This window comes from Exiguobacterium abrahamii (assembly GCF_015645365.1).
Lineage (GTDB): Bacteria > Bacillota > Bacilli > Exiguobacteriales > Exiguobacteriaceae > Exiguobacterium_A > Exiguobacterium_A abrahamii.
Window position 1 is genome coordinate 746,649 of the sequence record NZ_JADOYC010000001.1, and the last position, 115,343, is coordinate 861,991.

Below are 115,343 nucleotides of genomic sequence, written 5' to 3' on the forward strand. Positions count from 1 at the left end.
CAACGAAACGTTGGTCTGAATTGCAAGAAGCTGAGAAAATCCTTCTCGAATCTGCAGCAATCTCACCTGTTTATCAGCGTGGACGTGCATTCCTCGTTAAACCATACGTCAAAGGTGTCGTCGAGCATAACTTCGGCGCAGACTTCTCGTACAAATGGGCTTCGATCGAAGGAAAATAAGCAAAATAAAAACTACTTCCGATTTCATTCGGAAGTAGTTTTTTGTTTGGAGATATCAAAAAAGACCGGAGCATTCCGATCTCTTTTGGAGGAGGACTTATTTTTTTACTTTAGCACGCTTCCGTTGTAAGCCCATTGCCTTCTCGATTTTCGCAATCTTTTTAGCAGCAACGGCTTCAGCACGGTCACGCCCAGCATCAAGAATCTGATCGAGTTCTTCCGAATCAATCAATTCATAATAGCGTTGTTGAATCGGTTCAAGTTCCGAAATAATAGCTTCCGCGACATCTGCTTTAAATGTTCCATAGTTCGATCCTACATATTTTGCTTCAAGATCTGGAATCGAGATACCAGCGAGCAGGGAATAGATTTCAAGTAAATTCGATACACCTGGTTTGTTTTCGCGATCGAATTTGACGATACCTTCCGAGTCCGTGACGGCTGATTTCACTTTTTTACGAATGACATCTGGTGCGTCAAGCATCGAGATGAAGCCTTTCGGATTCTGATCAGATTTTGACATCTTTTTATCTGGCGTCGTCAGACTCATGATTCGTGCTCCTGACTCAGCGATGATTGGTTCTGGTAATGTGAACGTCTCATAGTAACGGCTATTAAAACGTTGAGCCAAATCACGCGTTAACTCAATATGTTGTTTTTGGTCATCACCGACCGGAACGAGTTCCGCATCATAGAGTAGGATATCAGCTGCCATGAGTGTCGGGTAGACGAACAACCCTGCTCCAATCCGCTCTTTTCCTTGTGATTTATCTTTATACTGTGTCATACGCTCCAGTTCACCCATCCCGGAGAGACACGTCAACATCCAGCCGAGTTGCGCATGCGCTTTGACTTCTGATTGAACGAAGATCGTTGATTTTTCTGGGTTCAGACCACTTGCGATATAAAGTGCAGCAAGGGCGCGTGTATTGTTCATCAGTTCGACACGATCGATATCGACCGTGATCGAGTGCAAGTCGACGACGCAATAATACGCATCATGACCATCCTGTAAATTCACGAAGTGTTTCATCGCACCTAAGTAATTTCCGAGTGTCACTGTTCCTGTTGGTTTGATACCTGAGAAAATCGTTTTCATAATGAAATCCCTCCAAATAATAAAAATCAATAAAAAAACGCCCCTTGAAAAATCAAGGGACGAGTTATCGCGTTGCCACCCAAGTTGCTATTTACATAGCCGCTCAATTTGCTGTAATGGGCAAACCCATCTGACTCTACTTGATTCGAATCAGCCACTCGAAAGTCCATTCACGTAGGTCTCACCTGTCCATTTCCAGCACCATGGACTCTCTGAAAGGGATGTACCTAAGTTACTACTCTTTGTCGTCGTGTTTTCTTGTTTAATTCACTTAAGTTTACCATACGATAGAAGGCACGTCACGGTGATTTCGATTAAAAGTAAGAGATGATCAGCGATACGATGATGAAGATAATACCGCTAGAAATATAGGGTTTCGTTCGGGCAGAAGCCCGGTTTTGCTTTTTACGGAGGACTTCTTCCTCTTCGTCATCATCTTCGTAGTAATCACCATCAATCTCTCGAAGCTTCGCTTCCCGTTGTTTTTTAAATCCGGCTGTCATGCCACGGAAGAAGCCGTTAGCCGACATGTTGGAAAAGAATCCGATTGCCATAAGCAAAAAGCCTCCAATGAATAATCCACCAGATAGATGGTACAAAATACCGTGCGTCGAATCGGTGATAGTCGCCCATATCGTATAAAGTAAGACTAGAATGACCGCAATGATGACCGGTCGGAAATAGGTCGATCGCATGAAAATCCCCCTTAAATGCATTGATAACCTTAGTATACGAAATTTTTAATCCTGTTACGAATCGGTAACAAACGAATGATGCAAAATAGCAAATAGTGTGACTATTTACTTGACGTTAATGCTATTCTCACATAAAATCAATTTATCACTTCGTTTAAGTTTTTGAAACTAGGTCAATGCATTTTGGGGAATACATTGCAGTTTCGACGGGACGTTATTGATGTCATAGGCATTATGGCAACTTGGAAATTGAAAAGGAGATGACTTACCGATGAAGAAAAAAACAGTCGGTCTCGCATTATCGGTCATGCTTGCAGGAAGCGCAGTGCTTGCTGGATGTTCGACAGGTGGCGGAGACAGTGATTCAGGTTCAACAGATGGAAAGAAAAATCTACGTTTAACGGATACTTCTGACATTACGACAGTCGATCCAGCGAAAGCTACGGATTCTGTCGCTTTCAACATGATTGGGAACACGATGGAAGGTCTTTACCGTCTCGATAAAGACGGAAAAGCGATTCCAGCACTTGCAGAAAAAACAGATATCTCAAGCGATAACTTGACGTATACGTTCACACTTCGTGATTCAAAATGGTCTGATGGTTCACCCGTCAAAGCACAAGATTTCGAGTTTGCTTGGAAACGTGCTGCTGATCCGAAAACAGCATCTAGTTACTCGTACATCTTTGACACGTTAAAAAACGGCGCTGATGTTACACAAGGTAAAAAAGCTGTCGACGAACTCGGTGTTAAAGCACTTGACGACAAAACGTTAGAAGTCAAACTCGAGCGTCCAGCACCGTATTTCCTCTCACTGACATCGTTTGGTACGTACTCACCGATCAGTGAAGACTTCTACAAAAAGAATGAAAAAGATTTCTCGCTTAAACCAGATAAATTGCTTTATAACGGTCCTTTCGTTTGGGAATCTTGGAAAACGGATTCAAAACGTGTCCTGAAGAAAAACGATAACTACTGGGATAAAGATGCTGTCAAACTCGACGAAGTTACGATCCGTGTCGTCAAAGATTCTTCGACAGTAGCAAATCTCTATGATTCAAATGATATCGACTATGCAGGTCTGACATCCGAGCAAGTTGAAGCTTACAAATCGAAGCCTGAATTCAAGACAGCACTTCGTTCTTCAATTGCTTATCTGAAGTTCAATAACGAAGATGAAACGATGAAAAATGTTGATGCACGTAAAGCGATTGCTCGTGCCATCGATCCAAAAGGAATCACAGATACGCTTCTTGCGAACGGTTCGATTCCAACAACAAGCTTCATTCCGAAAGAATTCATCAAAGATGCGTCTGGTAAAGACTACACGAGCGACATCAACTGGTTCGATCGTGATGGAAAAGAAGCAGCTGATCTTTGGAAAAAAGCAAACGGCGATAAGAAAACCACGATTGAACTTCTTTCATTCGACAATGAAGATGCGAAGAAGATCAGTGAGTACATGAAAGGTCAAATCGAGAAAAATCTTCCGAACGTCACTGTTTCAATCAAACAACAACCGTTCAAGAACAAACTCGACCTTGAAACAAAAGGAGACTACCAGGTTTCTTACTCACTTTGGGGCCCGGATTACCAGGATCCAATGTCTAACCTTTCTATCTTCGAATCAACGAATAGCCAAAACGACGTCAAGTACAAGTCTGCAGCTTATGATAAATTGTTAAACGCAGCGAATGAAGAGTCTGACTTAAACAAACGTCTTGATCTCTTCAAACAAGCTGAAGCGCAATTGATTGAGAAAGATCAAGCCATCGCACCAATCTATCAAGCAGGTTCTGCATACTTGAGCCGTCCAACGGTCAAAGATTTCAACCGTCAAGTGTTCGGAGCAGATTTCCAATACAAATACGTTGATATTAAGTAATCGAGAATGGGAGCGTCCCCTGATCAGTTCGGGTACGCTCCTGTTTTATACTACTTTTTATGAATGGAAACTCATTTTTATCGAAAATGTGAAAGTTTCGTAAAAAAGTAGTTCTAATTACTTTGTTAGCAAAGTATAATGAAATCAAACGAAAAATTCTGACTATTGGATGAAATTAGAAAAACATCCAAGCGAACATCAAATCAAAGCACAATAAAAAAAGAATTTTTAAATTTTTATGACAAAATTCTTGAATGTTCCGACAATTGTGGGTCATACTGATTTTATTGATGTTTCGAAAAAAACAGAAAATCTTTATAGGGGGTGCCATCTTATGGGCCGTTATTTAGCTCAACGCCTGGTTTACGGCGTACTGACGTTTTTACTCATCGCTTCGTTCACTTTCTTCCTGATGGATCTGCTACCAGGTTCACCGTTCCAAAACCAGGAGAAACTTTCTCCTGAACAGTTGAACATCCTTCGGGATAAGTACAACTTGAATGATCCACTGCCACAACGCTATGCAGCGTATATGGTGAACTTGTTCCAAGGAGATCTCGGTATTTCATTCAAATATGATAGCCGTCCGGTAACGGATTTAATCTCTGAACGAATTGGACCATCGGCTCAATTAGGAGTTCAAGCATTAGTACTTGGAGTACTGTTAGGACTCGTCTTAGGTGTTGTCGCGGCACTTCGTCACAACACAGTGATCGATTACGGTGCGATGTTCGTATCGGTTATCGGAATCTCGGTACCGTCCTTTGTATTCGCCTCACTCCTTCAATACTATGTTGGCGTGAAATGGGGCGTTTTGCCAGTCGCGTTCTGGGAAAGCCCGGCGCATACCATCTTGCCGACCATATCGTTATCACTTGGGGTTACAGCCTCAATTGCTCGATTCGTCCGAACAGAGATGCTAGAAGTTACGAACCAGGATTATGTCACGTTAGCTAAAGCAAAAGGCCTAGATGGTCAGTCGATTACTTGGAAACACATGGTTCGGAACGCCTTGATTCCGGCGATCACGATTCTTGGACCAATGACAGCTGCATTGATTACAGGAACACTCGTCATTGAGCGGATTTTCTCTGTTCCTGGTCTTGGTGAACTCTTCGTATCATCCATCACACAAAATGACTACACAGTCATCATGGGTACGACGTTGTTCTTCTCAGCAGTCTTCATTCTCATGATTTTGATCGTCGATTTGCTGTACGGTGTCGTTGATCCACGGATCCGTTTGGGGGGTAACAAATAATGGCTGAACAAAATTCAAATGCAAAAGCAGAACAGTTTGATTCATCACTGTTCCAACACGTTGAGTTCAATGAACAAGCAGGGGAACGCCTTGCTGGTAAAAGCTTAAACTTCTGGCAAGATGCTTGGATGCGTCTACGCAAGAACAAAGCGGCAATTCTCTCACTTGCTGTCATCATCATCATCGCAATCATGTCATTAGCTGGACCTGCGTTGTCTGGTAATGACCCTTATACCCAAACAATCACAAAAGCTAAACTTCCACCTAAAGTTACTGGTTTAGAGTGGGCTGGTTTTGACGGTATGGCGAAACTTGGTGATACACCAATTGATTTTTATAAACAAAAACAGGTGACAGAGAACTACTGGTTCGGAACAGACCATCTTGGTCGTGATCTTTGGTCACGTGTCTGGGAAGGAACGAAGATTTCGTTATTCATCGGTTTGATGGCAGCACTCATCGACGTTCTCGTTGGTGTCACATACGGCGGAATTTCTGCTTATTACGGTGGGCGTGTCGATAACATCATGCAACGGATTGCTGAAATTTTAACAGGTGTACCAAACTTAATCTTGATCATCTTGTTCATCTTGATTCTTGAACCAGGGATCACGACGATCATCCTTGCAATGACGATTACCGGCTGGATCGGGATGAGCCGACTTGTTCGTGGTCAAATCCTGAAACTAAAGAACCAAGAATTCGTTCTTGCAGCACGGACACTTGGTGCTTCTAGCGCACGATTGATCTTTAAACACTTGATTCCAAATACCTTGGGAACGATCATCATCTCACTTATGTTCACGATTCCAAGTGCGATCTTCTTCGAAGCGTTCTTAAGCTTCATCGGTTTAGGACTTGCACCACCACAACCGTCACTCGGTACATTGATCAACGAAGGGTACAAAGAACTCAAAACGTTCCCATTCTTGCTCGTTGTCCCATCGACGGTCATCGTACTCCTCATGGTCAGCTTCAATATGTTGGCAGATGGACTGCGTGATGCGTTCGACCCACGTTTACGACGCTAACGGAAACTAGAGAGGAGCTCATTCACAATGGAAACTATTTTATCTGTTCGCGACTTGAATGTCGCTTTCCATACGTATGCCGGGACGGTACAAGCCGTCCGCGGTGTATCGTTTGATTTGAAAAAAGGCGAGACACTCGCAATCGTTGGTGAATCTGGTTCTGGTAAATCGGTTACTTCAAAAGCGATCATGCGTTTGATTCCAAACCCACCAGGTGAAATCACACAAGGTGAAATCTTATTTGAAGGTCGTGACCTTGTTAAGCTTTCGGATAAAGAAATGCAAAAAGTCCGTGGTCGTGATATCGCAATGATCTTCCAAGATCCGATGACATCACTTAACCCGACGATGACGATCTATAAACAAATCGCTGAAGGATTAAAACGTCACCAAGGCTTAACAGGCGACGCAGCGAAAAAGCGTACACTCGAACTTTTGACACTCGTAGGAATTCCGAATCCAGAAGCGCGTCTGAAACAATATCCGCACCAATTATCGGGCGGGATGCGTCAACGGATCGTCATCGCAATCGCACTTGCATGTAATCCGAAAGTGTTGATTGCCGATGAGCCGACGACTGCACTCGATGTTACGATTCAAGCTCAGATCCTTGAGTTATTGAAAGACATTCAGCAAAAAACGGGTACAGCAATCATCTTCATTACGCACGACTTAGGTGTCGTAGCGAACATGGCTGACCGTGTAGCCGTCATGTATGCTGGTAAATTGATTGAAAAAGGTACAGTAGATGAGATCTTCTATGAGCCGCGTCATCCATATACTTGGGGACTACTAGGTTCAATGCCACGTCCATCTGATGACCGTTCACAAGATCTTCCTGCGATTCCAGGAACTCCACCGAACTTGATGCATCCACCAGTCGGTGATGCGTTTGCACCGCGTAACAAATACGCGATGAAGATTGATTTCGAGAAAGAACCACCTTTCTTCAAAATCTCAGATACACACGAAGCGGCGACGTGGTTGCTACATCCACAAGCTCCATACGTCGAACCACCTGCTGCAATCCGTGACTTGGCGTTAAAATACCGTCCGGACAGCGTGTTCTCAAAATCGCTTCTGAAAGGCGGTCTGAAATAATGGAAAATCGTAATAAATTACTTGAAGTAAAAAACTTGAAGCAACATTTCAATATTGGACGTGGACGCGTCGTCAAAGCGGTTGATGGACTTTCATTTGATATCTACGAAGGCGAAGTACTTGGTCTCGTTGGAGAGTCAGGCTGTGGTAAGTCAACGACTGGTCGCTCGATCATTGGTTTATACGAAGCGACAGACGGCGAAGTCATCTTCAAAGGTGAAAACGTTCATGGTAAGAAGTCACGTAAAGACAAATTGAAATTCAACCGTGCAATGCAAATGATCTTCCAAGATCCGTATGCATCGTTAAATCCACGGATGACGGTTGGTGATATCATCGCTGAAGGAATCGATATTCATGGTTTAGCAAACTCAAAAGAAGAGCGCAATAACCGTGTATATGATTTGCTTGAGACTGTTGGTTTGACGAAAGAACACGCGAGTCGTTACCCGCACGAGTTCTCGGGTGGTCAGCGCCAGCGGATTGGTATCGCACGTGCACTCGCTGTAGAGCCAGACTTCATCATTGCCGATGAGCCGATTTCAGCACTCGACGTATCGATCCAAGCACAGGTTGTCAACTTGATGAAACAATTACAACGTGATCGCAGCTTGACATATTTGTTCATCGCCCACGATTTATCGATGGTTAAGTATATCTCAGACCGGATTGGTGTTATGTATCAGGGTCACCTCGTTGAATTGTGTGATGCGGATCGTCTGTATGAGAATCCTGTTCATGCTTATACGAAGTCACTTTTATCTGCGATTCCGCTTCCGGATCCAGAGCACGAGCGGACACGTAAACGGATCATCTTTGATCGTCCGACGAGTGGACCGGTTGGTAAATCGGATGAAGATTCGAGCATTCCGCCACTTCGTGAAATCGAGCCGGGTCATTTCGTTTCGATGACGGATGCAGAACTTGAAGCGTACCAAGCGCAACTCGTATAATCGTTAAAGCAAAAAGGCATTTCCACGTTGATCGTGGAAATGCCTTTTAATTTTCTGATGCGATACGCGGTAGATGAGCAAATCGATGGACGACTGCATCGATTGCATCAAGACGACGCATGGCTTCTTCAAAGTCAATTTTTTCGTAATGATGGAGTCCGCCCGGCTGTTCTTCCAGCGTATCCGCATCATGAACAAGTTGTTGAAGAGGTGTTCGATTGATCGCACCTGGTGGAAGATAAGAATCCGTATGCAAAAGAACAGCGAGAGCAATTTCTTTTGCACGTGCTGGTTCTTCACCAAGGCGAATCAATAGTTTGTGAGCACGTTCAGCTCCTTTAATGGCATGAATATCATTTTGACGATATAAATCATAGTTCCAAGTGCCATCGGTATACCATTCGTAATGACCGATATCATGTAATAGTGCTGCCTTCGTAGCAGTGTCTGCATCTAAGCCGCGTTTCGTAGCAAGCGTCAGTGCGCGTTCCGCTACTGAAATCGCATGATTCAAGCCAGAACGAGATAAATATTTTTGAGCAATCGGATGATCAAGAATTGTGACAAGTGTTAATGCCATGAATGAAAAACTCCTTTCTGAGCGTTGATATTTCTATACACTCTACAGAAATTTGAAAGAAATTGCAACTGTTTTTCATTCCTCAATCGACAATCTCACATATTTAATTGCTTAAAGTAGGAATAGATTTTTGAGATACGTGGTATACTTACTAATGTAGAAGATGATTATTTTGCTTTCGTATGGTTGTTAGTTCTGTTTCGGGCCGATTGGGGTGTCGGAATATGAAAGAACGTGACAAGAAGAAAAAGCTGAAGAAGCGCCTTTTGCGGGATATTTTAGAGAAAAAACTGAAAGAAATGAAACTTCCTAAAGCAAAAGAGACGATTTCTCAGCCATTTGATCACACGCCAGCTTGTTAAAGCCACGTGGTGGCTTTAACAAGCTTTTTTACGAAAAGTTCTTTCATCTTTATAAAAAAGCTAGGTTTTCTGCTTTATTAGATGTAAACTGTCAAGTAATAGAACCATCATCAATATCTGCTTATTCACATAGGTATTGAATGATGTTAAATCAGGGGGAGGATGTTTTTCAATGGTAACACTCTATACTTCACCAAGTTGTACTTCTTGTCGGAAAGCACGCGCGTGGCTTGAAGAACATGAAATCCCGTTCGTTGAACGTAATATCTTTTCAGAACCATTATCGCTCGATGAAATCAAACAGATTCTTCGCATGACGGAAGATGGAACGGACGAGATCATTTCAACACGTTCAAAAGTCTTCTCGAAACTCGATGTTTCCGTTGAAAACTTATCGTTGCAGCATCTATACGATTTGATTCAAGAATATCCGGGATTATTGCGTCGCCCAATCTTGATTGATGAAAAACGCCTTCAAGTGGGATACAACGAGGATGAAATCCGTCGATTCTTACCGCGCAAGGTGCGTACATTCCAACTTTTGGAAGCGCAGCGTCTTGTCAACGAGTAATTTTAAAAAGCACGCTGCTTCCTGAGCAGTGTGCTTTTTGTTACCGATAAAAAAGGTTAAAATAAAGATAACAAAGGAATAGAAATATATCCTTCGGATTCAAAACTATGAATCCAAGTTATGTCCTCGTTCGTATTCTAGATAAGGAACGAGAAGAAAGGAGTGGACAGTTTGAAAATCGAACGCGTCAATGACAATACGGTCAAGTTCTTCATCACGTACACCGACATCGAACGCCGTGGTTTTGCCCGAGATGAGATTTGGTACAACCGGGAACGGGGAGAACAGTTATTCTGGCAGATGATGGACGAAGCGAATGAAAAAGAGTCCATCTCCTTCGAAGGTCCACTATGGATACAAGTGCAAGCATTTGAAAAAGGTCTTGAAGTCACTGTAACGATCGCGAAAAATGCAGTTGATGGTGAGCAAGTCGATGAAGACGAACTCGATTCACTTTTACGATCAGCGATGTCTGAGACAGAAGATAAAGATACAGAGTTAAGCCAAGATGTTTTATTTGAAACTCGCGATTTCGAACATATCATCGCGCTCAGCCAATATGCGAATGCTCCTGTATTCGCAGAACTTGAAACAGCGCTTTATCAAAAAGATGGACTCTATTTACTGCATGTTCATTTCGAAGATGATGTGAACGTAGAAGCGCAAGAAAACGTCATGAGTTTAATCGCAGAGTATCTCCAGTTCAGCGAACAAACGATACATCCTGTAGCTGAATACGGGAAACAGATCATTGCTTCAGATGTCTTTCCGTTCATTCGGAAACATTTTCCGAACTAAGGTCAGAAAAAGTGCGAGGAAAAGGAGGATCACATATCGTGATACCTCCTTTTGTTCTGGTATTAAGTGAGGGTATAGCCTCCATCTACGATGAGCGCTTGACCGTTGATATAACTTGCTTTGTTTGATAGTAAGAAACAAACGACCTCAGCGATTTCAGAAGGTTGTGCAGGCTCACCTCGAAGATGATGTTTCATTGCGAGGTCAAATTTATCTTTCCCGCCATATAACGCATGACTGAGCGCTGTATCGACTGGTCCTGGGCAAATCGCATTAAATCGGTACTTACCATGGAAGCGGGCAGCGTATGTCTTTGTTAGCGTCAGTAGAGCACTCTTAGATGAAGCATAAGGCAGTAGCATTGCTGGAAACTTAACATGACCTACGATGGCGCTATTATTGACGATGGAAGCGCCTTTTGAAAAGCGTTTTGTCGCAAGCTGGATGATTCGTTCGGGTGCGTGATAGTTCACTTGGAACACTTCTTTTTGTTGGTCGGAGACACGTTCAGGTGCAACGGGTTTACCGAAAGTACCTGCATTGTTGAAAATACCATCGATTTCTGGGAAATCTTCTTGTGTTTCTTCAAAGAACGCATCGATTGCAGAGGAATCAGTTAAGTCGACAGGGAAGAAATATAAACGTCCTTCTCCATTTGCTTCAAGTGAGGATCCTTTTTCTTCATTACGACCAATCGCAAGGACAGTATGTCCCTCCCGGATGAGTTGAAGGGCAGTTGCCTCACCAATTCCACTTGTTGCACCAGTAATGATATACGTACCCATTTAAACGCTTCCTTTCTGTCATCAGTTTAAATACGATTTGTACTACTTACATAAAAGGAGGGGGATTCATGCTACGACGTGTACAACTTCTCATGACCCTCATCTTGACCATCGGCTTGATTGCCTTTTTATCCTACTATTGGAGTGTCTATATGGTAGGTTGGCTGTCCATCGTCATCATCTTGGTCGTCATGAGCGTGTTTGTCATCATTCTACTCGAAAATCGAAACCCAGAACGAACGCTCGTCTGGGCACTTGTCATGATGGCATTGCCTGTCGTTGGCGTATTCGTGTATTTCACATTTGGTCAGAACTACCGCCGAAAACGAATGTTTCGACTGAAGGCAATGCTTGATGAAGAGTCTTACATTAAGTATCGTACCCAGTTTAAGGCAGGGGTACACCAATCAGTGTTCCAAGAAGGGCGTTATGGAAAAGTTGTGACACTTATCGATTCAATCAGTCGTCTTCCGATTTCGTATAATACACATACAAGAATCTTGACGAATGGTCAGGAAAAATTTCCGATTCTTTTAGAAGAGATTCGTCAAGCACAGCATCATATTCATTTGGAGTACTATATCGTACGCGATGATCAACTTGCGCTTCAGTTACAGGAAGCATTGATTGAAAAGGCTGAGCAAGGAATCGAGGTCCGCTTTCTTTATGATGCCGTTGGATGTTTTTCGACGGATAAACATTATTTCAAGAAGATGCAGGCGGCTGGCGTTGAGGTTCGCGCGTTTTTCCCCGTCGTCTTACCGTTTATTTCGAGTAAATCGAACTATCGAAATCATCGGAAAATCGTCGTCATCGATGGAACAGTTGCTTTTACAGGCGGAATCAACATTGGAGACGAGTATATCGGTCGCGATCAACATTTTGGTTTTTGGCGTGATACGCATCTTCTCGTAAGAGGAGAGGCTGTCTCTGAACTCCAACTGATTTTTCTCCAAGACTGGTATTACATGACAGGAGAACGGCTGTTTACACCGTTTTACATGGAGCCGCTTGAGTACGTTGAAGAAGCAACAGGAGGTGTTCAAATCATTGCGAGCGGTCCTGATGAGCCACATGAGGCAATGAAATCACTTTACTTCGGGCTCATCACGGAAGCGCGTGAATCAGTCTATATTGCTTCCCCGTATTTGATACCGGACGAAGACCTCATGACAGCACTGAAGACAGCTGCTATGGCTGGGATTGATGTCCGTATTTTGCTACCGAGCTTTCCAGACCATAAAATCGTATTTTATGCGAGCCGTTCATATTTTGATGACTTGCTACGAGCTGGTGTGAAAATTTACGAGTACAATAAAGGGTTCATGCACTCGAAAGTCATCGTCGTGGACGACGCCATCGCAACGATTGGAACAGCGAACATGGATTTACGTAGTTTTCATTTGAATTTCGAAGTGAATGCGTTCTTATATGGAACGAACTCTGTCCATGAACTAACACGTGATTTTTATGAAGATTTTAGCCATTCGACACAAGTTGATGCTGATATATTCCATCGGCGTCCATTACGCCGTCGATTGATTGAATCGATTTCACGTTTATTCTCACCTTTACTCTAGCAAAAGGGGACGATTCAGATGTTTGAAGCCATTGATGCTTCTGGTAAACGCATCATGATTCACAGATTTCCCATCCATGAATTAAAAGCGATGTCCTTACGTTGTCCGTATTGCCTGAAGCTATTGCGCGTCAGGCAAGGGCGACGACCACATTTTGCACATATCTCAGCTTGTTCAGGAGAAAGTAGTGTGCATATGTCCTGGAAAAAGCGCATTGCCGATTCTTTAATAAACGCAGGTATCCAAGTCGAATTTGAATGGATGACTGGAGAGAGACGTTTTGACCTGTGGATACCAGAACAGAAACTTGGAATTGAGATTCAACGTTCTCCGATGTCGGCAGAGGAATGGATTAGACGAGCCTTACTTGATGCAAAACAAGAACAAACAGTTCGGTGGATCGGATTTCATCCTTCACATGGTGTCACGTTGCGCTTGCAGGGGTGGATGCGACAAGCATTTTTACAAAATGATTATTTGGATCTAATCGTCGAGAATCAGATCCGGAGATTTCGACATCCAGTTCCTTTTGCAAAACACCATGTCTATTGCACGGTTCAATCGCTCTCGTTATCTGATTTTCTCTCGACAGAGCCTGCATCATTTCCTCGGAAATTTTCAATCGCTCGATGGCAAGGAATCGTTCATCGCTACCGGCGACGCCCTTTTTATCCTTCATTACCTCCACGCATTCTCAAGACCCCACTGTATCAAGCAGGTTTCCATCTGCAAAATCTTCCCTCTTCTGTCTTTCTTCCGATAACGCGTCTATTATTTCTACCCGTCCATCCCTTTGAATTTCAAATCGCAGTCTTTTTAAAGCTAAAAGGGAGATATACTTCAATCGGTCTAGAACATGCCATCAATCAACTGCTTCACCAATTGAATCTATCGATCGAAAGAGATTTGATTGATGCTCTCGTCAGAGAATGGATGGAACGAATCGAGGAGGCGAATAAGCTGTTTTAGCAGGAGCACTTCGATTGTTTGTCGAAAAGAAAACAGGTATAACTGAATTAAAGGAGTGAGGGAAATGGCAGAAGTATTAACACGTCAAGATGTTGACGTTACAGAAACATGGAATCTAGAGTCGATTTACGCAACGAACGAAGCGTGGGAAGAAGAATTCGAATCGGTGAAAGCGATGCTTCCACTACTCGTCGAGTATAAGGGTCGTCTTGGACAGAGTGCAGAAACGCTCTATGAAGGGTTACAGTTACGCGACGAAGTCTCAAGACGCCTTTATAAGCTTTATACATACGCGCACATGCGTTATGACGAAAATACAGCAGACAGCTTCTACCAAGCCATGAACGACCGTGCTCGAACGCTCGCGTCGCAAATCGGAGCAACGCTTGCTTTCATGACACCAGAATTGTTAGCTGTACCTGAGTCAACGATTGAGACGTATCTTAATGAGAATCCAGATCTTGCAATGTATCGTCATGCATTTGATGAATTGAATCAAGAACGTGAACACGTCCTGACGGAAGCGGAAGAAGCGATTCTTGCAAAGGCAGGAGAAGTACTCGGTCAATCCGGTACGACGTTCGGTATGTTGAACAATGCAGATCTGACATTCCCGAAAATTAAAGGGGAAGACGGAGAAGAGACAGAGTTGACACATGGTCGCTTCATCACATTCCTGGAATCATCTGATCGTTCGGTCCGTGAAGCCGCATTTAAAGCGATGTATGGAACATATGCAAAATACACGAATACGCTCGCTTCGACACTTGCTGGGTCAGTTAAGAAAGACAACTTCTATGCGGATGTCCGGAAGTTCCCATCGGCACGTGCAGCAGCTTTACATGGTAATGCGATTCCTGAGTCCGTCTATGACGGATTAGTTGAAGCGGTACATGAGCACTTACCATTGCTTCATCGTTACGTTGCCCTACGTAAGCGAGTGCTCGGACTCGATGAACTACACGTGTATGATATGTACACACCGCTCGTTTCTGAGGTGGAGATGAAAGTCTCTTACGAGGAAGCGAAAGAATTGATGGTGGAAGGACTTGCACCGCTCGGAGCAGAGTACAAGCACATTCTCGAAGAAGGATTGTCTGAACGTTGGGTTGATGTCCGGGAGACGCGTGGTAAACGGAGCGGAGCCTACTCTTCTGGTGCTTATGATACACAGCCGTTCATTTTGATGAACTGGCAAGACAACATCAACAACCTCTTTACACTCGCACATGAATTCGGACATTCCGTCCATAGTTATTACACGCGGAAATCTCAACCGTATCCATATGGTGATTATTCAATCTTCGTCGCAGAAGTCGCCTCAACGACGAATGAAGCATTGTTGAACGACTATCTATTGAAGAAAGTGACGGATCGTAAAGAAAAACTCTATCTATTAAACAATCAACTCGAAACATTCCGCGGAACATTGTTCCGACAAACGATGTTCGCCGAGTTCGAACATGCAATTCATGATGCGGCTCGTCTTGGACAATCGCTGACACCGGAATTCCTAACGTCAACGTATTATGCGTTGAATCAAAAATACTTCGGAGACGAAATTGTATTAGATGAAGAAATCGGTCTAGAATGGGCTCGGATTCCACACTTCTATTACAATTATTATGTCTATCAGTATGCAACGGGCATTTCTGCTGCCGCTGCTTTGACAGATCAGATTCTAGAAGAAGGACAACCTGCTGTAGAGCGATATATTAACAATTTCTTAAAAGCGGGATCAAGTGATTATCCAATCGAAGTATTAAAAGCTGCGGGTGTCGATATGACAACAAAAGCACCAGTTGAAGCAGCATTGCGTCAATTTGAACGTGTCCTAGATGAATTTGAAGCTTTGTTAGCAGAGTGACATCTTTGTGACAAAGTGAACAAAGAGTGGAAAAGAGACGAAGTCCACGATATACTTATATTGTGAAGAGGGTCACATTCCCCAGTAGATTCTCTTTTTCCCCCATCCAGTGGTCAAAAGAAAAAGTCCTTCTCGTCAGGAGGGACTTTTTCTTTTGTCTATGATTGAACATAAAAAGGACAGTTCAGCGTGCTGAACTGTCCTTTTTATGGTTTTTATCATGCGTGTGCCGAATCTTTTAAATGACGCCATACTTTTCCATCACAGTACGATAGAGAAGCACATTTTTGTTGCAAGACCAGTTTTTTTAATTCGTGTTCAATCTGGGATTCAGGAGCGTCATAAATAAAGGCGATTTCAGCCGTTGTTGCTGTTTCATACCGTCTCAAGAATTGTTCGAGTGGTGGCTTCGGTTGTTTTTCGATCGTATGATCTAGCAATTCACTTAAGATCGAGACATACACCAAATACTCATAAGGTCCTTCTGCTTTAATCGCTTCTTCGTCTCCGACGAAAGCAAGTGTCGGAAGAATCCGAACATCCCACTCGGTGACTAGTTCGGTTTCTTTCTCGAGCATTTGCTGAATCGTATCCGACGAGACATCACGATGGAACTCCTCTAAATCCAAACCATACTCCGTTAATGCTTCTGCTAGCCGCATCAATGATGGGCGACTATAAGCACTCTCTCCTTCGACGTTATGAAGCATTCGAAGGCGTCGCATGAATCGCATACCAAACGTCTTTCCTTGAAGCTCAATTGCTTTTAGAATGACAAGTGGTGACATATCACATGCAGATCGTGATGGAGCACATGGAATCGTTGCAATCGTCCGAAGACGGAACAGATGACCATATTCTAGCTCTAGCTTCTTGAGGACGGGTATCAACCGTAAACCATCCGTTTGTGTCACATCTAGAAAATGATAGATTTCCAGAGGTTTCGTCGGTTGTTGAATCGATGGTTCGTCCAATGAACAATAAGATCCGTTACATTGTGCGTGTTCCATCCGTTCACCCCTTCCTGTTGTTATCGTTACCCTATTTTAGCAACGAAAAAAAAGAAAGAGCAAAGGTTTTGCTTGTTCATTCTTACACGAAAAATCAAGAAAGCGCTTTACGTTCCATGAAGCGGACGATTTTATTTTTTGTTTTGCGCTGGGGAATATCGTGTTCTGAAAGAAGTCGCTCGAAATCCTTTTGCCCTTGTTCGAAGTTGCTGACCTCAAACTCTAACTCATAATCGGTATGTCCGAGATAGCGACTTTTATCAAGAACGAGTAAGCCTTCAGGAAGCACCGTCTCGATTCGTTCGGTTTCCAAACGACCTAAATGTTCCAACGAACCTTGCAAGTCAAAAGATGACAACTGTTGATTCATCTCTTCGGAGTGAATCAGACCATATTTGAATAGATCTTCCGCTTCACTTGCAGATAGCGTGACATGTGTTTCAAGCAATCCATTTTCATGAGGTTGTTTTAAAGTAAGGACGAGTCCTTGTTTTTTTTCACGAATCCGTAAGGCGGCACCTTTTTTTCGAAGTTCAAAATCAGGCGTATCAAAATAATCATTGGCTTGCCAAATAGGTTGTTTAGCTGACGCATAATGGGTAAATAACGATAGATATTCTTGTTCAGACAATAAGTTCTTAAATTCGATTTCCAATTCTTGTCTAATCGGAATCACGCCTTTCTAGTTGAATGTCTGAAAATATGATAACATGAATGAGGTAGGAACAGGCAGTGAACCAATACTATTCGATTAAAAGTGGTGACAAATCAGATGACAAAAGAAAATTGGGATTTATTTCTTGCACCGTATCAAATCGCGGTCGATGAGTTGAAAGTTAAGCTAAAAGCGATTCGTAAACAATTTCAGCAACGGGGAGAACATTCACCGATTGAATTTGTCACAGGACGGGTCAAACCTGTAAAGAGCATTCTTCAAAAAGCGGAACGAAAATCAATTGCGCATGAGTCATTAGAACAAGACATGCAGGATATCGCCGGATTACGTATCATGTGTCAATTCGTCGATGATATCATTCATGTCCTTGAGCTGTTGCGCTCGCGCGGAGATTTTAAAATCGTCGAAGAACGAAACTACATTACGCAAAAAAAGGATAGTGGCTATCGATCGTATCACGTCATCATTGCCTATCCGGTACAGACGATCGAAGGTGAAGTTCCGACGTTAGTCGAGATCCAAATTCGAACGCTTGCGATGAATTTCTGGGCAACAATTGAACATTCGTTGAATTATAAGTACCAAGGAAATATTCCGGAAGAGACGCGTGAGCGTCTGCGTCGTGCAGCAGAGGCAGCATTTTTGCTTGATGCGGAGATGAGCCAGCTGAAAGTAGAAATCCAAGACGCACAACTCGTCTTTCAACGCGACGCTAAGGCGTCTGAACGATTAAAAGAGTAGGGGGATGACCATGCGTTTTGCAATCACGGCTCGTGATGATGAGCGATCTCATGCGCTGAAACAGCAACTCGAGCAGGCATTGACGGATCGGGGATGTATTCTTGATGTCAGTCAGCCGGAAATCGTCGTCTCGATCGGTGGAGACGGAACGATGTTACAGGCGTTTCATTCGTATCTCGATCAAGTGGAGACGATCACGCTTGTTGGGATTCATACGGGCCATCTTGGTTTTTATGCGGATTGGCGCCCTGAAGAAATGGATGAATTGATTGACCATATCGCGAAGCAGGATTTAGCGACGGTTCAATACCCGTTGCTCGAACTCTCGATTGATTATGCGGACGGTTCACACAATCAACTGCTTGCCTTGAATGAATGTACGATTAAAAGTTTTAATCAGACGCTCGTTTGCGATTTATCGATTCGAGGCGACTACTTCGAGACATTCCGAGGGGACGGGTTGTGTGTATCAACACCGTCTGGTTCGACAGCGTACAATAAGGCACTCGGCGGAGCGATTGTTCATCCGGCGCTCGAAGCAATTCAAATTACAGAGATGGCTTCCATCAACAATCGTGTCTACCGGACGATCGGCTCACCGATGTTGTTACCGAAACATCATGATGTCGAAATTCGTCCCGTCAATCCGATTGATTTTCAGATGACCTATGACCACTATGCTTCGATCATTCATCAAAACGTGACATCGATTCGATGCCGGGTCTCTGATAAAAAAGTGAAATTTGCTCGTTTTCGTTCTTTCCCGTTCTGGCAACGGGTGCGGGAATCTTTCCTGGCAGACGAAAGACGTTAAAGTAAAGGAAATGGAAACATGAATGGATTTCAGCTACAACAGATGGTGACTGACATCGAGGATGGCTGGCGTGTCAGTCATTTTTGTACGACCCGCTTAGGGATTTCGCGAAAAATGTTAGTATCGATTAAAAATCATGGGGATATCACGCGTAATGGTCAGCATGTTAACGTCCACGACGTCTTACACGCGGGTGATCGTGTCCATGTCTTCTTCCCGGAAGAGACACCAGCACCGGATATGGTGGCGACAGAAGGGGAACTTGATATTTTGTTTGAAGATGATTGGTTGCTCGTCGTCAATAAACCACCAGGCATGGCATCGATTCCGTCACGACTGCATCCGGAACACTCATTATCGAACTATGTCCTTGGTTATTACCGAAAACAAGGAATTCCGTATGCAATCCATATCGTTAATCGGCTCGATCGTGATACGAGTGGTCTTGTCTTGTTCGCGAAACACGGGCTTGCCCATCACCGGATGAGTCTCATGCAACGATCCAATGAATTAGAACGACATTATTTAGCGTATGCACCCGGAAACGTACCGGTACAAACGATTGATCAACCGATTGGTCAAACCGATCATTCCTTTATGGAACGGATGGTACGACCAGATGGTCAACGAGCCATCACGCATATCTTAAATAGCCGTCTAGTTCGAGCCTTTGACCAAGAAATCTCATTACTCGATATCCGACTAGAGACAGGTCGGACACACCAAATTCGTGTCCATCTTGCTTTTCTTGGGCATCCCTTGATTGGCGATACGATGTATCAAGGGAACCCGTTACTTCCGCGTCAGGCGCTCCATAGTGCGTCAGCAACGTTCCTTCATCCTGCGACGGGAGAACAGGTTCGTTTTGAAGCACCACTTCCTGAGGATCTCCGACTGGAAGGATAAAGTGCACAAATAAAAGGCAATGGACTTGGTCCACTGCCTTTTATTTGTGTTTAGTCTTCATCAAACATGGAAATCCGAGATTGAGAGGCGATCGCCATGATCAATCCTAGACCGACGAGGTTTACGATCATCGTTGATCCCCCATAACTGATGAACGGTAGGGGAAGACCTGTGATCGGTAAGACACCAATCGTCATCCCGATGTTTTGGAAAATTTGGAACGTAAACATCGCGACGTATCCTGTCACGATATAGGTACCAAATGGATCAGCTGTCTCGAGAGCAATCTGAATCAAGCGATAGACGAACAGGAACAAGACGATCAAGACGATGGCAGCCCCGATGAAACCGTAGTGTGAGGCAATCGTCGTAAAGATGAAGTCTGTATGCAATTCTGGAACGAACACTTGTAGTTTCCCGTACCCAACGCCGAACATTTGCCCTGAACCTGTAGCGTTGATTGCTTGGACGAGCTGGTACGACAGATCATCCGCATATTCGAACGGTTGCAACCAAGCCATGATCCGGTTCATCGCGTGACCTGGGAAAAAGGTTGCGAGCAAATCGTTTTGGAAAAAGAACAGGTAAAAGAAGATGATAACAGCTCCTGCGAACAGACCGAACATCGTCAAAAGCCATTTCCAGTTTAGTCCTGATAACAACATCGCACATGCGAGGATGACGCATAAAATCAAACCGATCCCTAAATCGGGCTGAATAATGATAAGACCGAGCGGCAAGGCTGTAACTGCGACCAACTTGATAAGTAACAAGAGATCTCTTTCATGTTGAACATAACGCGCATTGTGCTCGGTAATGACGGCAGCGAGCGTCACGATCAAAAAGAATTTCATGAACTCAGCCGGTTGAACGGTACCGATAACCGGGAATTGATACCAACCGTATGCCCCTTTAATTTCAGTGACGATTGGTGTACCACGGAAAATGACAAGACCGATCAACGATACGATACCTGCTCCATATAAAAACCAGTGGAATCGCTTCAACTGTTCATAATCGATGAAAATGACGACCGATAACGCCATAAAGCCGATGACATACCATTGAATTTGTTTGGCAGAGAAGTTGATGGCACTGATTGCACCTTTAAGCGAAGGTTGTGCTGTATAGATGGCGATGATACTGATGACCATCAGACAGGCGAGTAAAAAAAGCAACGTATGATCATAACGTTGTGTAAATGATTTGAATCGATTCATTTCATCCCTACTTTCTATCACTTTCTATATTACCGTAATTTATCAAATCCGCAATATCAAGAGCGATGGTTGACAGAAGCGTTACGTTTTTGTAACCTGAAGATAGGTTTTATTACCAGGTACTAATTCAAGGGGGACTTTATCATGAATATTTATCCTTCACTCGAAGGCAAGACGTACGTCGTCATGGGCGTCATTAACCAACGTTCGATTGCATGGGGCATCGCACGTGCGCTCGACGCTGCTGGAGCAAGCCTGGCATTTACATATGTCGGGGAGCGTTTTAAGGCACCACTTGAAAAATTAGGACAAGAATTATCACGTCCGGCTTCTTATTATACGTGTGATGTTACGAGTGATGAAGAAATCGAACAGGTCTTCCAAACGATTCATGCGGACCACGGTAAGATTTCAGGGATTGCTCACTCGATCGCATTCGCGGATAAAGAAGCGCTTCGTGGTGAATTCTCTGGTGTAACGCGTGAACAGTTCGCGCAAGCACTTGATATCTCAGCCTACAGCTTAACAGCAGTCGTCAAGGCGGCGAAAGATTTCTTTACGGAAGATGCATCCGTCATCACGTTGACATACCTCGGTGGTGAGAAGATGGTTCCGAACTACAACGTCATGGGTGTTGCGAAAGCCGCATTAGATGCAAGCGTTCGTTATCTTGCTGCTGAATATGGTCAGCAAGGTGTTCGTGTCAATGCGATCTCAGCTGGTCCAATTCGGACAGTATCCGCAAAAGGTGTCGGCGACTTCAATTCGATTCTTGATAGCATCGAAGAACGTGCGCCACTTCATCGTAACGTGACGACGGAACAAATTGGTCAAAGTGGACTGTTCTTGCTTTCACAAATGTCGAGTGGGGTGACAGGAGAAATCCTTCACGTCGATAGTGGATTCCACATTCTTTAATAGATAACAGATTGAACCAAGCTTTCCTGAGAAGGGGGCTTGGTTTTTTTTGTGCTGGATCGGGGAAGTGTCAAATAGGAACATGTTGAAGGAGAGAGGAAGTGTAATGGATGAATGCAATCGATTTTACAGTCGTGCAATATGTGAACCGTCAAGTTCGTGTCGATCCACAACTAAAGACTGAGCCAGTCGCTCGGGTTCAACCAATTCGCCCAATCGATGCTTATCGTGAACATGAAGCGGACGACTTTTTAGAAGAACAGGCAAATGCATACGGTGTATTACCAGAACTAAAACTTCCCGGTCGAAGCTTCGACCGGGAAGTTTAATCATTCATTGACCTGTGAAGCGGAATGTCTCATAGACACTCCAAGCACCGTTCTCCAGTTCATACAATAAAGCCATTTTCGTGACGTCCTCTTGGAAACGAATATCTTCCATCTTGAGACGTTCTAACACGTCGAACAGTTCGACATCCGACAGTTCTTGACCAATCGTGATATGTGGCAAGAAATCGTATTTCGGCTTATGTTCGAGCGGACCAGTATGCAAAGCGCGATGTAATTGTTCTAACTCATCCGTCGGCATTACTTTAAGGAACAAGACATTGTTCGTCGGATGGAACGAACGAGCTCCTTGGATGTGCAAATTGACAGGCTTCGTTTCGGACGCGATTCGATTCAACTCCGTTACGATGTGGTCTAATTCTGTCTCATCGACTTCCATCCGCTCCCGTAGCGTGATATGAGGTGTGATCAGTGCATACTTCGAGTCATATCTCTTTCGGTATGAATTGGCAAAATCTTGAACGCGTTTCGATGGAAACAATACAACCCCGATGTTCATCGAAAATCCCCTACTTTCCCCTGAAATGATAACGCTTTACAAAATAATCATGACGGATTCTGGCGTCGATGTCAAAGAAGTTTGAGAGGAGCTTCAGAATCCGTGTATACTAATGAAGTACTTTGTTGGAGAGGTGGATATAGTCATGAAGAAAACACATTCAAAAGAGGTCAAACAGGCAGCTATCGATAAGTTACACGAACGTGGGGTGACGATTCATGCAATCGCTGAGATCGTGTACCAAATGCAGGCCCCATACACAGTGGATCTGACAATTGAAACATGTGTCAGTTCAGTAGAACGTGTTCTTGAAAAACGTGAATTACAACATGCGATTCTCGTCGGAGCAGAACTAGATATCTTGGCGGAAAAAGGGTTATTATCAGAACCTCTGCTGTCCATCATCCAAAGCGATGAAGGGCTATTTGGCGTAGATGAGACGATTGCGATTGGTGCCGTCAACACATATGGTTCGATTGCGGTTACGACGTTCGGCTATTTGGATAAAGCAAAGGTCGGTATCATCAAAGAGCTTGATACGAAACTTGGAGACGGAAAAGTCAATACGTTCATGGATGATATCGTCGCGGCCATTGCAGCAAATGCATCTGGACGACTAGCGCATCGTTTGCGAGATAAGGAAGACTATTCAGCAGAAGAATTAGAAGAACGTAAGGGAACATACTGATGCGTGGTGCAAGAGCGGCGTGGATTGGTGCATCCATTGCTGTCGTCTTATTTGTGATCATTGCTGTCTCCATTCGGACAACAGGCTATTTTTTATTTGATGCTCAATTATCGTCATATATGTCGCAACACGTCCCAGGGAATTACGTTTCTTGGTTCACTCAACTCGGATCAGGTCCAGGAGCGATGACGATGACGGTCTTACTTGGAATACTGAGTTATGTTTTGTGGCGAGATCGCATTGCAAGCATCTGGTACGTGATCATGGCAGTATCAGTAGGTGTATTGAATCAAGTCGTTAAATTCGCCTTTGTCCGAGAGCGCCCCTCATTAAATGAACTGGTTGGTGGTGTAGGATACAGTTTTCCGAGTGGTCACTCAGCGATGGCTTTTGCCGTCTATGCCGGATTTCTCGTCGTTGCGTTTCGTCATTTGAAAACAGGTGGGAAGGTACTTGTATCGATCGTGACGATTGGATTATTCCTCGCCATGGGAGCTTCTCGAATCATTTTAAACGTTCACTATTTCTCAGATGTCATCGGTGGATATTGTTTTGCCGCGATTCTTTTATGTAGCTCCTATGCATTCATCGTCTCCCGTAGAAAAAAAGGAGTGGCTTGATGTTACTGTTAGATGTTGATCATAGTTTATTATTTGATGAAGAGACGATGCGCTCCATCGACAAGCCAACGTTGCTTGTCGAGCGAGTCGCTGGGCGACCTCGTTTCATGACGATGCGAGCGCATCTTAGATTAAAACGGTTAGTGTCAATTAACGGTGTTGTTCCGGTGACGAAACGAACGATGGAAGAGTACCAGCAGTTGGAACTCTTTCAAATCGATGCGCCACCGAAGTGGGCGATCATTGACGGTGGAAAGATTTTGCTTAAAGAAGGAAAAGTGGATCGTCGATATGAAAATTGGCTTCGTCAATTCAATAAGGAGACATCACTTGATTCCATCCTTGAGTATCTCATCGAAATGGAACAAGTTTCGATTGATGTATATCCTTCTGAGACGTTATCCAGTGTAATCACGCTTCCGCATGAGCCGATTCAACGGACGACGGACGAAGCCGTATTATTAGAAGAACTATTTCGTAAGTATGAAACGACATGAAAAAACAGGACGGTCTCAAGCAGATCGTCCTGTTTTCATCGTTTCGTGCAAGATATCAAGTTATTGGCAAAGGAATCTCATCGAACCAGTACACACCGACCGTCTCAGCGCCAGCATGTGCCAAGATGGAAGGACCAAATTGGGTAATGCGTACTTGAAGCTCCGGATGTTCTGTAGAAATCAAGCGCCGTAATTCTTCAGCAGCGGCATGAGCGAGCGTGTGACTGACATAAAGCGTCCGATCATATACACCATGAGCACTGACTTTTGATGAAATTTCACTGACCATTTCTTTAAAAGCTTTTTTGATGGAACGGACCTTTTTAAATGGGACAAGCCGTCCTTCCTCATTAAATTGAGCGATTGGTTTAATATTGAGCATGTTTGCTAATAAAAATTGACTCCCAGAGACACGTCCGCTCCGTCGCATCGTCTCCATATTTCCGATAATCAGATAAAAATGCGATTTGTGCTTGAATGTCTCAAGCGTAGACATGACTTCATCGGGACCTTTACCAGCAGCAACGAGTCGTTGTGCGATTCGGACAAGTTCTTGCTGATTCGTAGCACCTGTATACGAATCAATCGCGTATAAGGGGAAACCGACGGCTTCAGCTGCAGCGACGGAACTCGAATATGTGCCGCTCAGTCCACTCGTGATATGAATCGCATACCCATAATCATAACCATCTTCAAGCAATTGTTCATACAAGGTTACGAAATCACCGAATGATGGTTGAGAAGTCGTCGGTGAAGCGTGGGCATCTTCTCGCATTTTTTGATCAAGCTGTTCAATCGAGATATCGACATACTCCCGGTAAGACTCTCCGTTTAAGATGAGTAAAGTCGGTATCACATGGACTCCGATTTTTTCAGCCTCTCCTGGCTCGAAAAAAGCCATGCTGTCGGTAATCCAAGCAATCTTATCCATGTATATGACGCCTCCATTAATAGAACCATTTTGTTCATCATACCATAGCGATGAAAGCGGAATCACTAGCTAGCGCGTTTTTGTGTGATAGAAGCACTGGAAACGTGTCCAAACCATGAACTGACACCGAAGGCGATGAGTGCTGGGAATAACCATTCTAAACTTTGATCCACTAAAGGTAAGGATTGATAGAACGTTTTAAGATTTCCCGGGAAAAGCGAAAGTTGATTCAACGCACTACAGAATGAGAAGAAAATCGTTACTCCAAGAGTTGATTGATAAACGACCGACTTACGACGGAACAGATGACGCATGAATGTCAATGCGATCAAGACGATGACGATTGGATAAAGGAACATCAATACCGGAACAGCGATGGATAGCAATGTCTGCAATCCGACGATGGATACCGTAAGACCAAGAGCAGTCGTGAAGATACTTGCCGCTTTTAAAGATACACGGTTGGAAATCGTCATCATATATTCTGCAAATGCGGTGACGAGACCAACTGATGTCGTCAAACATGCAAGCAAGATCGCAAGACCAAGTACAGCTAAACCGATTGAGCCGAAGGCAGTATTTGCATAATGCTGAAGAAGTGTTGGACCATCGACTTTTCCGATGGCGGCAAATGTGTTACGTCCGATCATTCCAAGTCCGACATAGACGAGAGTCAAAGCAGCGGCAGCGATGATTCCGGCACGAGTGACGACTTTAAATTGTGCTTTTCGTTCATGAACGCCTCGGCTTTTCAATGTATGCAGTACGACGACACCAAATACCAAGGCACCGAGTGCATCAAGCGTTAAGTATCCTTGAAGGAAACCTTGAATGAATGCCTGTCCAGTCGTCTCATACGCCTCGTTCGGTGAAGCGACACTCGAAAGTGGCGAAATGATGCTACTGATGCTTAATGCTGCAAGAGCAATCAGTAATAATGGTGTGATGAAACGCCCGATGATCTCAAGTAATTTTCCTGGTCGTAGTACAAGATAGAGTGTAGCAAGAAAAAAGAGACTCGATGAGATGATCAACGTCATTTGTGAAGGTGCACCGAGAAACGGAACGACTCCGAGCTCATACGTGACAACCGATGTTCGCGGAATCCCGAAGAAGGGACCGATCGCAACATAGAGTGCGAACGTCAAGGCAGCACCTACAAAACGTGGGAGTGGTGCAGCAAGTGTTTTGATGCCACCTCCGATAGAGGCCACTGCAAGTAAGCCGAGCAAAGGAAGACCGACACCCGTTACGATAAAACCAAGGATGGCAGGAAGGAACTGTGAACCTGCAAGCGCACCGAGTTCCGGTGGGAAGATCAGGTTACCCGCACCGAAAAATAAAGCAAAAATCATAAATCCTAAAGCAAATGTATCTTTTGTCTTAAACATGTGTTGTCCTCCATTCATCCTAATTTCATAAAAAAAGCCTTATCCACTCAGTTTGTGGATAGGCGTCGTTTGCTCAGACGCCTTGTCGAAATGACGAAAAGGGCCTGGATCTTCATTTTCTCAAACGAGAAATGAATCTTCAGTCCCTACTCTTAATCACAATCAGTCGTGCTTGGATGAGCGTTGCGTGTGTCATGTTTAAAACCTCCTGTTTGAATTTTTCTAAGAATAACATGAAGAATTTAATAAAACAATATTTTCTGAAAATTCACCACCGATTTTTTGAAAATAAATAACGTCTTGAGGAGAGATGAGGGTCTCTACTCAAGACGTTTTACGTTACACATCAGCTCGTTGCAATCGAGCGCGTTTTTTTGTGGCGTTTCAATTTATGGAGGAGCCAAGCGTGAACGACCTCACAGGATTGACGTGGTAACGTCAGTTCAACAAGCGATTCCTGCTGTTGCCCTTTAATGATGAAAAGTCCATTTTCTTCATCGACAGGGGCGATGGTCATTGAACTCGCTTCATTCAGCGACAATTTTACTTCACCGAGTGTCGCATCCTTTAATTTCAGGATGTTTCCATTTGTCGCAAATTTCGTGAATGAGCCAATTCCGTTCACTTTTAACTGATCCATATTGAATTCCTCCTTCTGTTGATTCCGGTACTATCCCTATAAAAAACCGGGTCTAACTTCTATCTTGAAAAGGTTATCCTCATTATAGCGAAGTCTTCACAAGATGCTAGTCTTATTTTGTGTGAAAATTCGAAAAATTTTTTAACAATATTGTCATATGCATAGGAATACTTGTTAAGAGGGAATCATCATGTGAAATTCAAATAGAACAAAAGCATCCTTTTCAAAAAGAAAAAGATGCTAAAGGTCAATCTAACTCAAAACTCCATTTCTTTTTGCGACAAACAAGCGTTCCTCGTCGGAGGATTGATTCTTTCTCCGCTTCAAAATCTTCATGTAGTACGCTCATATCTTCATATCGTCCTGCTACATAGACGGGAATCGTGATATTTCTTGAGAAAACAGACCGTTTTGCACTCTCAAAATCAATCAATACGCCTTCTTTGAGGAGGTGACGGATATGAATCATGATTTCAGCCGTTAAGGCGATCGAAGCAACGGATCGTGCGTGCTGACGAAATTTCCGTTGTACGAGATCGGAGATAAGTTGTTCTACTCGTGACCAATCCTTCAAGTAAACAGAAGCATGAAGCCCGTCGTGTTCGCTAAAATAGACCAGTTCATTCTCGATCGAGTCAAGGAAAGGAAGCGGTGTTCCTCGTTTCATATGCATTAAAAATAATAATTCCGCGATTTCGACATCCGTCAATACATCGAGCGAATGAGAAGAGCGAATATCAATAGCAGTCAAAGGATGACGCTGGACATCCGTTGATTGTGAAAACTGTTCGATCTCATGCGATTCGATGTAATGAAGCATCGTTCGAAACGATTGTTTCGTCTGTTTGAAATCACTTCCTGAAATGAGTAAAGGACGTTTCAAATCCACGGCTGCAGCGAAATCAGAGAAATGTACTCCTGACATCGTTAGTCGTTGATTGTCCTCGTCCTCATATAAGTAAAGTAACGCACTCGACATACCACTTCGCTTCCTTTCCATGACTAACTACTTCATAATTTAATAGTAGCAAAACTTCGAATTGCCTGAAAGGATATTTACTTCTGAAAACGGGCATACTACATAGAGAAGCATAAAGAGAGGTGATGGAGCATGTGGGGCTTGCGAAAGCCTTTCCCGGAATTGCGGACCGAGCGCTTTATATTACGTGAGCTCGAAAACCGTGACGCACGCGAATTGTTTAAAATCCTATCGGACGATAAAGTCATGTACTATTACGGATCAGATCCGCTCGTAACGGTCTATGAAGCTAAAAATGTCATCAGTTACTTTAAGGAACAGTTCACGCAAGGTAAAGCGATTCGCTGGGCAATTGCTGATGCGCAAACGAATCAATTGATCGGGACGATTGGTTTTCATAACTGGCTGTCTCAATACCATCGGGCTGAAATTGGTTTTGAAGTTAGTCAAGACTATTGGCAACGTGGTGTCGCCTCGGAAGCGGCAAGAGCTGTTCTGACGTACGGCTTTGAAGAATTTGCTCTCCATCGGATCAGCGCCCTCGTCGCACCTGAAAATCTCGCTTCTAATGCATTAGTACAAAAATTAGGATTCAAAGCAGAAGGCTTACTAGCAGATTATGCGTACAGTCATGGTCGTTTCATGGACTTGACGATGTACCGGATGCTCGCATCTGAATGGAAGGGATGAGGTAGTCAATGGAAAAACAAACACTTGTACTCCTGCATGGATTTACAGGAGGAACAGATTATTTTAATCGGGTAGAGGCAAATTTACGACATTCCTTTGATGTATTACCACTAAGTTTACCGGGACATGAAGGACTCGATGTTGGTCCGGATACGATTGAAGGCTTTGCAGAATGGGTCATGCATGAACTTGATCGACGTGGTATCGAAAAGCCGATCATCATCGGGCATTCCTTTGGTGGATACATCACAGCTGCAATCGTTGAAGGGTATGCGGATCAAATCAGTGGATACGGTCTTGTGTACTCGACAGCTAAAGCAGATGATGAACAAGCAAAACAAAAACGAAATCAAAACATCACGCGCGTCGAAGAAGTCGGTGTCAGAGAATTCGTCAATGGTCTTGTTCCATCCTTATTCGCTGAAGGGGCAGATGAGTTTGCTGTCGCTGAAGCACTTGAGATTGGATATATGATGACGGTCGAAGGAGCTATTCGTTCGCTCTCTGCGATGCGAGATCGGCGAGATATGACGAAGGTCTTGACGAGAGCAAGCGTGAAGGGTCTCATCATTCATGGCACGAAAGATCAACTGATTTCAGAGGAAAGTGCATTTGCACCAAAGAATGATCATCTCATACATCGGTCAACAGACAGTGGACACATGGGGATGCTTGAGACACCGGATGCTTTCGTTACAATCATCGAAGAAGCATTCAAGTAAGTTTTTGCCCTACGGTCACGTCTGTAGGGCATTTACTTTGCATTTCAGATTAGATATCTGAAATGATAGAAGTGGAGGGGATACACATGAAAATCGTAGCGATTGAACCAACACCAAGTCCAAATAACATGAAAGTCATCGTTGATGAGGTCTTTTCGGAAAAGGGGCAGACATTTGAGCATGCCTTTGGCGCACCGGAACACATTCAGCGATTACTTGAAATACCTGGCGTTAAGTTCGTTTATCAGGTCAGTGACTTTTTATCGATCGAGCGTTATCCGAAATATGATTGGCGCTCGCTTGTCATCGATATACGACGTGCGTTCGGTGAAACGTTAAATGACGTTGAACAGCACGAGACGGATGCTGAGTATGAACCTGTCCATCTATTCGTGCAGTTCATTTTAGGCGTACCGATGCAAATCAAAGGTGTGAAAGGATTAGAAGAAAAACGAGAAGGGCTGCCGGAACGTTTCCGAGAAGCAGCGCTATTCGTCCAACCATTCGTTCAGAATGTCATTAGCGATCGACGCTGGGTGGAACAAGCACCTCGATACGGTGACCTTGACGAAAGTTTGCGTGAAGTAGCGAATGAGATTGAGATTGCCTATCCAGTCGAACGTATCGAGCGTCTCAAGTCGCTCGCAGCAGGAGAAGATATTACATTTAGCGGTCAAGCGATTCAATCATCCGATTGGAAAGAACGATTCGCGGCGCTCGATGAACTACCTGTTGAGATGGAATGGGTTCCAGCTTATGCTCGCCTGTTACAGGATGAGAAGATGCAAATTCGACGTCAAGCGATCGTAAAGCTTGGGATGTTCGAAGATCACCGTGAAGAACTGTTAGAGTATTTGACGAGTGCACTGCATGATCCGTCAGGCATCGTTCGCCGGACAGCAGGCGATACGATTTCAGATTGGGCGATGCCAGAAGCCGAACCAATGATGATGGAAGCGTTAGCGGATAAAAATAAATTAGTACGCTGGCGAGCTGCTCGCTTCCTGTTTGATGTCGGAACGGAACAGTCAATTCCAAGACTGCGTGAAGCCATTCGAGACCGGGAATATGAAGTGGCTCTACAAGCCGAACTCGCATTAACGCGGATCGAAAGTGGGGAAGAAGCACTAGGAACGGTTTGGCAGCAAATGAATCGAATGATAGATGAAAGTTCATAAGAACTCAAAAAATAATTGCTTAAGAGAATCATTCGACAAAATGAGTCACCAATTGTCTAGGTATATTTTCCCTGTTGTCTAAAAACGCTGGTAAAATAATCAAAATTATGTTGTCATCTTTTTGAAATCGAAATGAAATGTGTTGGAAATGCTTATTAAAACGCTTGCATATAACAACTAAATCGAGTATTCCAAAATATCCCTGATGAAATTGAAATATTGTTTTGAAATGAAATGTCGAATGACAATTTTCTTCTTTTTCCTGCCCTTTGGTACAGTTAACCTACAATAACGAATTCGAATCATGTAGGTCATCTCTTGGCTGGGCATTATGAATGAGAAAAGGGGAGAATCGGGGATATGTTACTTTTCGCTGAAACAGATTTAGCAGTAGGATACAAGGAACGGACAAAAACAGGGGTATATGTAACGATCGAAACAATCGACAGTCGTACGATTACATTAGTCGCGCCAGCAAACGCGGCAGAGGATATTTGTGACGAACTGTTTGCGACAGGATTAGAGCAATTGTTTTCATTCAAGATGAATCCATCGACTTTACCTGTGGCATAAGTGGATAAACGTGCGAGAGAGGAGAATCCTCTCTCGCTTTTTTTTGTGATAAAATTATTAGAGATAAAAGGAGGGATGAGATGAAACGTCTCGTTTTCATTCTGCTACTGCTTTCTGTTTGTTTAGCAGGTTGCCAAGAAAAGAAACAACAGGCAACAACCACGAACGAACCGATTCAGATCGCAGTCAAAACGACAAAGCAGAACGACATGATGCAATTAGACATTTCTTTAACGAATCCAAATGATCACAGTGTGAACGTGACGTATCCTTCCTCGCAACGTTTTCAGGCTCAATTGATTGATGCGAAACAACACGTAACGTATGATTTTGAGAAAGAGCAAGTATTCACGCAAGCGATTGAAAAAGATACGTTCACGAAACGCGAAACGAAACAGTATACGGTTGAATTACCAATCTCCTCTTTAGGTGATAGTACGGAAGTACGCGTATCGACAATCCGTCAGTTTAAAGGAGCAAGTGCGAAACAAACGACGGATCAGCAAATGATTGATTCAAAATGACGATTAACACAACATGAAGGAGTGAAGCGATTCATGCAGCAAGAAATCATCCAAGTAACAGGCGTAAAACCTGTCATTGACCCAGCACAAGAAGTAAACGAGCGGGTAGCCTTCTTGAAGGCGTATCTCAAGCATACAGGAGCAAAAGGATTCGTATTAGGCATCTCAGGGGGACAAGATTCTTCGCTCGCCGGTCGTCTGTGCCAACTGGCTGTTGAAGAGTTGCGAAAAGAAGAGGGGAAAGATGTCGCGTTTTATGCGGTCCGCTTGCCTTACGGGGAACAACAAGATGAAGCAGACGCACAGACAGCCTTGACGTTCATTCAACCGGATCATTCGCTTCGTGTGAACATTAAACCAGCAGTCGAAGCATCGATGCAGGCGTTCACAGAAGCGACAGGTGCAGAACTTTCCGACTTTAGTAAAGGAAATACGAAAGCGCGGGAGCGAATGAAAAGCCAATATGATTTAGCCGCTCATTATGGCTGTTTAGTCGTTGGAACGGATCATGCAGCTGAATTCGTGACGGGATTCTACACGAAACACGGTGATGGTGCATGTGATTTGACGCCATTGACAGGACTGAATAAACGGCAAGGGAAACAACTCTTACGTTACTTGAACGCACCAGAAATCTTGATTGAAAAAGTTCCGACAGCAGATCTTGAAGAAAATCGTCCGGCACTACCAGACGAAGTGGCACTTGGTATGACGTATGAAGAAATCGATGACTACTTGGAAGGCAAAACGATTTCAGAAGCAAGTCAAGAAAAGTTAGAGACGCAGTATAAACGTGTTGGACATAAGCATCATATGCCCGTTTCACCACTCGATGAATGGTGGAAAGCCTAATCCAAAATAAGGAGGCGTGATTTCATTCGTGAAATCACGTCTTTTTTCATGTTCTTCGATTCTTCTTTAATCGTTATGGGAAAAGAAGAGAAACGATGATTGAGGAGGCGAGAGTATGACGATTGGGATCATAGGTGGAGGGTTATCCGGCTTGACGGCAGCAGCATTATTCGCAAAACAAGGAACACCGGTCACGCTCTGGGATGCGGGATTGCTCGGAGGACGTGCCACCTCTCAAACCGTAAAAGGATTTACGTTTAATTACGGTGCTCATGCGATTTATGGACGCGATCAATCGATTCTTCGCAAACTAACGAAACAGCTCGGTATCGAAGTAACGTGGCTGGATTTCTCAGCGAGTCGTGCGAAATATGAGTTTTCAGGTCATTTGACGGCAGTTCCTGCGAATGCCTGGGGATTATTGAAAACAGAAGTCATCGAAGGAACGAACAAAGTGCGTTTCACATGGGAAATCATTAAAACGATTTTACGAGTCGAACGAGGGGATCCGCAACAATCGATCGGGCAATGGTTAAAGACAGAACGAGTCGATGAACAAGTGGCACAGTTGATGCTTGATTTGGCATCAACGAACTTTTTTACGGCAGAACCCGAAAAAATTCCGTCAGACGTCTATTTCGAGTACTATCAAAAACTTTTTCGGACGCGCAAGCCTGTCTCATACATCGAAGGTGGATGGCAAGGGTTAGTACAGGAGTTGGAACGGATCATCCTAGAGAACCACGGAGAAATCCTGAAAAAAACAAAAATAACAGCAGTCGAATCGACTACGACAGGATTCTTAGTACGTGATCGAAAGAAACAAGAATGGAACGTCGAACGGATCATCTTTGCCGTCCCACCGCGTGAAATCTTAAAAATGGCGACTCCCACTGCCATTCAGCGATTTGTTACACCATATGCAAGTCATGAACCGGTAGAAGTATTCGTGTATGATCTTGGACTTCATCCGTATATCCAAACACCGTATTCATACATCTACGACCGCTCGCATCGAGCGTTCATCACCGATTTATCGCATTATGATGCAAGTCTTGCACCGAAGGATGGTCAAGTCCTTCAAGCAATCGTCTATCTTGAACACGATCGACTTGAGGATCCTGATTATATTGGACACGTCCGAACAGGAATCGAACAGATGCTTGACGTTCATTTTGCAGATTGGCGACAACGTATCGTCGCAGAACGAACGATCAAACGAGCAGTCGTACAAGAAATCAAATGGAAAATGGGGCAAGCGCCGCTTGCGACTCATATTCCGGATCATGCAGGTGTCGCTTTCGTCGGGGACTGGTGTGAAGGTACGGGACAGCTCTCAGAGCTTGCGTTCTCAAGTGCCGTGAGCGTCTTCAATCGCTGGACGTGATGTCAAACGACAAAAAAGAGAAGTCGATTCGACTTCTCTTTTTTGTATCTTATGCTTCATTGTTCGAACGTGCTGGATAGAACGCTAAAATCAAGAGTAAAGTGAAGGCAATGAGACTCATCATCGGAATCGTCAAGAAACCAAAATAGTTGACCCATTTGATGAGACAGCCGCTTGTACATAACGCTTCGCCATCGGGTAAGCGCTCAAGAATGACGTGGTACAAGGCGACACCAAAGCCGGCAAACACATACAGGCGGACGAAGAGCGGATCAATCGTTTTCGACCGGAATAGCGAGATGAGCAAATAAAAGGCAGTCGTATACATGAATAGTCGTTGCCACCAACAGAGAGGGCAGGGGATGAATCCGCGAATTTCACTGAAATAGAGACTGCCAAGCGTTGCAATCGTTGAGATGATGAACATAAAATGATAGCGTGTCATATGTATCGTCCTTTCTAACGTGTTAAACTAATGCCATCTTATATCATGAGGAGTCGAATCTCACATTGCAAGTGTCGGAAATGGAAATGTTGATCACCTTATCGGAAGAATTGAATATGAGGCGCGCTGCTGAACGATTATTCGTCTCGCAACCTGCACTTAGTCAACGTCTCGTTGCGATTGAAAGACGCTGGGGAACAAAGTTATTCATTCGTTCATCGCGTGGGTTAAGCATCACACCACAAGGAGAAAAAGTAATCGGTCTCGCAAAAGAGATGAACCGGAAGGAACTTGAGTTAAAAAGTGAATTGACGGCAGAAGAGGGTGCTGTTTATGGGACGCTTCGGATTGCCGTCGCTTCCATCATGGGGCAATACTGGCTCCCGCGTGTCTTGAAACGATTCGTTGAGCGTTATCCGCATGTCCGTGTTCAGCTTGTCACGGGATGGTCCAGTGAGATGATGCGTCATATGTTAGAGGAACATTTTCATATCGGGATCATTCGTGGAAACCCGGACTGGAAAGGTGTTAAAGAACGTCTTTTCTCGGATCCGCTCTATTTAGTCGATAGTGAGTTGACGTCAATCGAACAGTTACGCGTGACGGATCGACCATTCATCCAGTTCAAGAGTGATTCAACGTACTATCAAGAAATTTTAGAATGGTGGCAAGATCGGTTCGCAAGTCCACCATCTCGGACGCTGGTCGTCGATCAAATCGAGACATGTAAGCAGATGGCTCTACATGGAATTGGATTTGCGATTTTACCCGAGTCGACGATCCAACAATCAAATGAAGTCATGCAGCTTCCGTTAAAAACCTCGTCCGGAAAGATATTAAAGCGAGATACATGGATTTTGTCTACGGAATCGATGCTTGAACTAAAACAAGTTCAAGCATTTTGGGACATCGTAAAAGAAGAAGGAGGAAGTCAGTCAGATGGAATACGCCATTGAAATGCGGCGCGCGCTTCATAAAATACCAGAACCAGGGTTCAAGGAATTTAAGACGCAAGCTTTTATATTGGAACAAATTCGTGCTTATCCACCAGATCGTGTCACGTATGACACGTTTGAAACGGGTGTTTTCGTTCGAGTGAAAGGATTGACTGGAAATCGGACGATTGGATACCGGGCAGACATTGATGGGTTACCAATCGAAGAAGCGACAGGTCTTCCATTTTGTTCGGAACATCCAGGCTTCATGCATGCCTGTGGTCACGATATGCACACGTCGATTGCGTTGGGATTGATGAAACGAATCATTGAATTGCCGGTCATGGATGATGTCGTCTTTTTATTCCAACCAGCGGAAGAAGGTCCGGGCGGGGCAGAACCGATGATTAAAAGTCCGTTGTTTGAAAAATATCGTCCAAGTGAGATGTATGGTCTTCACGTCGCACCGGAGTATCCAGTCGGTACGATTGCAAGCCGTCCCGGCGTCTTGTTCGCGAGTGCTCGAGAAGTCCATATCACGATCTATGGTCAAAGTGGTCATGCGGCATTTCCTCATTTGACGATTGATACGGTCGTTGCGCAAGCAGCCTTGATCATGCAATTGCAAACAATCGTCAGCCGATCCATCAATCCGATGAATTGTAGCGTCATTACGATTGGAAAAGTGGATGCCGGGATTCGAGAAAACGTCATCGCCGGTAGAGCTGTTCTTGACGGTACGATGCGCGCGCTCAACGGGGAAGACATGGAAAAACTGGAACGACGCGTTCGTGACATCATCCGGGGAATCGAAGCTTCGTTTGGCGTCAAGATTGATCTACAATTCGGAAATCGTTATTACGAGGTCGTCAATGACCGACACATCGTTGATAAATTTTCATCATTCGTCAAAATGAATGCGAACTACATTGAATGCGATGCAGCAATGACAGGAGAAGACTTCGGATTCATGTTGAAGGAAATTCCAGGGATGATGTTTTGGCTCGGAGTCGACAATCCGACATCTGGACTGCACCAACCAACCTTGAATCCGGATGAATCCGCGATTCCATTTGTGATTGATTTACTCGATCATTATTTCCGAGAATATGTTTAAAAAGTTTTATGAAATAATGAAGGACATTAAGCTTTCCCTTTCGAAATCAAGAATGGGAAAGCTTTTTATATATGTAAGAATAGGAGTTTTCGAACATTTTGTGAAAAAAATCACGTGCACATGTGAACAATTTGTTACATCAAACATTATAAACAGACATAAAGGGTTATGTTCTCTATGATACGGTTATAGACCATATAGAGAAGTATGTTTTAGGAAGAGGGGGCTATATACATGTTCAATGATCCCGTATTGCTCAGTCGATTGTTGACAGGGCTCACATTAGCGTTTCATATTATATTCGCGACGATTGGCGTCGGGGTACCACTCATGGTACTCGCAGCTGAATTCATCGGTCTGAAACGCAAAGATCCGGATTATATTTTATTAGCTAGACGGTGGACGCGTGGATACGTCGTTACCGTCGCAGTCGGTGTCGTGACAGGGACGGCTATCGGATTGCAATTATCACTACTTTGGCCGTCACTCATGCAAGTGGCTGGTCAAACGATCGCACTACCGCTATTCATGGAAACATTTGCGTTCTTCTTTGAAGCGATCTTCCTCGGTATTTATCTGTACACGTGGGATCGGTTCAAAAACCCATGGTTACACTGGTTGATCGGGATTCCGGTCGTCATCGGTGCGACAGCATCAGCATTCTTCATTACGACAGTCAACTCCTTCATGAACTCACCAGAAGGATTTAAGATCGTCAACGGAACGCTAACGCAAATCGAACCATTAAAAGCAATGTTCAATACAGCAACACCTACAAAAGCAACACACGTCATCGTATCGGCTTATTTGACAGTCGCATTCATCTTGGCGGCAATCGCGGCGTTCCACTTACTCCGCAAAAAAACACTCTCAGCAGCGGAAACAGCGTATCACAAAAAAGCACTTCGCTTAACGGTCATGGCTGGATTGATTTTTGCCTTCTCGACGGCACTTGTCGGGGACTTCTCAGGGAAATACTTGGCGAAATATCAGCCAGAGAAACTCGCGGCTGCTGAATGGCATTTTGAAACGACAAGTGAAGCCGAGTTGATCTTCGGTGGGATACTTGATCAGCAAGAAGACGGCAGTTATGAAATCAAGGGAGCCGTCAAAATCCCATACGCACTCTCGATTCTTGCGGGTGGAGCTCCAGATACAGAAGTCATTGGTCTAAATGAGTTCGCAAAAGAAGATCAAGCACCGCTGATCGTTCACTATTTCTTCGATATCATGGTTTCGATTGGTATGTATTTGGCTGCCATCTCTGCCTTGTTCATCTTGGCATTCCGTTTGAAAAAATTAAATCCTTATAACAAATGGATATTAAGAGGTGTCTTCATCGGTGGACCTCTGGCGATGATTTCAATTGAAGCAGGTTGGATGTATGCTGAAATTGGGCGCCAACCTTGGACACTGTACGGCATCATGCGGACAGCGGATGCGGCGACGACATCAACTGCTGTTGGTCCGATGTTGATTCTATTCAGTGCCTTGTACTTGATGCTCGGTACGATTTGTACAGTCGTATTATTACGGATGTTCAAGAAAAACCCGGTTGGTAAAGAACTTCAAGAACTTGCTGAAAACCACCACGCGCGTGGGGAAGCTATGTTCGTGGATGATAACAAGTAAGGAGGGAACGATTTGGACGTTCAAACACTAGGAATTACGGTCCTCTGGACTTTCCTGTACGGATATCTCATCGTTGCCTCAATTGACTTCGGTGCTGGATTTTACGCCTTTTATTCAAAATATACGAAGCGGGATCATTTAACGAATCGATTGATTCTTCGTTATCTCTCACCAGTGTGGGAGGTAACGAATGTCTTCTTCGTATTCTTCTTCGTCGGACTAGTCGGGTTCTTCCCGGATACCGCTTATTATTTCGGTACGGCACTGCTCGTGCCAGCCTCAATCGTTCTCGTATTGATTGCGATTCGTGGTAGCTTCTATGCATTTGCCAATTATGGATCAAACGACAGCATGTTCTATACGTTCTTATATGGAGCAACTGGTCTATTGATTCCGGCGGCGATGTCAACGACTTTGACAATCAGTCAAGGTGGATTCATTCGTAAAACGAATGAAACAGTCGAGTTTTTAGGAACAAAATTATTTACGAACTTTTACTCTTGGTCGGTCGTAGCACTCGCTATCGTATCCGTCCTCTATATCAGTGCGATGTTCCTCTTGTTCTACGCAGATAAAGCGAAGGATGAAGGGGCTACGCCATTGATTCGTAAATGGGCACTCTTCTGGAGTGGTCCGACGATTCTAGTCTGTGCACTTGTCTTCTTTGGATTGAAAAATCAAGCGGCATGGCACTATGAGAACATCTTAAACGGGAACTGGTGGTGGTTCGCTGCTAGTTTCATCTTCTTCCTTGTTGCGGTGACACTCGTCTACATGAAGAAGAATTACGGAATTGCTTTCGTCGCGGTCATGCTACAGTATGGAGTGGCATGGTTCGGTTATGGTTATACGCACTTACCATATATCTTGTATCCATATATCGATATCAACAAAGCGGTCGTTAACGAAACAATGGCTTCCGCACTCGTCGTTGTCTTCATCTTCGGACTCTTACTCTTGATTCCGGCGTTGTACTTGATTTTACGACTCTTCTTGTTCGATAACGATTATGTACGTGGGAAATCCTCAAAATAATGGATGAATAAACGCCTCTGCGAATCGCAGGGGCGTTTATAGTATTTTTAAATTGAATCGGGTACACTACTAAGGAAGAGCGATTGTGAAGGAGAGTTGTGAAAATGAATGGAGAGTTTGCAGTAATTGGACTAGGGCGCTTTGGTGGCTCGATTGTCCGTGAATTATCGAAAAATGGCTACGATGTCTTAGCGATTGACTCCGACGAGGAGCGCGTCAATGAATTCATGGGAATTGCAACGCATTCCGTCATCGCGGATACGACGGATGAGAACGTCTTAAAAAGTCTAGGAATCCGAAACTTCGATCATGTCATCGTTGCCATCGGGGAAAATATTCAAGCGTCCATCTTGACGACATTGATCTTAAAAGAGCTCGGGGTACAATCGATTACTGTCAAAGCGACGAACGATTACCACGAAAAAGTATTACGAAAAATCGGAGCAGATTTCATCGTTCACCCCGAACGGGATATGGGAGTGCGGATTGCGAACGGTTTAATGAGTTCCAATATTCTTGACTATCTCGATTTATCTCAAGAATTTTCGATCGTTGAAATTAAAGTCAGTGACCGGATGGCAAAACAAACATTGATCGACCTTGATCTACGAAGCAAATACGGAGCGAACGTCGTCGCGATTAAACGTGGAGAAAACGTTCTGATTTCTCTACAAGCTGACGAAATGATTGAAAAAGGGGACTATCTCGTCGTCATTGGTGAAAATGAGGATCTCGACCGTCTAGAGCGTGCGATTCATAAAGTGAAGAACTAAAAAAAGCTGAGGCGCGCCTCAGCTTTACATGTACTTAATTAAATGAGTTGGAATTCTTTTAATCCGTGTGCGATACCGTCCTCAAGGATGGGTTTCGTGACATAATCGGCGGCAGCTTTCGTTTCTGGAAGCCCGTTGCCCATCGCAATACCCGTTCCAACGTAGCGGAGCATCTCTAAATCGTTTAAGGCATCACCGAATGCAAAGGTATCTTCGCGGCGAATATTCGTCAATTTCAGGAATTGTTTGATCCCTTCTGCTTTCGAAGAACCGACATTGATGACATCCATTGCATGTGGGTGCCAACGAATGAAATCGAATGCGTCATAACGTTTAACATAATCGCTCTCTTCTTCAGCTGTGCAGTAGACGAGCGTTTGGAAAACATCATGCGATAAAAACGCTTCTTCATCGTGAATTGGTAACGGCATATCAAGCTCTCCGAGTGAATCGACGACATGAAGGTCATTCGATTTCGTCGTGAAGCCTTTTGTTTCACCGAGGTAGACAAGTGTATGTCCGTTTTCTTTCGCTTGTTGTGTCAACTGTGTCAAATCCGTCTTCGGTTGTGGACGTTTGTAGATGATTTCATTTTGATGAACAACGATTTGTCCGTTGTAACCGATGATCGTATCGATGTTGAGTAATTCACGGATTCCAGACAACATCGCAGGTCCGCGTCCAGTTGCAAGGGCTACATAGACACCATTTTCTTGAAGCTTACGAATTGCCTGTTTTGTTGATTCCGGAACAAAATGACCATCATGCAATAAGGTTCCGTCGATATCGAAAAAGACGACTTTCTGATTTGCCATGGTTTCACCTTCTCTTTTTAATTGGTCGAAATGACCTGTTCATGTGAAAGTATAGCATAACCAAAAGCGTGTTGCCGGAAGGGAACATGCCGAATAAGGATGAAAAATAGTCCATGTATCGTGTATACTGTACTAAGGACAAAAAACAATGTACTGATAAGGAGTTGCTAGGCATGATTTTTAAAGTATTTTACCAACCGCTTCGTTCGGAAGCACCTGTTCGTGAACGGACAGAAACAATGTATGTAGAAGGGGAAAGCATTCGTGACGTGCGATCAACGATTGACCACCTCAAAGATATCAACATCGAGTTCATCCGCGAAGTCAGCGGAGAATTTTTGACATACGAACAACAACATCCTGATTTCAAGGTTGCGACGTTCGAATGAAGTTCGTCAAAAACCATCAGGCCGCCGTTTTCGCACTCGGTGGACTCGGGGAAATCGGGAAGAACACGTATGTCGTTCAATTCCAAGATGAGATCATCGTCATTGACGCGGGTGTCATGTTCCCAGAAGATGAATTACTCGGAATCGACTATGTCATTCCAGATTACACGTACTTGATCAAGAATAAGGATAAGGTCAAAGGCGTCTTCATCACACACGGTCATGAAGATCACATTGGCGGTCTGCCTTTCTTGCTTAAACAAGTGAACTTACCGATTTACGCTGGGAAGATTGCGATGGGTCTCATCAAGGTGAAGTTAGAAGAGCATGGTTTGCTTCGCAACGCGGAACTGCATGAGATCGATGAAGATTCGGTCATAAAGTTCCGGAAGACAAGCATCTCGTTCTTCCGTACGACGCACTCGATTCCGAATTCGTTCGGTGTCGTCGTCAAAACACCACAAGGGAACATCGTGCATACAGGGGACTTCAAGTTCGATTTCACGCCAGTCGGAGAGCCGGCTGATTTAGCGAAAATGGCTGAACTCGGTAAAGAAGGCGTATTGTGTCTTCTATCGGACTCAACGAATGCAGAAGTGGAAGGGTTTACGATGAGTGAACGTGTCGTTGGGGAAACGATCTCAGACATCTTCCGTAAAGCGGAAGGACGGATCATCTTCGCGACGTTTGCGTCGAACATCTATCGTCTGCAACAAGTCGTCAATGCTTCTGTAGAAGCAGGACGGAAAATCGTCGTCTTCGGACGTAGCATGGACAAGGTCATGATGATTGGTCAAGAACTTGATTTCATCAAAGCGCCGAAGGGTACGATCATCGAGCCGAACGAGATGAAACGTTATAAATCAAATGAGTTGACGATCCTTTGTACGGGTTCGCAAGGTGAACCGATGGCAGCACTTAGCCGTATCGCAAACGGAACACACCGTCAAATCTCGATCATTCCGGATGATCTCGTCATCTTCTCTTCTTCACCGATTCCAGGGAACGTCGTTTCTGTCGGAAAGACGATCAATCAGCTATATAAAGCTGGTGCAGATGTCATGTACGGTAAACTGAATGATATCCATACATCAGGTCACGGTAGTCAACAAGAGCAGTTGCTCATGTTACGTCTATTGAATCCGAAATACTTCATGCCGATTCACGGGGAATACCGGATGCTGAAGAAGCATATGTCGCTTGCGATGGATGCTGGTGTACCGGAAGAGAACTGCTTCGTCATGGATAACGGTGAAGTACTCGCATTAGATGCGAATGCAGCCGCTATCACCGGGAAGATTCAAGCGAATGCCGTTTATGTCGATGGAAAAGGAATCGGAGACATCGGAAACATCGTCTTACGCGATCGCCGTATTCTCTCAGAAGAGGGACTCGTCGTCGTCGTCGTGACGCTTGACTCGAAGACGAATCGTCTCGTCTCTGGACCGGACATCATCTCGCGTGGTTTCGTCTACATGCGTGAGTCGGGTAATTTGATTAAAGATGCTGAACGTCTACTCAAGCGTTCGCTTGATCAATCGCTTGCGAACCGTAATACGAAATGGACGGATATCAAACAAGTCATCAATGATACGCTCACACCGTATTTAACAGAAAAAACACAACGTCATCCAATGGTCATGCCGATCATCATGGAAGTCTGATTCAAAAAAATCCTCGTCTCCGAAAACGGAAACGAGGATTTTTGTATTACGTGGCAGGACCGTATTCCTTGAACGGTTCTTTTTTATCAATCCGATCATAGAACATGACGCCATCTAAATGGTCATATTCATGCTGGCAGACGATTGCTTTCATCCCTTTTAAACGTAATTTTACAGGATTTCCGTTATGATCGATGCCAGTTAGGGTAATACGCATATAGCGCGGTACATGTCCTTCGACTTCACGGTCGACGGACAGACATCCTTCGCCGCCCGTCAAATACGTCTGCTCGACGGAATGACTGATGATTTTTGGATTATAGATACCAAATTCCAATAAATCATCACCATCCGGTAAGCGGATCGCGAACATGCGCTTGTTGACACCGATTTGTGGTGCTGCAAGTCCAATGCCGCTTCGTAAATCGTATTTCTTCGCAATTTCATCATCTTGACTGTTGGCGAGGAACTCGCGCATGAGTCGCATCGTTTCCTTATCCTCATCGCTGAGAGGGAAGGTCACTTCTACTGACCGTTCGTGAAGAGCAGGAACGTCTTCGCGTACGATTTCATTCATGGTGATCATGAACAACACTCCTTTCGTCTACAAAAAGTATAGCATAGGAAAGTGGGGAATGATGACAACTAACACAGTAGGAAAATATCGAATGATACAGAAGATGGAATATTCTAGTTTTGTGATTGAATTCACAATGTAAAACGCGAAAAAAATAAAACATTTCCTTTGATTTTAAGGTGTTACAGATTTATACTTGTAACGTAATGAACAAGACACGATAACGTGTCGATTCATGATAATACAGTTTACTCAACTGAATAGGTACACAGACACATGTTCAAAGGATAGTCACACGGGACTTCGTTTTTTGGACACTATTGTCATGTGGGCAAATCAGTCAGAGGAATATTTCGCTGAACGCAGTGAAAGGATGAGGTGAAAAGATGAACGTAAACATGTTTAAAAACGTGGAAGAAAACTTTGAAACGTTCCGCATTCTTGACGAGAAAGGTGAAGTCGTCAATAAAGACGCTATGCCAGACCTCTCGGATGAAGAGCTTACGGAATTAATGCGTCGTCTCGTATACACACGTATCTGGGACCAACGTGCAATCTCACTTAACCGTCAAGGACGTCTTGGTTTCTACGCTCCAGTAGCTGGACAAGAAGCGTCAATGATCGGTACGCAATTTGCTTTGGATAAAGATGACTGGATTCTTCCTGGATACCGTGATATTCCACAAATGGTCTTCCATGGCTTCCCACTTTACAAAGCATTCTTGTTCTCACGCGGTCACATCACAGGTGGTAAGATTCCTGAAGGTGTTAACGTCTTAATGCCACAAATCATCATCGGTGCGCAGATCGTTCAAACGGCTGGTGTTGCTCTCGGTCTTAAGAAAAGCGGTAAAGAACAAGTCGCAATCACTTACACAGGTGATGGTGGTTCTTCACAAGGTGACTTCTATGAAGGTATGAACTTCGCTGGAGCTTTCAAAGCACCTGCAATCTTCGTCGTTCAAAACAACCGTTTCGCAATCTCGACACCTGTCGAAAAACAATCTATGGCGAAAACAATCGCTCAAAAAGCTGTCGCTGCTGGTATCAATGGTATCCAAGTCGACGGTATGGACGTTCTTGCTGTATACGCAGCTACGAAACAAGCGCGTGTTGAAGCACTCAACGGTGTTCCGACATTGATCGAAACATTGACTTACCGTTACGGACCACACACACTCGCTGGTGATGATCCAACACGTTACCGTACAAAAGACATGGATGATGAGTACCAAGCACAAGATCCACTCATCCGCTTCCGTGCTTTCATGGAAGCAAAAGGTCTTTGGAACGAAGATAAAGAGAACGAAGTCATCGAGCAAGCAAAAGCTGACGTTAAGGAAGCACTTGCACAAGCTGACAAAGAACCAAAACAAAAAGTTACAGATTTCATCAACGTGATGGCTGAAAAGCTTCCACAAAACCTGCAAGAGCAGCTTGATGAGTATACAGCAAAGGAGTCGAAATAACCCATGGCACAAATGACGATGATCCAAGCGATCACTGACGCAATGCGCGTCGAGATGAAACGCGACGAACAAGTTCTCTTGTTCGGTGAAGACGTCGGTAAAAACGGTGGGGTATTCCGTGCGACAGAAGGTCTTCAAGATGAGCTCGGCGAAGACCGCGTCTTCGATACACCACTTGCAGAATCAGGTATTGGTGGTCTTGCTGTCGGATTCAGTCTGACAGGATTCCGTCCAATCATGGAAATCCAATTCTTCGGATTCGTATTCGAAGTATTCGATTCAGTCGCAGCACAACTTGCGCGTCTCCGTTACCGTTCAGGCGGCACATACAGTGCACCTGTTACAATCCGTTCACCATTCGGTGGCGGTGTTAAAACACCGGAACTTCACGCAGATAACCTCGAAGGACTCATGGCTCAGTCACCAGGACTTAAAGTTGTCGTTCCTTCAACACCTTACGATGCAAAAGGTCTTTTGATCGCATCAATCCGCGACAACGACCCAGTCGTTTTCCTCGAGCACATGAAACTCTACCGTTCATTCCGCGGTGAAGTGCCAGAGGGCGATTACACGATCGAACTCGGAAAAGCTGATGTAAAACGTGAAGGTACAGATGTAACAATCGTCACTTACGGTGCGATGGTACACGCTTCACTTAAAGCAGCAGAAGAGCTCGAAAAAGAAAACATCAGCGTCGAAATCATCGACTTGATGACAATCAGCCCAATCGACATCGATACGATTCTTGCTTCTGTCAAGAAAACAAACCGTGTTGTCGTCGTTCAAGAAGCACAAAAACAAGCGGGTGTCGCTGCAATGGTTGCAACTGAAATCCAAGAACGTGCAATCCTTGACCTCGAAGCGCCAATTCTTCGTGTTGCTGCTCCAGATACAATCTTCCCATTCGCACAAGGTGAAGACGTCTGGATCCCAGATCACAAAGATATCGTTGAGAAAGTCAAAACTGTCTACAATTTCTAAGAGCATTTCGGAAAATAAGGAGAGGGGTTCATTCTCTCCTTGCTTCCGTTTTTACAGATAACAATCGACTAGAAGAGTGAACTAAAAGGAGGCATATTCAAATGGGTTTATTTGAATTCAAATTGCCGGATATCGGTGAGGGTATTCATGAAGGTGAAATCGTAAAGTGGTTCGTAAAAGCGGGCGACACTGTCAAGGAAGACGACGTTCTTCTTGAAGTACAAAACGATAAAGCAGTCGTTGAAATCCCATCACCAGTTGATGGTACTGTTAAAGAAGTAAAAGTTGACGAAGGTGTCGTAGCTGTTGTTGGCGACGTCCTCATCTCATTCGAAGTCGAAGGTGAAGGTTCTGCTCCTTCTGAAGAAGCAGAGCAACCAAAAGCTGAAGACAACGCGAAAGACGTTCAAGATACGGATCAAAAAGTGGAAGACAAACCAAACGAGGTTCAAATCCATAAATCAGAACGCGTCATCGCGATGCCATCTGTCCGTAAATATGCACGTGAAAAAGGCGTCGACATCCGTGAAGTCCAAGGTTCTGGAGACAACGGTCGTGTCGTCAAAGAAGACATCGATGCATTTGCAAACGGTGGTCAAACTTCTGAAGCACCAGCAACAGAAGAAAAAGCACCAGCTGCAGCTGCTTCTGCACCAAAAACAGAAGTTAAGCCTTACGTTGCTGCTCAACCTGAACTTGAAACACGCGAGAAAATCAAGGGAATCCGTAAAGCGATTTCGAAAGCAATGGTTAACTCGAAACATACAGCTCCACACGTAACACTCATGGACGAAGTCGATGTTACGAACCTCGTAGCACTCCGTAAAAACTTCAAAGAAGTTGCGGCTGCTCAAGGTACGAAATTGACTTACCTTCCGTTCGTCGTAAAAGCATTGACTGCTGCTGCTAAAAAATACCCAGCAATCAACGCATCAATCGACGATGTAAATGAAGAAATCGTCTACAAAAACTACTTCAACATCGGTATCGCTGCAGATACAGACAACGGTCTTGTCGTACCAGTCGTTAAAGATGCAGATCGTAAATCGATCTTCTCACTCGCTGACGACATCAACGACCTTGCTGGTAAAGCACGCGAAGGTAAACTTTCTGGCGAAGAGATGAAAGGCGGATCAATCACGATCACTAACATCGGTTCTGCTGGCGGTCAGTGGTTCACACCAGTCATCAACCACCCAGAAGTTGCAATCCTCGGTATCGGCCGTATCGCTGAAAAAGCAGTCGTTAAAAACGGCGAAATCGTTGCTGCACCAGTTCTTGCACTTTCATTCAGCTTCGACCACCGTCTCATCGATGGTGCAACTGCACAAAACGCGCTTAACTTAGTTAAACGTCTATTGAACGACCCACAACTTCTCATCATGGAGGGATAAGCAATGGTAGTAGGTGAATTCGCACAAGAAACAGATTTACTCGTAATCGGGGCTGGCCCTGGTGGTTACGTTGCTGCAATCCGCGGCGCGCAACTCGGTATGAAAGTAACAATCGTTGAACGTGAAAACGTCGGCGGTGTTTGCTTAAACGTTGGATGTATCCCATCAAAAGCCTTGATCACTGCAGGACATAACTTCCAGCATGCTAAAGGTGCAAGCGATATGGGGATCACTTCTGAGAATGCAACTGTCGATTTCTCGAAAGTTCAATCTTGGAAACAATCTGTCGTCAACAAATTGACTGGCGGCGTTAGTGGTCTTCTTAAAGGGAACAAAGTCGAGACTGTCGTTGGGGAAGCTTACTTCCAATCAGAAGATACAGTCCGTATCATCAACGAAGATTCTTCTACTCCTTACAAATTCAAGAAATGTATCATCGCGACAGGTTCGACTCCAATCGAACTTCCAGCTTTCAAATGGTCAAAACGCGTCCTTTCTTCAACAGGCGCATTGAACCTTCCTGAAATCCCGAAAAAACTCATCGTCATCGGTGGCGGATACATCGGGATGGAGCTTGGTACAGCGTATGCGAACTTCGATACAGAAGTCGTCATTCTTGAAGGAACAAAAGACATCCTTTCTGGTTTCGAGCCTGCTATGACGCAAGTCGTTAAGAAAAAGCTCAAACAAAAAGGTAACATCACAATCCACAACGAAGCACTTGCTCAAAGTGTGGAAGAGTCGGAAGATGGCGTTAAAGTAACATTCGAAGTCAACGGTGAAGCACAAACAGTTGAAGCGGACTACGTCCTCGTCACTGTCGGTCGCCGTCCGAACACAAGTGATCTTGGTCTTGAAATGGCAGAAGTTAAAGTCAGCGACCGTGGTCTTGTCGAAATCGACGATCAGTGCCGTACTTCAAACGAAAACATCTACGCAATCGGTGATATCGTTCCAGGACCACCACTTGCACACAAAGCTTCATTCGAAGCTAAAATCGCTGCTGAAGCAGCTGCAGGACACCCTGCATACCTCGACTACAGCGCGATTCCAGCGGTCGTCTTCACAGACCCAGAACTCGCTACAGTCGGTTACACGGAAGCACAAGCGAAAGAAGAAGGACTCGATTACATCGCGTCTAAATTCCCATACGCTGCGAATGGTCGTGCACTTGCACTCAACGAGCCAGACGGCTTCTTGAAAATGATCACTCGTAAATCAGATGGTCTCTTGATCGGCGCGCAAATCGCTGGTACAGGCGCATCTGATATGATCGCTGAAATGGGACTCGCAATCGAGTCTGGTATGACAGCTGAAGATATCGCACTCACAATCCACGCGCACCCATCACTCGGTGAAATCGCAATGGAAACTGCTGAAGTTGCAATCGGTAGCCCAATCCACATCATTAAATAATATCGAAACACCTCATACACGGGGAGCCGACCGTGTATGAGGTGTTTTTTTGTTTGGTCTTGACTTAAAAAAGGAAAAGGAAAAGTAAAAATCGGAGAGGGTGGACGCATATGGAATCCGTGACTACCTTAGAGGAGCTGTATTACGTATCAGAGATGGATAAGGTTCGTTTTGTTGGCTGGACGACTGCACTCGCCCGCTATGATTTTGCTGTCGTCTGTACGGGACAATTCTTCGGGAAAGTACTCGTCGTTAGCTTAACCGGTGGTCAGTCAGCGTTACTCGATCAACAGGATGTGTTGAATGGAGAGGTCTTAATTCGTACATTTGCGATTGAACGAGAGGATGTCGCAGTAATCGGTGAAGCACTTGCAGCATTCATTCCTTGTTCACCAAACGATGAATACGCCGAATGAAAGGTTCAAAAAAGCAGCCATCCTGAGTAATAAGAATGGCTGCTTTTGCATTTTTAACGAATCGCATTCGATTGTTGAATGACTTTGATCGTCTCGAGCGAATGGTCCTCAAGACCTTGAACCGGAAGACCGGCTTCGATGTTTTCTTTGATATAGGCAAGGTTGTCTGCCGTGATCATCTCGCCTGGGATGAAGATGGGAATACCAGGTGGATATACCATCATGAATTCAGCTGAAATCCGCCCGACCGCATCGACCAACGGAATCGTCTCTGTCTCTTCATAGAATGCATCACGAGGACTGAGAGCAAGCGCTGGGATGTCTGGAAGAACAATCGAATGATCAGTCGTTTCGGCGCCATTATTTTGATAACGTGCGACAAGTAATGACATCGCATGTAAGAAGGCGTCAATCGTCTCTTCCGAGTCACCAGACGTGATGATGACAAGAATGTTGTTCAAATCAGAAAGTTCAACTTCGATCCGATGTTCTTCACGTAAGAACTCTTCGACGAGGTGACCAGAAATACCAAGTCCTTTAACGGAAACAAGCACTTTCGTTGGATCAAAAGCGAATGTCGCACTCGAATGCAGATCGGATTCACCGAAAACGGCGAGATAAGGAAGCTTCGCTAATCCAAAGCGCATCCGTGTCGCAAGTTCAAGTGCCCGGCGATTCATCGCTTCACCGTTGATCGCAAGATGACGCCGAGCGCAGTCAAGAGAAGCGAGCAATAGGTAAGATGTCGATGTCGTCGTCAACATCGAGAGCACTGCTTGAACTTTATCTGGAGAGACAAGTCCGCGACGAACGTTTAAGACAGAACTTCCTGTGAGTGAGCCACCGAGTTTGTGCACGCTCGTTGCGGCAAGATCAGCTCCTGCTTGCATCGCTGACAACGGCATATCTTCGTGGAATGCGATATGGACGCCGTGTGCTTCGTCGACGAGTACCGGAATACCTTTACTATGGGAAAGCTTGACGATGCTCTCTAAGTCACCAGCAACGCCGAAATAGGTCGGGTTGATGACGAGAACGGCTTTTGTATCAGGATGAAGTGCAAGGGCACGTTCTACCGCGCTTGGTGTGATGCCGTGCGCGATTCCGAATGTCTCATCGAATTCAGGGTGAATGAAAATCGGATGCGCACCAGAAAGAACGATAGCTGACATCACCGATTTATGCACGTTCCGAGGAACGAGAATTTTATCATCAGGTCCGACGACACTCATGATCATCGCCATGATTGCCGTTGAAGTTCCTTGTACGGAAAAGAACGTTTCGTCGGCATGGAAGGCTTGAGCTGCCAATTGATGAGCTTCCTTAATGATTGCCTTTGGATGATGGAGATCATCAAGGGGAGCGATGTTGATTAAATCGATATCGAGCGCATTCTGACCGATGAACGATCGAAAGGCTGGATCCATTCCTTGACCATTTTTATGACCGGGAATATGAAATTGAATTGGTTGACGTTTCGCATGCGCAAGTAGCGCATCGAATAAAGGTGTATCGAGCTGTGTTAAGCTTTTTGTTTGCACCAGATTTCCCCCCTTAAAACCGAATAAAAATACAATCAAACAAGCTAACTATAACAAGTTTTCGGACGGTTGCAACTGTTTTATACTTCTTTTCCGTGTAAAATAGAAAAGTGCAGAAAGGAAGTGGGAATGATGGCATTGAATTATCCGCTCAATTCCGATTGGTCGACTGAAGAAATCGTGAAAGTCATCGACTTCTTTAATTTAGTCGAGCAAGCGTATGAGACAGGTGTTGAACGACAACGGTTGCTCGAAGCGTATCGTGAATTCAAGCAAATCGTCACCTCAAAATCCGAGGAAAAACAGTGGGATCAATTTTATATGGAAGAGACCGGTTGCTCGAGTTATCGGACGATGCAGCAGGCGAAACGTCAAGAAGAACCGATCGTTCGTATGAAGAAATAATTGGATCATGAAGATAAGACTCCTATGCGATCGTATAGAAGTCTTATCTTTTAATCCGACTGGAAATGTGCGGGAAATGATCAACATTTGTTTAAAGTGGAAAGGAAGCGGCTATATACTACATACAAGACGTTGGTCTTACAAATATGTGAAACTGTATTTTTTAAAATTAGATGCTTTACATCTAAGTTGAATCGTACTATTATAGATTCAATCCACTAATAAGTCGCAATTGTCTGACAAATTAAACCTCTGTTTATCCCGCGAAGGAGTGTGGTTACTGTGAAACAAGTGATAGAAGCATACAAGAGAAAAGATGCAGAAAAACGCATTCCTGTATTGCGTCTCGAAATCGATTATGAGCTTGCTACATTACACGATGCGATGGTGGCAAGTGACGCAGAAGCTGTTGGCGCAAGTAAAGAGCGTCTCGAAAAATATCGTCAAGAGATGGTACGTCTTGAAGCTTGATTTCAACGTTCTGATCTCTACCTTATAATAAAATATCAACTCTTCAACCAGCGAACTGTTCGCTGGTTTTCTTTTTTTGTTACTATAGAAGAAGCTGGAAACAACGATGAAGGAGTGAACTCAAATGCAGATTGAGTTGGATGCGATAGATTTGATCAAACGAGCGGGAAAGTACATTCGCGAAAAAATTGATGGTTCGTATCACGTCGAACAAAAAACCGGAAAAAGCGATTTAGTGACAGAGATTGATCAAGCCGTCGAGGACTTATTGATTCAAGGTATTTTAGATCGCTATCCGAATCATCATATTTATGGGGAAGAAGGGCGAATCGCTCGACCTGATACACTCGAAGGCACAATCTGGTTCGTTGATCCGATTGATGGAACGATGAACTTCATTCGTCAAAAACGAATGTTTGCCATCTCGATTGCGATCATGATAGATGGCGAGTTACGTTACGGGTTCGTCTACGATGTCATGGCGGACGAGTTGTTCCACGTCATTAAAGGGCATGGTGCTTATCAAAACGGCATACGGTTACCACAAATCGAGGAGCGGAGTGTTAAAGAAGCAATCATCTGTATGAACGCGACCTGGGTGACACCAAATCGTCGAATCAATACGGATCGTCTTGCGCCACTCGTGCGACACGCAGTAGGTGTACGAGCAATCGGTGCAGCATCACTTGAACTCGCATGGACAGCCGCAGGGCGTGTTGACGGGTATATCACGATGCGTAATATGCCTTGGGATTATGCAGCCGGTCAGTTATTGATTGAAGAGGTCGGTGGGCGTGTCGGAACGATCACAGGTGAATCGATGTCATTTCTCGAACAAACGAGTGTGCTAGCAGGGAGCCAGACATTCGTTGAAGATGTGTTGACATTCGTACAAACACAAGAGGATTGAAAAAAGGTTTCTTTCGTCTTGAACGAAAGGAACCTTTTTGTTCATGCTTGTTTTCGTAAACGTGCCTTTAAAACGAACCCGGCACCCATCGTAACAATCATCAAGATGACAGAGGCAATCGTCATCGGTACGTTTTGTTCTGCGATGAAGATGCCGATGGCTGCCATGGATCCTACGGCAAGCATGGCGAGTAATAAAAATAGCAGACGCATGTTTTTTCCCCCTCTACCCGTGAGTACGTTAACAGTGTAGCGTGAATGAAGGATAATGAAAAGGCTTTCGGAGTGATGTCGAATCTTAGTCATTGCCAATTAGGACTCTACCTGTGCTATACTCTTAAAGTTGACCGAAAGTATGATAAGATTTATTTAAATGAATAGAAAGAGGTACACACCTATGACAACATTAGTACGAAATGATTTACGCAACGTTGCGATCATCGCCCACGTTGACCATGGTAAAACAACATTAGTCGATGAGCTTTTAAAACAGTCTGGTACGTTCCGTACGAACGAACAAGTCGAAGAACGCGCAATGGACTCAAATGACATCGAGCGGGAACGTGGAATCACGATTCTTGCAAAAAACACTGCAATTGACTACAAAAACACACGCATCAACATCGTTGATACGCCAGGACACGCCGATTTCGGTGGAGAAGTTGAGCGGATCATGCGTATGGTTGATGGCGTCATCCTCGTCGTCGATGCACGTGAAGGCTGTATGCCACAAACACGTTTCGTTTTGAAAAAAGCACTCGAGCAAGGACTTCAACCAATCGTCGTCGTCAACAAAATCGACAAACCGATGGTCCGTCCTCTTGAAGTCGTCGATGAAGTCGTGGATCTCTTGATCGACCTCGGAGCTGACGAAGATCAACTCGAATTCCCAGTCGTTTATGCATCGGCAGTCAACGGCTCAAGTTCATTTGAACCTGAACTAGAAAAACAAGAAGATACAATCACAAACGTTCTTGATTTAATTCTTGAACACACACCAGCACCTGTCGATAACACATTGGAGCCGCTTCAGTTCCAAGTGACGATGCTTGACTATGATAACTACCTCGGACGGATCGGTGTTGGTCGTGTCTTCCGTGGAGAAATCAAAGTTGGCGATAGCGTTTCGCTTTCAAAACTTGATGGTTCAACGAAGAACTTCCGTGTTACGAAGTTGTTCGGTTACTTCGGTCTAAAACGTGTCGAAATCGAAACAGCAAAAGCTGGAGATTTGATCGCGATCGCTGGTATGGAAGATATCAACGTCGGTGAGACGGTTTGCCCGACTTCACACGTTGATCCACTCCCATTATTACGTATCGATGAGCCAACGCTTCAAATGACATTCATCGTCAACAACTCGCCATTCGCTGGTCGTGAAGGAGATCTCGTTACTTCACGTAAAATCGAAGAACGTCTTGAAAAAGAACTCGAAACAGACGTTTCACTTCGCATCGAAAACACGGATTCACCGGACCGCTGGATCGTTTCTGGTCGTGGGGAACTTCACCTCGGGATCTTGATCGAAAACATGCGCCGTGAAGGATACGAAATCCAAGTATCGAAACCGCAAGTAATCATCAAAGAAGAAGAAGGTGTCAAAGTCGAGCCATTCGAACGCGTCGTCATCGATACACCAGAAGAGTACACAGGTTCTGTCATGGAATCGATCGGTCTCCGTAAAGGTGAATTGACGAACATGCAAACAATGGACAACGGTCAAACGAAGATGGAATTCATCGTTCCTTCGCGTGGTTTGATCGGTTACCGTAACGAATTCCTCTCTGCTACACGCGGATACGGAATCATGAACCACACATTCGAAGAATACCGTCCGTTCATCCAAGCGGATATCGGTGGACGTCGTAGTGGTGTTATGGTCTCAATCGAAACAGGTAAAGCAACTGCTTACGCAATCTCAGCTCTTGAAGACCGCGGAACGATCTTCATCGAGCCTGGTATCGAAGTATACGAAGGTATGATCATCGGCGAATGTAACCGTGATGTCGATCTCGCTGTCAACGTCGTTAAAGCAAAACAATTAACGAACATGCGTGCATCTGCAAAAGACTCAACAAACGTTCTTAAACGTCCACGTGTCTTCTCACTTGAAGAGTCGTTGACATTCTTGAACGAAGATGAGTACTGTGAAATCACACCACAATCGGTTCGTCTCCGTAAACAAGTCTTGAACAAAAACGAACGTGAAAAGCAAGAAAAACGTCGTCGTCTAGGTAAAGATTAAGTCTTGAACGAATAGGGGGACTGGCAATGAATGCACAAGCTGCCGTTGCTTCTGATTTCTCGAAATACGATATTCCGTTCATCGCGAAACTTCTCGGTATTGGAAGTGATCCGAATAACATCGAAGCGGGATTTTATCCTTTAATGATTACCGTCGTCATCTTGACGCTTGTCGTCTTTAAGTTAGGATTTGCTAAGGAACTAGCATGGTGGAAATCACTGATCGTCTATCTCTTGCTCGCCGTGTTCTCGGCAGCATTGACGCTTGTCTTCTGGACATGGCCGATTCCTGAAGTACTCCTTGCAATGGTCTTCGTACTTGGTATTTATCGCTTCCGGATGTGGATGGTCAAGCGTGAACGTGAACGGACAGCTTCTTGACGGAAGCATGTCATGAATCAAAAGAACGAATCTCTTCGGAGGTTCGTTCTTTTTTTTGAGCCAATTCAGATGCATGATTTAAAGCGTAGCGGGAACTAGAATACTAAAAGGGGGAGAAAACATTGAAGATCAAGTATGTCATATCACCCCTCCTGTTAGCGGGTGTTCTGATGGGCTGTACACAAACATCAGAAGAATCGTCAACAGAGGAAACGAATCAGACGACACAAGAAAACAACCAACAGGATTCAAGTGATCAAGAAGCAACGCAATCATCTCAAGCGCAAGAAGGCGTCGTATTTAAAGAGCTAAACGCTCCGTGGAATATTGTCCGGGAAGGAGAGGTATTTTATATCACGGAACGAGAAGGAACGATTGTTAAAGGAAAACAAGATGACTATGAACGGATGCGCCTTCAGCTGAAAGAGGATGTCCTTGCTGAAGGAGAGGGTGGATTGCTTGGGATGGTACTTGATCCTGATTTTAAGAACAATCAGACGGCATACGTCTACCATACGTACGCTAAACAAGGGCAAGCGACGAATCGCGTCATCGCGATAAAGGAAGAGGGTGACCAGTGGACGGAAGAACGTGTCTTACTCGATGATATTCCCGGAGCGACGATTCATAACGGGGGACGGCTAGAATGGGGACCTGAAGGCGCGCTCTACGTCACAGCAGGAGACGCAGCGAATCCTGAACTGGCGCAAGACATTGATTCATTGGCAGGAAAGATTTTGCGCATCACATCTGAAGGGGAACCGTTCGAAGGGAATCAAAAAGGATACGTCTACAGTCTCGGTCACCGGAATCCACAAGGACTTGTTTTCGTCGATGATCAACTGTATGCAAGTGAACATGGGCAAAGTGGGCACGATGAAATCAACCGAATCGAACAAAAGAATTATGGATGGCCGACGATTGAAGGGAAGGAACAAGCAGACGGACTAGTGACGCCGTGGTATGAAGTAGGAGAACAATCTGTTGCGCCAAGTGGGGTTGCAACAGCAGAGAATACACTTTATTTTGCAACACTTGTCGGACAACGATTACAAACCATCAATCTAGAGACGAAGCAAGTCAAGACGATCGTCGAAAATCAAGGGCGGATTCGAGATGTCTGGATTGACGAGACATCAATTTACTATATTACAAATAATACGGACGGAAGAGGGAATCCATCGGCAGATGATGATCGACTCGTTCGAATCAATCGATGAACAATAAAAGGTCTGTCAGGGAATTTCCCCGCAGACCTTTTGTTTACCAGTGTTTTCGTTTCGTTTCCCAAGTAGGGTATAAATGAAATTGTCCAGAAGCGTGGCGTTCAAGTGTCCGTTCTTCTACGCGTGATCGACACTCATCACAAATATGGACACGAACAGGTTTATTGCGTAATCGCTTCGCCGTGAAGGACCAATCATCAATCGTTTCACGCTTATCGCAAATCGTACATTTCACTCGCATGCCAGGTCCTCCCTTTTTTTCTTAGTATATCATATTAGAAGATTATTCAGATGTAAAAAAGGGAAACGAGAAGTATATATCGAAATATCATCACTAAGTCGTAGAGGGGGTGATGTCATGGCAAATAAAGTTGAACAACAGCTTAACTCAGGTCAACTAGAAGCACTATCGCAATTACCACTCGTTTTTTTGATTACGCATGATCAATCCAAACATTGGCCCATCACACATGCGATCAGTTGGGTACATGCGACGGATTCGCAAACGGTTCGTTTTACAATCGAAGCAGATTCTCATCTCGTTAAAACATTACGAGAACATCCGGTCTTCACATTGATCTTTTTTGCAGATCAGTCGACGTACAGCTTAACGTGTACGGACGTCAAGGCGTTTACGCCGCAAGAAGATCTTCCGTTGCCACTCGCTTTTTATGAGGGACGCGTTGAGGAAGTACGTGACATCTTGTTTTACGGAGCAGCTGTCACACAACGACCGATTATCGAAAAAACATACGATGAACAAGCAGCCGAACGGTTGGATCAACTCGTTCATCGCATCCTAAAAGCGTAACATTCATCACAAACTCGACTCTAAAGGGGCGAACGATGGAATGAAAAAAATATACGTACTTGATACTAATGTCATGCTTCACGATCCACTTTCTCTTTTCCAATTCCAGGAGCACGACGTCGTCATACCAGCGATTGTACTAGAAGAACTAGATGGAAAAAAACGCAACATGGATGAGGTTGGACGTAATGCACGAGAAACAGCTCGCATCTTAGACCAATTACGGGAAACGGGCCAGCTTCATGCGGGAGTGCCACTCGGCAACGGCGGTATTCTTCGCGTCGATATTGGGGACTCCATTCATGAAGGTTCGCCGTTTACGCATGAATCAAACGATAATAAGATCATTGAACTGGCGTGGTCGATTCATCGGGAACAACAAATCGAAGCGACCCCACGAGATGTCATTCTCGTCTCAAAAGATATCTTAGTCCGCGTCAAAGCGGATGCGTATGGATTAGTCGCTGAAGATTATATGACAGATCATATCGCTGATTTGACCGGTCTTTATACAGGATTTATCGAAGTAACCGTCGATCAGGAGTATATTGATACCTTTTATCAGGACAAACGGCTTTCGGTTGATGTGTTGCCAGAAAAAGTGCAACCGAATGAGTTCGTCATCTTAAAAAGTAACATGTCGAAAGCTTCAGCCATCGCCGTCGTTGATCAGAACCTGCCCATCATTCGGGCACTTTCGATCGATGTCGATCAAGTCTGGGGCGTCATTCCACGAAATGTTCAGCAACGGATGGCATTTGAGTTATTATTACGTGACGACGTTCCACTTGTGACACTCGTTGGTAAGGCAGGTACCGGAAAAACGTTACTTGCACTCGCTGCGGGGCTCCTGCAAGTGGAAGACGAGCACAAATATAAAAAACTGGTCGTTGCTCGTCCTGTCGTACCGATGGGAAACGATATCGGCTACTTGCCGGGTGAAATGGAAGAGAAGCTTCGTCCGTGGATGCAACCCATCTACGATAACCTCGAACACCTTTTCAATACGGGATCGGGAGACGAACTAGGTAACATTCTCGCCGGAATGAAGACGATTCAACTGGAAGCATTAACGTATATTCGGGGGAGAAGCATGCCGGGGCAATTCATCATCATCGATGAAGCGCAGAACTTGACGAAACATGAAGTCAAGACGATTTTGACACGTGTCGGTGAGAACTCGAAAATCGTGTTAGTCGGGGATCCACAACAGATTGATCATCCGTATCTAGATGAGTATTCCAATGGTCTATCGTACGCCGTAGAACGACTTAAAAATGAGAAGATGACGGGGCACGTCAAACTCGTCAAAGGGGAGCGCTCGAACTTGGCGCGCCTCGCAGCCGATTTACTATGAAAAAAACGTGGTGCGTCTATTCAGGCGCACCACGTTTTCCTTATATGACGGTAACTGTATGAACGGATTTGACGATCCGTTGTCCGTGTAACAGATGAACGGGTCCATCTGCTAACACTTTGCCGTCTTGTGAAAACTGCAGATACACTTCGTCGAGTTGCTCAAGTGGAAGTTCGACCGTTTCTTCACCTTCGAAACGAATGGCGATCGCATCCGGTAAGAGCTCGGCATTCCGGATGAACGGTGCAAGCGCCATGGCGAATGACCCTTGAAGCGCGGCTTCTTTTTCAGCACGTGTCATCGGACGATTGTGATCCGTACGACTGCCTTCCATGATACCTTTATCCCACGCAGCCCCCATTTTCGCGTAGTACGCTTCTTGTTCACTTGTGTCGGCTGGTTGCCCGATTTTCTCGATTGCCACCTTTCGTTCATCAAAGATCCAGACTGTCGGATCAATCGTTAACTGATGCCGTACTTTACCGTTAATCGGAAAAATCATTTGTTCTACCCCCTAAATGTGTAAGTCCAACAAATCCATTATACCGAAACGTTGAATTGTTGGCGAAAGTAAGGTAAAGTTTAGCTATAACAGGAACGCGTCATTTGATGAGGAGGGATTGGATTGTCAACTGAAATCGAGACAGTTCATCGCCAGCGCGCTCTTGAGCTACTAGAAGCGGATGCACAAAAAATCCGCCGGTTGATCGAGGTCCAGCTTGCGAATTTAACGATGCCACAATGTCCTCTTTACGAGGAAGTATTGGATACACAAATGTTCGGATTATCCCGTCAGATTGATTTTGCGGTACGTCTTGAACTGATTGATGCGGGTGAGGGGAAACAATTACTCGAATCACTTGAACAGCAATTATCTGATTTACATGATGCGGAGACGTGCTGATTTTCTACTCAAACGTGAAATGCGGCGTTTGGGTATTTTTTTTTAGAAAATGAAAAAAGGACGTGTACATATGTTAGCGAAGTTTAAAGAAAAACGAGCATTTTTTGACTATGGTCTCTTCTTTACGATGCTCATCCTCATGGCGATCAGTACGGTCATGGTCTATAGTGCGAGCGTGTGGAACGGTGGAGATTATGCGAATACGTCCTTCTTTGAGAAGCAGTTGATGTTTGATGCGATGGCGATCGTGCTGTTCCTTTTCGTTTCACAAATCAATCATGAGGTGTTCCGTGGACCAGTGATTCGTTTACTCTTGTACGCGATTACATGGTTGATGTTGATGGCGACGCTGTTTTCGGCACCACTAAACGGAGCTCGCGCATGGTTGAACTTCGGTATCTTCTTGATTCAACCAATCGAGCTTTGTAAATTCGTGCTCGTCGTCGGACTTGCGAGTTATTTTGATCAAAAGCACAAAGGGAAAATGGACGGCGTGATTGGGATCGTCCATCACTTCATCCATCGTCAAATTCCAGCGACGTCGCCAGGAAGACGAATTTTACTTAGTTTCTCGGACTGGATCTTGATTCCGATGGTTGTATTACTTGCACCTTACGCGATCATTATTCGCATGCAACCGGATGACGGCGGATTGTTCATTCTGTTACTCATCACAGCGATGATACTATTCGCAGTTGGATTACCGAGTGGTTACATCATGTTATGTGTCGTCACTGTACCAATCATCTTCTTGTACGCATGGAATAATTTTTCGGATAATCAGATGCAACGGATTCAAGCAAGTTTAAATCCCTTCCTTGACGCAGAAGGTAAAGGATATCAGCTCATCAACTCCGTCATATCAATTGCCCATGGGGGATTATTCGGAGTAGGTCTCGGGAATAGTTTTCAAAAGTATGGTTATCTGCCAGAGCCTGAAACCGACTACATCATGTCGATCATCTCGGAGGAACTCGGATTCATCGGGGTTCTTGTCGTACTCGGTCTATTGTTCTATCTGATGATTCAAGGGGCGATCATCGCTAATCGGTGTGTCTCGCTTTATTCGAGTATGCTCGCTCTCGGGATATCCGGTATCATCTTCATCCAGACATGTATCAATATCGCGGCCATGTCTGGTCTATTTCCAGGTACAGGTGTCACCTTGCCATTCATCAGTTACGGTGGGTCGTCGTTACTTGTTATGAGTACGATGCTTGGTGTGATGGCAAACATTTCCATGCAAAACAAATATCGGATGGCGTATCATAAAGAAGTGCAGACTGCACGTTCGATGAGTGCCACGAGCTCATTAACTAAAGGGGGAGCATCAGTTGACTAAAATCCAGAAGATTCTCGTAGCAAACCGCGGGGAGATCGCGATTCGCGTTTTCCGTGCAGCGACAGAACTCGGTATTCGTACCGTTGCCATTTATTCGCGAGAGGACATGGGTTCTCTTCATCGCTATAAAGCCGATGAAGCGTACCGGATCGGAGAAGGAAAAAAACCGATCGAAGCCTATCTCGACATTGAAGATATCATCGCAACAGCGAAAAAAGCCGAATGTGATGCGATCCATCCTGGTTATGGATTCCTCTCTGAGAATATTGAGCTAGCCAAACGTTGCCGTGAAGAAGGAATCATCTTCATCGGACCGCAAGAAGATCATCTGTATAAGTTCGGGGATAAAGTACGGGCGCGGACGACAGCGATTGAAGCCGGTCTTCCTGTCATTCCAGGAACGGATGGTCCGATCTCATCCATTGATGAAGCGTATGCGTTCGCAAAAGAAGCAGGCTATCCACTCATGGTCAAAGCATCGCTTGGCGGTGGTGGACGCGGTATGCGTGTCGTTCGGACAGAAGAAGAGCTTCCAGACATGATCGAACGTGCGAAATCTGAAGCCTTGAAAGCGTTTGGTTCGGATGAGATTTACGTCGAAAAATTAATCGAACGACCAAAACATATTGAAGTTCAAATCATCGGTGACGCCCATGGGAACATCATTCATTTGTTTGAACGTGATTGTTCCGTACAGCGTCGTCACCAAAAAGTCGTCGAAGTGGCGCCATGTGTCACGCTATCAGACGAAGGGCGTAAAAAGATTTGTGACGCAGCCGTCACGTTGATGAAACATGTCGGATACGAAAATGCGGGTACGGTCGAATTTCTCGTGACACAAGATGAATCGTTCTACTTCATCGAGGTCAACCCACGTGTCCAAGTCGAGCACACGATTACGGAGATGATCACAGGCGTTGATATCGTTCAGACACAAATCCGTGTTGCTGAAGGCGAATCGTTACATAGCGACCTCGTTGGTATCCCGCAACAAGAAGACATTAAGATGCTTGGTTTTGCGATCCAAAGCCGAATCACGTCAGAAGACCCTGAGAACGGCTTCTTGCCGGATACAGGGAAAATCAAAGCCTATCGTTCACCAGGTGGTTTTGGTGTACGTCTCGATGGTGGGAATGCTTATGTCGGAGCTGAAATCTCACCATATTATGACTCGCTGCTCGTTAAAATCTCGACGCATGGTTTGACATACGACCAAGCCGTCGCGAAAATGCGTCGAAACTTAAGTGAATTCCGAATCCGTGGAATCAAGACGAATATCCCGTTCTTGAGCAACGTCTTGAAGCACCATGCGTTCGTCAGCGGGGATTACAACACATCGTTCATTGATGATACACAAGAATTATTCATCTTCCCGAAACGTCAAGACCGGGGAACGAAACTTTTGACGTACATCGGAGAGGTTTCCGTCAATGGATTCCCGGGAATCGGAAAATTGGACAAGCCACTTGCGCGTGACGTCCGGATTCCGAAAAATCTCCCGACAGACTATACACCAGGTGCAAAAGCGATTCTCGATGCAGAGGGTCCGGAAGCAGTCGCAAAATGGTTGGCAGCTCAGGAAAACGTTTTGCTGACAGATACGACATTCCGTGACGCCCATCAGTCGCTCCTTGCGACGCGGATGCGGACGAAGGATCTCGTTGCGATTGCAGAGGCGGAAGCAAAACTGTTACCTGAACTGTTCTCTGTCGAAGCATGGGGAGGCGCGACATTTGATGTTGCCTATCGATTCTTATCGGAGGATCCATGGGTTCGTCTGATGAAATTGCGTGAAAAGATGCCAAACGTCCTCATTCAAATGTTGCTTCGTGGTGCGAACGGTGTTGGTTACAAAAACTATCCGGACAACGTCATCCATACATTCGTTAAGGAAGCGGCGCAAGCAGGAGTAGACGTCTTCCGAATCTTCGATAGCTTGAACAACCCGGAGTCGATCCAACTTGCGATCGATGCGGTCTTGCCGACAGGTAAAATCGCGGAAGCAGCTGTTTGTTACACAGGGGATTTATTTGACGCAAATCGTCCGAAATATCACCTGCCGTATTACGTCAATCTGGCGAAACAACTGGAAGAAAGCGGCGCTCATATTATTGCCATCAAGGATATGGCGGGTCTCTTGAAACCGGAAGCAGCCTATGCGCTCGTATCAGCACTTAAAGATGCGGTATCGCTACCGATCCATCTCCACACACACGATGCGAGTGGGAACGGGATTTATACGTATGCGCGTGCGATCGATGCAGGTGTCGACGTCGTAGACGTCGCAGCATCAAGCATGTCGGGACTGACGAGTCAGCCAGCGGGTGGTAGCTTGATTCATGCCTTAAGTGGTCATCCACGTCAACCGCTCGTATCAGCACAGAAGTTTGAACAGATTTCGGATTATTGGCAGGACGTGCGTCATCTGTATCAAGCATTCGAACTCGATATGATCGCACCGAATCCAACGGTCTACGACCATGAGATGCCGGGTGGACAGTATTCAAACTTACAGCAACAAGCAAAAGCGGTCGGACTTGCGGATCGTTGGTCTGAAGTCAAAGAGATGTATGCGCGTGTCAATATGCTGTTTGGCGATATCGTCAAAGTCACACCATCGTCAAAAGTCGTCGGAGACATGGCACTCTTCATGGTTCAACATCATCTGACAGAAGAAGATGTCTTGCACCGTGCAAGTGGACTTGATTTCCCGGATTCAGTCGTCGAACTGATGAAAGGGGAGCTCGGAACACCACCGGATGGTTTCCCGCAAGACGTTCAACAGGCTATTCTCAAGGGAGCTGCCCCACTGACAGAACGTCCTGGTAAGATGATGGAACCACTCAATTTTGATGCGATCAAACATGAGTTGTTCGAAAAGCTTGAACGTCCAGTTACAGAATTTGATGCACTCGCTTATGCGCTCTATCCAAAAGTCTTCATGGACTACAGTTCGTATGTCGCGCGATATGGCGATATCTCTGTTCTTGATACGAATACGTTCTTCCATGGAATGCGTCTAGGGGAGACGATCGAGGTTGAAATCGAACGAGGCAAGACACTCTACCTCAAGTTGATTCAAATCGGTCAGCCAGACGATCATGGTATGCGGACGATCTATTATGAGATGAACGGTGTTCCTCGTGAAGTCGAAGTCAAAGACATCAGTATTAAGGAAAGTTCATCAAGTCGTCCAAAAGCAGATCGAAGCAATGCGAAACAAATCGGTGCCTCAATGCCGGGTAGCGTGCTGAAGGTACTCGTCGAAACGGGTACACGTGTCCGTAAAGGAGAGCAACTCCTCGTCACGGAAGCGATGAAGATGGAAACGACGATCCAAGCACCGGAAGACGGTGAAATCAAAGCCGTCCACGTCAAGGAAGGCGAAGCTATCGCGAGTCAAGACTTACTGATTGAATTCGTATAAGGTCACAACGAAAAACAGGCGCACGCTCGGCGGGCTGCCTGTTTTTCATTCAATACGTAGTGGGAGAGGATACGATTGAACATTATTTGTTGGGTACGAAGTGATTTTCGATTACAAGATAACCACATGTTGGCACGTGCTGTTGAATTACTAAATGAAAATCCGAAGGCGACGGTCGAGTTCGTCTTTTGGCTCAATCCGGATTACATCGGTGAATATGAAGCACGGCAACAATATTTCTTCCAAGCGCTCGAGATGTTTTCTGATGCCTGCAAAGAGAAAGAGATGCCAATCCGTTTCATCGAAGGCGATGAACAGGCTTTCTTAGACGCAACTGTTGATGCGGACGTTTTGTTATTTAATGCGGAATATGTCGAACCATTCAAGACGCGAGATGAAAAAATCATGAAAAAGCGTAAAGATCGTCAGACGGAGCGACTACAAGACCGGCATCTTCTTCACCCACATGACATTAAAAAGCAAGATGGAAAGTTCTATAAAGTATTCACGCCATATAAGAATGCATTCATGAAAAAAGACATTCCTTCACCATATGAAGTCAAGTGGCAAACGCTGCGGGATCATTATCAAAAGCGTCAGCACGATAATAGTTTCATCAACGCTTATTTTAAAAAGGCAGAGTCGGAAGCCGTCTTCCATCCTGGTGAAAAGCAGGCGAAACAACGCTTGAAGAAATTCATCGAACAATCGCTTGAAGATTATGAAGAGAACCGTGATCTTCCTGCTGTCGACGGTACGAGTTTACTTTCTCGCTATTTACGGACTGGAGAAATCGGCATTCGGACCGTCTATGCGGCTGTTCAAGAGGCAAAAGAATCAAAAGGGAAACAGACCTTCATCACCGAACTCATCTGGCGTGAATTCTATTACATGATTTTAATGCATTTTCCGGAATCAAAACGACAAGCCGTCAATACGCAATATCGGGAAATCGAATGGGAGAACGATGAAGAGGGCTTCAAGGCGTGGTGTGAAGGCAAGACGGGCTATCCGATCGTTGATGCAGCGATGCGGCAATTGAATCAAACAGGGTGGATGCATAATCGTCTACGGATGATCGTCGCTTCTTTCCTGACAAAAGACTTGTTGGTCGATTGGCAGAAAGGCGAACAATATTTCCAGCAGAAACTCGTTGATTATGAAGCGGCATCAAACATCGGGGGTTGGCAATGGGCAGCATCAGTCGGAACGGATGCCGTTCCGTACTTCCGCGTCTTCAATCCGACGACTCAATCGAAGAAGTTCGATAAGGATGGAGCGTTCATCCGAAAGTACGTCACGGAAATCAAGGATCTATCAAAGCAGTATATTCATGAACCGACTACTGAGCAACGCAAGGATTATGGCTATCCAGAACCAATCGTCGCACATGATGAAGCGCGAAAGCGTGCGATTGCTCGATTCAAATAATGAAAAAAGGATGTCCCTCAAGTGAGGAACATCCTTTTTTACGACCTTATTGAAGACGACTATTTGCCTTCCGCGTTCGGAATGCATGGTACGTCAAGTAAGATAAGACCCCGAAGTAACATGTGATCAAGAAGGCGTGGAGTAACGGCACATACGTTGCATGTCCACCAAGAACGATCCAAGCCCCAGTGGCGACTTGGCACGAGATGAAGAACGTCGCGAACGCCATACCAATCGTTGTCGTCCGGTGTTTTAAACGAATCGCAACGACATGGACGAATAAGGTGAACAGGAATAGTAATCCTGCCATGATTCGGTGAATCATCTGCACCCACGCTTCGAACGTCATGGAAGGTTGAGAACAGACAGGCCAACCGACGCAAGCATATGTAGCCCCGACGTGGCGTACATAAGCACCCGTATAAACGACGATCAGCGTATAGATGAGTAGACCGTACAAGAGCTTCCGTAAGAATGCTGGGACAGATTCCCTGAATTCCTGACCCGGACGCTCCATGATCAACAATGTCAAAATCAATAGCGAAGCAAAGGAAATCAAAGAGATTCCGAAATGTAACGCCATGACGAGGTCTGATTGTTGCCAAACGACTGCTCCAGCACCAACGATCGATTGAATCAACATGAAGATGAAAGCAAGAAACGCAAAGATCTTCGTATCTAATCGATCCTTGAAGGCAACGAGCGTCCAGAGACATAAGGCAATGATTAAGAGTCCAACGACTCCAGTCACAGCACGGTGACTATATTCAATCATCGTTTCAACACTTGGGTTCGTCGGAATGAGTTCCCCGTGACAGAGTGGCCAATCCGTTCCGCAACCATCTCCCGAATCCGTTTTTGTGACTGTCCCACCCATCAGTAAGACGATCATCATCGTAAACGTGACGAAGGCTGAAAACATCGAAAGTTTTCGATTCAAGATTTGGACACCACCTTTCTAAAAAAATACGAAATACATGGATTTCCATAGGACTAGTATCGCATAAAAAGTCCTGAAAGGGTTGCAATCTTTTAGAACAACGCTATTCTAGTATTAGGTAAATATGGTGAACTGTGATGAAAATCACATAGATTTCACATTTTGTTCATTATGTCGAAAGTATTTTCATACGTCACGGTCCTCGATATGTGGTATCTTTTATAGAGAAAAGGACGTTTCGTGGCATGTCTGTGTTATTTCTGTGAAGAAATTACGTGAAGCCTAGGTGCTAAACGGAAGCAGACGGTGAAAAGGAGGGAACAGCATGGCGAAAGTTACTGGAGAGGCACTGGATATGGCGATCGAGCAAGCGGATCAGCCGACATTCAAGGACTATATTACCCTAGCAAAAATGGGGATTGTCCGTGCCAATCTGATTACGGTCTTCGCGGGGTATGTCGTAGCAGCATCATACATAACGGATGATGTCCTGTTGTATCTGTGGCAAACCAAGTGGATGTTACTGTGGACGCTTCTCGGGAGTGGATTGGTCATTGCCGGAAGTTGCTACCTCAATAACTACATTGACCGGGACATCGATTATAAGATGGAACGGACGATGGGAAGACCAAGCGTTACTGGGAAGATGGATGGACAGCGGATACTCGCACTAGGACTCGGTATTCTTGCGACCGGTACGGTATTGTTGTTGATCGTCAACCATGTGGCGGCAGTGTTCGGATTGATCGGATCATTCGTTTACGTCGTGATTTATACGATGTGGTTAAAACGGACGCACACGATCAATACAGTCGTAGGTGGTATATCAGGAGCTGTGCCACCAATCATTGGATTTGCGGCAGTCACTCCGACGCTTCACATTGATGCGTGGATTTTATTCCTCATCATGTTCGTGTGGCAACCACCACATTTCCTTGCACTCGCGATGCGACGGACAGAGGAGTATCGGGCAGCAGGTATCCCGATGTTACCTGTCGTAAACGGATTCGCGATCACGAAACGACAAATTGTATGGTGGATTGCAGTACTCATTCCATCATCACTCCTCTTAGCACACTATGGCATCATCTACATGATCGTCATGGCATTGCTCGGTGGATATTGGCTCTATATGGGACTGAAAGGTCTGAAGATCCAAGATGAACAAGCCGAAATCAAATGGGCGTCGAAGATGTTCTTCTTCTCACTGTTTTATTTCACGGCTTGGATCGTGACGGTCGTACTCGTTTCTCTCTAAAACGATTTGACATAATTCACGTACACCATTACGAAAGACAAAATTGGGGACAAAGAAAGTGGGGATGGTTGTGAAAAAATCAGTAAAAATGCTCTTCCGGCTTCTTCCAATCGGCTTGATGGCACTCATGTTATCAGGTTGTGGAATTCCGGAATTGTCTGCGCTACAGCCTCGCGGAGAAGGCGCTGAGATGCAACTTGAGATCATCAAGCTTAGCTTGTGGGTCATGTTGTTCGTCCTTGCGATCGTAGCCGTCATTTATATTTACGTACTTATGAAATTCCGTCGTAAATCAGGTGATAACACGGTTCCGAAGCAAGTCGAAGGGAACCATACGCTTGAAATCATCTGGACAGTCATTCCGATTCTTCTTTTGATCGTTCTTGCAATTCCGACGATCAAAACAACGGTTGAACTCGCAGATGCAAAAGAAGCGAAGAAAAACGAACAAATCAACGTTACAGCAAACCTCTACTGGTGGGAGTTCGAATACCCAGACAAAGGTGTTTCGACAGGACAAGAACTTGTCATTCCAGTCGGTAAACGTGTTGCTGTTAACTTGACGTCTAAAGACGTCATTCACTCATTCTGGGTACCAGCTCTTTCTGGTAAAACAGATACGAACCCAGGTCTTGAGAACGAAATGTGGTTACAAGCAAAAGAAGCAGGCACTTACTACGGTAAATGTGCCGAGTTGTGTGGTCCTTCTCACGCATTGATGGACTTCAAAGTCGTTGCACTTGAACAAGACGACTACGACAATTGGTTAAAAGATATGAAAGCTGCGAAAGAAGCAGAGACGAAGCAGCTTGATAAAAAGAATGAAAAGAACTGGACGACTGGCGAGAAAGTCTATGCCCAGAACTGTCTCAGCTGTCACGGTGGCGGAAAAGTCGCACCTAGCTTGACGAACTTCGGTGATCGTCAACGTATCGCGGGTTACCTCGACCATGATAAAGAAAACCTCGAAAAATGGATTCGCGATCCTCAAAAAGAGAAACAAGGTACGAAAATGCCTGGATTCTCTGAAGATCAGATCAGCGATGAAGAATTGAGCGAATTGGCAGATTATCTATTGGACAAAAAGCTCCAATAATTTTTTAAGGGGGAATCATAGTGGGGACACATACTATGGGTATGCCGCAGAAAAAAAGCGGCATCATGGACTGGCTAACGACAGTCGACCATAAGAAAATCGGGATTCTCTACATCATGTCTGGATTGTTCTTCCTTCTAGTCGGTGGCGTAGAAGCCCTAATGATTCGTTTTCAATTGATTAAACCGATGAACGATTTCGTCAGCGGTGAACTCTTTAACCAATTGATCACGATGCACGGTACGACAATGATCTTCTTGGCAGCGATGCCGATGTTGATTGGATACATGAACGCAGCAGTACCGCTTCAAATCGGGGCACGTGACGTTGCGTTCCCATTCTTGAATGCACTTGGTTTCTGGTTGTTCTTCTTCGGTGGAGTCTTGTTGAACCTTTCTTGGTTCTTCGGCGCTGCACCGAACGCAGGGTGGACTGCATACGCACCACTCTCGACAGTACCGGAGTCTCTCGGTGTAGACTTCTACGCGTTGGGTCTTCAGATTTCTGGTTTCGGTACACTTATGGGGGGGATTAACTTCCTCGTTACGATTTTGAACATGCGTGCACCAGGTATGAAACTGATGCGGATGCCGCTCTTCACATGGACAGCATTCGTTGCTTCTGCCTTGATCGTTTTCGCATTCCCACCACTTACGGTTGGATTGTTCCTCTTGACGTTCGAGCGACTCTTCGGAGCGCATTTCTTCGACCCGGCAGCGGGCGGGAACATCGTCATCTGGGAACACCTCTTCTGGATCTTCGGTCACCCGGAAGTTTATATCTTGATCTTACCGGCATTCGGTATTTTCTCTGAAATCATTCCTACATTTGCTCGTAAGCGTCTCTTCGGTTACACGACGATGGTCTTTGCGACGATGTTGATCGGTTTCCTCGGATTCATGGTATGGGTCCACCACATGTTCACAGTTGGTCTCGGTCCGGTCGCAAACGCGATCTTCGCCGTAGCAACGATGGCAATTGCTGTACCGACAGGGGTCAAGATCTTCAACTGGCTCTTTACGCTATGGGGCGGTAAGTTGACGTTCCCAGTCGCAATGCTTTACTCGGTCGCGTTCATTCCATCATTCCTTGTTGGTGGTATGACAGGGGTCATGCTTTCTGTTGCACCTGCCGATTACCAGTACCATGACAGTTACTTCGTAGTAGCTCACTTCCACTACGTTATCGTTGGTGGGGTTGTCTTCGGTCTCTTCGCAGGTCTTTACTACTGGTTCCCACTCATGTTCGGGAAACAGCTCAACGAATTCTGGGGAAAAATTCAATTCTGGTTGTTCTTCATCGGCTTCCACTTGACGTTCTTCCCGCAACATATTCTTGGTCTTACAGGTATGCCACGTCGTGTCTTCACATACTTGCCAAACCAAGGCTGGGAAACAATGAACTTACTTTCATCAATCGGTGCAGCCTTCATGGGTGTGTCGACGATCGTTCTCGTCATTTCGATTGCAGCAGCATTGATGTCAAAAGAATATGTAAAACGCGACGTCTGGGGAGATGGACGTACGCTTGAGTGGACACTTCCAGTTCCAACTCCAGAGTATAACTTCGCTCAAATCCCACTCGTCAAAGGTTTGGATACGTATTGGCTTGAAAAAATGGCAGGAAACAAAACAGTTTCTGTATCGGAAGAAGTCGGCGATATCCACATGCCGAACAACACGATCTTGCCATTCGTCATGTCAGTCGGTCTATTCCTCGCAGGTCTCGGATTCATTCTTCGCCTAGACTATGGAACTGTTGGTCTTGTCGTTGCCTTGATTGGTCTTGCGATGACATTGATCGCGATGTTCTTCCGTTCTTGGATCGATGATGAAGGATACTACATCCCGAAATCAGTCGTCGAAGAAGATCTACGCCTTGAAGCAGAAAAGGAGGCGAAGTAAGATGGGTCATCATTCAGTACCGAATAACCCGATCACGGGTATTCCGGATCATGTTGAAAAAGCAACACTTGAGGGTAAGAATAAATATGTAGCCTTCTGGTTCTTCCTTGGAGGAGAGACGACTTTGTTCGCCTCTCTCTTCGGAACATACATCGGACTTCATAACTCCGGTGCAAAAGAAGGTCTACGCAGTTATGACATCTTCGAAATGGGTCTCGTCTTCATCATGACGATGCTTCTCTTGACGAGTTCATTAACAAGCGTTCTTGCCATGATGGCAATGAAACGTAATGATGTGAAAAAGATGAAACTTTGGCTCATCATCACATTACTTCTCGGTCTTGGATTCTTAAGTGGTGAGATTTATGAGTTCAATCACTACTACCACATTGGTCACACGTTCACATCGAGTGCATTTGGTTCTGCCTTCTATACACTCGTCGGATTCCACGGTGCGCACGTCTTGTTCGGTCTTCTCTGGATCTCGACGCTTCTCATCCGGAACTGGAACCGTGGCATCACGGTCGTGAACGCGCCGAAGTACTATGTTTCAAGTCTTTACTGGCACTTCATTGACGTCGTCTGGGTCTTTATCTTCTCAGTCGTCTACCTCATGGGGATGGTGAAATAAGATGGAAAAACACGAACCACAACTTACGCGTAATCAAATCGAACTCGAGATGAAAGCGGAACGTAGTCGCGAGACACAACTGCAACTCATCAGTTTCGCGCTCATGATCGTCTTGACACTCATCGCGTTCGGTGCTGTCATGGCTGAGCTCATGCCGCACTGGGCAGCTGGTGGTTTCTTGATCATCATGGCCATCGTTCAAGTTTATCTTCAACTTTATATGTTCATGCACATGAACAATAAAGGCAACACATGGATCAAAGTCATGATGGGTCTCGGTGTATTCGTCGCCTTGACGATTGTTGCGACGCTTCGTCTATTGATCTGGTAAGAAATGTGACCATTCTGCTAACGTTTAGCAGGATGGTCTTTTATTTTGGAATCGTTTTATGAGAAACCTTTACAATGAAATAGGGGAACGGTAATCTTAGTTTGTAAGAGAAAGGAACGGGGTGAAAAAATATGTTAGGCAATTTAAGGGGAGCACTTTCGCAATTCGAATGGACTGTCTTATGGAGTCCGTATTATGCGTTGATACTCGTTGGATTGTATATCCTATATGCTGTCGTGACAGAAAAGTTGCGTCGTCCGGATGAGCCGGAAACAACGCTTGGGCAAAAGTTCTCGATGCTCGCGGCATTGATCGTTTTTTACATCGGTTTTGGAAGTCCATTAGACCTGCTAGCACATATCACGTTCTCAGCACACATGCTGCAGATGGTATTCGTCTATATGGTCGCACCGCCGCTCTTGTTGATTGCGATACCAGAGTGGCTTTATAAGCGCTTGTTCGATACACCGTATCTTGGGAGGATTCTTCGTTTCTTCATCAAGCCGCTGATCGCACTTGTCGTCTTTAATGCCTTGTTTACGTTCTATCACATGCCATTTATTTTTGATTATGTCTTGACGAACTATACCGTTCACCGTCTGTTCCACGGAACATTGATTTTCTTGAGTATGACGATGTGGTATCCGATCATTGCACCGGTCAATGAGGCGGACAGCCTTTCTGACCTGAAGAAGATGGTCTACATCGTAGCGAATGGTGTGTTGTTGACACCAGCCTGTGCCTTCATGATCTTCAGTCAAAGTTTTCAGTATCAAGCGTATCAGGATCCGGCGACATTCGCGAAAGTACTCGCTTACTGTATGCCGAACAATGATTTAAGCGGATTGAACCTGGAACGATTGCTCGGAACGACAGATGACTTATTAGAGGACCAACGCTTTGGTGGTGTCCTCATGAAGCTCGGTCAAGAACTCGTGTATGGTCTATTCTTCGGACTGACCTTCTTTACATGGGTGCGCCGTTCAAAAAGTACTGCCGTGGATGAAGGCATGTCCTTCACACCAAAAGCGGATTAAATTGGAGGAAGTTGGAACATGAGTTATTTGCCGTTGATTTGTGTGTCGCTGATTGTCATCAGTGCGATTTTCGTAGCGATTGGCTGGTTTTTGATCGCCCAAACGCGTCGTAACATGAAAGCTCACCAAACCGTGATGACGATTGCAGCTGCACTCGCTTTATTATTCTTCATCATGTATGCCTTGCGGACGATTCTGCTCGGTAACACAGCCTTTGGCGGTCCAGAGTCCGTCAAAGCCTACTACACAGGATTCTTGATCTTCCACATCCTTCTTGCGACATCTGGTGGGGTGCTCGGTTTGATGGCACTCTATCACGCGTATAAGAAGAACTTTGCACGTCACCGTAAAATCGGACCGGTTGCCTCAATCGTTTGGTTTTTGACAGCCATTACCGGTGTGATCGTGTATTGCTTACTATATGTCGTCTACGATCCGGGTGAGACGACGAACGTATTCCGGGCGATCTGGAGTCATTAAGGGGGAGCCAACTTGAAAAAGAATAGTTACTTGACGGTCGCTGCCGTCGTCCTTATCTTAGTTGCGGCAGCCGGGGGATATTATTATTTCTTCATGAAAGAAAAGTTACCTGTCATCGCTGAACCGACACCATTTGAATTAACGAATGCCGTAGACGGAAAATCATTCAATTCGGAAGACGGTAAAGTCAAAGTGTTGACGTTCTTCTACTCGAACTGTCCTGATATTTGTCCGTTGACGTTAAATGATTACCGTAAGCTTGAGAAAAAGCTTCGGAGCGAAGAATTGTACGGAAGTGACGTCGAACTCGTCGCAGTGACGGTTGATCCAAAAGTGGATACACCGAAAGTCTTGAAAAAGTATGCTTCGAACTTTGAAGCAGATGCCAAAGGATGGAGAGTATTGACGGGAGATCCAGTCGTCATCGATCGTTTGACACGTCAGTTGAATTTCTATTACTCGAAGGCTGAGAGCGGCTTAGTGACACACGGAACACAAATGTTCATTTTGGACCGTGACAATAAAGTACGGGCGATTTCTTCCATGGCGAAGACGCCGGATGAGCCGGTTGATTTAGAGGAAATCATGTCTTCGGTCAAACAATTAGCAAAGGAGTGAAGGTAGATGACTTATGAAGAGTACATGCAAGGAGATGTTACCGTCTCTATTCAAGCCATCGAGGAATTACTTGCTTGTGCGATTGAGGATTATGGAATCCATCACTCCCGGATCAAACGGATGGATCGGGAAGAGATTGCATTTAGCGTAAAGGTCAATGCACCGACAACGTCACTTCACGCACTTTATCTTCATGTACGCGAGCAACTTGGGATTCAGCTCGGAGACGACGTCGTATCTTATGTACAATTCGTCGCGCGTTAAAAGCGATTTCGCGTGTATTAAAGAATAACAATCAGGTAGACAGAACAGCTAATGATTTCGTGGATGATGCGAGGTCGTTAGCTTTTTTGTTTGGAAGGAAGAAAAAAAATAGAGGCTCCTTAATTGGAACCTCTACGTATGGATCTTATTTTTCGAGTGTTTCGAGCAATGCTGCTAAACGACGTTCGCAGTCTTTGACGATTTCCGGAGGGAACGTCTCATCATACTCGACACCGTGTGGATAGTAGTGTTTACCGAGAAGTGGTGTCATCATACGAACGACAGCATGGCGGTCTTCAATCTCACCTTGGATCGCATAGACAGGAACACGCAGGTAGAATACTTCACCTGTTGATTGTTTTTCATACTTCATGTCGTACATCGCGCGTTCGTAATCCCATTGTCCTTCACGAACGAAGCGGTGATGTTCCATGATTGTTTCGAGAAGACCGAACTTCAGTTCCTTGCCTTCGATACCATATTGTTCAAACTTCATGTTTGAATCCCCCTATACCCCAGTTTGCTAGTAGATACTAGTCTTTCCAAACTATCATACCATAATGAATGAAACGATGACGTAAAAGATGTGAAGTCATTTTGAAGAATTCATGAACTTCCATATTTTCGTTCGACATATTCAAGAATCGTATCCGGTGCGTGGATACCAAGATGATTGAGTCCTTCCCCACCGAAGAAGACGTTGAACTCAAGAACGTACCACTGTCCGTCACGGATGATGAGATCAAAACCGGCGTGATCGATATCGAGCTGTTTCGCAAGAGCGAGCACGAAGTCGATTGCTTCTTGTGGCACATCATCAAAATCAAGGACACCACCTTGAGCGACGTTATTTAAGAACTGAGCACCACCGACGCGCCAGTACGCAGCAAGGACTTGATCACCGACGACGACGACACGTAAGTCCTTCTCATTCGGAATGTACTCCTGAATGTAGAACGTCTCGTGTGTATCCGTGTATTTCTTCCAGTCTGTTTCATTTTTGATGAGATGGACACCTTGTCCCATGGAACTACGGACTGTCTTCGCGACGAACGGAAACGAAAATTCACGTAAGACACGTTCGACGGTGAATTCATTTTTTCCATAGATGCCGGTCCGAGGGATGTTATCCGGAATGACGGTTTGAAAAATCCGCGTCATTTCGATCTTGTCATGACCTAAGTGGAACGTAGCAGCCGACGGGAAAATCGGTTTTTTCATCCCGTAGATGATGGAGTGGATTTGCCAGTATTCCGGAAACAGGACGACATCCGCCTGTTCGATTTTTTTCAAGGAATCAAAGTGATAATCTGACTTGGCATGTTCCGTCTTGATTCCAATCGTCCGGAACATATTAAAAGAGAGCAGTTGCATAAAGTTCATTCCTTCCTTCTGAACAAATTATACACAATTCAACGGGCTAGGAGGGAGAGAAATGTTATGATAAGATGGTAAAGTTAAGGAGGAGATTCGTTGTGATATATACCGATAAGACGATTGACCTCATCAACGCAGCGGAAGACCTCATTCGATCTCTCGCTCAAAGTGAAACGGGGCAAGCATATAGATGTGCGAAACAAGCACAGCAAGAGTCAGCAGAGGCACAGGCTGTCATTCGCGATTTTCATCAAGTCAAGGAGGACTACGAACTCGTACAGCGATTCGGACGGTATCATCCTGACTATCAGACGATCACGAAAAAGGTCCATGAAGTCAAACGGCGACTTGATTTACAAGAGGAAGTCGCGCAGTTTAAAAAGGCGGAAAAACAACTCGAGACGTTACTCGGACAAATCAGTCTGAAGCTCGCTGGGGAAGTATCACCGCAAATTAAAGTACCGACGGGAAATCCTTTCTTCGATCAAGGATGCGCCGGAGGTTGTTCGACCGGTGGCAGCTGTAGCTGTAGCGGATAACGAAGGTGAAGGGGGTAGGCTGGCGTGATCAAAGAACGAGTGGGACTCATCGTCTATGTCAATGCGATGAAAGCATCCCGTCAATTACGCCGTTACGGGAACGTCTACTTTACGTCTAAACGTGAACGATACGTTCATCTGTATGTCGATTTAGATCAGCATGAACAGGTGATGGAAGTCATTTCGACTCTCCCGTTCGTCGAATCGATCAAACGTTCAGAACGACCGTTCATCACGGAGACGTTCGCGAACAAAAAAGGTAAAATGCCAGAAGAAGCATAATCCATGGAGCGATGAGGACATCCTCGTCGCTTCTTTGTTGAAAGGAATGAAGGAAATGCGAGTCATTTCAGGGGAACGGAAAGGTACACGATTAAAAGCAGTGCCAGGGGATCAAACACGACCGACGACGGATAAGGTAAAAGAATCCTTATTCAACGTCATCGGTCCTTATTTCAACGGAGGACGAGCGCTGGATCTGTTTGCGGGGAGCGGTGGTCTTGGGATTGAATCTCTTTCAAGAGGATGTGATGAGGCAGTGTTCGTCGACCAACACCATAAAGCGATCCAAACGATCCAAGATAATTTACGAACGACGCGCTATACGGACCAAGCACGTGTTTTGAAAAAAGATGTAGCGATCGCTTTAACGGAACTCGCATCTGAAGAGCCGTTTAAGTTGATTTATCTAGACCCTCCCTATGCCAAAGAGCGATTGACGGAACATGTCACGTACATAGAGCAACACGATATGCTGACAGACAACGGTGTCATCGTCTGTGAACATGACTCAGCGGTTGAATTGCCGGACCAGATCGGACGACTGGAAGTCGTGCGTCGACTTCGTTATTCCGCTGTCATCTCGATTACATTGTACGAATTCATGGAAGCGGAGGAAGACCACGAATGAAACGAATCGCCATATGCCCAGGTAGCTTTGATCCAATCACGAACGGACATTTAGACATCATCGAGCGAGCTGTTCCGATTTTTGATGAGATCATCGTTGCCGTACTGAATAATTCTTCGAAGCAACCACTCTTTTCTGTCCAGGAACGGATGGAGTTAATTGCCGATGTGACGTCGCACCTACCTCAAATCAAGGTGGATTCCTTTAACGGATTGCTCGTCGATTATGCGGCGGAAGTCGGAGCAACCGCGATCGTCCGCGGTCTGCGAGCAGTTTCAGATTTCGAATACGAAATGCAAGTCGCTTCCATCAACAAGAAGATGAACGATCAAATCGAGACATTGTTCATGATGACGAATAATCAGTATTCCTTCTTGAGTTCTTCGATCGTCAAGGAAGCTGCCAAATATGGTGCTTCCGTTGCCGATCTCGTACCGCCTTCCGTCGAAGAGGCGCTACGTCAGAAATATACGAAAGGAGAACTGTGATGAAAGCTTGGAAACCTGCCTTAGCAGCGATCATCGCTGCCTTGATCGTATTTTTCGTACCGCTTCCCTATTTCATCTCCTATCCGGGTGATGCGACGTCGACGGAAGATTTGATCGAAGTATCTGGAGGCGACAAGGAACCGGGAGATTTGATGATGCTGACGATCGCACAACGCCGGGCCACGCCTTACTTTCTCATTGAAAGCTTATTTCTACCGTTCTCCGAAACATCGAGTGTAAGTGATTATCTGTACGACGGCGAGTCGGACGCGCAGTATGAAACACGTCAGAAGCTGTATATGGAAGAAGCGCAACATAACGCAACGATCGAAGCGTATGAATTGGCGGATCAAAAGGTCGATGTCGATTTCGAAGGGGTCTACGTCTCCGGCGTCATTCCCGGTGGTCCAGCCGAGGGGAAACTGAAGGCAGGGGATCGGATTACAAGTGTTGACGGAAAACCGATTACGTCATTTGAAGGTTTCATGAAGACGATTCAAGCGAAAAAAGCCAAAACAGCTGTTCCGATTCAGTTCACGCGTAAATCGGAAGACAAGAAGACGACGATTCGAGTGGATCAGTTATCTAAAGAGGTCAAGCGAGTCGGACTAGGTATTTACGAACCGCTTCCGATCTCAAACGTGACGACGGATCCTGATATTGCGTTTCAGGTCGAAGGTGTCGGTGGACCATCTGCTGGAATGATGTTCACCCTTGAAATTTATGATCAATTGACGCCGGGGGATTTGGCGAAAGGGCATAAAATCGCTGGAACAGGAACGATTGAAGAAGGCGGCAAGGTGGGACCGATTGGTGGAGCGTGGCAAAAGGTCGTCGCTGCTGACGAGGCAGGAGCAGAAATCATGTTCGTGCCAGCAGGAGAGAACTACAAAGAAGCAAAACCATCCATCAAAAAACTCGGAACGAACATGAAGCTCGTTCCGATCAAGACAGTCGAAGATGCGATTGATTATTTAGAAGAACTTCCAGCGAAATAAGGAAAACGACGGTGTTCGAGCAACGCGTCGTAGCGAGCCAAGGGCAGTGCGTATGCAGCTGTCACTTGGCTTTCTTTCGTTAGCCAAGGATGACTCGTAAAGGTACTGAAGACGGTTGTCCGCGTTTTGATGGTTTTGAGTGCCTGTCGTCCTCGTTCTGAAAAGGCGAGGGGACGAACGAAATCAATATGGTCGTAATCAATCCGTGCGACCTCCTCTGCTGTCGTTGAGGTCAAGAGATAGATTAGGGCACGTTGCAGGCTCGTCCGCGTATAACGGCGTGTTTTGACGTGATTCAGAAAGGTCTCGAATGTCTTTGCTTGTTTCGCCCCTTCGATGAGTCGTGGTGCTAACGAAGCGTCGATCCCAGCGATTCGCATCAACTCGGCTACTGGAGTCGTTAGTAGACGTTGTCGAATCCACGGATAATAATGCGAGAAGCTGGCAAAAGAGGCACTTGCTAAGACGTCTTCCGTCTGTTCGGGAAGTGCGAGCAGTTGACCGTGCGTCTGATGATGGGCGCGTATCGCAGTGGCGCTCATGATGTCCCCGGTGGATAAGTCGTGATAGCCACTTCCAATCCGTTTCGTCGTGTGAAGCGATAGGGTATTTGCAGCGCGAGCGTAATAATAGCCAAGCGTATTGTTCGGTTGTGTCAAATCAAGCGTCTGTGAGACGCTCCTGAATGCTTGACTGGCGGCGTGAGCAGAAGAGAGGCCCACTGATAATCCATCGTGTAACGCTTGCTTGTATGCAGGTGTCTCTTCGATCTGCTCCGCTGCCGCATGGAGAAAAGGTTCGATATCTCCGCACTCGCTTCCAAACGAAAGTGACTGACAGCCGATTGTCTCGGCAATCGTCACACCACCGAGTGCAAAGCGATCAGCACGCTGGACAGCAAAATAGAAGGGCAGTTCAAGAACGAGATCGACGGCACCGCTCGCGACGGCTGCCTGAGCACGTGTCCATTTATCCGTAAAGGCGGGCTCACCACGCTGCATGAACGTCCCGCTCATGATGGCGACGATGACGTCGGCATCCGTTTCCCGTCGTGCTGTCGTCGCTTGATAATAGTGTCCGTTATGAAACGGATTGTACTCTGAAATGATAGCTGTCATCCTCATGAAAACTTTCTCCTTTGCAAACCGAATTAAGTGCGGTAATATGGATAAAGACGTCCAAAAGTGTTCGTTCTCTAGCGATTTCAGTGTAAAGAAAAAACATTGACAAAACAAGATGTCCTCTCTATAATTCATATTGTTGCAATTGAGGTGATTCGGATGAAATGGTCCCTGATGCAATTGAATAAATTGCGCAATCTGGGTCAACTTCAGGTTAACGAGACGATCGAGCTCAATGAGCTAGTCGCCCTCCATCCGGATATCCGGGCGGTGCAACCTGTGCACGTTCGTGCAAATGCATCGTTTACATCGAATCAATTAATATTCAATCTTCGGATTACCGGCGAAATGACGCTTCCGGATGCCCGGACGCTAAATGACGTCGCTTATCCATTCGAGATTGAATCCATCGAGCCATTCCTGCTCGAGGTCGATGCTGTTTCGAACGAAGCAGATGACATCAACGTGCCGATCGGGAATACGGTCGATCTTCGACCGCTCGTGCAAGAATTGATTTTACTTCATGTGCCAGTGCAAGTGCATGGGGATGATGAAGAGAATCAGTTGGTTGAGGGGGAAGGCTGGACGATTCTTTCTGAAGAAGATCCAGAGGAAACCGAACCAAAAATCGATCCGCGACTCGCGGGTCTCGCTCAGTTCTTTAAAAAAGATCAGGATTCCTGATTTCTGAAGTAAAGGCGAGTGTATTTTTTCAAGGAGGTGGACAACGATGGCAGTACCATTCCGCAGAACGTCGAAAACACGCAAACGTCTTCGCCGTACTCATTTCAAACTCCGTGTACCAGGTATGGTCGAGTGCCCAAACTGTGGTGAAATGAAACTTTCACACCGCGTTTGTAAAGCATGTGGCTCGTACAAAGGTAAAGAAATCGTCAGCAAATAAGCTGATTGATCGGTATAAAAGCGACCTTCGAATCGAGAAATCGGTTTTAAGGTCGCTTTTTTCATGAAAGGGGATAGGAATAGATGAATGTTGGAATCATTGGCGCGGGTGCCATCGGGTTGTTGCTTGCCTCTTATTTATCGGAAGAGCATGCAGTCACGCTTTATGTGCGACAAGAACAAGAAGAGGAACGACCAATCATTCGCGATGGACAAGCGAGTCGTCTCGTACGGATCCGGAAGATTGATCGGCTCGAGTCAGAAGACTTGGTGTTTGTCGCGACAAAGTCGTATGATATAAAAAGTGTGATTCCATTCCTTAAACGGCTGACGTGTCCCGTCATGTTCCTGCAAAATGGAATGGATCATTTGAAATGGAAAGAGCAATTGCCGCATGTCTTATTTGGTGTCGTCGAACATGGTGCCATGCGTACTGCACCGTTTGAAGTCCAGCATACTGGAAAAGGACGTATCCGCTACGGGAATCAAGAGGTAGCGAACTTGTCGTCAAAGCAGCTGTGTTTTGAATTCGAGTCAGATATGGAAGCTGTCTTATTGACGAAGTTGTTCATCAACGTCGTCATCAATCCAGTGACGGCTTATTACGGTGTTGAGAATGGATCCTTATTAGAGATGCCTTATCGAGAAGAAGCCCGTCAATTATTTGACGAAATGCGGACGATCTTCCCGCACCATGACATTACTTATTCCGAGATCGAGCGGATCATGAAGAATACGAGCAAAAATCGTTCTTCCATGTTACGAGATTTTGAGTACGGCCGACGAACGGAAGTAGAGCCGATACTTGGATACGCATTACGTCAGGCGACGACTGCGACGCCACGTTTATCTTTTTATTATGAACAGATCAAACAGAGGGAGGGTCCGCAGTGACAGTCTTCATCATTTTTCCTTTATTCAGCCTGATTGCGTTGTATCTCGTCTTTCTACTTCTATTTCGGAAACATGGGAAGGCCGTTCGATTTGCACTCGACTTTGGAACATTCATCGTGCTGTATGCGATTCATGTTGCATTGATTGCCTTGACCGGAACAAATTACTTAGGGTGGATCGTCATCGTCGTGTTGTTGGTGTTTGCGTTGAATGCGCTCTGGCAACGAATTCGTCAACTTGATGTTGATTTGAGACAAATGATTCGCCACAGTTGGCGGATCATCATCTTGCTGGCATTACCCGTCCATTTCATACTGTTCGTACTCGGTATTCGTCAACTGTTCATCAGCTGACCAGTTAGGTAAGAAAGAAGGGATTTTGTTTGAAGGTACAACCATTTGAAGCCTTATACGATGAAAACTCGTTGATGCATCGTGCTTCACGAGAAGAATTCTTAACATATGTCGACCACCTTGGAGAGAGTGGTTTAGCGTCGAGGAGCCGTTTGCTTGAAGAACGTCACTATCCGCATCTTGCGGCACTGACTGACGAACTCGAACGTCAAAATCCGAACATGACGGAGCGTTTGCGTGAGCGTGTCGCGAAGCTTCGTACGGGTGAAGCTCAAGTTGTCATTACAGGACAACAAACGGGTATCTTTGGCGGACCATTATATGCCATCTATAAATTGTTGACCTGTCTGAAGGTCGCGCAGCAGGCGGAGACGACACTTGGGCGACCTGTCGTTCCGATTTTTTGGCTCGCGACCGAAGATCACGATTTTGATGAGATTAACCATGTTTACGTTCCGACAGCGGATTATCAAACGCGTAAAGTCGCTGTCACACCTTCAGAATCGATTGCCCGCTCGGTCAGTCGGCTCTCTTTTGATCAAGCAGCACTTCTTGAAATCATCGAAGAGGCATTCCGAGCAATGCCAGAAACGGTGCATACGAAACAATTAGTTGCGCGCCTGAAGCAACTCGTTGAAGCGTGTACATCGTATGGGATGTTTTTCTCAGAATTGATCGGTGAATTGATCGATTTTGATGTCGTCTTCTTTGATGCGGATACACATTCTGTCCGTGAACTCGAGATTCCGTTCTTTGAACGGTTGATTCAAGACAATGCGGAATTTAGACGAGCATTGACGGATGGTATTTCACAGACGCAAGAGTTACCGGATACATTCTTGAACGAGGAAGCGGCGCATCTTTTCGTCGATGATCACGGTCGTCAGTTGCTGTATCCGACAGCAGACGGGTTCGAGACGAAACAAGGAAAGCGATATACGGAGCTTGAACTGATCGCGTTGCTGTACGCCAGTCCGGAACGTTTCTCCAACAGTGTCGTCACCCGTCCATTGATGCAGGATTACCTGTTCCCGACGCTTGCCTATATCGGGGGTCCGGGGGAGTTAGCATACTGGACGCGCTTACGACCGCTCTTTCATCATCTGAATTGGACGATGCCGTTATTGATTCCCCGCATGGGTGGGTTACTCGTGCGTCGTAGGGATGAAAAACGTCTTGCTAAACTCGAGGTGTCGCTCGAAGAAATCGTCCGGTCAGGCGTTCCGATTCCGCTCTATTCAGAAGAGAAGATGACAGGACGTATGCAGACGGCAGCAATGTTAAAAGACAGTTTCGTCTCTGAATTCCTCTCGCTCGAACAGGATCTACTGCGGACATCGAGTAAGAGTGAGAAGGTCAAGAAACAGCTTGATCAAGCAGTTGTTAGTCTACTGGCAGAAGATCGACGTCAGTTCGATCGACAAACACGGCAATATAAAGAGATGGCTTACCATCTCCTTCCTGATGGAGCGCCACAAGAGCGGATTCATTCTGTCCTCCCGTGGTTAAATCACCATGGTCTTGATTTTGTGCGGGACTTAAGAACAGCCTATGAAGCGAATACGAGTGATCAACTGAAGATTTTCCTCTAAACCTGCTGAAACTAGCAGGTTTTTTCGTTTTTTTAGCGAAAATTACACAAAAGTTAAATAAATCAAGGAAACTGTCTCATTTTCGTAACGTTTTCACGAGAGAATGTGATACATTGAAAAAGAGTAACGTCCTTCAAGGACAGTGAAAGGTGAGGCAGGACATGTTTGAGCATGAAACAGTATTGAAATGGGAGTCGATCGAGGGACTCGCGATTAAACCCGACGGTATTTACGTCGATTGTACATTAGGTGGAGCAGGACACAGCGAAGAGATCGTCAAGCAACTGACGACAGGTCATCTATACGCATTTGATCAAGATGATGTCGCCCTCGCTCATGCAGCAGAACGTCTCGCGGCGTATGAAGGTCGCTTTACTTTAATAAAGAGTAATTTTGCTTATCTGAAAGAGCAATTAGCAGCACATGGCGTCGAGAAAGTGGACGGCATCTTATTTGATCTCGGTGTCTCTTCACCACAATTAGACGAAGGGGAACGGGGATTTAGTTACAATCACGACGCACGTCTCGACATGCGCATGGATCAATCTTCTCCACTTTCTGCTTACGAAGTCGTCAATGAGTGGTCGTACAATGATCTCGTACGTATCTTCTTTACATACGGGGAAGAGAAATTCTCGAAACAGATTGCGCGCAAAATCGAAAAAGCGCGGGAAGAGCGACCGATTGAGACGACGTTCGAACTCGTCGAATTAATCAAGGATGCGATTCCAGCACCAGCACGACGTAAAGGTGGTCACCCTGCGAAACGGACTTTCCAAGCAATCCGGATCGCTGTCAATGATGAACTGAACGTCTTTGACCGTGCGGTACACCAAGCCATTGATTTATTACGGGTCGGTGGACGTCTATGTGTCATTACGTTCCATTCACTTGAAGATCGCATGTGTAAACAAGCAATTAAAGAAAAATCATCACTGCCCGAGTTGCCACCGGGGTTACCGATGATTCCCGTCGAAATGGAGCCGGAACTCCGACTCGTCACACGCAAGCCGATTACGGCTGGTGTTGAAGAGCTCGATGATAACCGTCGCGCCCGATCGGCAAAATTACGAGTTGCTGAAAAAATGAAAGAAACTTGAGAGGAGCATTCCAATGGCAGAACCACTTCGTAAATCGGTCCAAACGGTTCAACCCGTTCGTCAACAACCTGTTCAGGAACCACGAAAGACGGAAGATATCGCGCGTCGCGTCGCTGTCCGTCCGAAGTATCGCTTGTATCCCTTTGAAAAATTCTTATACAGCGCGATGATTGGTGGTCTTGTGTTATTTGGGAGTTTGACGATCAGTACGCATAACGAAGCGTATAATGTGAGCCGTGATTTAGCGAAAGAGAACCAAGTCACACAATCACTCAAAAAAGAAAACGAACGTTTACAACTAGAGGTCACGAACTTAAGCTCTCCGGAACGGATTTATAAGATTGCAAAAGAACAGGGTCTTGATATGCGTAAAGGGAACATCAAGGTGATTCCTAAATGAATCCACTGAAAAAATCCCGTTGGAGAGTAGCCTTTATCATGGTGATATTTGCTACTCTCTTTTTTGTGTTCATTGGCCGATTTTTGTATTTAGCAACGACAAAACAGTTCCACGGTGAAGATATGATTGCATACGCGGAAAAGAAACGATGGGAGTCTCAAGAAACGCTTGGAGCAGAACGTGGCGAGATTTTCGACCGTCTCGGTTCCCCGATTGCGATCAACGTTCCATCCTATCATCTGATCGGCGTTTATCGACTGGGTGGTGTCAAAGATCCAGATGAGACGATCGTCGATTTTAAAAAGACGGCTGAGGGTCTTGCGCCGATTCTTGGGATGACGACGAAGGAACTGGAGACCTATCTGATTGAGAACAAAGACCGTTCTCAAATTGAGTTCGGAAAAAAAGGAAATGATTTGACGCTTGATCAAAAGGAGAAAATCGACAATCTGAAGCTTCCTGGAATCCGGATGATTGAAGAGCCGAAACGATACTATCCGAACGGCATCTTCTTGTCTGATACACTAGGGTTCGTTCAAAAGATCACCGAGGAAAATGGTCGGGTCGCTTTACAAGGTCAGATGGGAATCGAGAAGCAGTATGATAATGCTTTAAGTGAATCTTACGGAGCCCGTGTCTTTGAAAAGGATCGTAGCGGTAATCCGTTGATTCAAGGTGCGTCACGTGTCTCGAACGAACCGAAGGATGGATCGAATCTCTATTTGACGATCGATCATCGAATCCAACAGTCGCTTGAAAAAGAGATGCAAAAAATGTACAACACGTACAAACCGAAAAATGCGACAGGTATCGTCATGGATGCGAAGACTGGTGAAATCCTCGCCATGGCGGATCGCCCATCGTTCAACCCGAATTTGCGTGATATGAAAGATTTCACGAATTTTGCCGTCTCGTCACGATTCGAGCCAGGTTCGACGATGAAAATCTTTACGCTCGCAGCAGCGATTGATGCGGGAGTGTTCCGTCCGAATGAGATGTATAAATCGGGTAGTTATAACTACAAAGGAACGGTCATCAAGGATTATAACGATGTCGGTTGGGGAACCATCCCGATGATTGAAGGGGTCTATCACTCCTCAAACGTCATGTTCTCGAAGTTGACAGCAGAAAAACTTGGGATCGAGCGGTATAAAGATTACTTTAAGAAGTTTCATTTTGACCAACGAACGGGTATAGACATCTCGGGAGAAGTAAATAGTCAATCCGACTTGTCTAAACCGTTGAATGCGCTCATCACCTCATGGGGGCAATCGACTGCGGTCACGCCGATGCAATTGCTTCAAGGAGCGACAGCAATCGCTGGAGACGGCGAGATGGTCAAACCGCATATCATCCAAAAAGCGGATCATACGGATAAGGCACCATACCGAGCGAAAACAGAAGTCGTCGGTAAACCGATTTCTGCTGAAGCAGCAAAAGCAACACGCGAAGCACTCGACGGTGTCGTCAATAGTAAGCTTGGTACAGGTCAAATGTATAAGTTGAAGGATTACCGAGTCATCGGAAAGACCGGTACGGCTCAGATTTCTGAGAATGGAAAGTATATTCAAGGACAATTCATTCACTCGTTCATCGGTATGGCCCCAAAAGATGATCCGGAATTGATCATGTACATCGCGGTCGATCGTCCATCGAAAAACGAATCATCCGTCTCTGGTCCGCTCATCATGAGTCCTGTGTTCAAAAGTGTCATGAATACGGCACTACAGTATCGTAGCATCCAACCGGAAACGCAAAAGGATTCAGTGGATGTCAAAGCGAAGATCACGCCAAGTTATATCAAGAAGAGTGCTCGACAAGCGACTGACCTAGCAAAAGAACAAGAGGCAGTTGCGATCATCCTAGGCGATGGTGCTGAAGTCGTTTCGCAGATTCCATCCCGTGGACAGGAATTCGTCAGCGGAGAACGTGTCTTGCTGAAAACATCAAATACGTTTAAGATGCCGGATTTGACCGGTTGGTCGCAACGAGACGTCAAAAAGCTTGTCAGCTTATATGATTTGAAGCTCGACGTCATCGGTAAAGGTTTTGTAACCAAACAATCGGCTCGAACTGGTACACTAGTGAAGGAAAATGGAAAGTTGACGGTCGAACTAGCTGAACCTAAAGAGTAACGGTAGAGCAAGTTTCCTGATTTCTACAGGAAGACGAGGACGAACAGGAGTCATTCGTTGACTTTTGCATTCGTCCTCTTTTGCTGTCATCGAATGGAGGTATATATCATGTTAACAATTACGCAACTCGCTGAATGGTTGCATCTCGATGTCAAAGATGATCGTATCGTTCGTCACTTTGCAACGGATTCACGCGCACAACTGGAAGACGGTCTCTATGTTCCGATTCAGGGAGCACGCGTTGATGGTCATCGATTCCTTGAAGGTGCAAAAAATCAAGGAGCGATCGTCACCTTATGGAAGAAAGGCATTGATCGGCCAGACGTCGATATCGTCTTTTTAGAAGTCGATGAACCATTGGTTGCCCTGCAACAAATCGCAAAACGATACTTAATGCAGATTGCGCCTAAAATCGTCGCCATCACTGGATCAAACGGGAAGACATCGACGAAGGACATGGTCGAGAGCGTACTCAAGACGTCGTTCAAGACACATAAGACTCAAGGAAACTTCAATTCGGATATCGGAATGCCATTAACGATTCTCATGATGCCAGCTGATACGGAAGTCGCTGTGCTTGAGATGGGAATGAACGGATTTGGCGATATTGAATTCTTATCGAATCTAGCTGAGCCAGATATCGCGCTCGTCACGAACATCGGTGAATCGCATGCGGAGCAAGTCGGTGGACGCAGTGGCATCGCCAAAGCGAAGCTTGAGATTCAATCCGGACTCAAGCCAGGTGGTCATTTATTCGTTGATGGTGACGAACCACTTCTCGCAGAAGTCGAAGCGGAGAAGATCGGCTATCAGATCGGAAATACGTACCGGATCGAAACGAAGGAAGCAACGTTCTTTGGGACGGCCTTTACTTACGATGGCACCGCTTTTCATCTGCCAGTGTTAGGAAAACACCAAGTCCGAAATGCAGCATACGCGATTGCGACAGCACGTGCACTTGGCGTGACGGACGCCCGGATTCAAGAAGGGTTCGATGCGGTTGAATTGACACCGATGCGGATGGAACGATTACTCTTTGAAGAGACTGCGGTCATCAATGATGCGTATAACGCTAGTCCGACATCAATGAATGCAGCGATTGAAACGGTCACTGCGCTGGAAGGGTATACGACACGCGTTCTCGTCCTCGGCGATATGTATGAATTAGGGGACCAAGAACGCTTATTACATGCCTCGGTCGGAAAGCGGATTGCGTTACCCGTCTCGCATGCTATCCTAGTAGGGGAGAAAGGCGCGTGGATTGCTGAAGGAATCAGCGACCCGTCTGTTCAAATCCAATTCGCGGCAACCGTCGAGGATGCTGCGAAACGATTGCGTCCGCTGCTCGGAGAACGAACAATCGTCTTATTGAAAGCGTCACGTGGGATGGCGCTTGAACGGATATTAACCTATCTGAACGAAAACTAATTTTTGAAAAAAGGGTGTCTGCTATGATCACATTATTCATCAGTCTTATTCTTGCATTTCTCGTTGTACTACTCGTCATGCCAAAGGCGATTCCATTTCTACACCAATTGAAGTTCGGTCAAGAAATTCGGGAAGAAGGACCACAATGGCATCAGGTCAAATCAGGAACACCGACGATGGGTGGAATCGTCATCCTTGTCGCGATGATCGTCAGCGTTCTTGGTGCAGTCGTCATGGGCGATCTATCGACGACACAATTATCGTTACTGTTTTTAACACTTGCGTATGGCGTCATCGGCTTCATTGATGATTACATCAAAGTCGTCAAGAAACGTAACCTTGGTTTGAATTCGAAACAAAAATTAATTGGACAAATCGTCGTCGGATTGTTATTTGTCTGGTTGAGCGGTGGATTCACGAGTGACGCGACGTATCTATCGATTCCATTTACCGATTTTGAGCTTGATTTCGGTATCGTTTATCCATTCGTTGCCTTGTTCTGGTTAGTCGGCTTCTCAAATGCAGTCAACTTGACGGATGGTCTTGATGGTCTCGTATCATTCACAGCGATTCCAACATTCTTGTTCTTCGGATTATACAGTTGGTTTATTGCAGATGAAGTAGGCGCTGCTTGCTTTGCTTTCTCAGCAGTTGGTGCATTGATCGGATTCTTGTTATTCAATGCGCACCCGGCGAAGATCTTCATGGGAGATACAGGTTCACTTGCACTCGGTGCTGCACTAGCAGGTCTATCGATTGTCTTAAAACTGGAATTACTACTCGTCTTAATCGGTATCGTTTTCGTTGTCGAGACATTATCCGTCATTCTACAAGTCATCTCCTTTAAGACGACAGGGAAACGAATTTTCAAAATGAGCCCGATTCACCACCACTTCGAAATGGTCGGTTGGAGCGAATGGCGGATCGTCGGTACATTCGCAGGAATCAGCTGTTTGATGGCATTCATCGCCTATCTATTCGTTTAATAAAAAAGAAGAGAGAAAGTGAGCGATTCAACAATGGAACAACGACAATGGAATGATCAAAAAGTGCTCGTTCTCGGAACGGCGAAAAGTGGAATCGCAGCAGCTCGGTATTTAGCGAGTGTTGGTGCAGAGGTAACGGTCAATGACGGGAAAACGCCGTCCGAGAGTGATCAAGCGACGCTCGCATCACTCGATGTTAAGACGGTCTACGGTGAGCACCCGCTCACACTACTCGACGACATCGATTTGATCGTCAAGAATCCAGGGATTCCGTATCATATCGATCTGCTACAAGAAGCCTTGCGACGCGACATTCCGGTTTGGACAGAGGTAGAACTGGCGTATCAAGCAACCGATGCGACGTGGATTGCCATTACAGGATCGAACGGGAAAACGACGACGACGACGCTTGTCCATGAGTTGTTGAAAACCGGTACGCGACGTGTACATTTGGCAGGAAACATTGGATTCCCGGCAATTGAAATCGCATGTCAGGCGAAACAGGACGATATCATCGTCATTGAATTATCAAGTTTTCAATTGATGGGGATCGAGCAGTTCCGACCATACACGGCAGCGTTTTTGAACTTATCACCGGCACATCTGGATTATCATGGTGATTTTGAATCGTATGGCGAAGCGAAAGCCCGGATCTTTAAGAACATGAAAGAAACGGATCGTCTTGTCTTGAATGCCGATGATACGTCCGTCAATGCGCTCGGAAAGACTGCTGAAGTAACGCCGTTCTTGTTCTCTCGTCGTCAATCGGCGTATGCAGAAGTCATGAACGATACATTGACAATCAATGGGACGAGTATCTTACCTGTTGATGAACTGGCTCTCGGTGGTGGGCATAATGTCGAGAACGTTCTCGCAGCCTTAACACTCGTCGAACCGTTTAACTTAGCATTATCTGACGTTCAACATGTTCTACGGACGTTTGGTGGTGTAGAACACCGGACACAGTTCGTCGGTGAAATTGCTGGTCGAAAAGTTTACAACGACTCAAAAGCGACGAATAATGTTGCAACAGAAGCGGCGTTGTCCGGATTTACGGCACCCATCATCTGGTTATGTGGCGGACTCGAGCGTGGAGCGGATTTGACACCGTTACTCGATTCAATGAAACACGTCAAACATGTCATCGGGCTTGGTGAGACAGGTCATCGGTTCGGAACGCTTGCGTCAGAAAATGGCTATGTGTCGACCGTTGTTGAGGCGATGGATGAAGCGGTGAAAGTCGCGTTTGAAGTGTCACAACCCGGCGACATCATTCTTCTGTCACCAGCATCTGCAAGTTGGGATCAATACAAGACATATGAAGAGCGCGGCGATCATTTCGTTCGTGCCGTACATGAAGTAGGAGGAACAACAGTATGAAAATCGTCGTCTCTGGAGGCGGTACAGGCGGTCACATTTATCCGGCACTCGCTATGATTCGGGAGCTTGAACAACGCATGCCGTGTGAGGTCCTCTATATCGGAACAGAAAATGGTCTCGAGGCGGATATCGTCCGTCGCGCGGGAATTCCATTTGAATCGATTGAGATTTCTGGCATCCGTCGTTCCTTGTCGTTCGAAAACGTTAAGACCGGTATCCGGTTCGTCAAGAGCGTCCGGCGTGTTCGTCGACTACTGCGTCAGTTCCAACCGTATATCGTCGTCGGTACAGGTGGATTCGTTTGTGGACCGGTATTGTATACGGCTGCAAAAATGGGGTTCAAGACGCTCGTTCATGAACAAAACAGTTTACCCGGCATCACGAATAAATTTTTAGCTCGGTATGTGGATCGGGTTGCACTCTCGTTTAAAGGGTCTGGACATCACTTCGGTAAGAATGAAGCGAAGACGGTTTTAATCGGAAATCCGCGTGCGTCTGAAGTGGCAGAGCTTAACATCAATCCGCTTGAAGAGCGACAACGTTTCGGTTTTGAAGAAGGACGTCCTCTCATCGTCATCTATGGCGGGAGTCGTGGCGCACCTGCAATCAACGAAGCAGTCGTCGATATGATGCCAAAGGTCGAGCAAGCAGGATGGTCGCTTCTCTTCGTTACGGGTCAAATTCATTACGATACGATCGTGTCACGCGTTGGTTCTGTACCAGAACGCATTCAACTTCGCCCATTCGTATATGATTTACCGAATATCCTAAAAGCTAGTCAACTTGTCATTTCGCGTTCAGGAGCAAGTACGCTTGCCGAGCTGACGACACTCGGCTTACCGAGCGTGCTCATCCCGAGTCCTTACGTGACGGAAAATCACCAAGAGGTCAATGCCTCATCGCTCGTCGAGACAGGTGCGAGTCTATTGATTCGTGAACAGGAACTGACAGGTGATCGATTGTTTGAGGCATGTGAAAAAGCGTTGGCACAACAACAAATGATGTCTGAAGCGGCGCTTGCGCTCGGTATGCCGAATGCTTCACGGGACTTGGTTGATGAATTGTTACGATTGACAGGACAAAAAAACTAAACTATTGCAGGAAAAGACCGATAGGGAAATGAACTGTTACGTATGGAGGGGGAATGAGACGTGAGGGAACGGAGAGCGGTCGGACGACCACAAGAGGACGAGAATGTCCGTAGTCTCGAGGATAAGATACCTTATATCCGTGAACAACGTCGCAAAAAAGCCAACCGAAGACTCATTTATGTCCTGATTCTGATTGGTCTATTGGTCGGTGTCGTCTTTTATCTACAGTCGAGTTATTCTCGGGTTGCTCGATTTGATATCGATGGTAACGTCAATGTGAAGTCTGCTGATATCTTGCAAGCGTCCGGGATTAAGGTGAAGGAAACACACGCCTTTAATGTATCGGAGGAAGATGTTCTTGAGCGAATCGAAAAGGTTCCGGGTATTCAAGAAGCGACGATGCAAAAACAGTTTTTGCATCAATATCGCGTGACGGTGACGGAAGAGAAAGAGATTGCTTACGCGAAGGATAAACCGGGAGACCGGATCGTGCTTGCGGACGGAACGATCATTCCTGGAAAGTCGAAGGAAGAACTATTCGATGCTCCGATCTTGACAGGATTCACGGATCAGTCATTAAATCGATTGACGAAGGAACTTGTTAAAATCGAGCCGAAAGTACGGAGCCGGATCTCAGAAATCGTCGCAAACGATAAGACGGACAAAGGTGGTCTGAAGTTATTCATGACGGACGGGAATACGGTATTACTCAGTACGTCTGCCTTTTCAAATTCCTTGAATGAATACGTGAAGGTCATTTCTGCCTTACCTAAAGGAAAGACAGGGACGATTACAATTGATGGCGGCATCTATTTCAAGCCATATAAAGGGAAAAAATAGAAGATTCGTAAAGGGTTGACGAACAAAAAAACAAACGTGTGTTTTCATTCGTCGACCGTTGTTCGAATCGTCATCAAATCGTAATCTATTCGAACGCTAAGACGGGCAATAACTTCTTTTCGTAAGTATTTATATAGTGTAGACTTAAACGAGAAGAAGCCTGTCCTGTTCCTAGAATATAATTAGGAATAAAAAGGATTAGTATTATGAAAGTGGAGGTGTCACTCCCATGGAAACGAAAGGTACGATTGCCGCACTCGACATAGGGACATCGGAGGTGAAACTCATCGTCGGTGAACTACTTGGTGGAACGCTGAACGTTCTTGCTGAAGGTTCTGCACCATCCGCGGGTGTTAAACGAGGTGTCATCGTTGACATCGATCAAACGGTACATGCCATTAAACAAGCGGTCACGGAAGTGGAACGTACACTTGGTGAACCAATTGGTGAAGTATATGTTGCTATCTCTGGTGAACACATTCAAGTGAAGGATTGCCAGGGGATGACATCAATCAAAGGTGAGGACAATGAAATCACGGATGATGACGTGAAAGATGTTCTGCATTCTGCGATGGTCATGCGAATTCCAAACGAACTCAGTGTCGTCGATGTCCTGCCGAAGACGTTTACGGTCGATCAGCAAACGGAGATCACTGATCCTAGAGGAATGATTGGTTATCGTCTCGAAGTAACAGGGAAGCTCATCATCGGAGCAAAGACGATCCTACATAGCATTAAACGTTCCATTGAACGGGCTGGTTTAGAGCTTGCTGGATATGTGCTGGAGAGTTTAGCGGTATCTAGAATCGCAGCATCGATTGATGAACTCGAACTCGGTGTCGGAATCATCGACATCGGACATGAGACGACGACACTTTCCATCTATGAAAAGAATGATCTCGTCTACTCGACGACGTTGCCATATGGTGGCGATCATCTGACACGTGATTTGACGTATAAGATGAATTGTAAATATCAAGATGCGAAGCTCGCAAAAGAAGAGTACGGTGTTGCACTTGAAGCACTCGGTGATCCGGAAGAGAAAGTTTCCTACGTCACGATCAACGGGGAACATCGTTTCGAACCACAATCAGAAATCGGTTTCGTGTTAGAAGCGCGACTTGAGGAAATCTTCGAGATGATTCAAAAACGAATGACGCAAGCCGGATACGCTCATATGAACAGCGGTTTAATCTTGTGTGGCGGAAGTTCTTCATTGCCGGGAATCGACCAGCTTGGAAAACGAATCTTTAAGCAGAGCGTCAATGTCTATCAACCTGCTAGTCTTGGTATTCGTCATCCGAAGTATGCCGTCGCAGCTGGTATGTTACGTTATGTACTTTCACGAAGCGCCGTATCGAAATCAGGTTTCGACCGCGCAGAAGAGAAGGAAGTCGTAGCACACGGACGTGAACAGGATGCACTGCCCATGAACGAACAAGCGACACCTGTTCGAGAAGAACGGTCGACACGTGAACAGCCTCCAAAAGAGAAAAAGTCATTCAGCAGTTTCTTTGAGAAATTCTTCGGTTAATGCCTACAAAAAATCCAATGAGTAAAAAATATTAGGGGGCCCTTTTTATGTTGCATTTTGATGAAATGATGGACCAAGTAGCAAAAATCAAGGTCATCGGTGTAGGTGGTGGCGGTTCGAACGCCGTCAACCGAATGATTGAACACGGTGTCCAAGGCGTAGAATTCATCGCAGTAAACACGGATGCGCAGGCATTGAACATGTCACAAGCTGACGTAAAATTACAACTCGGTGCTAAATTGACACGCGGTCTCGGTGCGGGTGCCAATCCGGAAATCGGTAAAAAAGCGGCGGAAGAGAGCCGTGAGCAATTAACAGAAATCCTTTCTGGTGCTGACATGGTCTTCGTCACAGCGGGAATGGGTGGCGGAACAGGTACAGGAGCTGCTCCTGTCATCGCGGAGATTTCAAAAGAGATCGGCGCATTGACAGTCGGTGTCGTCACAAAACCATTCATGTTCGAAGGACGTAAACGGATGCAACATGCTGTTTCAGGTGTCCAGAACTTCAAAGAAAAAGTCGATACGTTAATCGTCATTCCGAACGACAAGTTACTTGAAATCGTTGATCGGAACACACCAATGCTTGAAGCGTTTAAAGAAGCGGATAACGTCTTGCGTCAAGGTGTACAGGGGATCACTGACTTGATTGCCGTACCTGGTCTGATCAACCTTGACTTCGCCGATGTGAAGACGATCATGACGGAAAAAGGTTCTGCTTTGATGGGTGTAGGTGTCGCGACAGGCGAACACCGTGCGACGGAAGCAGCGAAAAAAGCGATTTCGAGTCCGTTGCTTGAGACATCGATCGAAGGCGCAAAAGGTGTCCTGATGAACATCACGGGTAGTGCGAACCTCAGCTTGTATGAAGTGACGGAAGCCGCACAAATCGTTCAGAGTGCAGCCGATGAGGAAGTCAACTTGATCTTCGGTTCTGTCATCAACGATAACCTAGAAGATGAAATCATCGTCACAGTCATCGCGACGGAATTCGAAAACGAACCACTCGATTTCGAAATTCCATCGGCACAAGAGATGATGAAAAACCTCTTGAAGAAAAAACAAGCGACTCCACCACCAACTGAGGAGTCTAAACCACAAGTCGAAGAGACACCTGTCAGCTCGAATCCTGAACCGGCTAAAGCGCCAGATGTCGAAGAAACGATGGACATCCCATCATTCCTTCGCCGGAATAATCGTTGATCGATGTTCCAGTGACACGACTGCTAAACGATGAGGTGTCGCGAAAGCGGCGCCTCTTTTTTTAAAATCAAAGGAGGCATGAACATGTTTGGACAATGGATCAAATGGGATACACCGACGGGTACCGTACGTGCCGCCTTTACGACGAAGTTCGCAGCCCCTCATGAGAACGGAAATTTAGGATTACATGTCAACGATGATCGCGACGGTGTCATCCAGAACCGACAAGTCATCGCACGTCAGCTTGATCTCTCCCTCGAGAACTCGATTTGGGCACAGCAAGTTCACGGAAATCACGTTGAACAGGTGACGACACTTGACTCTGGGCGTGGTGCTTTGGATTACGAAACAGCGATTCCGGGTACAGATGGATTGGTGACGACCGATTCGAATGTCTTATTGATGATGCTGTTCGCTGACTGTGTGCCGCTTGTCTTCTGTGACCCGACGACAGGAATCATCGCGAATACGCACGCCGGCTGGCGCGGAACTGTCGGCAATATCGTCGAGGAAACAGTCAAGCAAATGGAACGTGCGGGTGCGAGTCGTTCATCGATTCAAATGGTCATTGGTCCATCGATCCGTGATTGTTGTTACGAAGTCGATCAACCCGTCATCGATGCAATCGATGCGCTTGAACTCGATGAGTCTCCTTACATACGCAAGGAAGATGGAAAAGCGATGTTATCGCTACAAAAAACGAACGCTGCGCTAGCTGAGCGTTGTGGAGTCGGTGATGTCCTTGACACAGGTCTATGTACACACTGTCAGGCGGAAGATTACTTCTCTTATCGCCACGGCGACCATGGTGGTCGCTTTGCAAGTTTGATCGTAAAGGAGTCATTGGATGTCAATTCTTGATAATGTACAAGAGGTTACGAAACGAATGGAACTAGCAAGTGAAAAGAGTTCTTCTGAAAAGCAGGTACAGTTGATTGGCGTGACGAAATCAGTCTCAAGTCAAGTTGCTTCTGAATTATTAGCAGCAGGTGTGACCCATCTCGGTGAAAATCGCCCGGACGGATTGCTCGAAAAACAGGCAGAGCTCGGACGGACCGCCTGTACATGGCACTTCATCGGTACGCTACAAACGCGTAAAGTTCGCCAGGTCATCGATGCCATTGATGTGTTGCATTCCCTTGACCGTCTTCATTTGGCGGAAGAGATCAATAAACGAACGGACCGAATCATTGATTGTTTCATTCAAGTCAACGTTTCTGGAGAAGAATCGAAGCAAGGTATCGCACCGGAGGACTTGCCTTCGTTCTTACATGAAATCGGTCAGTATCCAGCGATTCGTGTCATCGGACTGATGACGATGGCACCGTTAACGGAAGATACGACGCGTATCCGTGAGGTATTCCAGTCATTAAAAACATTGCAAGAAGAGGTCAAGGCGAAAAAATTGTCGTATGCTCCATGTACGGAGTTATCTATGGGAATGTCGTCTGATTTTGAGATCGCCATCGAAGAAGGGGCGACGTTCGTCCGAATCGGGACGACGCTCGTTCACACCTAAACGAGAAGAAGGGAGAATGGATATGGGTTTTAAATCAAAAATGCAAAATCTATTTCTCGGCAACAGCGACGATTTAGATGAACTTGAATATGAAAATGATGCTACAATAAATAAAGGTAGAGGTGCTTCACAACAAGAGTATGAAGAGTATTACGAGGAATCTACCCCAAGTGTTACTCAAAAGGAGGACAGCGTGAGACAATCGAATATCGTGCCGCTTCATGCGACGAAAAAAACGAAATCGCAAGTCATCTTGAGTGAACCACGTGTCTTCAACGAAGCCCAGGAAATCGGGGAACATCTTCGTCAGAACCGTGCTGTCATCGTCAACATGCAGCGTATGTCAAAAGATCAATCACGACAGATGATTAATTTCTTATCTGGTGTCGTCTTCGCTCTCGATGGAACGATTACGACGATCAGTCAGAATACCCTCCTCTGTGTTCCGAACAACGTCGAGTTAGCTGGTAGCATCTCGAATCTTCTTGGAGAAGATGATATTAATCATAAGGGGTGGTAAGTATGGATTCTCAAGTGATGTACGCAATTGGTCGTACATTGAGTACGTTATTACAGTATTACAGTTACGTCATGATCGTTTATATCCTGCTTTCGTGGTTCCCGAATGCCCGTGATTCTAAATTCGGACAAGTGCTCGCGATGTTAGTCGAGCCATTCCTAGCGCCCTTCCGTCGTATCATCCCGCCTATCGGGGGCATGCTGGATATCTCGCCGATTGTAGCCTTCCTCGTCTTGAACTTGGCTCAATCGGGTATCCGAGCAATCTTTTTAGTATGAGCGTATACGATCATTATCGTGGAAGCGAGCGGGAATTCGTCGATTCAGTCTTGAACTGGATCGATCATGTGGAAGCGACCTATACGTTCAAATTAACGGATTTCCTAGATCCACGTGAACAACAAATCACACAAGAACTCGTCGGTTCGAAATGCGCCCTCTTTTTTGAGGGCGGTTTCGAAGGCGCTGAACGTAAACGGGCAATCCTCGCACCAGATTATTATGAATACAACGCGGATGACTTTGACATTTCCATCTATCGCATTCATTATCCTACTAAATTCGTTGAACTTTCTCATCGTCAAGTCACCGGTACATTATTGAACGTCGGATTGAAACGAGCTAAATTCGGCGACGTCATCATTCAGGATCAAGTACAGTTTGCAGTCGCGGACGAAGTCGCGACCTATATCGAAGCAAACGTCGAACGAGCAGGGAAGACGAAGATTCGTCTTTCGCGTGTCGAGGCGGAAGACCGTTTGAAAGTGAAGGATCAAGAGTGGGAAGAGACACTTGGGTTCGTCAGTTCACTTCGGTTCGATACGGTCGTGAGTGAAATTCTCGGTTTCTCACGTCAAAAAGCACAGACGCTCATTAAACAAGGTGAAAGTAAGGTCAATTACAAAGTAGTGGATGATTCGAGCTTCATGCTAGAAGAAGGCGACTTACTTTCCTTGCGTGGAACAGGACGCGTCAAGTTGATTGCAATCCTCGGATCAACGAAACGTGACCGGATCAAGCTACAATACGGTATTTTAAAAGGATAAGAAAATGCGGAGGAGGAATTCATCATGCCATTAACGCCACTCGATATTCATAATAAGGAGTTCACACGAAAGTTTCGCGGCTATGACGAAGATGAAGTGAACGAATTCCTAGATCAAGTCATCAAGGATTTTGAATTGTTGTTACGTGAGAATCGTCAACAACAAGAAGTCATCCAAAACATGCAAGCACGTGTCGATTACTTCAGTTCGATGGAAGAAACATTGAATAAATCGATCATCGTTGCACAGGAAGCGGCTGAAGAAGTTAAAGCCAATGCTTCAAAAGAAGCGAGCTTGATCCTAAAGCAAGCAGAACGTGAAGCAGAGCAGTTGCAAGATGCGGCGCAACGCCGGGCACAACGGACAGACTTCGAAGTCGAGCAAATGCGCAAAAAAATCGAACTCTATCGTAATCGATTTAAAGTATTGATCGATGCGCAGATGGAATTATTGACGAGCCATGACTGGGATGCGTTTGATTTCTCTTCTCGTGGAGCGCTTGACGATGTTCCAGCAGTTGCGTATAATGACGACGATGTCGTATAAATAAAATCAATGACAAGGACACGTCGCATCTTGGACGGTTGACAGCGAATCGGGGGAATGGTGGAAGCCCGAGCAACGAAAAAGATGGGGTATCCCCTTGGAGTGCATGACTGAACGTTCGCTGAACAGTAAGTCATGCCGGCTCACTCCCGTTATCGAGTTCTTAAGCGGTCCTGCGTCGTCAAACTGGCGAGCGGGATTAGTAGGGTGGTACCGCGAGTTCAGCCAAGCTCGTCCCTATCTCAGGGATGAGCTTGGCTTTTTTTGTACTTTTAATGCGAAAGGTGAGAGATGGTCAGATGGATTACAAAGAAACCTTATTGATGATGAAAACAGAGTTTTTAATGCGAGGCAACTTGCCAAAACGTGAACCAGATATGCAAGCACGATGGGAAGGGATGAATCTCTACGCTGCGGTCCAGGAAAAGAACGCTGGAAAGCCAACGTTCATCCTCCACGATGGTCCTCCGTACGCGAATGGTGACATCCACATGGGTCACGGATTAAACAAAGTCTTAAAAGACATCATCGTCCGCTACAAATCGATGAATGGCTTCCAGTCTCCGTACGTGCCTGGTTGGGACACACACGGATTACCGATCGAAACTGCACTTCAAAAAGCCGGTGTTGATCGTAAATCGATGACGGTCGCAGAATTCCGTGAATTATGTGCGAAATATGCGCTCGAACAAGTTGATCACCAACGCGAACAATTCAAACGCCTCGGTGTTCTCGGTGACTATGACAACCCATACATCACCCTGCAACCAGAATTTGAAGCAGCTCAAATTCGTTTATTCGGGGATATGGCGAACAAAGGCTATATCTACAAAGGGAAGAAACCGGTCTATTGGTCACCGTCTTCTGAATCAGCACTCGCTGAAGCAGAAATCGAATATCAAGATAAACGGTCAGCTGCCATCTATGTCGCGTTCCAAGTCATGGACGGGAAAAACATCTTAGAGCCGACGGATCATTTCGTCATCTGGACGACGACACCATGGACGATTCCAGCGAACCTCGGAATCTCTGTCAGTGCGGAATTGACATATGCACGGATCGAGTATCAAGGAAAAGGCTATATCGTAGCGGAAACACTCGTTCCTGAAGTCATCGAAGCACTTGGATGGGAAGATGCAACAGTCGGACGTGTCTTTAATGGTGCGGACTTCGAATACATGAAAGCAAAACACCCATTGTACGATCGTGAATCACTCGTCATGCTTGGCGATCACGTTACAGCGGAAGCGACAGGTGTCGTGCATACGGCTCCAGGTCACGGGGAAGATGACTTCCGTATCGGTCAAGCGTACGGTCTTGACGTTCTTTGTCCAGTCGACGATAAAGGAGTTATGACAGCAGAAGCTCCTGGATTCGAAGGCATGTTCTATGAGGATGCGAACAAAGAAATCGGTCTCGCACTCGAAGAAGCAGGCGCACTCTTGAAACTGTCGTTCATCAAACACTCGTATCCACACGACTGGCGGACGAAAAAACCGGTCATCTTCCGGGCAACGCCACAGTGGTTCGCTTCAATCAAAGACTTCCGTGCGGAAATCCTTGATGAAATCAAAGGCGTCCAGTGGGTACCAGAGTGGGGCGAAACACGTCTCCACAACATGTTCAAAGACCGCGGCGACTGGGTCATCTCACGTCAACGTGCTTGGGGCGTTCCACTTCCAATCTTCTATGCTGAAGATGGAACGGAAATCGTCACACCAGAAACGATTGATCATATCGCGAATTTATTTGCAGCTCACGGATCAAATGTCTGGTATGAGCGCGAAGCAGTCGACTTGCTTCCTGAAGGATTCACACATCCAGCAAGCCCGAACGGTATCTTCAAAAAAGAAACGGACATCATGGATGTCTGGTTCGATTCTGGTTCATCACATGCCGGTGTCCTTGCGACACGTCCTGAATTGACACGTCCAGCGGATCTCTATCTTGAAGGATCTGACCAATATCGTGGTTGGTTCAACTCGTCGCTATCGACAGCCGTCGCAACGACAGGAAAAGCACCATACAAAGCGGTCGTCAGTCACGGATTCGTTCTGGATGGTCAAGGTCGCAAGATGTCGAAATCAATCGGTAACACGATTGCTCCGATTCAAGTCATGCAGCAATTCGGAGCAGAGATCCTTCGCTTGTGGGTGGCATCTGTCGATTATCAAGCTGATGTCCGGGCATCGATGGATAACTTCAAACAAGTCTCAGAGTCATACCGGAAAATCCGCAACACGGTTCGTTTCCTTCTCGGAAACTTGGATCAATTTGATCCTGCGGCGCACCGTGTCGCATTCGAAGACTTACCAGAGTCAGATCGTTTCATGCGGACGAAACTGGATCAACTTGTTGGAAAAGTAAAAGCGGCATATGATGCGTACGACTTCATGTCGGTCTATCAATTGCTCCACAACTTCTGTGTCCTTGATTTGTCGTCGTTCTACCTCGATTACACGAAAGATATCCTGTATATCGAAAAAGCAGACGCGACATCGCGTCGTGCGGTTCAGACGGTCATGTATGATACAGTCGTCGCTTTGTTGCAATTGATGGCACCCGTCCTGCCTCACACAGCAGACGAAGCATGGGAATTCGTACCAGCTGTTGAGACGAAGAGTATCTTCCTGACAGACCTTCCGGAAACGGTCGAAGTCTCAGAAGAAGGACTTGCCCTCATCGAGAAATGGAACGCGTTCCTGACGTTCCGCGATGACGTCTTAAAAGCACTCGAGGAAGCGCGTGTTGAGAAACTCGTCGGTAAGACACTCGAAGCGAAACTCTTGCTTGCACCGAAGGAAGAGACGAAAGCCTTGCTCGGAACAATCGATCATCTTGAGCAGTTACTCCAAGTCTCACAACTCGAATTCGTGGAAACGGCGGATAAGATGTATGAGACGACCGGCATCACGGTTCAAAAAGCTGACGGTGAAAAATGTGAACGTTGTTGGACATATTCGACGGAACTCGGACAAGATCCGGCTCATCCGACGCTTTGCCCACGTTGTACTGAAGTCGTCAATTCTTTATAATGATACAAAGGGAGGGGCGACTGCGACTTCGCAGGACGCCCCTCATTATTTTTGGATGCGGAGGACAATAGGATGTGGCTTTACTTAGGGATTGCTGCTTTACTCGTTGGAATCGACCAGTTGACGAAATGGATCGTCGTTCAAAACATGACGATCGGTCAAGCGATCACGGTTATTCCGGATTTCTTTTATCTCAACTCGTATCGAAATCGAGGCGCTGCGTGGGGAATGCTCGAAGGTAAATTCGGCTTTTTCTTCATCGTTACGGTCGTCGTCGTCATTGGATTGATTTACTTCCTCTACAAGGAAGGCACGAAAAATAAGGTATTTGCTTGGAGCATCGCGTTATTGCTCAGTGGTGCGATCGGAAATTTCATTGATCGAATGGCACGAGGAGAAGTCGTTGATTTCTTCCACTTCTTCCCGTTCGGCTATAATTTTCCGATCTTTAATGTCGCAGACGTCTGTTTGACGTTTGGTGTCATCACGATGCTGATCAGCGTCATGTTCGAAGAACGGTTGACTAAGAAAGGAACGATGGATAAATGAATGAAGTAGAAACATGGTCCGTACAAGCGGATGGAGCGACAGGGCGCATTGATAAATGGCTCGCAGAACAAAACGATTGGTCGCGTTCGCAAGTACAGGAATGGTTGAAAGCGGGACGTGTCGAAGTCGATGGTCGTGTCGTCAAACCGAACTATAAATTATCGGGAACAGAATCAATTGTCGTTCATATCCCGGAAGCAGTGGAGCTCGAAATCTTACCGGAAGACATCCCGCTTGAAGTCGTGTATGAGGACTCGGACGTCATCGTCGTCAACAAACCAAAAGGGATGGTCGTTCACCCGGCGGCAGGGCATGTCTCAGGAACGCTCGTCAACGCCTTATTACACCACTGTCAAGATCTCTCAGGCATCAATGGCGTCAAACGTCCAGGAATCGTTCACCGGATCGATAAGGATACGTCAGGTCTGTTGATGGTCGCTAAGAACGACTTAGCGCATGAGTCACTTGCGCATCAATTGAAAGAGAAGACGACGGAACGTCTCTACATCGCGCTCGTGCACGGTGAAATCCCACACGAACTTGGAACGATCGAAGCCCCAATCGGACGCGATAAGAACGACCGTCAACGGATGACGGTAACGGATAAGAATTCAAAGTCTGCCGTGACCCATTTCCGTGTTCTTGATCGGTACGAGGGCTTTACGGTCGTTGAATGTAAACTTGAAACAGGACGGACGCACCAAATCCGTGTCCATATGCGTTATATCGGTTTCCCGCTTGCGGGTGACCCGAAATATGGTCCACGCAAGACGATGAAAATGAACGGTCAAGCCTTGCATGCTGCGGTTCTCGGTTTCGAACATCCACGCACAGGTGAGTGGATGCGCTTTGAAGCACCGCTCCCAGAAGAGATGACATTTGAAATCGGTCAATTGAAAAAACTTGAATTAGAGTCTTGACGTTTTTCTAATAAAACGGTAGAGTATCACCTAGAGAGCGATGCGAGACATCCTCTACTGACACTTCGGTCGTCCGAGTGACGATCCTACCTAACTAGTATCACCTTTAATCGAGTCCGGAGAGGCTGCGAAAGGGAGAACCTACCACGATCGTGCGTAGGCATGCATACAACACGTATGCCATGATTCTGTCTTCGATGACCTTCTGCGGATTTCCGCAGAAGGTCTTTTGTATGAAAGGAGAAACTATGAAACCAGCCGTCATCTTAGATGAAGCTGCGATCGGACGTGCACTGACACGGATCGCCCACGAAATCATCGAACGTAACAAAGGCATTGCTGATTTAATGATCGTTGGAATCAAGACGCGAGGCGAGACACTCGCTCGCCGACTTGCGAAACGCATCGAACAGATCGAAGGAAAACCGGTCTTACTCGGTGTCGTCGACATCTCGATGTACCGGGATGACTTGTCGAAACGAAGTTTAGAGCCGGAAATCAAGGGTTCTGATCTACCGGAAGAGATCACCGGGAAAATCGTCGTCCTCGTTGACGACGTCCTCTACACAGGACGCACTGTTCGCGCCGCGATGGACGCGCTCGTCGACCACGGAAGACCGAGTATGATTCAACTCGCTGTCCTCGTCGACCGCGGACATCGGGAGTTACCGATTCGACCAGATTTCATCGGTAAGAACGTCCCGACATCCCGTGAGGAACAAGTCGTCGTCGCACTCGCTGAAGTCGATGAAGCCGATCAAGTATTCATTAAACGCTAAAATTCAAAACCTTTAAGGTGGTCCAGAGAGACCAGAAAGGGAGTCATCCATATGGCAAAACATGCCGCAGTACTTGATGTACAAGAAGTACCTACTCACCCTCTAAATTGGCTGATGCTCAGCCTGCAACATGTCTTCGCGATGTTTGGTGCGACCGTGCTCGTCCCTCTCTTAACGGGACTCAACACATCGGTCGCGCTCGTCGCAAGCGGAGTCGGCACACTGATTTTCCTCGCCGTCACCCGCTTCAAAGTACCCACATACCTTGGTTCGAGTTTTGCCTACATCGCCCCGATCATTGCCGTCAGTGAACGGTGGGGTGTCGAGGATGCCTTAATTGGCGGAATGGTCGCTGGACTCGTCTACGGACTTGTCTCACTTCTCATCCGCTACACGGGAGCTGCTTGGTTGCTTCGCTTACTCCCACCGGTCGTCATCGGACCGGTTATCATGGTCATCGGTCTATCGCTCGCCCCGACCGCTGTCAACATGGCGATGAACGGAGCGGACGGTAAGTACAACGGACTGTACTTCCTCGTTGCGATGGTCACGCTCGGCGTCACACTCCTTGCGATGACGTACTTAAAAGGAATGTGGAGCACGATTCCGATCCTGTTCGGGATCACGGTTGGTTATCTCGTTGCGGCATCGGTTGGAATCATTGACTTCACACCACTCCAACAAGCCACGTTGTTCCACGTGCCGGACTTCACGATTCCGTTCTTGAATTACACACCATCGTGGAATACAGCCGCCTTGCTTCTGATCGTTCCCGTGACGCTCGTCACACTGACGGAGCACATCGGCGAACAAAAAGTGACATCACGCATCATCGGGCGCGAGACGCTCCTCGATCCAGGGATGCACCGGACCGTACTGGGTGACGGGATTGCGAAGACAGTCGCTTCGATGCTTGGCGGACCACCGGTTACGACGTATGGTGAGAACAACGGTGTCATGTCAATCACACGTGTCTACAGTGTCTATGTCCTCGGTGGCGCGGCGGTTCTTGCGATCAGCTTCGGATTCCTCGGATACGTCGAAGGGTTCATCAAGACGATTCCGACACCGGTCATGGGGGGAATCAGTATCCTCTTGTTCGGAGTCATCGCGTCGAACGGTCTCCGGACGCTGACGGAAAGTAAGATCGACCTTGCCGATAAACGGAACTTGACGATCACAGCCGTCATTCTCGTCACAGGTATCGGAGGCGCGGCGCTTAAAATCGGCAACTTCTCTCTCGAAGGAATGGCACTGGCGACGATTCTTGGAATCATCCTGAATCTAGTCCTTCCAAAAACGACAGAGCAGGTCGAAGAAACAACGGAAACCTCTACAACTCAATCGGTAGCTAACAACTTTTAAGACGTTCCGAGAGAACGATAAAGTGAAGGCCATGAAAAGATGCAGGGAATCACTCTGCCTTCTTTCGGCGCACCTTCACTTAGAAGGTGCGCCTTTTTCGTGATCTGAAGAGGAGTGAATGATATGAAGACGATTCTAAAAAACCGGCATTTCGTCAACCTAGAAAGTTTATCCACGACAGAAATTAATTCTTTGATTGAACGCAGTCTCGCTTTTAAACGAGGCGAGCCAGCACCAGATTTTTCGGATAAGACGCTCGTCAATCTGTTCTTTGAAAACTCGACTCGGACACGCTCTTCCTTTGAGATGGCAGAGCATCGTCTGAATATGCATCTACTGCCGTTCGAAACGGCGACTTCCTCCGTGCAAAAAGGAGAAACGTTACGCGATACATGCAAGACACTCGAAGTAATCGGCGCAGATGCTTTGGTCATTCGCCACGGAGCAACCGGATATTACGAAGAACTGATGCAGACGCTCGATATTCCGATCATCAATGCGGGAGACGGGAGCGGTCAACATCCGTCCCAGTCCTTACTCGATTTGATGACGATCGTCGAAACGTACGGAACGGTCGAAGGAAAAGTCGTCGTCATCTGTGGGGACTTACAACATAGTCGCGTTGCCCGATCGAACGCGGACATCTTAAAGCGACTCGGTGCCATCGTCTATGGATCAGGACCTATTGAGTGGTACGACCCTGCGATGGGCATACCGTATCTTTCGATGGATGAAGCCGTCGAGCAGTGCGACATCTTAATGTTACTGCGTGTCCAGCACGAACGGCATGACGGGACGACACGATTTGATCCAGCAGTCTACCACACAACGTACGGATTGACACATGAGCGGATGAACCGTCTGAAGCATTCCGCGATCGTGCTTCATCCGGCACCGGTCAATCGGGGAGTCGAGATTGCCGACGAACTGGTCGAACATCCGCGATCGCGGATCTTTGAACAGATGAAAAACGGTGTCTTTGCACGGATGGCGATTCTGGAATGGTGCTTTTCAACGAAATCAATCAAAGGAGACGATGCAGATGACAACACGAATTGAGAATGCGAGATGGTACGAGGCGGGACAAGTTCGAACGGGAGATATTCGGATTGAAGCCGGGAAAATCACGGATTTAGCAGCAACACCGCAAGCGAATGAAACGGTCATTGATGCGTCCGGCTTATTCGTTGCACCAGGATTCGTTGACATCCATGTCCACCTGCGGGAACCGGGTGGCGAACATAAGGAGACGATTGCGACCGGCACGGCAGCGGCGGCAGCGGGTGGATTCACGACGATCTGTCCGATGCCGAACACGCGCCCCGTACCAGACGATCGTCAAACACTTGATGCGTTGTTCCAAAAGATTGAAGAGACAGCGTCCGTTCGGGTTTTGCCTTACGCGGCGATTTCAAAAAATCAACTCGGACAAGAACTCGTCGCGTTCGACCAATTAACAGATGCTGTCGCCTTTACGGATGATGGTGTCGGCGTCCAGACGGCAGCAGTCATGCGGACAGCGATGCAACAAGCGGCACGGCTTGGGAAAACGATTGTTGCTCACTGCGAAGATGATTCGTTAAAAGCAGGATGTGTGCACGAGGGGAACTACAGTCGACGGGAAGGGCTACAAGGTATTCCGTCGCTTGCTGAGAGTATCCATATCGCACGTGATGTTCTGATCGCAGAAGAAACCGGCTGTCATTATCACGTCTGTCATGTCTCGACGAAAGAATCGGTCCGTGTCATCCGTGACGCGAAACGAGCAGGGATTCGGGTGACGGCAGAAGTCACACCGCACCATCTGGTGTTGATCGATGAAGACATACCGAATCAGGACCCGAACTTTAAAATGAATCCTCCCTTACGAAGTGAAGCAGATCGCCAAGCATTGCTCGAGGGGTTAGCGGACGGAACGATTGATTGCATCGCGACCGATCATGCTCCCCATGCGGCAGAAGAGAAGGCACTCGGTATCGAACGCGCCCCGTTCGGCATCACAGGGTTCGAGACGGCCTTCCCACTCCTCTATACGAAGCTCGTCGCTGAAGGAGAGATGCGACTTGAGACACTGATCCGGAATTTAACGGATAAGGCAGCAGCCATCTTTGAACTTCCTTACGGGAGACTCGAAGTGGGAGCGGAAGCAGATCTGGTTTTGCTTGATCTAGAAACGGAGCGTACCGTATCACCGGAACGATTCCGCTCAAAAGGCAAGAACACACCGTTCGCAGGAGAACGGTTAAAAGGATTCCCGGTCATGACGCTCGTCAAGGGAGAAATCGTATTCAAGGAGGACACAGCACATGCGTAAACGGACACTGATACTAGAAGATGGGATGACGTTTGAAGGAACAGCATTTGGCTCAGATAAGACAACAACAGGAGAGGTCGTCTTCCAGACCGGAATGACAGGGTATCAGGAAATGCTATCGGATCCATCTTACTGCGATCAGATGATCGTGTTGACGAACCCGTTGATCGGAAACTACGGGATTAACCGAGAAGACTATGAGACGACGCGTCCGCTCGCTAAAGCACTGATCGTACGTGAACATTGTCAGACGCCGTCGAACTTCCGGAGTGAGATGTCACTCGATGCAGCACTTCAAGATCTTAATATTCCAGGATTAAGTGGAATCGATACGCGCCAATTGACACGGCATATCCGTTCGAAAGGGGTCATGCGCGGACGACTCGTTGACGGTGAGTTCGATTTAGCAGCAGAACTGGTTCATCTTCAAAACGTACCTATCGAGACGGATCAAGTCAAGCGAGCTTCAACGGAACGAGCGTACATCATACCGGGTGCTGGACCGCGGATCGTTCTCGTCGATTTCGGTGCGAAGCTCGGAATCGTCCGCGAACTCGTCAAACGCGGCTGTGAAGTCGTCGTCGTGCCCTACGACGTCAGTGCAACGGAAGTCTTACGCTATCGTCCGGACGGTGTAATGCTATCGAACGGACCAGGGAATCCAAAGGATGTCCCAACGGCGATTCCGATGATTCAAGAATTGACGGGAAAAGTCGTCATCTTCGGCATCTGTCTCGGTCATCAGTTGATTGCACTAGCGCACGGGGCGGATACGTTCAAGCTCCCATTCGGTCACCGAGGGGCGAATCATCCAGTCCAAGATATCCGGACAGGTCGCGTCGATATCACGTCGCAAAACCACGGGTATGCCGTTGACGAACAGTCCTTACGCGATACCGTGCTTGAAGTGACGCATCTTGCGATCAACGACGGAACGGTCGAAGGAATCCGTCATACGACAGCAGCAGTCTTCTCCGTCCAGTACCATCCGGAAGCATCACCTGGTCCAATGGATGCGAACGGTCTATTCCAACAGTTTTTAGAAGAAATCACGAAACAACAGGAGGTCTCTCATGCCTAAACGTCAAGATATCCAGAAAATTCTCGTTATCGGGTCCGGTCCTATCGTGATCGGACAAGCAGCTGAATTCGACTACGCTGGAACACAAGCGTGTCAAGCCTTGAAGGAAGAAGGATATGAAGTCATCCTCGTCAACTCGAACCCAGCAACGATCATGACGGATCCAACGGTCGCTGATCGTGTCTACATCGAGCCCCTCCAAGCAGAGTTCGTCTCACGGATCATCCGCAAGGAACGTCCGGATGCCTTGCTTGCGACACTCGGAGGTCAAACGGGTCTGAACTTGGCTGTCGAACTGGATCGTCTCGGTGTCCTTGCTGAGTATGGTGTCGAGTTACTCGGTACGAAATTGTCAGCAATCGAAGAGGCAGAAGATCGTGATTTGTTCCGTCAACTGATGTTTAAACGAGGGCATGGTGTGCCGGACAGTGAAATCGTGCATACGCTCGAAGAGGCACAACAATTCCGGCAACAGATCGGTCTACCGATCATCATCCGTCCGGCATATACGCTTGGGGGAACGGGCGGCGGAATCGCCAACACACCAGAAGAGTTCATGCGAATCGTCGAAGGGGGACTCAAGGCAAGTCCGGCAACACAGGTACTTCTTGAAAAATCAATTGCCGGGATGAAGGAAGTCGAGTTCGAAGTCATGCGCGATGCGACGAATCAGGCGATCATCGTCTGTGCAATGGAAAACTTCGATCCCGTCGGTGTTCATACAGGAGACTCGATCGTCTTTGCCCCGACCCAAACGCTATCGGATCGCGATTATCAATTGCTACGAAACGTCTCGCTCGATATCATCCGTGCACTCGGAATCGAAGGTGGATGTAACATCCAGTTCGCACTGGATCCGACGAGCTTCGACTACTATGTCATCGAAGTCAACCCACGTGTCTCACGCTCGTCTGCACTCGCGTCAAAAGCGACGGGTTACCCAATTGCAAAACTAGCTGCGAAGATTGCCGTCGGGTATGCCTTATCTGAATTAAAGAACCCGATCACCGAGACGAGTTTTGCTTCCTTCGAACCGGCACTCGATTATGTCGTCGCCAAGATTCCACGCTGGCCGTTCGATAAATTCGAAACGGCAGACCGGACGCTCGGTACACAGATGAAAGCAACTGGTGAGGTCATGGCAATGGGACGGACGATGGAAGAGGCTTTACTGAAAGCCGTTCGTTCACTCGAGATTGGTACAGCGGATCTGTATATGCCACGCTTCATCGAAATGGCAGATGATGCCTTACAACAAGCGATTCGCCAAGCGACCGACGATCGACTCTTCGCCTTGTACGCGGGCTTCGTTCGCGGTTACAGCGTCGAACAGATTCATGACTGGACGGCGATTGATCGCCTGTTCCTCGAGAAGTTGCACCATATTTGGCAGCTCGAGCAATCGGTCGCAGCTGGTTTGACACCTGAACTACTCCTGCATGTGAAGCGGTATGGATTCAGTGACCCGATGCTCGCCCGGATCACCGGACAAACGGAAACGGAGATTCGCCGGATGCGTGAAGCACAAGCGATTCACCCGGTCTATAAGATGGTCGATACGTGTGCGGCAGAGTTCGCGTCCGATACACCGTACTACTACGGAACATACGAACGCGAAAATGAAGCGATTGCGACGAACCGTTCTTCGATTCTCGTCTTAGGATCAGGTCCGATCCGGATTGGTCAAGGCGTCGAGTTCGATTACGCGACAGTCCATTCGATTCAAGCGATTCGTCAAGCCGGCTACGAAGCAATCATCGTCAACAACAATCCGGAAACGGTGTCGACCGACTTCTCGATTTCCGATCGGCTCTACTTTGAACCACTGACGATGGAGGATGTCCTGGAAGTCATCCGAAACGAACGTCCACTCGGTGTCATCGTCCAGTTCGGTGGACAGACAGCGATCAACTTAGCCGAGTCATTAGCAGCAGAAGGTGTGAAAATCCTCGGGACATCGCTTGAGGATCTTGACCGGGCTGAGGACCGGAAACAGTTCGAAGCAGCATTGACGGCGCTCGACATTCCACAGCCACCGGGTAAAACGGCCGTGACAGTCGAAGAAGCGGTCACGGCAGCAGCGTCACTCGGTTACCCGGTTCTCGTACGTCCATCGTACGTCCTCGGCGGTCGGGCAATGGAAATCGTCTATGCTCAAGAAGAACTGGAACATTATATGAAATACGCCGTCATCGCCTCACCGGAACGACCGGTCCTCGTTGACCGCTATCTGACAGGAATCGAACTCGAGGTCGACGCGATCTGCGACGGAACGGATGTCGTCATTCCAGGCATCATGGAGCACATCGAACGTGCCGGTGTTCACTCGGGTGACTCGATTGGTGTCTATCCGCCACAACGTGTCTCCCAAGACATCAAGGACCGGATCGTCGACTACACGACACGGATTGCGAAAGCATTCGGCATCAAAGGCTTACTCAACATCCAGTTCGTCTACGCGGACGGCGCTCTCTATGTCCTTGAAGTCAATCCGCGTGCCAGCCGGACGGTGCCATTCATCTCGAAAGTGACGGGACTTCCGGTCGCGCGTCTCGCAACGGATATCATTCTCGGTGAGACACTCGCTTCTTATGGGTTAACAAGTGGTGTGCTACCGGAAGAACCACTCGTCTCAGTCAAAGTGCCGGTCTTCTCATTTGCGAAGCTTAAAGAAGTTGATCCGACACTCGGACCAGAAATGAAATCGACTGGTGAAGTCATCGGAACGGACCGGACACTTGAAAAAGCACTTTATAAAGGGTTACTCGCATCAGGAATGGCGATTCCAGAGCACGGTCGTGTCCTCTTGACGGTCGCAGATCCAGATAAAGCAGAAATGACGGATCTTGCACGACGCTTTGCCTCACTTGGATTCACGTTACTCGCAACGGAAGGAACGGCAGCCTACTTGACGGAGCAAGGATTACCAGTCCAGACGGTCGGCAAAATCGACTCGTCTTCCGAATCGATGCTCGACGTGATTGAAAAAGGGGAGATCGAATACGTCATCAATACGATGAGTCGGGACTCACAAGTCACGAAAGATGGCTTCATCATTCGCCGGGCAGCAGCCGAGAATCAAGTCATCTGTCTGACATCACTCGATACGGCGGAAGCAATTTTACGCGTCATCGAAAGTCGCTCGTTCGAAGCGAGTGCAATCCAAGCTTTCACACACGAAAAGAAAGTGGTGATCCAATGAAGCAACTCTTGACGGTCGTCTCTCGACGAATGGTAGCTCAGGGTGCGACAGAACTCGTCTGTCGCCTCGAGCAACCTCAGGACATCGCGCCAGGGCGATTCATGCATCTTCGCGTCGGGCCACTCTTACGCCGACCGATCTCGATTGCCCGGGTCGACCATGATTTGATCACGTTTCTTTTTAAAGAAATTGGACAAGGAACAGCAGAACTGGCTTCTTTGCGTCCGGATGATACGATCGATGCCCTCGGACCGCTTGGAAACGGGTTTCCGATTGCTGCTATCCATCCAACTCAACGCGTCGTCCTCGTTGGTGGGGGGATCGGTGTCCCACCGCTGTATGAGACGATGCGCCAACTTGTCGCCCGGGGCGTGACATGTGAAGCGATTCTAGGATTTGATACGGCAACAAGTGTTTTTTACGAAGCGGAATTCCAAGCACTCGGTAAGACGACGGTCACGACCGTCGATGGAACGCATGGCACGACAGGATTCGTCACGGCAGCCTTACGTCCAGAAAGCTACGACGTTCTACTCGCCTGCGGACCGGAACCGATGTTGCGAACGTTACAGCAACAACCGATCGAACATAAGTATCTGTCAATCGAAAACCGAATGGGATGCGGGATCGGAGCATGCTTTGCCTGTGTCTGTCAAACACCGACGGGCGGATACGTCAAGACGTGTTCCGATGGTCCAGTCTTTCGGGCAGAGGAGGTCGTATTATGACGGAACGATTGCGTGTCGAGTTGCCGGGACTCTCTTTAAAAAATCCGATCATGCCGGCATCCGGATGTTTTGGATTCGGTGAGGAATATGCGAAGTTGTATGATTTATCAGAGCTTGGGGCGATCATGATTAAAGCAGCGACGGGGGAAGAACGTTACGGGAACCCGACGCCGCGTGTCGCAGAGAGTGGGATGGGGATGTTGAATGCAATCGGTCTCCAAAACCCGGGTGTCGATGGCATCCTAACGAATAAATTGCCTTTTCTCGAGACGTTCGGTACGGCAATCATCGCCAATGTCGCGGGTTCGACACCGGAAGAATATGAGCTCGTCGCAGAGAAAATGAGTCAGCATCCTGGCATTCATGCACTGGAATTAAATATTTCCTGTCCGAACGTCAAATCGGGCGGAATCCAGTTCGGAACGGATCCGTTGCTTGCCGCTGAGTTGACCCGACGTGTCAAACGAGTCTCGACTAAACCGGTCTACGTCAAACTATCACCGAACGTCACCTCGATCGTCGAGATGGCGCGTGCCGTCGAAGCCGCTGGTGCAGATGGTCTGACGATGATCAACACACTAGTTGGGATGCGAATCGATGTCCGGACGGGGCAACCGATCCTTGCGAACCGTATCGGTGGATTATCAGGTCCGTCGATCAAACCGGTCGCGATTCGGATGATTCATGATGTCGCGCAAGTCGTCTCGATCCCGATCATCGGCATGGGTGGCGTGATGGAGGTCGATGATGTCCTCGAAATGATTTACGCCGGGGCTTCGGCCGTTGCCGTTGGTACCGCAAACTTCGTCAATCCATACATCTGTCAAGAATTGATTCAGCAGTTACCAGAACGGATGGACGAACTTGGCATCGATCATATTTTAGACATCAGGGGGAAAGCATATGAATCAACTTTACATCGCGCTTGATTTTCCAACCGAAGCAGAAGTCTTTTCGTTTCTCGAACGGTTCGAAGAGACACGACCTGCCCTGAAAATCGGGATGGAATTGTTTTATGCAGCAGGCGGAACTTTCGTCCGAAAACTCGTCGAGCGTGGACACGCGGTATTCCTCGATGTCAAAGTCCACGACATTCCAGAAACGGCACGCCGGACGATGCGCATCATCGGACAATTAGGCGTCGGACTGACGAACGTCCATGTTGCTGGTGGAAAAGAGATGATGATCGCGGCGCGAGAAGGACTGCGTGAGACGAACGCCGAGACACAACTGATTGGCGTGACTCAGTTGACATCGACGGATGAAGCGATGTTACGCGATTTAAAGATTGAAGGAGCGATGCCGGCAGTCGTTCGTGAATATGCGCAACTCGCAGAAGCAGCAGGACTAGATGGTATCGTCTGTTCAGCACTCGATCTTCCGGAATTAGTTCCAGCCTGTCGGACAGATTTTCGGTTCGTCACACCCGGCATTCGTCCGACGAACAGTCAAGCGGATGATCAAAAGCGGGTCGCGACCGTTCTTGATGCTCGTCAAAATGGAGCGTCGGATTTAGTGATCGGTCGTCCGATTACGCGTGCTGAACATCCAGAACAGGTCTATCAGATGTTACTTGAACAATGGAAGGGGCAATTCTCATGGTAAATCCAATCGCTAGTGCGTTACTCCGTATTGAAGCCGTCACCTTATCGCCAAACGATCCATACACATGGGCAAGTGGACTCCGGTCACCAATCTATTGTGATAATCGGTTGACGCTGTCGTACCCGGAAGTTCGTTCCTTGATTGCAAATGCACTCGCTGAGAAAGTGAAGGGACTTGCAGTCGATGTGATTGCTGGAACCGCTACGGCAGGTATTCCGCATGCAGCATTCGTCGCGGAACGACTTGGATTACCGATGGTCTACGTGCGTAGTGGCAACA

Annotated in this window: 122 protein-coding genes and 1 other annotated feature (2 of these 123 cut by a window edge); of the genes, 99 read left to right on the forward strand and 23 right to left on the reverse strand. The window is 46.2% G+C overall.

The window, feature by feature from the left end; all coding sequences use genetic code 11:
- Positions 1–179, forward strand: partial view of a peptide ABC transporter substrate-binding protein gene (locus ITJ88_RS03635; RefSeq protein WP_195864688.1) — the end only. It extends 1,465 nt beyond the left edge of the window; the window shows 179 of its 1,644 coding nt (coding positions 1,466–1,644); its start codon lies off the left edge, out of view; the stop codon is at positions 177–179.
- A 97-nt stretch (positions 180–276) separates the two neighbouring features.
- On the opposite strand, the gene trpS is transcribed toward ITJ88_RS03635, so the two are convergent.
- On the reverse strand, positions 277–1,278 hold the full coding sequence (trpS, locus tag ITJ88_RS03640) for a tryptophan--tRNA ligase (protein WP_195864689.1): 1,002 nt from the start codon (positions 1,276–1,278) through the stop codon (positions 277–279).
- Between the two features lie 52 nt (positions 1,279–1,330).
- Positions 1,331–1,536, reverse strand: a binding site (T-box leader).
- Between the two features lie 56 nt (positions 1,537–1,592).
- Positions 1,593–1,973: a DUF3899 domain-containing protein gene (locus ITJ88_RS03645; protein WP_195864690.1), complete on the reverse strand. Its 381-nt coding sequence runs from the start codon at positions 1,971–1,973 to the stop codon at positions 1,593–1,595.
- A 271-nt stretch (positions 1,974–2,244) separates the two neighbouring features.
- Here ITJ88_RS03645 and ITJ88_RS03650 point away from each other — a divergent pair, with 271 nt between their 5' ends.
- From ITJ88_RS03650 to ITJ88_RS03670, 5 genes are all read left to right on the forward strand, one after another.
- Complete coding sequence (locus ITJ88_RS03650; protein WP_195864691.1) at positions 2,245–3,858, forward strand: peptide ABC transporter substrate-binding protein; 1,614 nt, start codon at positions 2,245–2,247, stop codon at positions 3,856–3,858.
- Between the two features lie 334 nt (positions 3,859–4,192).
- Positions 4,193–5,119, forward strand: coding sequence for an oligopeptide ABC transporter permease (opp3b, locus tag ITJ88_RS03655; protein ID WP_029342199.1), 927 nt, complete (start codon positions 4,193–4,195; stop codon positions 5,117–5,119).
- Complete coding sequence (opp3C, locus tag ITJ88_RS03660; RefSeq protein WP_195864692.1) at positions 5,119–6,150, forward strand: oligopeptide ABC transporter permease; 1,032 nt, start codon at positions 5,119–5,121, stop codon at positions 6,148–6,150. Before opp3b ends, opp3C begins: the two co-directional genes overlap by 1 nt.
- A gap of 27 nt (positions 6,151–6,177) precedes the next feature.
- The gene (locus tag ITJ88_RS03665; RefSeq protein WP_029342201.1) at positions 6,178–7,251 is read left to right on the forward strand and encodes an ABC transporter ATP-binding protein; all 1,074 of its coding nucleotides are present in this window, start codon (positions 6,178–6,180) and stop codon (positions 7,249–7,251) included.
- On the forward strand, positions 7,251–8,204 hold the full coding sequence (locus tag ITJ88_RS03670) for an ABC transporter ATP-binding protein (protein ID WP_195864693.1): 954 nt from the start codon (positions 7,251–7,253) through the stop codon (positions 8,202–8,204). The genes ITJ88_RS03665 and ITJ88_RS03670 overlap by 1 nt, the downstream gene beginning before the upstream one ends.
- A 46-nt stretch (positions 8,205–8,250) precedes the next feature.
- Here the strand turns inward: ITJ88_RS03670 and ITJ88_RS03675 are convergent, their stop codons facing one another.
- Positions 8,251–8,784, reverse strand: a complete 534-nt coding sequence (locus tag ITJ88_RS03675; protein WP_029342203.1) for an HD domain-containing protein — start codon at positions 8,782–8,784, stop codon at positions 8,251–8,253.
- Positions 8,785–9,008: 224 nt separating this feature from the next.
- Between ITJ88_RS03675 and ITJ88_RS03680 the strand changes: the two genes are divergently transcribed.
- From ITJ88_RS03680 to mecA, 3 genes are all read left to right on the forward strand, one after another.
- Positions 9,009–9,146: a hypothetical protein gene (locus ITJ88_RS03680; protein ID WP_023468890.1), complete on the forward strand. Its 138-nt coding sequence runs from the start codon at positions 9,009–9,011 to the stop codon at positions 9,144–9,146.
- A 172-nt stretch (positions 9,147–9,318) separates the two neighbouring features.
- On the forward strand, positions 9,319–9,717 hold the full coding sequence (gene spxA, locus ITJ88_RS03685; protein WP_012370920.1) for a transcriptional regulator SpxA: 399 nt from the start codon (positions 9,319–9,321) through the stop codon (positions 9,715–9,717).
- Positions 9,718–9,879: 162 nt separating this feature from the next.
- Positions 9,880–10,515, forward strand: coding sequence for an adaptor protein MecA (gene mecA / locus ITJ88_RS03690; RefSeq protein WP_369815310.1), 636 nt, complete (start codon positions 9,880–9,882; stop codon positions 10,513–10,515).
- Positions 10,516–10,577: 62 nt separating this feature from the next.
- On the opposite strand, the gene ITJ88_RS03695 is transcribed toward mecA, so the two are convergent.
- A complete protein-coding gene (locus ITJ88_RS03695) occupies positions 10,578–11,300 on the reverse strand; it encodes an SDR family NAD(P)-dependent oxidoreductase (protein ID WP_064299581.1) in 723 nt (240 codons plus the stop codon).
- Positions 11,301–11,368: 68 nt separating this feature from the next.
- Between ITJ88_RS03695 and cls the strand changes: the two genes are divergently transcribed.
- The 3 genes from cls (at position 11,369) to pepF (ending at position 15,716) form a co-directional block, all read left to right on the forward strand.
- Positions 11,369–12,880, forward strand: coding sequence for a cardiolipin synthase (gene cls / locus ITJ88_RS03700; RefSeq protein ID WP_195864694.1), 1,512 nt, complete (start codon positions 11,369–11,371; stop codon positions 12,878–12,880).
- Between the two features lie 18 nt (positions 12,881–12,898).
- Positions 12,899–13,849, forward strand: coding sequence for a competence protein CoiA family protein (locus ITJ88_RS03705; protein WP_195864695.1), 951 nt, complete (start codon positions 12,899–12,901; stop codon positions 13,847–13,849).
- Between the two features lie 64 nt (positions 13,850–13,913).
- On the forward strand, positions 13,914–15,716 hold the full coding sequence (gene pepF, locus ITJ88_RS03710; RefSeq protein ID WP_195864696.1) for an oligoendopeptidase F: 1,803 nt from the start codon (positions 13,914–13,916) through the stop codon (positions 15,714–15,716).
- Between the two features lie 218 nt (positions 15,717–15,934).
- On the opposite strand, the gene ITJ88_RS03715 is transcribed toward pepF, so the two are convergent.
- Positions 15,935–16,726, reverse strand: coding sequence for a DsbA family protein (locus ITJ88_RS03715; protein ID WP_029342209.1), 792 nt, complete (start codon positions 16,724–16,726; stop codon positions 15,935–15,937).
- Between the two features lie 94 nt (positions 16,727–16,820).
- Positions 16,821–17,381 (reverse strand): CYTH domain-containing protein, encoded by a 561-nt coding sequence (locus tag ITJ88_RS03720; RefSeq protein WP_230088515.1) that lies wholly within the window; start codon positions 17,379–17,381, stop codon positions 16,821–16,823.
- Between the two features lie 117 nt (positions 17,382–17,498).
- On the opposite strand from ITJ88_RS03720, the gene yjbM reads away from it, so the two are divergent.
- The 3 genes from yjbM to ITJ88_RS03735 are packed head-to-tail and all read left to right on the forward strand — an operon-like array spanning position 17,499 to position 19,863.
- Positions 17,499–18,143: a GTP diphosphokinase gene (yjbM, locus tag ITJ88_RS03725; RefSeq protein WP_195864697.1), complete on the forward strand. Its 645-nt coding sequence runs from the start codon at positions 17,499–17,501 to the stop codon at positions 18,141–18,143.
- A gap of 10 nt (positions 18,144–18,153) precedes the next feature.
- Positions 18,154–18,957: an NAD kinase gene (locus tag ITJ88_RS03730; protein ID WP_023468882.1), complete on the forward strand. Its 804-nt coding sequence runs from the start codon at positions 18,154–18,156 to the stop codon at positions 18,955–18,957.
- An 18-nt stretch (positions 18,958–18,975) separates the two neighbouring features.
- Positions 18,976–19,863: an RluA family pseudouridine synthase gene (locus ITJ88_RS03735; RefSeq protein ID WP_195864698.1), complete on the forward strand. Its 888-nt coding sequence runs from the start codon at positions 18,976–18,978 to the stop codon at positions 19,861–19,863.
- Positions 19,864–19,913: 50 nt separating this feature from the next.
- Here the strand turns inward: ITJ88_RS03735 and ITJ88_RS03740 are convergent, their stop codons facing one another.
- Positions 19,914–21,083 (reverse strand): FtsW/RodA/SpoVE family cell cycle protein, encoded by a 1,170-nt coding sequence (locus ITJ88_RS03740; RefSeq protein WP_029342211.1) that lies wholly within the window; start codon positions 21,081–21,083, stop codon positions 19,914–19,916.
- 144 nt (positions 21,084–21,227) lie between these two features.
- Between ITJ88_RS03740 and fabI the strand changes: the two genes are divergently transcribed.
- Together fabI and ITJ88_RS03750 are read left to right on the forward strand one after the other, a co-directional pair.
- Positions 21,228–22,001, forward strand: a complete 774-nt coding sequence (gene fabI / locus ITJ88_RS03745) for an enoyl-ACP reductase FabI (protein WP_029342212.1) — start codon at positions 21,228–21,230, stop codon at positions 21,999–22,001.
- A 110-nt stretch (positions 22,002–22,111) separates the two neighbouring features.
- The gene (locus ITJ88_RS03750; RefSeq protein WP_195864699.1) at positions 22,112–22,330 is read left to right on the forward strand and encodes a hypothetical protein; all 219 of its coding nucleotides are present in this window, start codon (positions 22,112–22,114) and stop codon (positions 22,328–22,330) included.
- Positions 22,331–22,334: 4 nt separating this feature from the next.
- On the opposite strand, the gene ITJ88_RS03755 is transcribed toward ITJ88_RS03750, so the two are convergent.
- Entirely contained in the window at positions 22,335–22,847 is a 513-nt protein-coding gene (locus tag ITJ88_RS03755) for a YjcG family protein (RefSeq protein WP_023468877.1), read from the reverse strand.
- A 145-nt stretch (positions 22,848–22,992) separates the two neighbouring features.
- Here ITJ88_RS03755 and ITJ88_RS03760 point away from each other — a divergent pair, with 145 nt between their 5' ends.
- From ITJ88_RS03760 to ITJ88_RS03770, 3 genes are read left to right on the forward strand one after another with little or no spacing between them, the layout of a single operon-like run.
- Positions 22,993–23,535: a phosphatidylglycerophosphatase A family protein gene (locus ITJ88_RS03760; protein WP_034786059.1), complete on the forward strand. Its 543-nt coding sequence runs from the start codon at positions 22,993–22,995 to the stop codon at positions 23,533–23,535.
- On the forward strand, positions 23,535–24,155 hold the full coding sequence (locus ITJ88_RS03765; RefSeq protein WP_195864700.1) for a phosphatase PAP2 family protein: 621 nt from the start codon (positions 23,535–23,537) through the stop codon (positions 24,153–24,155). The genes ITJ88_RS03760 and ITJ88_RS03765 overlap by 1 nt, the downstream gene beginning before the upstream one ends.
- Positions 24,155–24,652, forward strand: coding sequence for a hypothetical protein (locus ITJ88_RS03770; protein ID WP_055968682.1), 498 nt, complete (start codon positions 24,155–24,157; stop codon positions 24,650–24,652). The genes ITJ88_RS03765 and ITJ88_RS03770 overlap by 1 nt, the downstream gene beginning before the upstream one ends.
- 55 nt (positions 24,653–24,707) lie before the next feature.
- Here ITJ88_RS03770 and ITJ88_RS03775 read toward each other — a convergent pair whose 3' ends face one another.
- The 4 genes from ITJ88_RS03775 to ITJ88_RS03790 all read right to left on the reverse strand — a co-directional run bounded on the left by ITJ88_RS03775 (position 24,708) and on the right by ITJ88_RS03790 (position 28,614).
- On the reverse strand, positions 24,708–25,583 hold the full coding sequence (locus ITJ88_RS03775; RefSeq protein ID WP_195864701.1) for a DegV family protein: 876 nt from the start codon (positions 25,581–25,583) through the stop codon (positions 24,708–24,710).
- Positions 25,584–25,648: 65 nt separating this feature from the next.
- On the reverse strand, positions 25,649–26,974 hold the full coding sequence (gene brnQ, locus ITJ88_RS03780; protein ID WP_195864702.1) for a branched-chain amino acid transport system II carrier protein: 1,326 nt from the start codon (positions 26,972–26,974) through the stop codon (positions 25,649–25,651).
- 346 nt (positions 26,975–27,320) lie between these two features.
- Positions 27,321–27,614 carry a hypothetical protein gene (locus ITJ88_RS03785; RefSeq protein WP_050677561.1) on the reverse strand — a complete coding sequence of 98 codons (294 nt, stop codon included), beginning with the start codon at positions 27,612–27,614 and terminating at the stop codon, positions 27,321–27,323.
- A gap of 247 nt (positions 27,615–27,861) precedes the next feature.
- A complete protein-coding gene (locus ITJ88_RS03790) occupies positions 27,862–28,614 on the reverse strand; it encodes a hypothetical protein (RefSeq protein WP_230088516.1) in 753 nt (250 codons plus the stop codon).
- A 111-nt stretch (positions 28,615–28,725) separates the two neighbouring features.
- On the opposite strand from ITJ88_RS03790, the gene ITJ88_RS03795 reads away from it, so the two are divergent.
- From ITJ88_RS03795 to ITJ88_RS03825, 7 genes are all read left to right on the forward strand, one after another.
- Entirely contained in the window at positions 28,726–29,283 is a 558-nt protein-coding gene (locus ITJ88_RS03795) for a GNAT family N-acetyltransferase (RefSeq protein ID WP_195864703.1), read from the forward strand.
- A gap of 8 nt (positions 29,284–29,291) precedes the next feature.
- Positions 29,292–30,005, forward strand: a complete 714-nt coding sequence (locus ITJ88_RS03800; RefSeq protein WP_195864704.1) for an alpha/beta fold hydrolase — start codon at positions 29,292–29,294, stop codon at positions 30,003–30,005.
- Positions 30,006–30,091: 86 nt separating this feature from the next.
- Entirely contained in the window at positions 30,092–31,183 is a 1,092-nt protein-coding gene (locus tag ITJ88_RS03805; RefSeq protein ID WP_195864705.1) for a conserved virulence factor C family protein, read from the forward strand.
- A 360-nt stretch (positions 31,184–31,543) separates the two neighbouring features.
- Positions 31,544–31,756 carry a hypothetical protein gene (locus tag ITJ88_RS03810; RefSeq protein WP_023468866.1) on the forward strand — a complete coding sequence of 71 codons (213 nt, stop codon included), beginning with the start codon at positions 31,544–31,546 and terminating at the stop codon, positions 31,754–31,756.
- Positions 31,757–31,836: 80 nt separating this feature from the next.
- Entirely contained in the window at positions 31,837–32,280 is a 444-nt protein-coding gene (locus ITJ88_RS03815) for a BsuPI-related putative proteinase inhibitor (RefSeq protein ID WP_195864706.1), read from the forward strand.
- A gap of 33 nt (positions 32,281–32,313) precedes the next feature.
- Entirely contained in the window at positions 32,314–33,132 is an 819-nt protein-coding gene (nadE, locus tag ITJ88_RS03820; RefSeq protein WP_195864707.1) for an ammonia-dependent NAD(+) synthetase, read from the forward strand.
- A 115-nt stretch (positions 33,133–33,247) separates the two neighbouring features.
- Positions 33,248–34,519: an FAD-dependent oxidoreductase gene (locus tag ITJ88_RS03825; protein ID WP_195864708.1), complete on the forward strand. Its 1,272-nt coding sequence runs from the start codon at positions 33,248–33,250 to the stop codon at positions 34,517–34,519.
- Positions 34,520–34,568: 49 nt separating this feature from the next.
- On the opposite strand, the gene ITJ88_RS03830 is transcribed toward ITJ88_RS03825, so the two are convergent.
- Positions 34,569–34,964, reverse strand: coding sequence for a disulfide bond formation protein B (locus ITJ88_RS03830; protein ID WP_195864709.1), 396 nt, complete (start codon positions 34,962–34,964; stop codon positions 34,569–34,571).
- 65 nt (positions 34,965–35,029) lie between these two features.
- Here ITJ88_RS03830 and ccpC point away from each other — a divergent pair, with 65 nt between their 5' ends.
- The 5 genes from ccpC (at position 35,030) to ITJ88_RS03855 (ending at position 40,456) form a co-directional block, all read left to right on the forward strand.
- Positions 35,030–35,920, forward strand: coding sequence for a transcriptional regulator CcpC (gene ccpC / locus ITJ88_RS03835; protein WP_029342184.1), 891 nt, complete (start codon positions 35,030–35,032; stop codon positions 35,918–35,920).
- Entirely contained in the window at positions 35,904–37,016 is a 1,113-nt protein-coding gene (locus tag ITJ88_RS03840; RefSeq protein WP_023468860.1) for an N-acetyldiaminopimelate deacetylase, read from the forward strand. The genes ccpC and ITJ88_RS03840 overlap by 17 nt, the downstream gene beginning before the upstream one ends.
- A 234-nt stretch (positions 37,017–37,250) precedes the next feature.
- Positions 37,251–38,648: a cytochrome ubiquinol oxidase subunit I gene (locus ITJ88_RS03845; protein WP_023468859.1), complete on the forward strand. Its 1,398-nt coding sequence runs from the start codon at positions 37,251–37,253 to the stop codon at positions 38,646–38,648.
- 12 nt (positions 38,649–38,660) lie between these two features.
- A complete protein-coding gene (locus ITJ88_RS03850) occupies positions 38,661–39,683 on the forward strand; it encodes a cytochrome d ubiquinol oxidase subunit II (RefSeq protein WP_023468858.1) in 1,023 nt (340 codons plus the stop codon).
- A gap of 104 nt (positions 39,684–39,787) precedes the next feature.
- Positions 39,788–40,456, forward strand: coding sequence for a potassium channel family protein (locus tag ITJ88_RS03855; RefSeq protein ID WP_023468857.1), 669 nt, complete (start codon positions 39,788–39,790; stop codon positions 40,454–40,456).
- A gap of 38 nt (positions 40,457–40,494) precedes the next feature.
- Here the strand turns inward: ITJ88_RS03855 and ITJ88_RS03860 are convergent, their stop codons facing one another.
- On the reverse strand, positions 40,495–41,271 hold the full coding sequence (locus ITJ88_RS03860) for a Cof-type HAD-IIB family hydrolase (RefSeq protein WP_195864710.1): 777 nt from the start codon (positions 41,269–41,271) through the stop codon (positions 40,495–40,497).
- Positions 41,272–41,444: 173 nt separating this feature from the next.
- Between ITJ88_RS03860 and ITJ88_RS03865 the strand changes: the two genes are divergently transcribed.
- Both ITJ88_RS03865 and rnjA read left to right on the forward strand, forming a co-directional pair.
- Positions 41,445–41,660 (forward strand): DNA-dependent RNA polymerase subunit epsilon, encoded by a 216-nt coding sequence (locus ITJ88_RS03865; RefSeq protein WP_023468855.1) that lies wholly within the window; start codon positions 41,445–41,447, stop codon positions 41,658–41,660.
- Positions 41,657–43,324 carry a ribonuclease J1 gene (gene rnjA / locus ITJ88_RS03870; protein WP_035396693.1) on the forward strand — a complete coding sequence of 556 codons (1,668 nt, stop codon included), beginning with the start codon at positions 41,657–41,659 and terminating at the stop codon, positions 43,322–43,324. Before ITJ88_RS03865 ends, rnjA begins: the two co-directional genes overlap by 4 nt.
- 46 nt (positions 43,325–43,370) lie before the next feature.
- Here rnjA and def read toward each other — a convergent pair whose 3' ends face one another.
- Positions 43,371–43,910 (reverse strand): peptide deformylase, encoded by a 540-nt coding sequence (gene def / locus ITJ88_RS03875; protein ID WP_023468853.1) that lies wholly within the window; start codon positions 43,908–43,910, stop codon positions 43,371–43,373.
- Between the two features lie 377 nt (positions 43,911–44,287).
- Here def and pdhA point away from each other — a divergent pair, with 377 nt between their 5' ends.
- The 5 genes from pdhA (at position 44,288) to ITJ88_RS03900 (ending at position 49,577) form a co-directional block, all read left to right on the forward strand.
- A complete protein-coding gene (gene pdhA / locus ITJ88_RS03880) occupies positions 44,288–45,370 on the forward strand; it encodes a pyruvate dehydrogenase (acetyl-transferring) E1 component subunit alpha (protein WP_195864711.1) in 1,083 nt (360 codons plus the stop codon).
- A 3-nt stretch (positions 45,371–45,373) separates the two neighbouring features.
- On the forward strand, positions 45,374–46,351 hold the full coding sequence (locus ITJ88_RS03885) for an alpha-ketoacid dehydrogenase subunit beta (RefSeq protein WP_195864712.1): 978 nt from the start codon (positions 45,374–45,376) through the stop codon (positions 46,349–46,351).
- 101 nt (positions 46,352–46,452) lie between these two features.
- Positions 46,453–47,745 (forward strand): dihydrolipoamide acetyltransferase family protein, encoded by a 1,293-nt coding sequence (locus tag ITJ88_RS03890; protein WP_195864713.1) that lies wholly within the window; start codon positions 46,453–46,455, stop codon positions 47,743–47,745.
- A 3-nt stretch (positions 47,746–47,748) separates the two neighbouring features.
- A complete protein-coding gene (lpdA, locus tag ITJ88_RS03895; protein ID WP_195864714.1) occupies positions 47,749–49,161 on the forward strand; it encodes a dihydrolipoyl dehydrogenase in 1,413 nt (470 codons plus the stop codon).
- A gap of 110 nt (positions 49,162–49,271) precedes the next feature.
- Entirely contained in the window at positions 49,272–49,577 is a 306-nt protein-coding gene (locus ITJ88_RS03900) for an SAV0927 family protein (protein ID WP_195864715.1), read from the forward strand.
- Positions 49,578–49,630: 53 nt separating this feature from the next.
- Here ITJ88_RS03900 and ITJ88_RS03905 read toward each other — a convergent pair whose 3' ends face one another.
- Complete coding sequence (locus ITJ88_RS03905) at positions 49,631–51,118, reverse strand: aminotransferase class I/II-fold pyridoxal phosphate-dependent enzyme (protein ID WP_035406702.1); 1,488 nt, start codon at positions 51,116–51,118, stop codon at positions 49,631–49,633.
- Between the two features lie 132 nt (positions 51,119–51,250).
- On the opposite strand from ITJ88_RS03905, the gene ITJ88_RS03910 reads away from it, so the two are divergent.
- The 3 genes from ITJ88_RS03910 (at position 51,251) to ITJ88_RS03920 (ending at position 52,904) form a co-directional block, all read left to right on the forward strand.
- The gene (locus ITJ88_RS03910) at positions 51,251–51,523 is read left to right on the forward strand and encodes a UPF0223 family protein (RefSeq protein WP_023468846.1); all 273 of its coding nucleotides are present in this window, start codon (positions 51,251–51,253) and stop codon (positions 51,521–51,523) included.
- Positions 51,524–51,805: 282 nt separating this feature from the next.
- Complete coding sequence (locus tag ITJ88_RS03915) at positions 51,806–51,994, forward strand: hypothetical protein (protein ID WP_023468845.1); 189 nt, start codon at positions 51,806–51,808, stop codon at positions 51,992–51,994.
- Positions 51,995–52,118: 124 nt separating this feature from the next.
- A complete protein-coding gene (locus ITJ88_RS03920; protein ID WP_023468844.1) occupies positions 52,119–52,904 on the forward strand; it encodes an inositol monophosphatase family protein in 786 nt (261 codons plus the stop codon).
- A gap of 41 nt (positions 52,905–52,945) precedes the next feature.
- Here ITJ88_RS03920 and ITJ88_RS03925 read toward each other — a convergent pair whose 3' ends face one another.
- Positions 52,946–53,116: a DUF5325 family protein gene (locus ITJ88_RS03925; RefSeq protein WP_158581850.1), complete on the reverse strand. Its 171-nt coding sequence runs from the start codon at positions 53,114–53,116 to the stop codon at positions 52,946–52,948.
- A 184-nt stretch (positions 53,117–53,300) separates the two neighbouring features.
- Here ITJ88_RS03925 and typA point away from each other — a divergent pair, with 184 nt between their 5' ends.
- The 3 genes from typA (at position 53,301) to ITJ88_RS03940 (ending at position 56,748) form a co-directional block, all read left to right on the forward strand.
- A complete protein-coding gene (typA, locus tag ITJ88_RS03930) occupies positions 53,301–55,148 on the forward strand; it encodes a translational GTPase TypA (protein ID WP_195864716.1) in 1,848 nt (615 codons plus the stop codon).
- 26 nt (positions 55,149–55,174) lie between these two features.
- Positions 55,175–55,528 carry a YlaH-like family protein gene (locus ITJ88_RS03935; RefSeq protein WP_023468841.1) on the forward strand — a complete coding sequence of 118 codons (354 nt, stop codon included), beginning with the start codon at positions 55,175–55,177 and terminating at the stop codon, positions 55,526–55,528.
- Between the two features lie 122 nt (positions 55,529–55,650).
- A complete protein-coding gene (locus tag ITJ88_RS03940) occupies positions 55,651–56,748 on the forward strand; it encodes a PQQ-dependent sugar dehydrogenase (RefSeq protein WP_195864717.1) in 1,098 nt (365 codons plus the stop codon).
- A gap of 43 nt (positions 56,749–56,791) precedes the next feature.
- On the opposite strand, the gene ITJ88_RS03945 is transcribed toward ITJ88_RS03940, so the two are convergent.
- Complete coding sequence (locus ITJ88_RS03945; protein ID WP_029342171.1) at positions 56,792–56,995, reverse strand: YlaI family protein; 204 nt, start codon at positions 56,993–56,995, stop codon at positions 56,792–56,794.
- Positions 56,996–57,112: 117 nt separating this feature from the next.
- Here ITJ88_RS03945 and ITJ88_RS03950 point away from each other — a divergent pair, with 117 nt between their 5' ends.
- Positions 57,113–57,565: a PNPOx family protein gene (locus ITJ88_RS03950; protein ID WP_195864718.1), complete on the forward strand. Its 453-nt coding sequence runs from the start codon at positions 57,113–57,115 to the stop codon at positions 57,563–57,565.
- A gap of 40 nt (positions 57,566–57,605) precedes the next feature.
- Positions 57,606–58,922, forward strand: coding sequence for a PhoH family protein (locus ITJ88_RS03955; protein WP_195864719.1), 1,317 nt, complete (start codon positions 57,606–57,608; stop codon positions 58,920–58,922).
- A 40-nt stretch (positions 58,923–58,962) separates the two neighbouring features.
- Here the strand turns inward: ITJ88_RS03955 and ITJ88_RS03960 are convergent, their stop codons facing one another.
- Positions 58,963–59,424 carry a hypothetical protein gene (locus ITJ88_RS03960; protein ID WP_029342168.1) on the reverse strand — a complete coding sequence of 154 codons (462 nt, stop codon included), beginning with the start codon at positions 59,422–59,424 and terminating at the stop codon, positions 58,963–58,965.
- Between the two features lie 123 nt (positions 59,425–59,547).
- Between ITJ88_RS03960 and ITJ88_RS03965 the strand changes: the two genes are divergently transcribed.
- From ITJ88_RS03965 to ITJ88_RS03980, 4 genes are all read left to right on the forward strand, one after another.
- On the forward strand, positions 59,548–59,826 hold the full coding sequence (locus ITJ88_RS03965) for an Fpa/YlaN family protein (RefSeq protein ID WP_023468835.1): 279 nt from the start codon (positions 59,548–59,550) through the stop codon (positions 59,824–59,826).
- A gap of 70 nt (positions 59,827–59,896) precedes the next feature.
- Positions 59,897–61,168, forward strand: a complete 1,272-nt coding sequence (locus ITJ88_RS03970; protein WP_064299603.1) for an FtsW/RodA/SpoVE family cell cycle protein — start codon at positions 59,897–59,899, stop codon at positions 61,166–61,168.
- The gene (locus tag ITJ88_RS03975) at positions 61,161–64,595 is read left to right on the forward strand and encodes a pyruvate carboxylase (protein WP_195864720.1); all 3,435 of its coding nucleotides are present in this window, start codon (positions 61,161–61,163) and stop codon (positions 64,593–64,595) included. The genes ITJ88_RS03970 and ITJ88_RS03975 overlap by 8 nt, the downstream gene beginning before the upstream one ends.
- A gap of 75 nt (positions 64,596–64,670) precedes the next feature.
- On the forward strand, positions 64,671–66,026 hold the full coding sequence (locus tag ITJ88_RS03980; protein WP_195864721.1) for a cryptochrome/photolyase family protein: 1,356 nt from the start codon (positions 64,671–64,673) through the stop codon (positions 66,024–66,026).
- Between the two features lie 46 nt (positions 66,027–66,072).
- Here the strand turns inward: ITJ88_RS03980 and ITJ88_RS03985 are convergent, their stop codons facing one another.
- Positions 66,073–66,966 carry a COX15/CtaA family protein gene (locus ITJ88_RS03985; RefSeq protein WP_023468831.1) on the reverse strand — a complete coding sequence of 298 codons (894 nt, stop codon included), beginning with the start codon at positions 66,964–66,966 and terminating at the stop codon, positions 66,073–66,075.
- Between the two features lie 325 nt (positions 66,967–67,291).
- Between ITJ88_RS03985 and cyoE the strand changes: the two genes are divergently transcribed.
- The 9 genes from cyoE (at position 67,292) to ITJ88_RS04030 (ending at position 74,585) form a co-directional block, all read left to right on the forward strand.
- Positions 67,292–68,224, forward strand: coding sequence for a heme o synthase (gene cyoE / locus ITJ88_RS03990; protein ID WP_023468830.1), 933 nt, complete (start codon positions 67,292–67,294; stop codon positions 68,222–68,224).
- A 64-nt stretch (positions 68,225–68,288) separates the two neighbouring features.
- Positions 68,289–69,320 carry a cytochrome c oxidase subunit II gene (coxB, locus tag ITJ88_RS03995; RefSeq protein WP_081637364.1) on the forward strand — a complete coding sequence of 344 codons (1,032 nt, stop codon included), beginning with the start codon at positions 68,289–68,291 and terminating at the stop codon, positions 69,318–69,320.
- A gap of 35 nt (positions 69,321–69,355) precedes the next feature.
- Positions 69,356–71,224, forward strand: a complete 1,869-nt coding sequence (gene ctaD / locus ITJ88_RS04000) for a cytochrome c oxidase subunit I (protein WP_029342162.1) — start codon at positions 69,356–69,358, stop codon at positions 71,222–71,224.
- 1 nt (position 71,225) lies between these two features.
- Positions 71,226–71,855: a cytochrome c oxidase subunit 3 gene (locus tag ITJ88_RS04005; RefSeq protein ID WP_023468827.1), complete on the forward strand. Its 630-nt coding sequence runs from the start codon at positions 71,226–71,228 to the stop codon at positions 71,853–71,855.
- A gap of 1 nt (position 71,856) precedes the next feature.
- The gene (locus tag ITJ88_RS04010; protein WP_064299605.1) at positions 71,857–72,186 is read left to right on the forward strand and encodes a cytochrome C oxidase subunit IV family protein; all 330 of its coding nucleotides are present in this window, start codon (positions 71,857–71,859) and stop codon (positions 72,184–72,186) included.
- 131 nt (positions 72,187–72,317) lie between these two features.
- Positions 72,318–73,223: a cytochrome c oxidase assembly factor CtaG gene (gene ctaG / locus ITJ88_RS04015; protein ID WP_023468825.1), complete on the forward strand. Its 906-nt coding sequence runs from the start codon at positions 72,318–72,320 to the stop codon at positions 73,221–73,223.
- Between the two features lie 18 nt (positions 73,224–73,241).
- Positions 73,242–73,703, forward strand: coding sequence for a DUF420 domain-containing protein (locus ITJ88_RS04020; RefSeq protein ID WP_023468824.1), 462 nt, complete (start codon positions 73,242–73,244; stop codon positions 73,701–73,703).
- 12 nt (positions 73,704–73,715) lie between these two features.
- Positions 73,716–74,321, forward strand: a complete 606-nt coding sequence (locus ITJ88_RS04025; protein WP_195864722.1) for an SCO family protein — start codon at positions 73,716–73,718, stop codon at positions 74,319–74,321.
- A 6-nt stretch (positions 74,322–74,327) separates the two neighbouring features.
- The gene (locus ITJ88_RS04030; RefSeq protein ID WP_195864723.1) at positions 74,328–74,585 is read left to right on the forward strand and encodes a hypothetical protein; all 258 of its coding nucleotides are present in this window, start codon (positions 74,328–74,330) and stop codon (positions 74,583–74,585) included.
- 145 nt (positions 74,586–74,730) lie between these two features.
- On the opposite strand, the gene ITJ88_RS04035 is transcribed toward ITJ88_RS04030, so the two are convergent.
- Together ITJ88_RS04035 and ITJ88_RS04040 are read right to left on the reverse strand one after the other, a co-directional pair.
- Positions 74,731–75,081, reverse strand: coding sequence for a YugN family protein (locus ITJ88_RS04035; protein ID WP_023468821.1), 351 nt, complete (start codon positions 75,079–75,081; stop codon positions 74,731–74,733).
- 110 nt (positions 75,082–75,191) lie between these two features.
- Positions 75,192–75,938 carry an ATP-grasp domain-containing protein gene (locus ITJ88_RS04040; protein WP_230088518.1) on the reverse strand — a complete coding sequence of 249 codons (747 nt, stop codon included), beginning with the start codon at positions 75,936–75,938 and terminating at the stop codon, positions 75,192–75,194.
- A 122-nt stretch (positions 75,939–76,060) separates the two neighbouring features.
- Between ITJ88_RS04040 and ITJ88_RS04045 the strand changes: the two genes are divergently transcribed.
- Genes ITJ88_RS04045 through ITJ88_RS04065 form a run of 5 tightly spaced genes read left to right on the forward strand, consistent with a single transcriptional unit; the run spans position 76,061 to position 78,897 of the window.
- Positions 76,061–76,501 (forward strand): YlbF/YmcA family competence regulator, encoded by a 441-nt coding sequence (locus ITJ88_RS04045; RefSeq protein WP_195864725.1) that lies wholly within the window; start codon positions 76,061–76,063, stop codon positions 76,499–76,501.
- 24 nt (positions 76,502–76,525) lie between these two features.
- Positions 76,526–76,783, forward strand: a complete 258-nt coding sequence (locus ITJ88_RS04050; protein WP_023468818.1) for a YlbG family protein — start codon at positions 76,526–76,528, stop codon at positions 76,781–76,783.
- A 46-nt stretch (positions 76,784–76,829) separates the two neighbouring features.
- Positions 76,830–77,411, forward strand: coding sequence for a 16S rRNA (guanine(966)-N(2))-methyltransferase RsmD (gene rsmD, locus ITJ88_RS04055; protein WP_149427632.1), 582 nt, complete (start codon positions 76,830–76,832; stop codon positions 77,409–77,411).
- Positions 77,408–77,899 (forward strand): pantetheine-phosphate adenylyltransferase, encoded by a 492-nt coding sequence (gene coaD, locus ITJ88_RS04060; protein ID WP_029342153.1) that lies wholly within the window; start codon positions 77,408–77,410, stop codon positions 77,897–77,899. Before rsmD ends, coaD begins: the two co-directional genes overlap by 4 nt.
- Positions 77,899–78,897: a SepM family pheromone-processing serine protease gene (locus ITJ88_RS04065; RefSeq protein WP_195864726.1), complete on the forward strand. Its 999-nt coding sequence runs from the start codon at positions 77,899–77,901 to the stop codon at positions 78,895–78,897. Before coaD ends, ITJ88_RS04065 begins: the two co-directional genes overlap by 1 nt.
- Here ITJ88_RS04065 and ITJ88_RS04070 read toward each other — a convergent pair.
- A complete protein-coding gene (locus tag ITJ88_RS04070; protein WP_195864727.1) occupies positions 78,870–80,021 on the reverse strand; it encodes a tRNA(Met) cytidine acetate ligase in 1,152 nt (383 codons plus the stop codon). The genes ITJ88_RS04065 and ITJ88_RS04070 overlap by 28 nt on opposite strands.
- 171 nt (positions 80,022–80,192) lie before the next feature.
- Here ITJ88_RS04070 and ITJ88_RS04075 point away from each other — a divergent pair, with 171 nt between their 5' ends.
- From ITJ88_RS04075 to pyrE, 34 genes are all read left to right on the forward strand, one after another.
- Positions 80,193–80,702 carry a YceD family protein gene (locus ITJ88_RS04075; protein WP_230088521.1) on the forward strand — a complete coding sequence of 170 codons (510 nt, stop codon included), beginning with the start codon at positions 80,193–80,195 and terminating at the stop codon, positions 80,700–80,702.
- Between the two features lie 46 nt (positions 80,703–80,748).
- Complete coding sequence (rpmF, locus tag ITJ88_RS04080; RefSeq protein ID WP_012370841.1) at positions 80,749–80,922, forward strand: 50S ribosomal protein L32; 174 nt, start codon at positions 80,749–80,751, stop codon at positions 80,920–80,922.
- A gap of 83 nt (positions 80,923–81,005) precedes the next feature.
- A complete protein-coding gene (locus tag ITJ88_RS04085) occupies positions 81,006–81,815 on the forward strand; it encodes a ketopantoate reductase family protein (protein WP_195864728.1) in 810 nt (269 codons plus the stop codon).
- A complete protein-coding gene (locus tag ITJ88_RS04090; RefSeq protein WP_023468811.1) occupies positions 81,812–82,168 on the forward strand; it encodes a DUF3397 domain-containing protein in 357 nt (118 codons plus the stop codon). The genes ITJ88_RS04085 and ITJ88_RS04090 overlap by 4 nt, the downstream gene beginning before the upstream one ends.
- Positions 82,169–82,197: 29 nt before the next feature.
- Positions 82,198–83,760 (forward strand): bacillithiol biosynthesis cysteine-adding enzyme BshC, encoded by a 1,563-nt coding sequence (gene bshC, locus ITJ88_RS04095; RefSeq protein ID WP_195864729.1) that lies wholly within the window; start codon positions 82,198–82,200, stop codon positions 83,758–83,760.
- A gap of 161 nt (positions 83,761–83,921) precedes the next feature.
- Entirely contained in the window at positions 83,922–84,860 is a 939-nt protein-coding gene (rsmH, locus tag ITJ88_RS04100) for a 16S rRNA (cytosine(1402)-N(4))-methyltransferase RsmH (protein ID WP_035396712.1), read from the forward strand.
- A gap of 13 nt (positions 84,861–84,873) precedes the next feature.
- Positions 84,874–85,260, forward strand: a complete 387-nt coding sequence (gene ftsL, locus ITJ88_RS04105) for a cell division protein FtsL (RefSeq protein ID WP_023468808.1) — start codon at positions 84,874–84,876, stop codon at positions 85,258–85,260.
- A gap of 65 nt (positions 85,261–85,325) precedes the next feature.
- Positions 85,326–87,395, forward strand: a complete 2,070-nt coding sequence (locus ITJ88_RS04110) for a penicillin-binding protein (RefSeq protein WP_262415741.1) — start codon at positions 85,326–85,328, stop codon at positions 87,393–87,395.
- Positions 87,396–87,503: 108 nt separating this feature from the next.
- Positions 87,504–88,823 (forward strand): UDP-N-acetylmuramoyl-tripeptide--D-alanyl-D-alanine ligase, encoded by a 1,320-nt coding sequence (locus ITJ88_RS04115; protein WP_230088522.1) that lies wholly within the window; start codon positions 87,504–87,506, stop codon positions 88,821–88,823.
- Between the two features lie 23 nt (positions 88,824–88,846).
- Positions 88,847–89,809, forward strand: coding sequence for a phospho-N-acetylmuramoyl-pentapeptide-transferase (gene mraY / locus ITJ88_RS04120; RefSeq protein WP_050677532.1), 963 nt, complete (start codon positions 88,847–88,849; stop codon positions 89,807–89,809).
- A gap of 33 nt (positions 89,810–89,842) precedes the next feature.
- Positions 89,843–91,189 carry a UDP-N-acetylmuramoyl-L-alanine--D-glutamate ligase gene (gene murD / locus ITJ88_RS04125; protein WP_195864731.1) on the forward strand — a complete coding sequence of 449 codons (1,347 nt, stop codon included), beginning with the start codon at positions 89,843–89,845 and terminating at the stop codon, positions 91,187–91,189.
- Entirely contained in the window at positions 91,186–92,280 is a 1,095-nt protein-coding gene (murG, locus tag ITJ88_RS04130) for an undecaprenyldiphospho-muramoylpentapeptide beta-N-acetylglucosaminyltransferase (RefSeq protein WP_195864732.1), read from the forward strand. Before murD ends, murG begins: the two co-directional genes overlap by 4 nt.
- Before the next feature lie 60 nt (positions 92,281–92,340).
- A complete protein-coding gene (locus tag ITJ88_RS04135) occupies positions 92,341–93,120 on the forward strand; it encodes a cell division protein FtsQ/DivIB (RefSeq protein WP_149427626.1) in 780 nt (259 codons plus the stop codon).
- Positions 93,121–93,349: 229 nt separating this feature from the next.
- Positions 93,350–94,654 (forward strand): cell division protein FtsA, encoded by a 1,305-nt coding sequence (ftsA, locus tag ITJ88_RS04140; protein ID WP_195864733.1) that lies wholly within the window; start codon positions 93,350–93,352, stop codon positions 94,652–94,654.
- A gap of 47 nt (positions 94,655–94,701) precedes the next feature.
- A complete protein-coding gene (gene ftsZ, locus ITJ88_RS04145) occupies positions 94,702–95,856 on the forward strand; it encodes a cell division protein FtsZ (RefSeq protein ID WP_029342137.1) in 1,155 nt (384 codons plus the stop codon).
- 84 nt (positions 95,857–95,940) lie between these two features.
- The gene (pgeF, locus tag ITJ88_RS04150) at positions 95,941–96,717 is read left to right on the forward strand and encodes a peptidoglycan editing factor PgeF (RefSeq protein WP_047393727.1); all 777 of its coding nucleotides are present in this window, start codon (positions 95,941–95,943) and stop codon (positions 96,715–96,717) included.
- Positions 96,704–97,375 (forward strand): YggS family pyridoxal phosphate-dependent enzyme, encoded by a 672-nt coding sequence (locus ITJ88_RS04155; RefSeq protein WP_195864734.1) that lies wholly within the window; start codon positions 96,704–96,706, stop codon positions 97,373–97,375. Before pgeF ends, ITJ88_RS04155 begins: the two co-directional genes overlap by 14 nt.
- Before the next feature lie 193 nt (positions 97,376–97,568).
- A complete protein-coding gene (locus ITJ88_RS04160) occupies positions 97,569–97,895 on the forward strand; it encodes a cell division protein SepF (protein ID WP_231496839.1) in 327 nt (108 codons plus the stop codon).
- A gap of 2 nt (positions 97,896–97,897) precedes the next feature.
- Complete coding sequence (locus tag ITJ88_RS04165) at positions 97,898–98,173, forward strand: YggT family protein (RefSeq protein WP_023468796.1); 276 nt, start codon at positions 97,898–97,900, stop codon at positions 98,171–98,173.
- Positions 98,170–98,940 (forward strand): YlmH family RNA-binding protein, encoded by a 771-nt coding sequence (locus tag ITJ88_RS04170; protein ID WP_029342133.1) that lies wholly within the window; start codon positions 98,170–98,172, stop codon positions 98,938–98,940. The genes ITJ88_RS04165 and ITJ88_RS04170 overlap by 4 nt, the downstream gene beginning before the upstream one ends.
- Before the next feature lie 24 nt (positions 98,941–98,964).
- Positions 98,965–99,486 carry a DivIVA domain-containing protein gene (locus ITJ88_RS04175; RefSeq protein ID WP_023468794.1) on the forward strand — a complete coding sequence of 174 codons (522 nt, stop codon included), beginning with the start codon at positions 98,965–98,967 and terminating at the stop codon, positions 99,484–99,486.
- Between the two features lie 299 nt (positions 99,487–99,785).
- Complete coding sequence (ileS, locus tag ITJ88_RS04180; RefSeq protein WP_195864735.1) at positions 99,786–102,521, forward strand: isoleucine--tRNA ligase; 2,736 nt, start codon at positions 99,786–99,788, stop codon at positions 102,519–102,521.
- A gap of 72 nt (positions 102,522–102,593) precedes the next feature.
- Entirely contained in the window at positions 102,594–103,070 is a 477-nt protein-coding gene (gene lspA / locus ITJ88_RS04185; RefSeq protein WP_023468792.1) for a signal peptidase II, read from the forward strand.
- Positions 103,067–103,990 (forward strand): RluA family pseudouridine synthase, encoded by a 924-nt coding sequence (locus tag ITJ88_RS04190; protein ID WP_023468791.1) that lies wholly within the window; start codon positions 103,067–103,069, stop codon positions 103,988–103,990. Before lspA ends, ITJ88_RS04190 begins: the two co-directional genes overlap by 4 nt.
- A gap of 248 nt (positions 103,991–104,238) precedes the next feature.
- The gene (gene pyrR / locus ITJ88_RS04195) at positions 104,239–104,769 is read left to right on the forward strand and encodes a bifunctional pyr operon transcriptional regulator/uracil phosphoribosyltransferase PyrR (protein WP_195865509.1); all 531 of its coding nucleotides are present in this window, start codon (positions 104,239–104,241) and stop codon (positions 104,767–104,769) included.
- A 51-nt stretch (positions 104,770–104,820) separates the two neighbouring features.
- Positions 104,821–106,134, forward strand: a complete 1,314-nt coding sequence (locus ITJ88_RS04200) for a uracil-xanthine permease family protein (RefSeq protein ID WP_064299618.1) — start codon at positions 104,821–104,823, stop codon at positions 106,132–106,134.
- A 123-nt stretch (positions 106,135–106,257) separates the two neighbouring features.
- Entirely contained in the window at positions 106,258–107,193 is a 936-nt protein-coding gene (locus ITJ88_RS04205; protein WP_195864736.1) for an aspartate carbamoyltransferase catalytic subunit, read from the forward strand.
- Positions 107,177–108,448: a dihydroorotase gene (locus ITJ88_RS04210; RefSeq protein ID WP_195864737.1), complete on the forward strand. Its 1,272-nt coding sequence runs from the start codon at positions 107,177–107,179 to the stop codon at positions 108,446–108,448. The genes ITJ88_RS04205 and ITJ88_RS04210 overlap by 17 nt, the downstream gene beginning before the upstream one ends.
- The gene (locus tag ITJ88_RS04215; protein ID WP_195864738.1) at positions 108,441–109,529 is read left to right on the forward strand and encodes a carbamoyl phosphate synthase small subunit; all 1,089 of its coding nucleotides are present in this window, start codon (positions 108,441–108,443) and stop codon (positions 109,527–109,529) included. Before ITJ88_RS04210 ends, ITJ88_RS04215 begins: the two co-directional genes overlap by 8 nt.
- Entirely contained in the window at positions 109,522–112,731 is a 3,210-nt protein-coding gene (carB, locus tag ITJ88_RS04220) for a carbamoyl-phosphate synthase large subunit (protein WP_195864739.1), read from the forward strand. Before ITJ88_RS04215 ends, carB begins: the two co-directional genes overlap by 8 nt.
- Positions 112,728–113,459, forward strand: coding sequence for an iron-sulfur cluster-binding protein (locus ITJ88_RS04225; RefSeq protein ID WP_195864740.1), 732 nt, complete (start codon positions 112,728–112,730; stop codon positions 113,457–113,459). The genes carB and ITJ88_RS04225 overlap by 4 nt, the downstream gene beginning before the upstream one ends.
- Positions 113,456–114,388: a dihydroorotate dehydrogenase gene (locus ITJ88_RS04230; RefSeq protein WP_195864741.1), complete on the forward strand. Its 933-nt coding sequence runs from the start codon at positions 113,456–113,458 to the stop codon at positions 114,386–114,388. Before ITJ88_RS04225 ends, ITJ88_RS04230 begins: the two co-directional genes overlap by 4 nt.
- Positions 114,363–115,064 (forward strand): orotidine-5'-phosphate decarboxylase, encoded by a 702-nt coding sequence (gene pyrF, locus ITJ88_RS04235; RefSeq protein ID WP_195864742.1) that lies wholly within the window; start codon positions 114,363–114,365, stop codon positions 115,062–115,064. Before ITJ88_RS04230 ends, pyrF begins: the two co-directional genes overlap by 26 nt.
- Positions 115,058–115,343, forward strand: partial view of an orotate phosphoribosyltransferase gene (gene pyrE / locus ITJ88_RS04240; RefSeq protein ID WP_195864743.1) — the start only. The gene runs 350 nt beyond the window's last position; the window shows 286 of its 636 coding nt (coding positions 1–286); the start codon lies at positions 115,058–115,060; the stop codon falls past the right edge of the window. Before pyrF ends, pyrE begins: the two co-directional genes overlap by 7 nt.

What these genes read in the sequence shown, in the direction of transcription:
- trpS (WP_195864689.1), bottom strand. Translation starts at nt 1,278, where the DNA reads ATGAAAACGATTTTCTCAGGTATCAAACCAACAGGAACAGTGACACTC.
- ITJ88_RS03645 (WP_195864690.1), bottom strand. Translation starts at nt 1,973, where the DNA reads ATGCGATCGACCTATTTCCGACCGGTCATCATTGCGGTCATTCTAGTC.
- ITJ88_RS03650 (WP_195864691.1), top strand. Translation starts at nt 2,245, where the DNA reads ATGAAGAAAAAAACAGTCGGTCTCGCATTATCGGTCATGCTTGCAGGA.
- opp3b (WP_029342199.1), top strand. Translation starts at nt 4,193, where the DNA reads ATGGGCCGTTATTTAGCTCAACGCCTGGTTTACGGCGTACTGACGTTT.
- opp3C (WP_195864692.1), top strand. Translation starts at nt 5,119, where the DNA reads ATGGCTGAACAAAATTCAAATGCAAAAGCAGAACAGTTTGATTCATCA.
- ITJ88_RS03665 (WP_029342201.1), top strand. Translation starts at nt 6,178, where the DNA reads ATGGAAACTATTTTATCTGTTCGCGACTTGAATGTCGCTTTCCATACG.
- ITJ88_RS03670 (WP_195864693.1), top strand. Translation starts at nt 7,251, where the DNA reads ATGGAAAATCGTAATAAATTACTTGAAGTAAAAAACTTGAAGCAACAT.
- ITJ88_RS03675 (WP_029342203.1), bottom strand. Translation starts at nt 8,784, where the DNA reads ATGGCATTAACACTTGTCACAATTCTTGATCATCCGATTGCTCAAAAA.
- ITJ88_RS03680 (WP_023468890.1), top strand. Translation starts at nt 9,009, where the DNA reads ATGAAAGAACGTGACAAGAAGAAAAAGCTGAAGAAGCGCCTTTTGCGG.
- spxA (WP_012370920.1), top strand. Translation starts at nt 9,319, where the DNA reads ATGGTAACACTCTATACTTCACCAAGTTGTACTTCTTGTCGGAAAGCA.
- ITJ88_RS03695 (WP_064299581.1), bottom strand. Translation starts at nt 11,300, where the DNA reads ATGGGTACGTATATCATTACTGGTGCAACAAGTGGAATTGGTGAGGCA.
- cls (WP_195864694.1), top strand. Translation starts at nt 11,369, where the DNA reads ATGCTACGACGTGTACAACTTCTCATGACCCTCATCTTGACCATCGGC.
- ITJ88_RS03705 (WP_195864695.1), top strand. Translation starts at nt 12,899, where the DNA reads ATGTTTGAAGCCATTGATGCTTCTGGTAAACGCATCATGATTCACAGA.
- pepF (WP_195864696.1), top strand. Translation starts at nt 13,914, where the DNA reads ATGGCAGAAGTATTAACACGTCAAGATGTTGACGTTACAGAAACATGG.
- ITJ88_RS03715 (WP_029342209.1), bottom strand. Translation starts at nt 16,726, where the DNA reads ATGGAACACGCACAATGTAACGGATCTTATTGTTCATTGGACGAACCA.
- yjbM (WP_195864697.1), top strand. Translation starts at nt 17,499, where the DNA reads ATGACAAAAGAAAATTGGGATTTATTTCTTGCACCGTATCAAATCGCG.
- ITJ88_RS03730 (WP_023468882.1), top strand. Translation starts at nt 18,154, where the DNA reads ATGCGTTTTGCAATCACGGCTCGTGATGATGAGCGATCTCATGCGCTG.
- ITJ88_RS03735 (WP_195864698.1), top strand. Translation starts at nt 18,976, where the DNA reads ATGAATGGATTTCAGCTACAACAGATGGTGACTGACATCGAGGATGGC.
- ITJ88_RS03740 (WP_029342211.1), bottom strand. Translation starts at nt 21,083, where the DNA reads ATGAATCGATTCAAATCATTTACACAACGTTATGATCATACGTTGCTT.
- fabI (WP_029342212.1), top strand. Translation starts at nt 21,228, where the DNA reads ATGAATATTTATCCTTCACTCGAAGGCAAGACGTACGTCGTCATGGGC.
- ITJ88_RS03750 (WP_195864699.1), top strand. Translation starts at nt 22,112, where the DNA reads ATGAATGCAATCGATTTTACAGTCGTGCAATATGTGAACCGTCAAGTT.
- ITJ88_RS03755 (WP_023468877.1), bottom strand. Translation starts at nt 22,847, where the DNA reads ATGAACATCGGGGTTGTATTGTTTCCATCGAAACGCGTTCAAGATTTT.
- ITJ88_RS03760 (WP_034786059.1), top strand. Translation starts at nt 22,993, where the DNA reads ATGAAGAAAACACATTCAAAAGAGGTCAAACAGGCAGCTATCGATAAG.
- ITJ88_RS03765 (WP_195864700.1), top strand. Translation starts at nt 23,535, where the DNA reads ATGCGTGGTGCAAGAGCGGCGTGGATTGGTGCATCCATTGCTGTCGTC.
- ITJ88_RS03770 (WP_055968682.1), top strand. Translation starts at nt 24,155, where the DNA reads ATGTTACTGTTAGATGTTGATCATAGTTTATTATTTGATGAAGAGACG.
- ITJ88_RS03775 (WP_195864701.1), bottom strand. Translation starts at nt 25,583, where the DNA reads ATGGATAAGATTGCTTGGATTACCGACAGCATGGCTTTTTTCGAGCCA.
- brnQ (WP_195864702.1), bottom strand. Translation starts at nt 26,974, where the DNA reads ATGTTTAAGACAAAAGATACATTTGCTTTAGGATTTATGATTTTTGCT.
- ITJ88_RS03785 (WP_050677561.1), bottom strand. Translation starts at nt 27,614, where the DNA reads ATGGATCAGTTAAAAGTGAACGGAATTGGCTCATTCACGAAATTTGCG.
- ITJ88_RS03790 (WP_230088516.1), bottom strand. Translation starts at nt 28,614, where the DNA reads ATGGAAAGGAAGCGAAGTGGTATGTCGAGTGCGTTACTTTACTTATAT.
- ITJ88_RS03795 (WP_195864703.1), top strand. Translation starts at nt 28,726, where the DNA reads ATGTGGGGCTTGCGAAAGCCTTTCCCGGAATTGCGGACCGAGCGCTTT.
- ITJ88_RS03800 (WP_195864704.1), top strand. Translation starts at nt 29,292, where the DNA reads ATGGAAAAACAAACACTTGTACTCCTGCATGGATTTACAGGAGGAACA.
- ITJ88_RS03805 (WP_195864705.1), top strand. Translation starts at nt 30,092, where the DNA reads ATGAAAATCGTAGCGATTGAACCAACACCAAGTCCAAATAACATGAAA.
- ITJ88_RS03810 (WP_023468866.1), top strand. Translation starts at nt 31,544, where the DNA reads ATGTTACTTTTCGCTGAAACAGATTTAGCAGTAGGATACAAGGAACGG.
- ITJ88_RS03815 (WP_195864706.1), top strand. Translation starts at nt 31,837, where the DNA reads ATGAAACGTCTCGTTTTCATTCTGCTACTGCTTTCTGTTTGTTTAGCA.
- nadE (WP_195864707.1), top strand. Translation starts at nt 32,314, where the DNA reads ATGCAGCAAGAAATCATCCAAGTAACAGGCGTAAAACCTGTCATTGAC.
- ITJ88_RS03825 (WP_195864708.1), top strand. Translation starts at nt 33,248, where the DNA reads ATGACGATTGGGATCATAGGTGGAGGGTTATCCGGCTTGACGGCAGCA.
- ITJ88_RS03830 (WP_195864709.1), bottom strand. Translation starts at nt 34,964, where the DNA reads ATGACACGCTATCATTTTATGTTCATCATCTCAACGATTGCAACGCTT.
- ITJ88_RS03840 (WP_023468860.1), top strand. Translation starts at nt 35,904, where the DNA reads ATGGAATACGCCATTGAAATGCGGCGCGCGCTTCATAAAATACCAGAA.
- ITJ88_RS03845 (WP_023468859.1), top strand. Translation starts at nt 37,251, where the DNA reads ATGTTCAATGATCCCGTATTGCTCAGTCGATTGTTGACAGGGCTCACA.
- ITJ88_RS03855 (WP_023468857.1), top strand. Translation starts at nt 39,788, where the DNA reads ATGAATGGAGAGTTTGCAGTAATTGGACTAGGGCGCTTTGGTGGCTCG.
- ITJ88_RS03860 (WP_195864710.1), bottom strand. Translation starts at nt 41,271, where the DNA reads ATGGCAAATCAGAAAGTCGTCTTTTTCGATATCGACGGAACCTTATTG.
- ITJ88_RS03865 (WP_023468855.1), top strand. Translation starts at nt 41,445, where the DNA reads ATGATTTTTAAAGTATTTTACCAACCGCTTCGTTCGGAAGCACCTGTT.
- rnjA (WP_035396693.1), top strand. Translation starts at nt 41,657, where the DNA reads ATGAAGTTCGTCAAAAACCATCAGGCCGCCGTTTTCGCACTCGGTGGA.
- def (WP_023468853.1), bottom strand. Translation starts at nt 43,910, where the DNA reads ATGATCACCATGAATGAAATCGTACGCGAAGACGTTCCTGCTCTTCAC.
- pdhA (WP_195864711.1), top strand. Translation starts at nt 44,288, where the DNA reads ATGAACGTAAACATGTTTAAAAACGTGGAAGAAAACTTTGAAACGTTC.
- ITJ88_RS03885 (WP_195864712.1), top strand. Translation starts at nt 45,374, where the DNA reads ATGGCACAAATGACGATGATCCAAGCGATCACTGACGCAATGCGCGTC.
- ITJ88_RS03890 (WP_195864713.1), top strand. Translation starts at nt 46,453, where the DNA reads ATGGGTTTATTTGAATTCAAATTGCCGGATATCGGTGAGGGTATTCAT.
- lpdA (WP_195864714.1), top strand. Translation starts at nt 47,749, where the DNA reads ATGGTAGTAGGTGAATTCGCACAAGAAACAGATTTACTCGTAATCGGG.
- ITJ88_RS03900 (WP_195864715.1), top strand. Translation starts at nt 49,272, where the DNA reads ATGGAATCCGTGACTACCTTAGAGGAGCTGTATTACGTATCAGAGATG.
- ITJ88_RS03910 (WP_023468846.1), top strand. Translation starts at nt 51,251, where the DNA reads ATGGCATTGAATTATCCGCTCAATTCCGATTGGTCGACTGAAGAAATC.
- ITJ88_RS03920 (WP_023468844.1), top strand. Translation starts at nt 52,119, where the DNA reads ATGCAGATTGAGTTGGATGCGATAGATTTGATCAAACGAGCGGGAAAG.
- ITJ88_RS03925 (WP_158581850.1), bottom strand. Translation starts at nt 53,116, where the DNA reads ATGCGTCTGCTATTTTTATTACTCGCCATGCTTGCCGTAGGATCCATG.
- typA (WP_195864716.1), top strand. Translation starts at nt 53,301, where the DNA reads ATGACAACATTAGTACGAAATGATTTACGCAACGTTGCGATCATCGCC.
- ITJ88_RS03935 (WP_023468841.1), top strand. Translation starts at nt 55,175, where the DNA reads ATGAATGCACAAGCTGCCGTTGCTTCTGATTTCTCGAAATACGATATT.
- ITJ88_RS03945 (WP_029342171.1), bottom strand. Translation starts at nt 56,995, where the DNA reads ATGCGAGTGAAATGTACGATTTGCGATAAGCGTGAAACGATTGATGAT.
- ITJ88_RS03950 (WP_195864718.1), top strand. Translation starts at nt 57,113, where the DNA reads ATGGCAAATAAAGTTGAACAACAGCTTAACTCAGGTCAACTAGAAGCA.
- ITJ88_RS03955 (WP_195864719.1), top strand. Translation starts at nt 57,606, where the DNA reads ATGAAAAAAATATACGTACTTGATACTAATGTCATGCTTCACGATCCA.
- ITJ88_RS03960 (WP_029342168.1), bottom strand. Translation starts at nt 59,424, where the DNA reads ATGATTTTTCCGATTAACGGTAAAGTACGGCATCAGTTAACGATTGAT.
- ITJ88_RS03970 (WP_064299603.1), top strand. Translation starts at nt 59,897, where the DNA reads ATGTTAGCGAAGTTTAAAGAAAAACGAGCATTTTTTGACTATGGTCTC.
- cyoE (WP_023468830.1), top strand. Translation starts at nt 67,292, where the DNA reads ATGGCGAAAGTTACTGGAGAGGCACTGGATATGGCGATCGAGCAAGCG.
- coxB (WP_081637364.1), top strand. Translation starts at nt 68,289, where the DNA reads ATGGTTGTGAAAAAATCAGTAAAAATGCTCTTCCGGCTTCTTCCAATC.
- ctaD (WP_029342162.1), top strand. Translation starts at nt 69,356, where the DNA reads ATGGGTATGCCGCAGAAAAAAAGCGGCATCATGGACTGGCTAACGACA.
- ITJ88_RS04005 (WP_023468827.1), top strand. Translation starts at nt 71,226, where the DNA reads ATGGGTCATCATTCAGTACCGAATAACCCGATCACGGGTATTCCGGAT.
- ITJ88_RS04010 (WP_064299605.1), top strand. Translation starts at nt 71,857, where the DNA reads ATGGAAAAACACGAACCACAACTTACGCGTAATCAAATCGAACTCGAG.
- ctaG (WP_023468825.1), top strand. Translation starts at nt 72,318, where the DNA reads ATGTTAGGCAATTTAAGGGGAGCACTTTCGCAATTCGAATGGACTGTC.
- ITJ88_RS04020 (WP_023468824.1), top strand. Translation starts at nt 73,242, where the DNA reads ATGAGTTATTTGCCGTTGATTTGTGTGTCGCTGATTGTCATCAGTGCG.
- ITJ88_RS04030 (WP_195864723.1), top strand. Translation starts at nt 74,328, where the DNA reads ATGACTTATGAAGAGTACATGCAAGGAGATGTTACCGTCTCTATTCAA.
- ITJ88_RS04035 (WP_023468821.1), bottom strand. Translation starts at nt 75,081, where the DNA reads ATGAAGTTTGAACAATATGGTATCGAAGGCAAGGAACTGAAGTTCGGT.
- ITJ88_RS04040 (WP_230088518.1), bottom strand. Translation starts at nt 75,938, where the DNA reads ATGTTCCGGACGATTGGAATCAAGACGGAACATGCCAAGTCAGATTAT.
- rsmD (WP_149427632.1), top strand. Translation starts at nt 76,830, where the DNA reads ATGAAGGAAATGCGAGTCATTTCAGGGGAACGGAAAGGTACACGATTA.
- coaD (WP_029342153.1), top strand. Translation starts at nt 77,408, where the DNA reads ATGAAACGAATCGCCATATGCCCAGGTAGCTTTGATCCAATCACGAAC.
- ITJ88_RS04065 (WP_195864726.1), top strand. Translation starts at nt 77,899, where the DNA reads ATGAAAGCTTGGAAACCTGCCTTAGCAGCGATCATCGCTGCCTTGATC.
- ITJ88_RS04070 (WP_195864727.1), bottom strand. Translation starts at nt 80,021, where the DNA reads ATGAGGATGACAGCTATCATTTCAGAGTACAATCCGTTTCATAACGGA.
- ITJ88_RS04075 (WP_230088521.1), top strand. Translation starts at nt 80,193, where the DNA reads ATGCAATTGAATAAATTGCGCAATCTGGGTCAACTTCAGGTTAACGAG.
- rpmF (WP_012370841.1), top strand. Translation starts at nt 80,749, where the DNA reads ATGGCAGTACCATTCCGCAGAACGTCGAAAACACGCAAACGTCTTCGC.
- ITJ88_RS04085 (WP_195864728.1), top strand. Translation starts at nt 81,006, where the DNA reads ATGAATGTTGGAATCATTGGCGCGGGTGCCATCGGGTTGTTGCTTGCC.
- rsmH (WP_035396712.1), top strand. Translation starts at nt 83,922, where the DNA reads ATGTTTGAGCATGAAACAGTATTGAAATGGGAGTCGATCGAGGGACTC.
- ftsL (WP_023468808.1), top strand. Translation starts at nt 84,874, where the DNA reads ATGGCAGAACCACTTCGTAAATCGGTCCAAACGGTTCAACCCGTTCGT.
- ITJ88_RS04115 (WP_230088522.1), top strand. Translation starts at nt 87,504, where the DNA reads ATGTTAACAATTACGCAACTCGCTGAATGGTTGCATCTCGATGTCAAA.
- mraY (WP_050677532.1), top strand. Translation starts at nt 88,847, where the DNA reads ATGATCACATTATTCATCAGTCTTATTCTTGCATTTCTCGTTGTACTA.
- murD (WP_195864731.1), top strand. Translation starts at nt 89,843, where the DNA reads ATGGAACAACGACAATGGAATGATCAAAAAGTGCTCGTTCTCGGAACG.
- murG (WP_195864732.1), top strand. Translation starts at nt 91,186, where the DNA reads ATGAAAATCGTCGTCTCTGGAGGCGGTACAGGCGGTCACATTTATCCG.
- ftsA (WP_195864733.1), top strand. Translation starts at nt 93,350, where the DNA reads ATGGAAACGAAAGGTACGATTGCCGCACTCGACATAGGGACATCGGAG.
- ftsZ (WP_029342137.1), top strand. Translation starts at nt 94,702, where the DNA reads ATGTTGCATTTTGATGAAATGATGGACCAAGTAGCAAAAATCAAGGTC.
- pgeF (WP_047393727.1), top strand. Translation starts at nt 95,941, where the DNA reads ATGTTTGGACAATGGATCAAATGGGATACACCGACGGGTACCGTACGT.
- ITJ88_RS04155 (WP_195864734.1), top strand. Translation starts at nt 96,704, where the DNA reads ATGTCAATTCTTGATAATGTACAAGAGGTTACGAAACGAATGGAACTA.
- ITJ88_RS04165 (WP_023468796.1), top strand. Translation starts at nt 97,898, where the DNA reads ATGGATTCTCAAGTGATGTACGCAATTGGTCGTACATTGAGTACGTTA.
- ITJ88_RS04170 (WP_029342133.1), top strand. Translation starts at nt 98,170, where the DNA reads ATGAGCGTATACGATCATTATCGTGGAAGCGAGCGGGAATTCGTCGAT.
- ITJ88_RS04175 (WP_023468794.1), top strand. Translation starts at nt 98,965, where the DNA reads ATGCCATTAACGCCACTCGATATTCATAATAAGGAGTTCACACGAAAG.
- ileS (WP_195864735.1), top strand. Translation starts at nt 99,786, where the DNA reads ATGGATTACAAAGAAACCTTATTGATGATGAAAACAGAGTTTTTAATG.
- lspA (WP_023468792.1), top strand. Translation starts at nt 102,594, where the DNA reads ATGTGGCTTTACTTAGGGATTGCTGCTTTACTCGTTGGAATCGACCAG.
- ITJ88_RS04190 (WP_023468791.1), top strand. Translation starts at nt 103,067, where the DNA reads ATGAATGAAGTAGAAACATGGTCCGTACAAGCGGATGGAGCGACAGGG.
- pyrR (WP_195865509.1), top strand. Translation starts at nt 104,239, where the DNA reads ATGAAACCAGCCGTCATCTTAGATGAAGCTGCGATCGGACGTGCACTG.
- ITJ88_RS04200 (WP_064299618.1), top strand. Translation starts at nt 104,821, where the DNA reads ATGGCAAAACATGCCGCAGTACTTGATGTACAAGAAGTACCTACTCAC.
- ITJ88_RS04205 (WP_195864736.1), top strand. Translation starts at nt 106,258, where the DNA reads ATGAAGACGATTCTAAAAAACCGGCATTTCGTCAACCTAGAAAGTTTA.
- ITJ88_RS04210 (WP_195864737.1), top strand. Translation starts at nt 107,177, where the DNA reads ATGACAACACGAATTGAGAATGCGAGATGGTACGAGGCGGGACAAGTT.
- ITJ88_RS04215 (WP_195864738.1), top strand. Translation starts at nt 108,441, where the DNA reads ATGCGTAAACGGACACTGATACTAGAAGATGGGATGACGTTTGAAGGA.
- carB (WP_195864739.1), top strand. Translation starts at nt 109,522, where the DNA reads ATGCCTAAACGTCAAGATATCCAGAAAATTCTCGTTATCGGGTCCGGT.
- ITJ88_RS04225 (WP_195864740.1), top strand. Translation starts at nt 112,728, where the DNA reads ATGAAGCAACTCTTGACGGTCGTCTCTCGACGAATGGTAGCTCAGGGT.
- ITJ88_RS04230 (WP_195864741.1), top strand. Translation starts at nt 113,456, where the DNA reads ATGACGGAACGATTGCGTGTCGAGTTGCCGGGACTCTCTTTAAAAAAT.
- pyrF (WP_195864742.1), top strand. Translation starts at nt 114,363, where the DNA reads ATGAATCAACTTTACATCGCGCTTGATTTTCCAACCGAAGCAGAAGTC.